Annotated in this window: 104 protein-coding genes and 1 pseudogene (1 of these 105 only partly in view); 38 read left to right on the forward strand and 67 right to left on the reverse strand. The window is 71.9% G+C overall.

What is annotated here, in order from left to right; genetic code table 11:
- Positions 1 to 126 precede the first annotated feature (126 nt).
- Entirely contained in the window at positions 127 to 1,470 is a 1,344-nt protein-coding gene (locus tag ACIF9R_RS10835; RefSeq protein ID WP_399977296.1) for a tetratricopeptide repeat protein, read from the reverse strand.
- A 97-nt stretch (positions 1,471 to 1,567) separates the two neighbouring features.
- Between ACIF9R_RS10835 and ACIF9R_RS10840 the strand changes: the two genes are divergently transcribed.
- Positions 1,568 to 1,732, forward strand: a complete 165-nt coding sequence (locus tag ACIF9R_RS10840) for a hypothetical protein (protein ID WP_399977298.1) — start codon at positions 1,568 to 1,570, stop codon at positions 1,730 to 1,732.
- A gap of 35 nt (positions 1,733 to 1,767) precedes the next feature.
- Here the strand turns inward: ACIF9R_RS10840 and ACIF9R_RS10845 are convergent, their stop codons facing one another.
- The 5 genes from ACIF9R_RS10845 to ACIF9R_RS10865 form a co-directional block, all read right to left on the reverse strand.
- Entirely contained in the window at positions 1,768 to 3,183 is a 1,416-nt protein-coding gene (locus ACIF9R_RS10845) for an extracellular solute-binding protein (RefSeq protein WP_399977300.1), read from the reverse strand.
- The gene (locus tag ACIF9R_RS10850) at positions 3,183 to 6,047 is read right to left on the reverse strand and encodes a caspase family protein (RefSeq protein ID WP_399977303.1); all 2,865 of its coding nucleotides are present in this window, start codon (positions 6,045 to 6,047) and stop codon (positions 3,183 to 3,185) included. Before ACIF9R_RS10850 ends, ACIF9R_RS10845 begins: the two co-directional genes overlap by 1 nt.
- 4 nt (positions 6,048 to 6,051) lie before the next feature.
- A complete protein-coding gene (locus ACIF9R_RS10855) occupies positions 6,052 to 6,414 on the reverse strand; it encodes a hypothetical protein (RefSeq protein ID WP_399977305.1) in 363 nt (120 codons plus the stop codon).
- 52 nt (positions 6,415 to 6,466) lie between these two features.
- Positions 6,467 to 7,546 (reverse strand): hypothetical protein, encoded by a 1,080-nt coding sequence (locus ACIF9R_RS10860; RefSeq protein ID WP_399977308.1) that lies wholly within the window; start codon positions 7,544 to 7,546, stop codon positions 6,467 to 6,469.
- Positions 7,547 to 7,611: 65 nt separating this feature from the next.
- Complete coding sequence (locus ACIF9R_RS10865) at positions 7,612 to 8,742, reverse strand: PP2C family protein-serine/threonine phosphatase (RefSeq protein ID WP_399977899.1); 1,131 nt, start codon at positions 8,740 to 8,742, stop codon at positions 7,612 to 7,614.
- A gap of 195 nt (positions 8,743 to 8,937) precedes the next feature.
- Here ACIF9R_RS10865 and ACIF9R_RS10870 point away from each other — a divergent pair, with 195 nt between their 5' ends.
- From ACIF9R_RS10870 to ACIF9R_RS10880, 3 genes are all read left to right on the forward strand, one after another.
- The gene (locus ACIF9R_RS10870; protein ID WP_399977311.1) at positions 8,938 to 9,384 is read left to right on the forward strand and encodes a hypothetical protein; all 447 of its coding nucleotides are present in this window, start codon (positions 8,938 to 8,940) and stop codon (positions 9,382 to 9,384) included.
- 655 nt (positions 9,385 to 10,039) lie between these two features.
- Positions 10,040 to 10,978: a hypothetical protein gene (locus tag ACIF9R_RS10875; protein WP_399977314.1), complete on the forward strand. Its 939-nt coding sequence runs from the start codon at positions 10,040 to 10,042 to the stop codon at positions 10,976 to 10,978.
- A 45-nt stretch (positions 10,979 to 11,023) separates the two neighbouring features.
- Positions 11,024 to 12,028, forward strand: coding sequence for an endonuclease/exonuclease/phosphatase family protein (locus ACIF9R_RS10880; protein ID WP_399977317.1), 1,005 nt, complete (start codon positions 11,024 to 11,026; stop codon positions 12,026 to 12,028).
- A gap of 80 nt (positions 12,029 to 12,108) precedes the next feature.
- On the opposite strand, the gene ACIF9R_RS10885 is transcribed toward ACIF9R_RS10880, so the two are convergent.
- Complete coding sequence (locus tag ACIF9R_RS10885; protein WP_399977320.1) at positions 12,109 to 14,181, reverse strand: PhoX family protein; 2,073 nt, start codon at positions 14,179 to 14,181, stop codon at positions 12,109 to 12,111.
- Between the two features lie 276 nt (positions 14,182 to 14,457).
- Here ACIF9R_RS10885 and ACIF9R_RS10890 point away from each other — a divergent pair, with 276 nt between their 5' ends.
- Together ACIF9R_RS10890 and metG are read left to right on the forward strand one after the other, a co-directional pair.
- Complete coding sequence (locus tag ACIF9R_RS10890) at positions 14,458 to 16,089, forward strand: VWA domain-containing protein (RefSeq protein WP_399977322.1); 1,632 nt, start codon at positions 14,458 to 14,460, stop codon at positions 16,087 to 16,089.
- Positions 16,090 to 16,237: 148 nt separating this feature from the next.
- Complete coding sequence (metG, locus tag ACIF9R_RS10895) at positions 16,238 to 17,854, forward strand: methionine--tRNA ligase (RefSeq protein WP_399977324.1); 1,617 nt, start codon at positions 16,238 to 16,240, stop codon at positions 17,852 to 17,854.
- A gap of 134 nt (positions 17,855 to 17,988) precedes the next feature.
- On the opposite strand, the gene ACIF9R_RS10900 is transcribed toward metG, so the two are convergent.
- Positions 17,989 to 18,198, reverse strand: coding sequence for a DUF397 domain-containing protein (locus ACIF9R_RS10900; RefSeq protein ID WP_399977327.1), 210 nt, complete (start codon positions 18,196 to 18,198; stop codon positions 17,989 to 17,991).
- Complete coding sequence (locus tag ACIF9R_RS10905; protein WP_399977329.1) at positions 18,195 to 19,076, reverse strand: helix-turn-helix domain-containing protein; 882 nt, start codon at positions 19,074 to 19,076, stop codon at positions 18,195 to 18,197. Before ACIF9R_RS10905 ends, ACIF9R_RS10900 begins: the two co-directional genes overlap by 4 nt.
- A 153-nt stretch (positions 19,077 to 19,229) precedes the next feature.
- Between ACIF9R_RS10905 and ACIF9R_RS10910 the strand changes: the two genes are divergently transcribed.
- The 7 genes from ACIF9R_RS10910 to ACIF9R_RS10940 all read left to right on the forward strand — a co-directional run bounded on the left by ACIF9R_RS10910 (position 19,230) and on the right by ACIF9R_RS10940 (position 23,449).
- A complete protein-coding gene (locus ACIF9R_RS10910; RefSeq protein WP_399977332.1) occupies positions 19,230 to 19,661 on the forward strand; it encodes an ATP-binding protein in 432 nt (143 codons plus the stop codon).
- 292 nt (positions 19,662 to 19,953) lie between these two features.
- A complete protein-coding gene (locus ACIF9R_RS10915) occupies positions 19,954 to 20,880 on the forward strand; it encodes a helix-turn-helix domain-containing protein (protein WP_399977334.1) in 927 nt (308 codons plus the stop codon).
- Positions 20,881 to 20,915: 35 nt separating this feature from the next.
- A complete protein-coding gene (locus tag ACIF9R_RS10920) occupies positions 20,916 to 21,788 on the forward strand; it encodes a hypothetical protein (RefSeq protein WP_399977337.1) in 873 nt (290 codons plus the stop codon).
- Positions 21,789 to 22,038: 250 nt separating this feature from the next.
- On the forward strand, positions 22,039 to 22,404 hold the full coding sequence (locus tag ACIF9R_RS10925; protein ID WP_399977340.1) for a PH domain-containing protein: 366 nt from the start codon (positions 22,039 to 22,041) through the stop codon (positions 22,402 to 22,404).
- Positions 22,405 to 22,469: 65 nt separating this feature from the next.
- Positions 22,470 to 22,733, forward strand: a complete 264-nt coding sequence (locus ACIF9R_RS10930; protein WP_399977343.1) for a hypothetical protein — start codon at positions 22,470 to 22,472, stop codon at positions 22,731 to 22,733.
- Between the two features lie 117 nt (positions 22,734 to 22,850).
- On the forward strand, positions 22,851 to 23,171 hold the full coding sequence (locus ACIF9R_RS10935) for a hypothetical protein (protein WP_399977345.1): 321 nt from the start codon (positions 22,851 to 22,853) through the stop codon (positions 23,169 to 23,171).
- On the forward strand, positions 23,168 to 23,449 hold the full coding sequence (locus tag ACIF9R_RS10940) for a hypothetical protein (RefSeq protein ID WP_399977348.1): 282 nt from the start codon (positions 23,168 to 23,170) through the stop codon (positions 23,447 to 23,449). Before ACIF9R_RS10935 ends, ACIF9R_RS10940 begins: the two co-directional genes overlap by 4 nt.
- Before the next feature lie 66 nt (positions 23,450 to 23,515).
- On the opposite strand, the gene aspS is transcribed toward ACIF9R_RS10940, so the two are convergent.
- Complete coding sequence (gene aspS, locus ACIF9R_RS10945) at positions 23,516 to 25,279, reverse strand: aspartate--tRNA ligase (RefSeq protein WP_399977350.1); 1,764 nt, start codon at positions 25,277 to 25,279, stop codon at positions 23,516 to 23,518.
- Positions 25,280 to 25,423: 144 nt separating this feature from the next.
- On the opposite strand from aspS, the gene ACIF9R_RS10950 reads away from it, so the two are divergent.
- Positions 25,424 to 27,568 (forward strand): SpoIIE family protein phosphatase, encoded by a 2,145-nt coding sequence (locus ACIF9R_RS10950; RefSeq protein ID WP_399977353.1) that lies wholly within the window; start codon positions 25,424 to 25,426, stop codon positions 27,566 to 27,568.
- A 340-nt stretch (positions 27,569 to 27,908) separates the two neighbouring features.
- Here the strand turns inward: ACIF9R_RS10950 and ACIF9R_RS10955 are convergent, their stop codons facing one another.
- Together ACIF9R_RS10955 and ACIF9R_RS10960 are read right to left on the reverse strand one after the other, a co-directional pair.
- Positions 27,909 to 28,889: a pirin family protein gene (locus tag ACIF9R_RS10955; protein ID WP_399977355.1), complete on the reverse strand. Its 981-nt coding sequence runs from the start codon at positions 28,887 to 28,889 to the stop codon at positions 27,909 to 27,911.
- 112 nt (positions 28,890 to 29,001) lie between these two features.
- Positions 29,002 to 29,466 (reverse strand): SseB family protein, encoded by a 465-nt coding sequence (locus ACIF9R_RS10960; protein WP_399977358.1) that lies wholly within the window; start codon positions 29,464 to 29,466, stop codon positions 29,002 to 29,004.
- Positions 29,467 to 29,630: 164 nt separating this feature from the next.
- Here ACIF9R_RS10960 and ACIF9R_RS10965 point away from each other — a divergent pair, with 164 nt between their 5' ends.
- The 3 genes from ACIF9R_RS10965 to ACIF9R_RS10975 all read left to right on the forward strand — a co-directional run bounded on the left by ACIF9R_RS10965 (position 29,631) and on the right by ACIF9R_RS10975 (position 33,229).
- Entirely contained in the window at positions 29,631 to 31,457 is a 1,827-nt protein-coding gene (locus ACIF9R_RS10965) for an acyl-CoA dehydrogenase (protein ID WP_399977361.1), read from the forward strand.
- A gap of 131 nt (positions 31,458 to 31,588) precedes the next feature.
- Positions 31,589 to 32,890: a M18 family aminopeptidase gene (locus ACIF9R_RS10970; protein ID WP_399977363.1), complete on the forward strand. Its 1,302-nt coding sequence runs from the start codon at positions 31,589 to 31,591 to the stop codon at positions 32,888 to 32,890.
- Between the two features lie 87 nt (positions 32,891 to 32,977).
- Positions 32,978 to 33,229: a DUF6458 family protein gene (locus tag ACIF9R_RS10975; protein WP_103542737.1), complete on the forward strand. Its 252-nt coding sequence runs from the start codon at positions 32,978 to 32,980 to the stop codon at positions 33,227 to 33,229.
- Here the strand turns inward: ACIF9R_RS10975 and ACIF9R_RS10980 are convergent.
- A pseudogene (locus ACIF9R_RS10980) lies at positions 33,217 to 33,546 on the reverse strand (alkyl hydroperoxide reductase); the annotation flags it as partial. The gene ACIF9R_RS10975 and the pseudogene ACIF9R_RS10980 sit on opposite strands and share 13 nt — an antisense overlap.
- Positions 33,547 to 33,658: 112 nt before the next feature.
- On the opposite strand from ACIF9R_RS10980, the gene ACIF9R_RS10985 reads away from it, so the two are divergent.
- The gene (locus ACIF9R_RS10985; RefSeq protein ID WP_399977366.1) at positions 33,659 to 34,156 is read left to right on the forward strand and encodes an LURP-one-related/scramblase family protein; all 498 of its coding nucleotides are present in this window, start codon (positions 33,659 to 33,661) and stop codon (positions 34,154 to 34,156) included.
- 194 nt (positions 34,157 to 34,350) lie between these two features.
- Here ACIF9R_RS10985 and ACIF9R_RS10990 read toward each other — a convergent pair whose 3' ends face one another.
- Positions 34,351 to 35,151, reverse strand: a complete 801-nt coding sequence (locus ACIF9R_RS10990) for a carbon-nitrogen family hydrolase (protein ID WP_399977369.1) — start codon at positions 35,149 to 35,151, stop codon at positions 34,351 to 34,353.
- A 183-nt stretch (positions 35,152 to 35,334) separates the two neighbouring features.
- Here ACIF9R_RS10990 and ACIF9R_RS10995 point away from each other — a divergent pair, with 183 nt between their 5' ends.
- Positions 35,335 to 36,159, forward strand: a complete 825-nt coding sequence (locus tag ACIF9R_RS10995) for a maleylpyruvate isomerase family mycothiol-dependent enzyme (protein WP_399977372.1) — start codon at positions 35,335 to 35,337, stop codon at positions 36,157 to 36,159.
- Positions 36,160 to 36,257: 98 nt separating this feature from the next.
- On the opposite strand, the gene ACIF9R_RS11000 is transcribed toward ACIF9R_RS10995, so the two are convergent.
- Both ACIF9R_RS11000 and ACIF9R_RS11005 read right to left on the reverse strand, forming a co-directional pair.
- On the reverse strand, positions 36,258 to 37,568 hold the full coding sequence (locus ACIF9R_RS11000) for a nitrate/nitrite transporter (RefSeq protein ID WP_399977374.1): 1,311 nt from the start codon (positions 37,566 to 37,568) through the stop codon (positions 36,258 to 36,260).
- Positions 37,565 to 38,221: a GntR family transcriptional regulator gene (locus tag ACIF9R_RS11005; protein ID WP_399977377.1), complete on the reverse strand. Its 657-nt coding sequence runs from the start codon at positions 38,219 to 38,221 to the stop codon at positions 37,565 to 37,567. The genes ACIF9R_RS11000 and ACIF9R_RS11005 overlap by 4 nt, the downstream gene beginning before the upstream one ends.
- A 219-nt stretch (positions 38,222 to 38,440) precedes the next feature.
- Between ACIF9R_RS11005 and ACIF9R_RS11010 the strand changes: the two genes are divergently transcribed.
- Complete coding sequence (locus tag ACIF9R_RS11010) at positions 38,441 to 39,355, forward strand: D-alanyl-D-alanine carboxypeptidase family protein (RefSeq protein WP_399977379.1); 915 nt, start codon at positions 38,441 to 38,443, stop codon at positions 39,353 to 39,355.
- 162 nt (positions 39,356 to 39,517) lie between these two features.
- Here ACIF9R_RS11010 and ACIF9R_RS11015 read toward each other — a convergent pair whose 3' ends face one another.
- Together ACIF9R_RS11015 and ACIF9R_RS11020 are read right to left on the reverse strand one after the other, a co-directional pair.
- Positions 39,518 to 39,736 (reverse strand): DUF397 domain-containing protein, encoded by a 219-nt coding sequence (locus ACIF9R_RS11015; RefSeq protein ID WP_399977381.1) that lies wholly within the window; start codon positions 39,734 to 39,736, stop codon positions 39,518 to 39,520.
- Between the two features lie 6 nt (positions 39,737 to 39,742).
- On the reverse strand, positions 39,743 to 40,624 hold the full coding sequence (locus ACIF9R_RS11020) for a helix-turn-helix domain-containing protein (protein ID WP_399977384.1): 882 nt from the start codon (positions 40,622 to 40,624) through the stop codon (positions 39,743 to 39,745).
- A 223-nt stretch (positions 40,625 to 40,847) separates the two neighbouring features.
- Between ACIF9R_RS11020 and ACIF9R_RS11025 the strand changes: the two genes are divergently transcribed.
- From ACIF9R_RS11025 to ACIF9R_RS11035, 3 genes are all read left to right on the forward strand, one after another.
- A complete protein-coding gene (locus ACIF9R_RS11025) occupies positions 40,848 to 41,285 on the forward strand; it encodes an ATP-binding protein (RefSeq protein ID WP_399977387.1) in 438 nt (145 codons plus the stop codon).
- A gap of 64 nt (positions 41,286 to 41,349) precedes the next feature.
- A complete protein-coding gene (locus ACIF9R_RS11030; RefSeq protein WP_399977390.1) occupies positions 41,350 to 41,697 on the forward strand; it encodes a hypothetical protein in 348 nt (115 codons plus the stop codon).
- Positions 41,694 to 41,948 (forward strand): type II toxin-antitoxin system RelE/ParE family toxin, encoded by a 255-nt coding sequence (locus ACIF9R_RS11035; protein ID WP_399977393.1) that lies wholly within the window; start codon positions 41,694 to 41,696, stop codon positions 41,946 to 41,948. Before ACIF9R_RS11030 ends, ACIF9R_RS11035 begins: the two co-directional genes overlap by 4 nt.
- A gap of 160 nt (positions 41,949 to 42,108) precedes the next feature.
- Here the strand turns inward: ACIF9R_RS11035 and ACIF9R_RS11040 are convergent, their stop codons facing one another.
- From ACIF9R_RS11040 to ACIF9R_RS11055, 4 genes are all read right to left on the reverse strand, one after another.
- Positions 42,109 to 43,491, reverse strand: coding sequence for a dihydrolipoamide acetyltransferase family protein (locus tag ACIF9R_RS11040; protein ID WP_399977395.1), 1,383 nt, complete (start codon positions 43,489 to 43,491; stop codon positions 42,109 to 42,111).
- Positions 43,492 to 43,501: 10 nt separating this feature from the next.
- Positions 43,502 to 44,467: an alpha-ketoacid dehydrogenase subunit beta gene (locus ACIF9R_RS11045; protein ID WP_399977902.1), complete on the reverse strand. Its 966-nt coding sequence runs from the start codon at positions 44,465 to 44,467 to the stop codon at positions 43,502 to 43,504.
- A 28-nt stretch (positions 44,468 to 44,495) separates the two neighbouring features.
- Positions 44,496 to 45,701, reverse strand: coding sequence for a pyruvate dehydrogenase (acetyl-transferring) E1 component subunit alpha (gene pdhA / locus ACIF9R_RS11050; RefSeq protein ID WP_399977397.1), 1,206 nt, complete (start codon positions 45,699 to 45,701; stop codon positions 44,496 to 44,498).
- Between the two features lie 396 nt (positions 45,702 to 46,097).
- A complete protein-coding gene (locus ACIF9R_RS11055) occupies positions 46,098 to 47,735 on the reverse strand; it encodes a protein kinase (protein ID WP_399977399.1) in 1,638 nt (545 codons plus the stop codon).
- Positions 47,736 to 48,080: 345 nt separating this feature from the next.
- On the opposite strand from ACIF9R_RS11055, the gene ACIF9R_RS11060 reads away from it, so the two are divergent.
- On the forward strand, positions 48,081 to 49,739 hold the full coding sequence (locus ACIF9R_RS11060; protein ID WP_399977402.1) for a protein kinase: 1,659 nt from the start codon (positions 48,081 to 48,083) through the stop codon (positions 49,737 to 49,739).
- 125 nt (positions 49,740 to 49,864) lie between these two features.
- Here ACIF9R_RS11060 and ACIF9R_RS11065 read toward each other — a convergent pair whose 3' ends face one another.
- Positions 49,865 to 50,404, reverse strand: coding sequence for a bacterial proteasome activator family protein (locus tag ACIF9R_RS11065; protein WP_399977404.1), 540 nt, complete (start codon positions 50,402 to 50,404; stop codon positions 49,865 to 49,867).
- 92 nt (positions 50,405 to 50,496) lie between these two features.
- Between ACIF9R_RS11065 and ACIF9R_RS11070 the strand changes: the two genes are divergently transcribed.
- Complete coding sequence (locus ACIF9R_RS11070) at positions 50,497 to 51,252, forward strand: hypothetical protein (protein ID WP_399977406.1); 756 nt, start codon at positions 50,497 to 50,499, stop codon at positions 51,250 to 51,252.
- A 599-nt stretch (positions 51,253 to 51,851) separates the two neighbouring features.
- Here ACIF9R_RS11070 and ACIF9R_RS11075 read toward each other — a convergent pair.
- The 28 genes from ACIF9R_RS11075 to ACIF9R_RS11210 all read right to left on the reverse strand — a co-directional run bounded on the left by ACIF9R_RS11075 (position 51,852) and on the right by ACIF9R_RS11210 (position 81,932).
- Entirely contained in the window at positions 51,852 to 53,021 is a 1,170-nt protein-coding gene (locus ACIF9R_RS11075) for an XdhC family protein (protein WP_399977408.1), read from the reverse strand.
- A 25-nt stretch (positions 53,022 to 53,046) separates the two neighbouring features.
- Positions 53,047 to 54,492 (reverse strand): IS701 family transposase, encoded by a 1,446-nt coding sequence (locus ACIF9R_RS11080; RefSeq protein ID WP_399977411.1) that lies wholly within the window; start codon positions 54,490 to 54,492, stop codon positions 53,047 to 53,049.
- Positions 54,493 to 54,832: 340 nt separating this feature from the next.
- Positions 54,833 to 55,564 (reverse strand): TMEM175 family protein, encoded by a 732-nt coding sequence (locus ACIF9R_RS11085; protein ID WP_399977414.1) that lies wholly within the window; start codon positions 55,562 to 55,564, stop codon positions 54,833 to 54,835.
- Between the two features lie 141 nt (positions 55,565 to 55,705).
- On the reverse strand, positions 55,706 to 56,047 hold the full coding sequence (locus tag ACIF9R_RS11090) for a nuclear transport factor 2 family protein (RefSeq protein WP_399977417.1): 342 nt from the start codon (positions 56,045 to 56,047) through the stop codon (positions 55,706 to 55,708).
- Between the two features lie 76 nt (positions 56,048 to 56,123).
- A complete protein-coding gene (locus ACIF9R_RS11095; protein WP_399977419.1) occupies positions 56,124 to 57,596 on the reverse strand; it encodes an ATP-binding protein in 1,473 nt (490 codons plus the stop codon).
- Positions 57,593 to 59,254: an MFS transporter gene (locus ACIF9R_RS11100; protein WP_399977422.1), complete on the reverse strand. Its 1,662-nt coding sequence runs from the start codon at positions 59,252 to 59,254 to the stop codon at positions 57,593 to 57,595. Before ACIF9R_RS11100 ends, ACIF9R_RS11095 begins: the two co-directional genes overlap by 4 nt.
- 124 nt (positions 59,255 to 59,378) lie before the next feature.
- Positions 59,379 to 60,326: an FAD binding domain-containing protein gene (locus tag ACIF9R_RS11105; RefSeq protein WP_399977424.1), complete on the reverse strand. Its 948-nt coding sequence runs from the start codon at positions 60,324 to 60,326 to the stop codon at positions 59,379 to 59,381.
- 58 nt (positions 60,327 to 60,384) lie between these two features.
- Entirely contained in the window at positions 60,385 to 62,829 is a 2,445-nt protein-coding gene (locus ACIF9R_RS11110; RefSeq protein WP_399977426.1) for a xanthine dehydrogenase family protein molybdopterin-binding subunit, read from the reverse strand.
- Positions 62,826 to 63,320: a (2Fe-2S)-binding protein gene (locus ACIF9R_RS11115; RefSeq protein WP_399977429.1), complete on the reverse strand. Its 495-nt coding sequence runs from the start codon at positions 63,318 to 63,320 to the stop codon at positions 62,826 to 62,828. Before ACIF9R_RS11115 ends, ACIF9R_RS11110 begins: the two co-directional genes overlap by 4 nt.
- 51 nt (positions 63,321 to 63,371) lie before the next feature.
- The gene (locus ACIF9R_RS11120; RefSeq protein WP_399977431.1) at positions 63,372 to 63,980 is read right to left on the reverse strand and encodes an NADPH-dependent F420 reductase; all 609 of its coding nucleotides are present in this window, start codon (positions 63,978 to 63,980) and stop codon (positions 63,372 to 63,374) included.
- A 283-nt stretch (positions 63,981 to 64,263) separates the two neighbouring features.
- A complete protein-coding gene (locus ACIF9R_RS11125) occupies positions 64,264 to 65,748 on the reverse strand; it encodes an aldehyde dehydrogenase family protein (RefSeq protein ID WP_399977434.1) in 1,485 nt (494 codons plus the stop codon).
- A 36-nt stretch (positions 65,749 to 65,784) separates the two neighbouring features.
- Positions 65,785 to 66,525, reverse strand: coding sequence for a type 1 glutamine amidotransferase domain-containing protein (locus ACIF9R_RS11130; protein ID WP_399977437.1), 741 nt, complete (start codon positions 66,523 to 66,525; stop codon positions 65,785 to 65,787).
- 175 nt (positions 66,526 to 66,700) lie between these two features.
- Positions 66,701 to 68,014: a sugar phosphate nucleotidyltransferase gene (locus tag ACIF9R_RS11135; protein WP_399977440.1), complete on the reverse strand. Its 1,314-nt coding sequence runs from the start codon at positions 68,012 to 68,014 to the stop codon at positions 66,701 to 66,703.
- Between the two features lie 124 nt (positions 68,015 to 68,138).
- Positions 68,139 to 68,900: a MinD/ParA family protein gene (locus tag ACIF9R_RS11140; RefSeq protein ID WP_399977442.1), complete on the reverse strand. Its 762-nt coding sequence runs from the start codon at positions 68,898 to 68,900 to the stop codon at positions 68,139 to 68,141.
- Complete coding sequence (locus ACIF9R_RS11145; protein ID WP_399977444.1) at positions 68,900 to 70,150, reverse strand: PP2C family protein-serine/threonine phosphatase; 1,251 nt, start codon at positions 70,148 to 70,150, stop codon at positions 68,900 to 68,902. The genes ACIF9R_RS11140 and ACIF9R_RS11145 overlap by 1 nt, the downstream gene beginning before the upstream one ends.
- An 11-nt stretch (positions 70,151 to 70,161) precedes the next feature.
- The gene (locus tag ACIF9R_RS11150) at positions 70,162 to 70,638 is read right to left on the reverse strand and encodes an ATP-binding protein (RefSeq protein ID WP_399977446.1); all 477 of its coding nucleotides are present in this window, start codon (positions 70,636 to 70,638) and stop codon (positions 70,162 to 70,164) included.
- On the reverse strand, positions 70,631 to 70,942 hold the full coding sequence (locus ACIF9R_RS11155; RefSeq protein ID WP_399977448.1) for an STAS domain-containing protein: 312 nt from the start codon (positions 70,940 to 70,942) through the stop codon (positions 70,631 to 70,633). Before ACIF9R_RS11155 ends, ACIF9R_RS11150 begins: the two co-directional genes overlap by 8 nt.
- A gap of 1 nt (position 70,943) precedes the next feature.
- Positions 70,944 to 73,118: a glycogen debranching protein GlgX gene (gene glgX, locus ACIF9R_RS11160; protein ID WP_399977451.1), complete on the reverse strand. Its 2,175-nt coding sequence runs from the start codon at positions 73,116 to 73,118 to the stop codon at positions 70,944 to 70,946.
- On the reverse strand, positions 73,115 to 73,459 hold the full coding sequence (locus tag ACIF9R_RS11165) for an STAS domain-containing protein (protein WP_399977453.1): 345 nt from the start codon (positions 73,457 to 73,459) through the stop codon (positions 73,115 to 73,117). Before ACIF9R_RS11165 ends, glgX begins: the two co-directional genes overlap by 4 nt.
- Positions 73,456 to 75,291: an AGE family epimerase/isomerase gene (locus tag ACIF9R_RS11170; RefSeq protein WP_399977456.1), complete on the reverse strand. Its 1,836-nt coding sequence runs from the start codon at positions 75,289 to 75,291 to the stop codon at positions 73,456 to 73,458. The genes ACIF9R_RS11165 and ACIF9R_RS11170 overlap by 4 nt, the downstream gene beginning before the upstream one ends.
- Positions 75,284 to 75,829 (reverse strand): VOC family protein, encoded by a 546-nt coding sequence (locus ACIF9R_RS11175; protein WP_399977459.1) that lies wholly within the window; start codon positions 75,827 to 75,829, stop codon positions 75,284 to 75,286. The genes ACIF9R_RS11170 and ACIF9R_RS11175 overlap by 8 nt, the downstream gene beginning before the upstream one ends.
- A complete protein-coding gene (locus tag ACIF9R_RS11180) occupies positions 75,829 to 76,443 on the reverse strand; it encodes a DJ-1/PfpI family protein (RefSeq protein WP_399977461.1) in 615 nt (204 codons plus the stop codon). The genes ACIF9R_RS11175 and ACIF9R_RS11180 overlap by 1 nt, the downstream gene beginning before the upstream one ends.
- Positions 76,436 to 78,040 (reverse strand): GMC family oxidoreductase, encoded by a 1,605-nt coding sequence (locus ACIF9R_RS11185; RefSeq protein WP_399977464.1) that lies wholly within the window; start codon positions 78,038 to 78,040, stop codon positions 76,436 to 76,438. The genes ACIF9R_RS11180 and ACIF9R_RS11185 overlap by 8 nt, the downstream gene beginning before the upstream one ends.
- 11 nt (positions 78,041 to 78,051) lie before the next feature.
- The gene (locus ACIF9R_RS11190; RefSeq protein WP_399977466.1) at positions 78,052 to 78,435 is read right to left on the reverse strand and encodes a nuclear transport factor 2 family protein; all 384 of its coding nucleotides are present in this window, start codon (positions 78,433 to 78,435) and stop codon (positions 78,052 to 78,054) included.
- A 41-nt stretch (positions 78,436 to 78,476) separates the two neighbouring features.
- A complete protein-coding gene (locus tag ACIF9R_RS11195) occupies positions 78,477 to 78,932 on the reverse strand; it encodes a nuclear transport factor 2 family protein (RefSeq protein WP_399977468.1) in 456 nt (151 codons plus the stop codon).
- Between the two features lie 19 nt (positions 78,933 to 78,951).
- Positions 78,952 to 79,380: a nuclear transport factor 2 family protein gene (locus ACIF9R_RS11200; protein ID WP_399977471.1), complete on the reverse strand. Its 429-nt coding sequence runs from the start codon at positions 79,378 to 79,380 to the stop codon at positions 78,952 to 78,954.
- 66 nt (positions 79,381 to 79,446) lie between these two features.
- The gene (locus ACIF9R_RS11205) at positions 79,447 to 81,093 is read right to left on the reverse strand and encodes a thiamine pyrophosphate-binding protein (protein ID WP_399977473.1); all 1,647 of its coding nucleotides are present in this window, start codon (positions 81,091 to 81,093) and stop codon (positions 79,447 to 79,449) included.
- Between the two features lie 14 nt (positions 81,094 to 81,107).
- Positions 81,108 to 81,932, reverse strand: a complete 825-nt coding sequence (locus ACIF9R_RS11210) for a type 1 glutamine amidotransferase domain-containing protein (protein ID WP_399977476.1) — start codon at positions 81,930 to 81,932, stop codon at positions 81,108 to 81,110.
- A gap of 583 nt (positions 81,933 to 82,515) precedes the next feature.
- On the opposite strand from ACIF9R_RS11210, the gene ACIF9R_RS11215 reads away from it, so the two are divergent.
- From ACIF9R_RS11215 to ACIF9R_RS11225, 3 genes are all read left to right on the forward strand, one after another.
- Complete coding sequence (locus tag ACIF9R_RS11215; protein ID WP_399977479.1) at positions 82,516 to 84,315, forward strand: FAD-dependent oxidoreductase; 1,800 nt, start codon at positions 82,516 to 82,518, stop codon at positions 84,313 to 84,315.
- Positions 84,316 to 84,435: 120 nt separating this feature from the next.
- A complete protein-coding gene (locus tag ACIF9R_RS11220) occupies positions 84,436 to 84,771 on the forward strand; it encodes a putative quinol monooxygenase (RefSeq protein WP_399977480.1) in 336 nt (111 codons plus the stop codon).
- Complete coding sequence (locus tag ACIF9R_RS11225) at positions 84,771 to 85,340, forward strand: group II truncated hemoglobin (protein WP_399977483.1); 570 nt, start codon at positions 84,771 to 84,773, stop codon at positions 85,338 to 85,340. Before ACIF9R_RS11220 ends, ACIF9R_RS11225 begins: the two co-directional genes overlap by 1 nt.
- Before the next feature lie 267 nt (positions 85,341 to 85,607).
- Here ACIF9R_RS11225 and ACIF9R_RS11230 read toward each other — a convergent pair whose 3' ends face one another.
- Positions 85,608 to 86,591, reverse strand: a complete 984-nt coding sequence (locus tag ACIF9R_RS11230) for an NAD(P)H-quinone oxidoreductase (RefSeq protein ID WP_399977485.1) — start codon at positions 86,589 to 86,591, stop codon at positions 85,608 to 85,610.
- A 138-nt stretch (positions 86,592 to 86,729) separates the two neighbouring features.
- Between ACIF9R_RS11230 and ACIF9R_RS11235 the strand changes: the two genes are divergently transcribed.
- Both ACIF9R_RS11235 and ACIF9R_RS11240 read left to right on the forward strand, forming a co-directional pair.
- Positions 86,730 to 87,764 carry an ATP-binding cassette domain-containing protein gene (locus tag ACIF9R_RS11235; protein WP_399977488.1) on the forward strand — a complete coding sequence of 345 codons (1,035 nt, stop codon included), beginning with the start codon at positions 86,730 to 86,732 and terminating at the stop codon, positions 87,762 to 87,764.
- Positions 87,761 to 88,609 carry an ABC transporter permease gene (locus ACIF9R_RS11240; RefSeq protein ID WP_399977490.1) on the forward strand — a complete coding sequence of 283 codons (849 nt, stop codon included), beginning with the start codon at positions 87,761 to 87,763 and terminating at the stop codon, positions 88,607 to 88,609. Before ACIF9R_RS11235 ends, ACIF9R_RS11240 begins: the two co-directional genes overlap by 4 nt.
- A gap of 60 nt (positions 88,610 to 88,669) precedes the next feature.
- Here ACIF9R_RS11240 and ACIF9R_RS11245 read toward each other — a convergent pair whose 3' ends face one another.
- From ACIF9R_RS11245 to pdhA (ACIF9R_RS11270), 6 genes are all read right to left on the reverse strand, one after another.
- Positions 88,670 to 89,767: a potassium channel family protein gene (locus tag ACIF9R_RS11245; RefSeq protein ID WP_399977492.1), complete on the reverse strand. Its 1,098-nt coding sequence runs from the start codon at positions 89,765 to 89,767 to the stop codon at positions 88,670 to 88,672.
- The gene (locus ACIF9R_RS11250; RefSeq protein WP_399977494.1) at positions 89,764 to 91,149 is read right to left on the reverse strand and encodes a molybdopterin molybdotransferase MoeA; all 1,386 of its coding nucleotides are present in this window, start codon (positions 91,147 to 91,149) and stop codon (positions 89,764 to 89,766) included. Before ACIF9R_RS11250 ends, ACIF9R_RS11245 begins: the two co-directional genes overlap by 4 nt.
- The gene (locus ACIF9R_RS11255; RefSeq protein ID WP_399977496.1) at positions 91,146 to 92,162 is read right to left on the reverse strand and encodes an NTP transferase domain-containing protein; all 1,017 of its coding nucleotides are present in this window, start codon (positions 92,160 to 92,162) and stop codon (positions 91,146 to 91,148) included. The genes ACIF9R_RS11250 and ACIF9R_RS11255 overlap by 4 nt, the downstream gene beginning before the upstream one ends.
- A 90-nt stretch (positions 92,163 to 92,252) precedes the next feature.
- Positions 92,253 to 93,677: a dihydrolipoamide acetyltransferase family protein gene (locus tag ACIF9R_RS11260; protein ID WP_399977498.1), complete on the reverse strand. Its 1,425-nt coding sequence runs from the start codon at positions 93,675 to 93,677 to the stop codon at positions 92,253 to 92,255.
- Positions 93,677 to 94,681: an alpha-ketoacid dehydrogenase subunit beta gene (locus ACIF9R_RS11265; protein WP_399977501.1), complete on the reverse strand. Its 1,005-nt coding sequence runs from the start codon at positions 94,679 to 94,681 to the stop codon at positions 93,677 to 93,679. The genes ACIF9R_RS11260 and ACIF9R_RS11265 overlap by 1 nt, the downstream gene beginning before the upstream one ends.
- Positions 94,678 to 95,820 carry a pyruvate dehydrogenase (acetyl-transferring) E1 component subunit alpha gene (gene pdhA / locus ACIF9R_RS11270; protein WP_399977503.1) on the reverse strand — a complete coding sequence of 381 codons (1,143 nt, stop codon included), beginning with the start codon at positions 95,818 to 95,820 and terminating at the stop codon, positions 94,678 to 94,680. The genes ACIF9R_RS11265 and pdhA (ACIF9R_RS11270) overlap by 4 nt, the downstream gene beginning before the upstream one ends.
- Before the next feature lie 149 nt (positions 95,821 to 95,969).
- Here pdhA (ACIF9R_RS11270) and ACIF9R_RS11275 point away from each other — a divergent pair, with 149 nt between their 5' ends.
- On the forward strand, positions 95,970 to 96,491 hold the full coding sequence (locus ACIF9R_RS11275) for an Lrp/AsnC family transcriptional regulator (RefSeq protein WP_399977505.1): 522 nt from the start codon (positions 95,970 to 95,972) through the stop codon (positions 96,489 to 96,491).
- A gap of 34 nt (positions 96,492 to 96,525) precedes the next feature.
- Here ACIF9R_RS11275 and ACIF9R_RS11280 read toward each other — a convergent pair whose 3' ends face one another.
- Together ACIF9R_RS11280 and ACIF9R_RS11285 are read right to left on the reverse strand one after the other, a co-directional pair.
- Entirely contained in the window at positions 96,526 to 97,116 is a 591-nt protein-coding gene (locus tag ACIF9R_RS11280; protein ID WP_399977507.1) for a TetR/AcrR family transcriptional regulator, read from the reverse strand.
- A complete protein-coding gene (locus ACIF9R_RS11285; protein ID WP_399977510.1) occupies positions 97,113 to 98,627 on the reverse strand; it encodes a 3-hydroxyacyl-CoA dehydrogenase in 1,515 nt (504 codons plus the stop codon). Before ACIF9R_RS11285 ends, ACIF9R_RS11280 begins: the two co-directional genes overlap by 4 nt.
- A 160-nt stretch (positions 98,628 to 98,787) precedes the next feature.
- On the opposite strand from ACIF9R_RS11285, the gene paaN reads away from it, so the two are divergent.
- Positions 98,788 to 100,479, forward strand: a complete 1,692-nt coding sequence (gene paaN / locus ACIF9R_RS11290) for a phenylacetic acid degradation protein PaaN (RefSeq protein ID WP_399977512.1) — start codon at positions 98,788 to 98,790, stop codon at positions 100,477 to 100,479.
- A gap of 152 nt (positions 100,480 to 100,631) precedes the next feature.
- Here the strand turns inward: paaN and ACIF9R_RS11295 are convergent, their stop codons facing one another.
- The 3 genes from ACIF9R_RS11295 to ACIF9R_RS11305 are packed head-to-tail and all read right to left on the reverse strand — an operon-like array spanning position 100,632 to position 103,475.
- The gene (locus ACIF9R_RS11295) at positions 100,632 to 101,420 is read right to left on the reverse strand and encodes a TrmH family RNA methyltransferase (protein WP_399977514.1); all 789 of its coding nucleotides are present in this window, start codon (positions 101,418 to 101,420) and stop codon (positions 100,632 to 100,634) included.
- Between the two features lie 10 nt (positions 101,421 to 101,430).
- The gene (locus ACIF9R_RS11300; RefSeq protein ID WP_399977517.1) at positions 101,431 to 102,681 is read right to left on the reverse strand and encodes an HTTM domain-containing protein; all 1,251 of its coding nucleotides are present in this window, start codon (positions 102,679 to 102,681) and stop codon (positions 101,431 to 101,433) included.
- A complete protein-coding gene (locus tag ACIF9R_RS11305) occupies positions 102,678 to 103,475 on the reverse strand; it encodes a DUF5819 family protein (RefSeq protein WP_399977905.1) in 798 nt (265 codons plus the stop codon). The genes ACIF9R_RS11300 and ACIF9R_RS11305 overlap by 4 nt, the downstream gene beginning before the upstream one ends.
- 739 nt (positions 103,476 to 104,214) lie before the next feature.
- Between ACIF9R_RS11305 and paaA the strand changes: the two genes are divergently transcribed.
- The 5 genes from paaA to paaE are packed head-to-tail and all read left to right on the forward strand — an operon-like array spanning position 104,215 to position 107,840.
- Positions 104,215 to 105,228 carry a 1,2-phenylacetyl-CoA epoxidase subunit PaaA gene (paaA, locus tag ACIF9R_RS11310; protein ID WP_399977520.1) on the forward strand — a complete coding sequence of 338 codons (1,014 nt, stop codon included), beginning with the start codon at positions 104,215 to 104,217 and terminating at the stop codon, positions 105,226 to 105,228.
- A complete protein-coding gene (paaB, locus tag ACIF9R_RS11315) occupies positions 105,225 to 105,512 on the forward strand; it encodes a 1,2-phenylacetyl-CoA epoxidase subunit PaaB (RefSeq protein ID WP_399977522.1) in 288 nt (95 codons plus the stop codon). Before paaA ends, paaB begins: the two co-directional genes overlap by 4 nt.
- A complete protein-coding gene (gene paaC / locus ACIF9R_RS11320; protein WP_399977525.1) occupies positions 105,509 to 106,246 on the forward strand; it encodes a 1,2-phenylacetyl-CoA epoxidase subunit PaaC in 738 nt (245 codons plus the stop codon). The genes paaB and paaC overlap by 4 nt, the downstream gene beginning before the upstream one ends.
- Positions 106,240 to 106,782: a 1,2-phenylacetyl-CoA epoxidase subunit PaaD gene (paaD, locus tag ACIF9R_RS11325; protein ID WP_399977528.1), complete on the forward strand. Its 543-nt coding sequence runs from the start codon at positions 106,240 to 106,242 to the stop codon at positions 106,780 to 106,782. Before paaC ends, paaD begins: the two co-directional genes overlap by 7 nt.
- Positions 106,782 to 107,840 (forward strand): 1,2-phenylacetyl-CoA epoxidase subunit PaaE, encoded by a 1,059-nt coding sequence (paaE, locus tag ACIF9R_RS11330; RefSeq protein WP_399977531.1) that lies wholly within the window; start codon positions 106,782 to 106,784, stop codon positions 107,838 to 107,840. The genes paaD and paaE overlap by 1 nt, the downstream gene beginning before the upstream one ends.
- Positions 107,841 to 107,874: 34 nt before the next feature.
- Here the strand turns inward: paaE and ACIF9R_RS11335 are convergent, their stop codons facing one another.
- The 4 genes from ACIF9R_RS11335 to ACIF9R_RS11350 all read right to left on the reverse strand — a co-directional run bounded on the left by ACIF9R_RS11335 (position 107,875) and on the right by ACIF9R_RS11350 (position 111,513).
- Complete coding sequence (locus tag ACIF9R_RS11335; RefSeq protein ID WP_399977907.1) at positions 107,875 to 108,204, reverse strand: rhodanese-like domain-containing protein; 330 nt, start codon at positions 108,202 to 108,204, stop codon at positions 107,875 to 107,877.
- Positions 108,205 to 108,256: 52 nt separating this feature from the next.
- Positions 108,257 to 109,099 (reverse strand): hypothetical protein, encoded by an 843-nt coding sequence (locus tag ACIF9R_RS11340; protein WP_399977534.1) that lies wholly within the window; start codon positions 109,097 to 109,099, stop codon positions 108,257 to 108,259.
- Positions 109,100 to 109,213: 114 nt separating this feature from the next.
- Positions 109,214 to 110,707, reverse strand: a complete 1,494-nt coding sequence (locus ACIF9R_RS11345) for a DUF2252 domain-containing protein (protein ID WP_399977537.1) — start codon at positions 110,705 to 110,707, stop codon at positions 109,214 to 109,216.
- A 62-nt stretch (positions 110,708 to 110,769) separates the two neighbouring features.
- Positions 110,770 to 111,513, reverse strand: a complete 744-nt coding sequence (locus ACIF9R_RS11350) for a ScbR family autoregulator-binding transcription factor (RefSeq protein ID WP_399977540.1) — start codon at positions 111,511 to 111,513, stop codon at positions 110,770 to 110,772.
- Positions 111,514 to 111,759: 246 nt separating this feature from the next.
- Between ACIF9R_RS11350 and ACIF9R_RS11355 the strand changes: the two genes are divergently transcribed.
- Positions 111,760 to 112,233: the start of a ScbA/BarX family gamma-butyrolactone biosynthesis protein gene (locus ACIF9R_RS11355; protein ID WP_399977543.1), read on the forward strand. The gene runs 486 nt beyond the window's last position; the window shows 474 of its 960 coding nt (coding positions 1-474); the start codon lies at positions 111,760 to 111,762; its stop codon lies off the right edge, out of view.

Consider the following 112,233-nt stretch of genomic DNA (forward strand, 5'->3'; position numbering starts at 1 on the left):
GGATACAGCTGAGGCGGGGACGCGTCGGAGCGGATACAGCTGAGGCGGGGACGCGTCGGAGCGGATACAGCTGAGGCGGGGACGCGTCGGAGCGGATACAGCTGAGGCGGGGACGCGTCGGAGCGGTTACAGCTGGGGCTGGGCCGGGGCCGGGCCCAGGGTGGTGGTGCCCGGGGCCGTACGGTGGCCCAGTCCGGTGCGGTAGGCGTCCAGGGCCGCCTCGACGCGGCCGGTGCGGCGGAGCAGGTCGCCGAGGAGGCGGCACAGGTCGGCCAGGTCACCGGCGGCTCCCGCACGCTCCAGCAGGCTCAGCGCGCGAACGTAGTGCTCCTCCGCCTCCTCGGGCCGGCGGGCGTCCTCGGCGATGATGCCGAGCAACCGGTGGGCGGCCGCCGCGTGCACCGCGCCACGCTCGGGGGACAGCCCTCCGAGCACGTCCCGCAGCAGGTCCGCCGCCTCCCCCGAACTGCCGCGCCGGTGCAGCACATCGGCCAGCTCGACCGTCAGCTGGCTGCTGTAGAGGGCCGCGCGGGTCGCGGACAGCATGGCCAGCGCCTCGCGCATCTCCGTCTCCGCGCGCTCCAGTTCACCGTTCTGCGCGTACACGTACCCGCGCATCCAGTGGCAGTTGGCCAGCTCGGTGCGCAGTCGCAGCCCCCGGTACAGTTCCGCCGCCCTGGCCAGCGAGGCGTCCGCCTCGGCCAGCCGGCCCTCGGCGAGCAGGGTGCGGGCGACGGAGCGGTGCATGCGCGCCACCAGCGCCGGGTCGCCGGACTGCGGCGCGAGCGCCAGCGCGAACTCCGCCGCCTGCGCGGCACGCGCGTGCGCGCCCATGTCCATGTACGGCCCGATCACGCTGGCGTAGAGCAGCAGCAGCGCGTCCGGATCGTGCAGGCCGCCCCGGTTCAGCTCGTCGAGCGTGGACTCCAGCAGATAGACCGCGTACCGCAGTTCCCCCGCCAGGTAGTGCGCCACCGCCCGCCCGCGCAGCGCCGGGACCCGGGCGGTCAGGGGCGCGTCGGCGAGCCGGGCCTCGGCCCGTTCGAAGTACTGGCGGCCCTCGTCCAGTTCACCGGTCTCCAGCGCGCACTCCCCGAGCCCGAGCAGCGCGGCGGCCTGCTCCTCGGCCAGGCCGTGCGTCTCCGCCTCGGCGAGCAGCCCGCCATACTGCTCGACCGCGGACCCGGCCTCACCGGCGGCGAGCGTGCGCTGCGCCTCGGTCAGCCGCAGCCGCAGTTCGGTCACCAGACGGGCCGGGCGCCCGGTCGTCAGTTCGTCGAACTCGACTCCCAGACGGTCGGCGAGATACCGCAGCGCGTCGTCGGAGGGGCGCACCCGGCCGGCCTCCAGGGTGGAGATGTACGCGGGCGTGTACACCGGCTCGGCCAGCTGTTTCTGGGTCATTCCGCGCTGTACGCGCAACTGCTGCACGCGGCGTCCGATGGTCCCCTGCTCGTCCCGCTCCCCCATGCCAACTCCCCTGGCTCCCCTTGCCGTTCGCGTGCGGCAGCCTCTAGGTTAAACCGTGAATTAAACGTGCTTAACCCATCGCTGTTGCGAGGTCGCCGTGCTGGAACGCACACGTACCACCGAGCGTTACGCCCGAGGCTTCGCCGCGGCCGTCGCCGCGATCGCGGCGCTGGTCCTGGCGGCGAACGCGGGCCCGGCCAAGGCCGCAGGACCCGAGCCGGACCGGCAGACCACGGTGCCCGTGGAAGCGGCGGCGCGGTAGCGGCGTCCCGGTAGCGGCGGCGCGACGGCGGGCCGTCAGCCGGGCAGGGCCTTGCGCAGCGCCTCGTCCAGCCGCTCCGCCAGTACCTCCGGCTCCTCGTCGTCCGACCGGTCGTCCCCGACGAGCGGTCCGAGCCGGGTGATGAGGGTCTGGGTGAACGCCCCGTACAGCGGCGTCCTCGGCCGGTGCACCGCGTCGCGCAGGGCCTCCTGCAGCACGGTCGCGGCGTAGAGCGGACGGCCGCCCTTGTCGCGCGGCACCGGGTCCGCGCCCTCCCCCGTCGCCGACCCGGACGGCGCGGCGGTGACCGCCGTACACCGCTCGTCGTCCTCGTAGGCCGAGGTCCGGGTGGCCGCGAAACCGGCCTCCAGCAGGCACCGCTCGCTCTGTCGCCCGGTGAGGAACCGGATCAGGTCGGCCGCCTTCCCGGGCCGCGGCGACGCGTCGGCCACCCCGAGGTTCTGTCCGCCGAGCACCGCCCTCCCGGGCAGCGGCGCCACCCCGAGCTGCTCCTCGGTGAACGTCCGGAAGAGTGCCGGATAGACGTACGGCCAGTGCCGCAGGAACGCCGTACGCCCTTCGGTGAAGTCGTTCAGCGACTCCGCCTCGTCGGAGCGGGCGGCGTCCTGGAGGGTGTACGCCGGCTCGGTGCGCCGGCGCAGCTCCGCGATCCCCGCGGTCAGGTCCTCGACGGTCCCCGTGTAGCGGCCGTCCTCGTCCACCAGCGCGAAGTCCTCCACCGCGGACGCGAACGCCTCCACCGCGTTGACGGTACGTCCCTCGTACGCGGCCAGCTGGGTGGTCCAGCCCTTGCTGTAGGCCCTCCGGTCGAGACGGGCGTCGAGGTCGTCGACGAGGTCCCGCAGCTGCTCCCAGGTGAGACCGTCGCGCGGGTCGGGCCGCTCGACATCGGCCCGGTCCAGATAGTCGCGCCGGTAGTACAGCAGGCCGACATCGCTGTTGAACGGCGCCGCGTACACCGTGCCGTCCCACCGGGCCGTGCCGGCCACGGACGGGATGACGTCACGGTCGACCAGGTCCTCCGGCAGCTCCCTGATCAGCCCGGCCGCGGCGAACTCCGGCACCCAGGTGACGTCGAGGTTGACCACGTCGTAGTCGGCGCTGCGGGACTGCAGCGCGCCCAGCAGCTGGCTGCGCTGCTCGTCGGCGCTGCCCGGGAGCTCCACCAGCCGGGCCCGGAACAGCGAGCCGGCCCGCTGCTCACGCAGGTTCCAGGCGTCGATGAGCTGCCGGCGTATGCCGTTCGTGCCGGTGACGTCCCGGCCGCTGGCGACGACGATCGTCCCGGGCACGTCCCGCGCGGCCGCCGAGGCCGGCCCACCGTCCCCGTCCCCGCTCCCGCCCCCGGTGCAGGCGACCGGCACCAGCAGCAGCGACAGCAGCAGCACGGCGAGCCGCCGGACCACCGGCCCTCCCCTCGCTCCGGCCATCAGCCCTCCCCCGTTCCGGCGCGGGCGACCTCGTCCTGCAGGTCCGCGCCCAGGTCGTCGCCGGCGTCCAGGCAGCGCCCGCCGCTCACGTCGGCGATCCGGTGGTCGGCACGGTCCGGGTCGCAGCCGCCGTTCTGCAGGGACACCACGGTCACCGGGACACGGGACGTCCGCGCCCGGTCCAGGACCTCGTCCAGACGCTCCCCGGTCAGTCGGTCGTTGTCCTCGTCGTCGGTAATGTGCACGATCAGCTGAGGGCGCCCGTCGCCGCCCCCGCGGCTCTTCATCTCGTCGAGGGCGGCGAGCAGCGCCGCGTACGGATCGGCCTCGGCGTCCCGGACCCGGGCGCCCGTGCCGACCGCGCGGTCGGCGTCGGCCCGCCGGTGCGGGGCGAGGTCCAGCAGCGTCTCGTGGGCCCGGCCGCCGATGTCCGCCACCGCCCACACCCCGTACTCGTCCCGACCGCCCAGTCCGCCCAGCGACTGCCGCAGCAGACCGGGTGCGCCGCTCGGTCCTTCCCACCGGTCGTCCATCGAACCGGAGCTGTCCAGCAGGAACAGCACCCGTCCGGGGCCACCGGCGTCCTGGTAGGCGCGCAGCGCCCGCGCCATCGCGTCCCGGCCGGCCGACTCGTCGAGCGGAGTGGGCGCGCTCAGCATGCCGTGCTCGGTGACCTCGTCCGGGTCCAGCGGTTCCCGGCTGTCCGCGGCGCGGAAACCCTGCCGGGCGAACACCGCCCGGCCTCCCTCACCGGTCAGCCACGCGCGGAACCCGTCCACCGACGCGTCCCGGTCCTGCTCGTCGCGGTCCGCGTTCCGCCAGCGGACCCGCACGAACACCGGCTCCACGCCGGGCACGTCCTCGGGGTACTGGGCGAGCCGCGGACTGCGCGCCGTGCGTGCGCAGCCGACACCGCTGCGCAGCAGGAACTCCGGAACGAGGGCGGCGGTGCGGTCGTCCACGGCGTCGTTCCCGGGCAGCGTGCACAGCAGGTCGGCGGCCGTGGGGGAGGGCGACCCGAACTGCTCGACCAGGCGTTCCCCGCGGGAGACGTCGCGCGCCTCGGCGCCGTACAGGCCGACCGTGGCGAGCAGTCCCACGTCCGTGTACTCCGGGTCGGGACGGCGCACGGCGGCGTTCCCGTGCCGCGCGGTGAGGTCGTCGATCATCTCGGTCAGGGTGCGTCCGGTGCGGTCGTTCAGGGCCTCGGAGCCGATGGCGTGCGGGACGGCGAGCACGACGGGGGAGTAGGCGAGGGGTTCCTCGTCGGGTTCCAGGGTGGCGACGGCGTCCGTGTCCCGGCCGTCCTCGGCCCGGTCGGCGTCGGCGCGGGAGGCGGGGATCCAGATGTCCGGCTGGGGGCCGATGTCCCGCTGCGGGTTGACGTCCTCGTCGTGGGGTTCGTGCCAGGCGCCCGTCCGGCTGCGCAGGGCTCCGACCACGTCGGAGGAACCCGCGCTGTAGACGGTGACACCGGTGCGTCGGCAGCCGTCGCCGGTGGTGTTCTCGTCGGAGGTGACATAGGCGTCGGCGGCGGCGCGGACGGTCTCCTCCAGATCCGGGTCGGTCAGCAGCCGCAGCTCCAGCGCCGGGGCGCAGGGGGCGCTGTCGGCGCCGATGAACCCGTGGAGGCCGTAACCGCCGAGGCCGAGGAGCCCGGCGACGAACACGGCGGGGAGGACGACGCGCAGCGCGCTCCTCCGGCCGGAGGAGCGGCCGGACCCTCCGGCCGGGCGTCCGCCCGAGCCCCGGCCCGAGGTTCCGCCCCGGGTCCCGTCCTCCGTCCCGCCCCGGTCCGTCGGCCGGCCCGTCGGCCGGGCGTTGCCCGTACGGGAGACGACGGCACGTAACCGGCCGAGCAGCGCGGCGAGAAGGCCCAGGGGCCAGGGGCGCGTCCGGGCACCCGACGGTCCGCCCGGGGGTCCCCCGCCGGAGCCGCCAGGAGGCGGAGGAGGCGGAGGGGGCGGAGGGGGCGTCACGACGGGCGTGGTGGTGGTCACGGGACCGCCTCCGGATCCGGACCCGTCCGGACCGGCCCCCGAACGTACCGGGCCCCCGCCAGGACCGGTCCCCCGAACGTACCGGATCCTCATCCGGCCCCACCACGGCATCGGCCCGTACCGCTTCCGCGTCAGCAGCACGTCCACCGAGTTCTCCGCCTTCAGCAGCGGCACCCACGGTTCGCCGCGCATCGTGCGGTGGCCGCGCGCGGCCATGCGGTCCCGCAGCCGCTCGGCGAGCTCCGACAGCCGCACCCCGTCGTTCGTCTCCTCGCCCAGGAGCGCCACGAGTTCGGCGGTGAACGGTGTCGGCGTCCGGCCGTCGCCCGCGTCGATGCGGTTGTTGGCCTGCACGCTCATCAGCAGCAGCACCCGCGATCTCTCACGGAAGGTCTCCAGGACCCAGGCCGCGTTGCCCGCGAAGCAACAGTCGAGGATCACCACGATCCGCCGGGCCCGGCTGGTCGTCAGCACCGTCAGGACGGTGGTGAGCGTCTCCGCGCCGGGAAACACGGTCCGTTCCTCCGCGACCACTCGGGCGTTCCGCAGCTGCAGATGCAGCTCGTCGGCCGCGCTGGGGATGGCGCCGTGCCCGGCGAAGTAGAGCAGCAGCAGCCCCTCCGCCTCCTGCGCCGCCCGGTGCAGCGCCCCGCCGAAGTCGTCCTGGGACGGCGAGTGGGCGACCCTGATCTCACCCTCGTCGAAAACGCCGCCGCGCTCCAGCACCTCACGCATCCGGATCACGTTGTGCTTGACCGCGGGGAGGTCGCCGGGCACACCGTGCGGCGGCCCGGTGAAGTCGTACTCCGACATGCCGACCAGCAACGCCCGGTTCACCCGCCCGCGCGGGTCGTAGGGGGCCACCGGCCTACCTGTCGTCGACGTTCACCGGTTCGACTTCCGCGGCCGGCGGATCGCCGGTCTCGACGGCTCCCCGATTGGCAAGCCAGGCCGACACCGCCCGCTTGACCTGGCCCAGCAGTTCCTCGAAGAACACGGCCGCGCCGGCCCCGGTGACGACGAGCAGGATGTCCATGCCGACACCCATCGGGGCGCCGGTGCCGTCCGTCCCGGGCCGCTCGTACATCCGTAACTCGCCCGCGCGCACCCGTTCGTCGAGCGGTTGCTCCCGCTCCAGCCACTTGCGCAGCGCCCCGATGTCCCGCTCGGTCGCCGTCCCGCCCAGACGTACCCGGATACCCTGGTTGGCCACACCGTCCCCCTCAGCCATAACTCACCATCATGGCACCGCGGTCGCCCGCTGGGGAGGGTTCGTACGTCACTCAGCTCTGGGTCTGCAACTGCCGTAGCTGCCGCCGCACATGGTCCAGCGCGCCCTCCTGCCTGCCCGGCACACGGCCGCGCAACTCCGCCAGCACCGGTCCGAGTTCACGGGCACGGGCCGGGTCCTCGATCCGGCCCCACTGGTGGTGCGCCCGGTCCACCGCGGCCTCGACGGCGGGCGCGTCCACCGGCTGGCCCGCGGCCAGCCGCGCCGTGGCCACCGACAGCCAGGTACGGCAGCTGCGCGCGGCGTCCCCGGCCAGCATCGCCAGATCCGCCCGGACCTCGCTCCAGTGCATCGCCTCCTCGGAGACGGGCCCGTGGGCGAGCCGGGCCGTCTGTTCCAGCCGCGCGGCGAGCGCGTCGGCGTCCGCGTGCCGGCCGGAGCGCACGGCGGCGGTGACGGCGGCGTGCGGGTCGCCCGGGACCGGGCCGGGCTGCGCCAGCACCCAGTCGGTGCCCGCGCTCTCCGGCGCGATCCGCGCCAGCGCCTGCTCGTGCAGCTCCGCGACCGCCGGCCGCCGTCCACTGCGCAGAATCGTCGCGACCGCCCGCATGTACGCCGGTGCCGCGACCGCGCGACGGGGCGGCGGCGGTGCGACGCGGCCGTAGACGGCGTTGTCGCGCCCGCAGTCCAGCGGGGGCGGGCCCGGTGGCCGCGACGCGCACAGTGACCGCCAGCTCTCCGGATCGGCGTGCAGATCGAGGATCAGGGTCGTTGCGCCCGCCGGACGCAGCCGCAGTTCCTCCCGGAACCAGTGCCAGGGCAGCGCCGTGTACCGCACGGTGGACGGGGTCGTCCGGGCGAGCGCCAGGTGCGGCAGCCGCTGCCGGCGGTCGAGCTGGAGCTGGCCGCTGACGTACACGGTCAGCGGCCCCGGCGCGGCGGCGGCCGCCCGCAGCCGGGTCAGCACGGCCTGCGGCTCCAGCGGGTCGGCGAGTTCGACGACGTTCGCGGTGTCCGTGCCGGACAGCACGGCGGGCGGCACCGCGGCGAGGACCGGGAGCACGGACGCCGCGTCCACCAGCCGCCCGCGGCCCAGCGGCGCGGCAGCCAGCAGCAGCACGGTTCCGGGCATGGTCCCCTCCCCTGTCGATCAGTTACGGAACAGCACGGTAACCGCTGCGGCCGCGAGGGACGGGGTCAGTTCGGTGAACGTCCCCCTTCGTGCCCTTCGCTCCCCGCCGCGAGGGTCCGCCGTACCGCGAAGGCGGTGGTGTCGTCGGCCAGATGTCCGCGGCAGTGCCGCAGCGTGCCGTCCCGTACGAGGGCGACCAGCCGGGCCGGGGCGGCGATCCGCGGGTCGGCCGACAGCGCACGGGCCACATGCTCGGCGAGCCGGTAGAACCGTCCGTCGGCGTCCCGGGCCTCGGTCACCCCGTCCGTGACCATCAGCAGCGTCTCGTCCGGGGCCAGCGGCACCCGGTGCGTCCGCGGCGTCCCGGGGGAGAGGTCACGGAAGCCGAGCGGAAGCCCTCCCCGGAGCGGCAGGATCCGTACGCCGCCGGGGCCGACGGCCAGCGGGGGCTCATGACCGAAGACGACGGCGTCCACGACATCGTCACGGTCCGCCGGGAACCCGAGCAGGACGGCGGTGGCGAACCGGTCGCCGTCGGCCCGGCCGAGCGCCGTGGTGTACTCGCGGTGGCGCACCATCCGGGCCTCCAGCCGGTCGGCGAGGACCGTCAGATCGGCCTCGTGGAAACCCGCCTCCCGGAACGTGCCGAGCAGCACCGACGCCGTCTCCACCGCCCCCAGCCCCTTGCCCTGCACATCACCGACGAGCACCCTGGTGCCGTGCGGGCTCGGCTGGATGTCGTAGAAGTCACCGCCGACCCGCGCCTGGGCGTCCGCGGTGAGATAGATCCCGGCGTGCTCCAGGCCACCCCAGTCCTTCGGCAGAGGACGCAGCACGGTGCTGCGGACGGTGTCGGTGACGTCCCGCATGTGCAGCGCGCGGCGTTCCCCGCGCACCCGCACCGCACAGGCCAGCGTGGAGAGGATGCCGCCGGTGGTGACGAGGATGAAGTCCGGCAGCCCCGCCTGGAGTTCGTGCGGCCAGGCGTTGTCCACGAAGGTGTAGGCGCCGATGGAGAGCACGGCGTACAGGGCCGTGGTCCACACTCCGCAGATCGCGGCGGCGATGCCCGGCACCAGCACGATCCAGGAGATGATGCGGAACTCGCCGGTGGTGTTGTAGTCGGTCACCGTGATGGCGACGAGCAGCAGCAGCGGCGGCACCCAGGTGACGCTGCGGCCCCCGACCCGGAGCATCTGCTCCAAGTACACGACGTCCCGGCGGTCGGCCCGCGGGTACCGGCCGTGCAGGCCTTGTCCCCCGCTGCCCGGACTCACCGCCCCAGCGAAACACGGGGCCGCACCGCCCGCATCCGTTCTCCGGGCCGACTTGCCGTCGGACCCCGGCGGGTGTGCTCTGGTAGGCGGGGGCGATCAGAGAGGAGCGCTCTCATGGCGCACGCGGCACCCCGGCCCCGGCGAGCGATCGAGCGGGGCGGCACCACGGACCTCTTGAGCGAGCGGGCCCACCGCGCGGCGCTGGTCGTGCTGCCCGTCCTGCTCGGGCTCGTGTACGGCTACTGGGCGGCGGCCAACCGGCGCTACGGCGGGCCCATCACCGGCTGGAACCTGCTGTTCGGCTTCCTCACCGCGCTGGTGTTCGCCGTGGTCCTCATGACGCTCATGGCGCTGGCCCCGAAACTCCGGCGCGAAGTGCACGCGGTGGCGTGGGCCGCCTTCTGCGGCATCGCGGTCGGCTTCCTCTTCAGCCAGTCCGGCGGCAGCGTCCTGCGCTCCACCGCCCTGGCCCTGGCGGTCACGGCAGGCGTCTTCGGCATCATGTTCTACCGCTTCTACACCCGCGAGGACGCCCAGGGCCACCGCGTCGACCGACCATAACCACAGACACCCGCACCACCCACCCGCCCGGCGCCCCAGCCGCAGACACCCGCACCACCCGCCCGCCCGGCGCCCGCGCTCCGCGACCCACCCCAGCCGCGGACAACCGTGCCCCACGGCCACCCAGCCACAACCGTGCCCCACGGCGCCCCAGCCGCAGGCACCCGCACCACCCAGCCGCACGGCGCCCGCGCTTCGCGACCCGCCCCAGCCGCGGACAACCGTGCCCCACGGCTCCCCAGCCGCGGACAACCGTGCCCCACGGCGCCCCAGCCGCAGGCACCCGCACCACCCAGCCGCACGGCGCCCGCGCTTCGCGACCCGCCCCAGCCGCGGACAACCGTGCCCCACGGCTCCCCAGCCGCGGACAACCGTGCCCCACGGCTCCCCAGCCGCGGACAACCGTGCCCCACGGCTCCCCAGCCGCGGGCAATCGTGCCGCAGGGCGATGGGGTCCCCCCGCTCGAGCGAAGCCGAGAGTGGGGGAGGGTGGGCGCGGCGGCACCCCGTAGGCGCCGGGGTGCGCAACACCTCCCGCCCAGCACCCAACCGGGGCCAACCGCCCACCCCGGCCCACCGCCCGTTCGGGCCCCACGGTGCCCCGTACGCACCCCCACCACTCGCCCACCCCGCATCCACCCCGTTGCCTGAAGACGTGCACCTCCGCAACGCCCTGTCCGCGTCCCTCCTCACCCTCGCCTGCCTCCTCACCCCCTGCGCCACCCTGGCCGCCTGGGCGGCCTTCGGCCTCGCCGACACCAGCCGCTACGTCGGCGCCATGGCCCCCCTGGCCACCGACCCCGCGGTACGGGACGCGGTCGCCGACGCCGTCGGGGACGAGGCCGTACGGAAGCTGGCCCCCGAGCCCGGAACCCCGGCGGACGCCGCCCTCGCCCCATTCGTCCGCGACGCGGTCCGCTCCTTCACCCGCACCGACGCGTTCCGCACCGCATGGGACGCGGGGAACAGAGCCGTCCACGACGCCGTCCTGCACGCCCTGCGCGACGACACGACCCCACGGGGCCCGGTCACCGTCGACCTCGCGCGCGTCACCACACAGGTGAAACAGCGGCTCGCCGCCGACCGCATGCCCTACGCCCACCGCATCCCCATCACCCATACGGAGGTCGCGGTGGTGCCCGCCGAGGAGGTGGCCGGACTCCGCAGGGGATACCACCTGCTGGACGCCGCCGCGCTCTGGCTGCCGCCGGCGGCCGTCGTCCTCGCCGTCACCGGGATCGCCGTCGCCACCCGCCGCCGCCGCGCGCTCACCGCCACCGGTCTGGGCACGGCGCTGGGCGGCGCGCTGCTGCTCCTCGCGATCCCCCTCGGCCGCCGGCTCACCCTCGCCGATCTGCCCGCCCACCCGCACCGCCCGGCCGCGGCAGCGGTCTACGACGCCCTCACCGACTCCCTGCGCACCGCGTCCTGGCTGCTGCTCGCGCTGGGCCTGACCGTGGCCCTGTGCTCCTGGCTGACCGGCCGCCGCGGAATCCGCCCCGAACCGCCGTCCACGGCGTCAGCCGCGTCAGCCGTGTCAGCCGCCTCCGACGGCCGTCCCCGGCAACCGCCCGCCACGCTCTCCCGTCCTTGAGGGAGGATGCGGGGGCACAGCATCCGAGGACGGAAGGCCTGAACGTTGGACACTGCGACCGCCGACCCGACGGTCACCGGGTACGGGAGCGGACGGCGGCCCGGGGGAGGGCGACGGTTCCGTACCTGGTGCGCGGCGCTGCTGTTCGCCGGGGTGAGTGTGGTCGTCGGCTGCCGCACCGCCGACACCGACGGCATCACCCCTGTTCCCCAACTGCTCGCCTTCCTGCCCTGGCTGCTGGTCCCCACGGCCGCCGGGCTGCTGTTCACCCTGCTCGCCCGCTGGTGGACCGGCGCGGTGTGGGGTGTGGTCCTGCTCGGCCTGCTGGCCTGGTTCATCGAGCCGTACGGGAAGACCGGCGATCCGGTGGGACGCCCCGTCGCCGAGCTGCGGGTGCTGACCGCCAACGTGGAGTTCGGACAGGCCACCGGCGCGCTGATCGACGCCGTGCGCCGCGAGAAACCGGACGTCGTGTTCGTCCAGGAGTGCGACTACGGCTGCGACGCGGCCCTGAAGCGGGAGCTCACGGACAGCCATCCCCACCGGCAAGCGGTGGAGGGCGGCGGTTCCGAGGGCTCGGTCATCCTCAGTCGCTTCCCGCTCAAGGCCACCGACGGTGTCCCCGGCACCATGGGCATGCCCGGCGCGGTGGCCGACGTCGGCGGACACACCATACGGCTCCAGCTCGCCCATCCCATGCCGCCGCTGCCCGAACAGGTCCGCCTGTGGCAGCGGGAGCTCGACCGGCTGCGCGACACGGCCGCCGCCGCGTCCGCGGACGGCCCGACCGTGCTGGCCGGGGACTTCAACGCCTCCCAGGACCACGCGGCGTTCCGTCGCATCCTCGACACCGGCCTGCGCGACGCGGCCCGGCTCGACGGCGCCGACCGGACCCCGACCTGGCCGTCCCGCACCACCCCGGCGTTCGGCGCGCAGATCGACCACGTCCTGGTGTCCGAGGAGTTCGCCGCGGCCGGCGCCCGCTTCCTCACCCTCCCGGACACCGACCACCGCGCCCTGCTGGTCGACCTGACGCTGCACAGGGCGTAGCCCTGGGTGCAGGGCCCGGCGTACCGGGAAGGGCTGGAGGACCGGTGCCGGGCCTCCAGCCACCCCCCGGAGCGCGGGCGTCAGACGCCGATGTCCCGCCCGTCCGCGCGCCACACCGCGACCACGGCCGGACGGACGTAGCTGCCGGGCCCGTCGGGCCAGGTGCTGGCGGGCCGGTCGACCGTCGCCCCGTCGACCTCGCCCGGGTGCTGCACGGCGACCAGCACCCGACGGTCCTGGATGATCGGACCGCAGGTCTCCGCGCCCTTCGGCACGGTCAGGAACTGCTTCAGCTCACCGCGCCGGTCACCGCGCGTGGCGACACCGAAGAGGCCGTCGTGGGAGCCGAGGGCGCTGCCGTCGGTGGAGATCCACAGGTTGCCGTGGTCGTCGAAGGCGACGTTGTCCGGGCAGGAGATCGGGCTGACGGAGTCCTTCGGGAACCCGGCGAAGTACGTCGCCGGGTCCTCCGGGTCGCCCGCGACCAGGAACAGCGACCAGGCGAAGCGGGTGCTCTCCGGCCGGTTCCAGCGCTCGGTCAGCTCCAGGACGTGGCCGTGCTTGTTGGCGTTGCGCGGATTGGCTTCGTCCGCCTTGGGGTTGGCGTCCACACCGCGCCGCGAGTTGTTGGTGAGGGCGACGTACACCTTGCCGGTGACCGGGTTGGGCTCGATGTCCTCGGGCCGGTCCATCTTGGTGGCGCCCACCTTGTCCCCGGCGAGGCGCGTGAAGACGAAGACCTCCTCGGCGGTCATGCCCGCGACATGCGAGACGGCGCCGTCGGCGGTGGCGGTGGCCAGCGGGATCCACTCACCGCTGCCGTCGAACTCGCCGTCCTTCGGCAGCTTGCCCGTCCCGTCGATCTCCATGGCGGGCGAGTCGCCCGTCAGCCTGGCGACGTACAGCGTGCCCTCGTCGAGCAGCGAGAGGTTGTGCTCGCGCGCCGAACGGCTGTTGCCGTGCCGCATCCGCTTGCTGCCGACGAACTTGTAGAAGTAGTCGAACCGCTCGTCGTCCCCGCTGTAGACGACCGGCCGCCCGTCGTGCGTCAGCCGCACGGTGGCCGCCTCGTGCTTGAACCGGCCGAGCGCGGTGTGCTTGCGCGGGACGGAGTCGGGGTCGTACGGGTCGAGCTCGACGACGTAGCCGAAGCGGTGTGCCTCGTTCGGCTCCTGGGCGAGGTCGAACCGCTTGTCGAACCGCTCCCACTTGCGCTCGGTGCCGCCGGTGCCGATCCCGTACCGCTTGTCGGTGGCGCTGCTGCCGTGGGCGAAGTACTGGTTGAAGTTCTCCTCGCCGTGCAGGGTCGTGCCCCACGGGGTGGTGCCGCCGGCGCAGTTGTTGAGGGTGCCGAGCACCTTGGTGCCGCTGGGGTCGGCGGACGTCTTCACCAGGTCGGAACCGGCGGCAGGACCGGTCAGCCGGAACTCGGAGGTGGCGGTGAGCCGCCGGTTGAGGTGGTGCCGGGTGAGGGGCGTCAGCCTGCCGCTCCCGCGCTCCTCCTCGACGGCGACCACGGCGAGCCCGTGCGCGGCCCAGGCGATCTCCACCTGCTCGCGGGTGGGGTTGGCCGCGTCGTAGTCGCGGAACATCAGGATCTCGTCGGTGTACTCGTGGTTGGCGACGAGGAGCTGCCGACCGCGCTCACCGTGCAGCGGCAGCAGCGCGAGGAAGTCACAGTTGTACCCGAACTGTCCGGCCTGCGCCCTGGCGCTCTGCCGCTCCGGGTCGAAGGCGGGCGCACCCCGCAGGATGGGCTCGCCCCAGCGGATCACGACGTTCTGCCGGTAACCCTCCGGCACGGTGACGGCGTCGGCGGTGTTGGGCGCGACCGGCGTGAACCGCAGACCGCGGGCGCTCTTGGGCTTGTGGTGGTGGCGGCCCTTCGCGGCAGGCGCCGCCTGAGCCTCGGGGGCGGTCGCGACACCGACCGCCCCCGCGCCGGCCGCGGCGACGGTCACGACGGCGGCGGCGCGCATCATGGAGCGGCGGCTGAGGGCGCCGGCGATGACGTCACCGACGTACTCGTTGGAGCTGGTGTTGGGCACCTCGTGGAAGCAGGCGTCACCACACCGGAAACGACAAGTCATGGCGGACCGTCCGCCGGGGTGCGAACCGGACGGCGTTCCGATCAGCGGCAGCAGCTTTCGCACGTGTTCTCTCCTTGGATGCCCGGGGTGTCAGCGTGACCGTAGGAGCACATATGTGCGGCAGCCGGGCGCACGGGTGAACGGCGAGTGAACCTGCGGCAGCATGAAGGGAGTTGCGCCGGGCGGGCGGGGGCCGTCCGCAGCGGGCCGGATCGTGCCCTTGACACATAGGATTCCGCTAACCCAACCCTGCCCAAGATCGCCCTTGCGGGCCGCTAACCTTACGTGTCCGTCCTGGCCAGGGATTACGGGTATCAACTCACGCGAAGGGTTGCGCACATGGGCATTCTCACTCTCCTGCGGAACGCGTTCGGCCGGTCACGCAAAGCGACGCCCGCCGAAGCGGAGGGTACGGCGCAGGCCGCCGAGCCAAAGGAAACGGCCGCTCCGACATCGCCCGAGCCGGCCGCGAGCACACACCCGACCATTCCGTCCCCGTCCCGCGAACCGGCACCGGCCACGCCCTCGGTTCCGGAACCCCGGGAAGAGCACGACCTCGTCAGTGCCGCGTTCGACAAGATCACGGTCCCCGAGCCCACCCGCTCCCCCGACACCCCGCCCCGCACGGCGGAGCCGAGCACCACCCCCGCCTCGACGGCACCGGCGGACCCCACCCCGACGAACGAGCCCGAGCCCGAGGCGGACCCCGCCCCGGCGAACGAGCCCGAGGCCGCCCAGACCGCGCCCGAGCCGGAACCGACCCCCGAGCCGGAACCGACCCCCGAGCCGGAACCGAAGCCGGAGCCCACGGCAGAAGCCGCACCGAAGGCCGAGCCGGACCCCACCGCAGACGCCGACGCGGAAGCGAAGCCGGAGGCCGAAGCGAAGTCCGAGGCGAAGCCGGAGCCCGAGGCAAAGGCCGAGCCCGACGTGACGCCCGAGCCCGAGCCGGAAGCTGAGCCCGAGCCCACGGCAGAAGCGGAAGCGAAGCCCGAGCCCGAGGCGAAGCCCGAGCCCGAGCCCGAGGCCGAGATGACGCCCGAGCCGGAAGCAAAGGCAGAGCCGACGGCCGAGCCGGAGCCGGAGGCAACCCCCGAGCCCGCCGCCCTCCCCGCCGAGGACTCAGCCGCACCGGCACCCGCCAACGGCGAGGACGCCCCACAGGGGCCACCCGCACCCGACGACGAGACCCGCACGGGCGGTGCGGGTGGGAACGACTCCCCGGCCGAAGGCGAAGCCGAGGCCGAGGCCGACGTAAAACCCGAGCCGGAGGCAGAAGCCGAGCCGGAGCCGGAGGCCAAGGCCGGAGCGAACACCCCCGCCACCCCCGCCACCAAGCTCCGCAACACCGCCCTCGCCCCCGCGTACAAAGCCGCGACCGCCACCCTCGACAAGCACGACCTCACCGGCACCCGTGCCAAGGTCTACCTCGTGCTCGACCGCTCCGCGTCCATGCGCCCGTACTACAAGGACGGCTCCGCCCAGGCACTCGGCGAGCAGACCCTCGCCCTCGCCGCCCACCTCGACGCCGAGGCCACCGTCCACGTCGTCTTCTTCTCCACCGAACTCGACGGCACCGGCGAGCTGACCCTCACCGACCACGAGAACAAGATCGACGAGCTGCATGCCGGCCTCGGCCGCATGGGCCGTACGAGCTACCACGCCGCCGTCGAGGCGGTCCTCGCCCGGCACGCCGAGGAAGCGGCCGGCACCCCGGCCCTGGTGGTCTTCCAGACGGACGGCGCCCCCGACGCCAAGACCCCCGCCACCCAGGCCCTCACCGAGGCCGCGAAGAGCCACCCCCAGGTGTTCTTCTCCTTCGTCGCCTTCGGCGAGCACGACAACAAGGCGTTCGACTACCTCCGCAAGCTGAAGACGGAGAACACCTCCTTCTTCCACGCGGGCCCCACCCCCCGCGAACTCACGGACACGGAGCTGTACGAAGGCGTACTGGCCTCCTGGCGCCCGTAGCCCCCGCCCTCACCCCCCTCCCTGTCCCCTACCTGTCCCTTCCCTCTTCCCCATGCCCTTGCCCTGCCTCCGGGGGGCGGACGGACCTCCCGTCCGCCCCCCGAAACGCGTGTGAGCCGACCCCTGCCCGCCCAGTAGGATTTCGACCATGGCGGCCACTGGATCAGAGAAGCAGGGGACGAAGGCGTACTACGTCTCGACCCCCATCTACTACGTCAACGACGCTCCTCACCTGGGCCACGCCTACACGACCGTCGCAGGCGACGTGCTCACCCGCTGGCACCGCCAGCGCGGCGAGAAGGTGTGGTACCTCACCGGCACGGACGAGCACGGTCAGAAGATCATGCGCACGGCCGAGGCGAACGGGGTCACCCCGCAGGCCTGGGCCGACAAGCTCGTCACGGAGGCCTGGAAGCCCCTGTGGGAGCATCTCGAGATCGCGAACGACGACTTCATCCGCACCACGCAGAAGCGGCACACCGACCGCGTCCAGGAGTTCGTGCAGGACCTGTACGACAAGGGCGAGATCTACAAGGGCGGCTACGAGGGCCCGTACTGCGTGGGCTGCGAGGAGTACAAGCTCCCCGGCGAGCTGCTCGACGGCGAGGGCGACTACGCGGGCCAGAAACTGTGCCCGATCCACAAGAAGCCGGTGGAGATCCTCAGCGAGGAGAACTACTTCTTCAAGCTGAGCGAGTACAGCGAGAAGCTGCTCGCCCACTACGAGGCCAACCCGGGCTTCATCCAGCCCGAGTCCGCGCGCAACGAGGTCGTGAACTTCGTCCGCCAGGGTCTGCAGGACCTCTCCATCTCCCGCTCGACGTTCGACTGGGGCGTGCCGGTCCCGTGGGACGAGAAGCACGTCATCTACGTGTGGGTCGACGCGCTGCTGAACTACGCCACCGCCGTCGGCTACAACGAGAACCCGGAGAAGTTCGAGTCGACCTTCCCCGCCGACGTACACCTCGTCGGCAAGGACATCCTCCGCTTCCACGCGATCATCTGGCCGGCGATGCTCATGGCACAGGGCCTCCCCCTCCCCGGGAAGATCGCCGCGAACGGCTGGCTGATGGTCGGCGGCGAGAAGATGTCGAAATCCAACCTGACCGGCATCAAGCCGCAGGACCTGACCTCGCACTTCGGCGTGGACGCGTACCGCTGGTACTTCCTGCGCGCGATCGCCTTCGGCCAGGACGGTAGCTTCTCCTGGGAGGACTTCTCCGCCCGCTACACCAGCGAGCTGGCGAACGACTACGGCAACCTGGCGTCCCGCGTGGCCGCGATGGTCGGCAAGTACTTCGGCGGCGAGCTGCCGGCGTCGACCGCCGACGGCGAGGCCGAGCAGGCGATCCACGACGGCCTGACGACGGCCGTCACGGAGGCGGACCGCAAGATCGGCGAGGAGCTGGACTTCCAGGGCGGCATCCTGGCCGTCTTCGACTTCGTGAAGCAGGTCAACGGCTACATCACGGAGCAGGAGCCCTGGAAGGTCGCCAAGGACGACTCGCCCGAGGGCAAGGCCCGCCTCGCGACGATCCTCTACACGGCCGCGGAGTCGCTCCGCGCGGTGGCGGTCCTCCTCAACCCGGTCATGCCGGAGACCTCCCAGAAGCTCTGGGACTCCCTCGGCGCGGACGCGTCCCTCGGCGCACTCGCCGACCAGAAGGTCCAGGAGGCCGCCGACTGGGGCCGACTGCCCGCCGGCTCGACGGTCACCAAGGGCGCGGTCCTCTTCCCCCGCCTTGAGGAGAAGCCGACCGCATAGGTCGTACGACGCACGCCCAGAGGCCCGGAAACCGCTTGTTTCCGGGCCTCCGCGCCGACGCTTTGTTCTGAGCCGCACACCAACATGCCCCGCCTCCAGTACAACCAGGCGCGGGGCCATGCGTAGTTGAAGGGTCAGCTTCCCGACGCGTGTGTCACGAAGTCCGACCACGCGTGGCGCGTAAGCACGAGCTGAGGACCACCTATGTCCTTGGAGTCCCGGACGTGCACCACATCACGGGCCGTGGCGACCTCGATGCAGTCGTTGCCGTCGCCGCTGCTGCTGTAGCTGCTCTTGAACCAGATCAGCGTAGAAGCGTCGTGGCTGGTAGAGGTGTCGATCATGTCTCTCCAAGCATCTGCTCGATGAGGGCGCGCGACTCGCGGGGCGTGAGAGCCTGCGCCCGGATCATGCCATAGCGCAGTTCAAGGATCCTGAGCTGCTTCGGCTCGGACACAGGGCGGCCACTGAAGGCACCCTCGGAGCGCCCCACCGCCGTACCGTCCGGAAACTTGAGCACCTCGATCAGCCCGCCCGTGCCGAAGTGATCCTCACAGTCAGTCGGCATCACCTGAATCGAGACGTTCCGCAACTGCCCGAGTTCCAGCAGACGTTCGAGTTGCCGTCGCCAAACCATTCTGCCCCCGACCGGGCGCCGCAGCGTCACCTCTTCCTGGACAAAACTCAGCGTCGGCGCCGGTGACCGCTCGAAGATCGAACGACGGGCCATCCGCGCGGCCACCATGCGTTCCGTTTCCTCATCCGAGTAGGCAGGTAGCCACGCGTCGAAGAGGGCCCGCATGTGCTCCTCGGTCTGCAACAGACCGTGGATGTTGTGGTTGCTGTACAGCGCAGCCTCGACCGCCTGAGCCTCCAACTTTCCCAGTTCCCGGACCCTCTTCGGATACCGGACTCTCTTCACGTCCTCCCAGGCCGCCGCGATGAGTCCGCCTGCGTCCAGCACCTCGTCGGCCCTGTCCAAGTACTCCTGCCGGGGAATCCGCTTGCCGCCCTCGACCTTGTAGACGAGGTCGTCCCCGTACCTGACCGCCGACGCGAAGTCGGCGACCCGCATGCCCACGGCCTCCCGCCGCAGCCTCAACTGACGCCCCACCGTGGTGAGAACGGCCACCCCCCACTCGTCGTCCGGGTCCACCTCCCACCCCGGCTCGTCCTCCTCCGTCTCGGTCCGGAGCCGTACCGCCTCGCCGTCCACCGACATACCGCACTCCTCTTTCGTACCGCCGTGCCGTAACGCCTCCGCCCGCAGGCCGGTTTCCGACGGTTCGGACAGCGGCCGACAAGCCCCGACAGTCACCCTACGTATCGGCGCTGTCACTATTAACGGTAAGCACGTCCCGCCACTCTCGGTCACGTGAACAGCGAAAAGTCCACCCAACTTCTGTCACCCACCGACCACTTCAGCGTGCTCCTGTCACCCACGCCCCGAGGCGCCCGCCTCGCCCGGCTGCTCGCCGCGGACTGGATGCGTGACCGGGACCTGCCCCACCCCGCCGCCGAGGCCGCCGAACACCTCGTCGCCGAACTCAGCCTGAACGCGGCCACCCACGGCCGGCTCGCCGGACGCGACTTCCGCCTCGCACTCCTGGACCGCGACGGAACCCTCCGCATCGAGGTCACGGACACCCGCGGTGACGACCTCCCGAGCCGCCGCGTGCCCGCCCCCGACGCCGAGTCCGGACGCGGCCTGCTCCTCGTCGAGGCCCTCGCCGACCGCTGGGGTGTGCGGCTCGGACCGGTCCCCCGCAAGACCGTATGGGCGGAACTTGATCTTCCGGACTCCTGACCTGCGGAAACGATACCGGCACCGGAACCCACCCGGTCGGGTTCCGGTGCCGTCGGCCGTCTTTCCCAAGGACCACGGGAGAGAAAGAAACCCCACCAAGCCCCACCCCTCCCGCCCACGGCGCACGCTCACTCGCGCGGGTGAACATCACCAACTGGAGTGGATATGCCACAGGTTGCCTGCCCTACGCTCAGCGCAGCACGGCACACAGCCCCACACACGTAAACGGCCCCCGCCGGGACTGAACCTCCCAGTGCGAGGGCCTACCCACCAAGGAAGACGAGACCTTCCGATGGACACCCAAAACACTAGCGTGCCCCCGCACGCCCAGTCCCGTAACGACGGGAAAAACCACCCCTCCAACCCCTCCCACCACACCCGCACGAAGCGGCACCCCGGCGGAGTCACCCACGACAACGCCCGCCACACCACCCGCTTCACGGTGATCGGCAACCACCTCGCCCAGCACCCGGACCTCTCCCTGCTGGCGATCGGACTGGCGTGCCACATCCAGTCACTCCCCACCGGCGCCCCCATCGGCATCAAGAGCCTCGCCGCCCGCTTCCCCGAGGGCCCGACCCGGATCGCCGCCGCCCTGCGCGAGTTGGAGACCCACGGCTACCTGCGCCGCACCCGCGAACGCACCCCGGCCGGCCGCATCGTCACCCGCACCGTCTCCTGCAACCAGCCCGGCCGACGCGACGCCCCGTCCGAACCAGGCGGGACGCCCAGCCCTCCGGCCCGCCCCCCTGCCCGCCGCGCGGCCACCGCCCCGCAGCAGGAACCCGCACGCCGCCGCGCCCTCCCCGCCGTGCCGAAGCCCGGCTACACCTCCCCCGACCTCCTCCAGACGGCCACCGAGGTCCTCGCCGGCCTGCGCCGCGAGGACCCCCGCCTGCTGCTATCCGCCACCGACGCCCAACACCTCGCGCCCGGTGTCGTCGCCTGGCTGGAGCGCGACCTGACCCCCACCGCCGTACGCAAGGCCCTGGCCGACGACCTGCCGAGGGAGCCCTTGATCCGGCCCGCCGCCTTCCTGGCCCACCGCCTGACGGCCAAACTCCCGCCCCTCCCGCCCTATCGCGCCCCCGAGCAGCCCCCGCCCGTCCGGCACCCCCTCCGCAACTGCGACACCTGCGACCACGCCTACCGCGGCCCCGACCCCCACCACTGCCAGGGCTGCCTCTCACTCTGCCAACCGTCACTCACACCCGCCTGACGAGTCACCCGTCCCTCCGTCCCACAGGAATCCCTATGGTCAGCTCGCCCCACGAGGCGATGCACCGCATCTTCCAGCAGTACCCGGACCTCTTCTCCGGAGTGTCCGAGGTGCTCGGCATCGACTTCCCCAGGCCCGCCTCAATCACCGTCCTGCCCAACGACCTCACCGAGACCAGCCCCGTCGAACGCCGCGTGGACACCCTTCTGCGGCTGGACCCGGAGGACGGCGAGCCGCTGCTCCTCGCGGTCGAGGCCCAGAGCGGGAAGAACCCCGACAAGCCCGCCAGCTGGGCGTACTACGCCTCCTACATCCTCAACAAGTACCGGCTCCAGCCGCTGCTGCTGGTCGTCTGCCAGGACCGCGCCACCGCGGAATGGGCCGCGCGTGAGGTCAGCTTCGGCCCCCGCCAGTGGCCCCTGCTGACGCTGCGGCCGCTGGTCGCGGGCCCGCACAACATGCCGGTGATCACCGACCCGGCCGAAGTCCGCAAGGACCTCGCCCTCGCCACACTGTCGGCGATCACCCACGCCACGCATCCGGACGCCGGGGCCATACTGAAATCCATGACGACCGTTCTGCGGGACACTCCGCAGAACATCGCCGACCCGATCATCGAACTCATCGCACAAGGCCTGGGCAAGCACCCGGCCGCACACCTGTGGAGGAAACTGGTGACCGTGGACCTCTCCTTTTACAAGTCTGACCTCTCCGAGGAAATCCGCGACGAGGGTCGAGCCCAGGGCCGGGCCGAGGACGTCCTGCACATCCTCAAAGTGCGCGGCATGGACATCCCGGAAGCAGTGCGGGAACGCGTCACCGACTGCGACGACCTCGAGATCCTGAGCCACTGGCTCGAGCGTGCCGTCACAGCCCCGACGGCCGAAGACATCTTCGAGGACGAGTAGCCCGGAACCTTGACAGGGTTGGCCCGGTACACGGGCCGACCCCTGCAGGCAGCGCCCGGCCGGTGCGACGACGAGACAGGGCGCGGTCTTCTTCCCGCGTCCCGGGGAGAAGCCGACCGCGTAACACGTCCGCCACAGCAGGGGCCCGGGAGAGGGCCGAACCTGCTCCCGGGCCCCTCCCTTTGCGAAGATCGCGTGAGGACGGCCGGCGCCCGGCCGCCGTCACCACACCCGTGGGGGGACCCGTTCCATGGCACTCTTCGGCAACGCACACACCATCGACCCGGCCCAGGCACAGCAGGACTACGCCCGTCTGATGGGCCAGGGCGAGCAGGTGCACGCCGCGTTCCTGCTGATCCGCGACACCATCCTGTTCACCGACCGCCGCCTGATCATGGTCGACAAGCAGGGCATCACCGGCAAGAAGACGGAGTACCACTCCATCCCGTACCGCAGCATCACCCACTTCGCGGTGGAGACCGCCGGCACCTTCGACCTGGACGCCGAACTGAAGATCTGGCTCTCGGGCTCCGCGACCCCGATCCAGAAGACCTTCACCAAGGGCGTCGACATCTACGAGGTCCAGGCCATCCTCACCCAGTTCGTGGCCCGCTGACCCGATCGGGTGAATGTGCCACATATGCCCTTCGCATAGGCCATGGGCGCATCAGGCTTGCGCTCATGGTCACAGCAACACACGAGGCCTCCCACCAGCTCTTCCGGAAGCACCCGGAGGCCCTCACGCCCGTCTTCGAAGCACTGGGCCTTCCGCCGCCCGTGAAGACGGACTTTCACGAGCTCTCCGCCGACGTCACCGAGATCCGCCCGATGGAGCGCCGCGCGGACACGGTCCTCATGTTCGAGCCCGACATGGGTGAGCACTTCGTCCTGGCCATCGAGGCCCAGACGAAGAAGGACCCGGACAAGGCGAACAGCTGGGCGTAACTGGAAACGGTCGCCCGCGGGCTCGCGTCCTTCGACCGGGACACCACGAAGTACTGGTTCGAGGTGGTAGAGGTAGGTCTGGAGTCCACTCCGACCAGGAAGAACTGGAGGAAACTGATGGAGAACGCCGCCACCTACTTCCCGGGGCACGGAACGCTCTTCGAGGAGACGTACCTGGAGGGCAAGGCCGAAGGCGAAGCCCGGGGCGAGGCCAGGGGCGAGGCCCGGGGGGAGGCCAGGGGCGAGGCCAGGGGCGAGGCCAGGGGGATCCTGCGCGTCCTGGAGGTACGCGGTCTCCCCCTCTCCGACGACGTCCGTCAGCGCATCCTCACCTGCACCGACCTCGACCGCCTCAACGACTGGCTCGACCGCTCCGGCACGGTGGAGCGCGCGGAGGACCTGTTCACCCGGGAGCCGGGCTCCTCCGGACCGGCATGAAGAAGTACCTCGTGGAACTTGAGCCGGAGTTCAGGGCGGAGCTCTGGGACGTCTGCACCGCCCTGATCACGGCCGTGGTGGTCGCGGGCCTCCCCGTGAGCAGCGCCCTGTCGGCGTTCCGGGAGAAGTTCTCGGACATCGGTGCACGCGCGAGCCTGTCCGACGCGGAGATCGACCTCGTGTGCTACGGGTTCAAGTGCTGGCTCCTGACGCACCAGGACACCTGCGCCGAGGAGTGGACCGAGTGGAAGCGTAGGGACCTCGTACACCCGGCGTAAACGCCGGCGAAGGGGCCCGGAACCGCCGAGACGGCGGTTCCGGGCCCCTTCGCAGATGCCGTCGGGCTACTTCGGCTGCGGCTTGCGCACCGTCAGGTGGAGTTCCTTGAGGCGGGCCTCCTCCAGCTCCGTCGGCGCGCCCATCATCAGGTCCTGGGCGTTGCCGTTGAGCGGGAAGGCGATCGTCTCGCGGATGTTGGGCTCGTCGGCGAGGAGCATGACGATACGGTCGACGCCGGGCGCGATGCCGCCGTGCGGCGGGGCGCCGAAGCGGAACGCGCGGAGCATGCCGGCGAACTTCTCCTCGACCGTCTCACGGTCGTAGCCCGCGATCTCGAACGCCTTGAGCATGATCTCCGGCTCATGGTTCCGGATCGCTCCGGAGGACAGCTCGACACCGTTGCAGACGATGTCGTACTGCCAGCCCAGGATGTCCAGCGGGTCCTGGGTCTCCAGCGCCTCCAGGCCGCCCTGCGGCATCGAGAAGGGGTTGTGGGAGAAGTCGATCGCGCCGGTGTCCTCGTCCTTCTCGTACATCGGGAAGTCGACGATCCAGCAGAAGCGGAAGACGTTCTCCTCGAAGTGACCGGCACGCTTGGCGGCCTCGACCCGCACCGCGCCCATGATCTTGGAAACCTCGTCGAACTCGCCCGCACCGAAGAACACCGCGTGGCCGGGCGCCAGGGAGAGCCGCTTGGTCAGCTCCGCGACGTTCTCCTCGGTGAGGAACTTCGCGATCGGGCCGCTCAGCGCGCCCTCCTCGCCGACGCGCACCCAGGCCAGGCCCTTCGCACCCTGGGACACGGCGTAGTCGCCGAGCTGGTCGAAGAACTTTCGGGGCTGGGCCGAGACGTCCGGCACCGGCAGCGCGCGCACATGCTTGCCGGCGAACGCCTTGAACTCCGAGCCCTCGAAGATGTCGGTGATGTCGACGAGCTCCAGCTGGGCCCGCAGGTCCGGCTTGTCGGAGCCGTACTTCAGCATCGCCTCGCGGAACGGGACGCGCGGGAACGGCGACGTCACATGACGGCCGTTGCCGAACTCCTCGAACAGTTCCGTCATCAGCTGCTCGATCGGCTGGAAGACGTCCTCCTGCTCGACGAAGCTCATCTCCACGTCGAGCTGGTAGAACTCGCCCGGCGAGCGGTCCGCGCGGGCGTCCTCGTCACGGAAGCAGGGCGCGATCTGGAAGTAGCGGTCGAAGCCGGAGATCATCAGCAGCTGCTTGAACTGCTGCGGAGCCTGCGGCAGCGCGTAGAACTTGCCGGGGTTCAGCCGGGAGGGGACGACGAAGTCGCGGGCGCCCTCGGGAGAGGTGGCGCTCAGGATCGGCGTCGCCATCTCGTTGAAGCCCAACGCCGTCATCTTGTGGCGGATCGCCGAGATGACCGACGTACGCAGCAGGATGTTGCGGTGCATGCGCTCGCGGCGCAGGTCCAGGAAGCGGTACTCCAGGCGCCGCTCCTCGTTGACCCCGTCCTCGGCGTTGATGGTGAAGGGGAGCGGAGCCGCCGCGCCCAGTACCTCCACCACGCCCACCTCGACCTCGACCTCACCGGTCGGAAGGTCGGCGTTGACGTTCTCCGTGCCGCGGGAGACGACCTTGCCGTCGACGCGGACCACGGTCTCCTTGGACAGCTTGTCCAGCGCCTCGTACGCCTCGGTGCCCGGACGCGCCACGAGCTGGGTGATGCCGTAGTGATCGCGCAGATCGATGAAGAGGATGCCGCCCAGGTCGCGCCGATTGTGCAGCCAGCCACTCAGCCGGACGTCGGTGCCGACGTCAGAGGCGCGGAGCTCGCCGCAGGTGTGGGACCTGTACCGATGCATCGTCGTTCATCCAGCCTTCGCGGATCGGGGGCGTTGTTTCACGTGAAACTCCCCCAAGCCTACCGGCCGGACCAAGATCGCTTCCCTGGCATGACGAGTCGGGCGCAGTGGAACTTTTCCGCACCATCTCCATAAAGTGGGGTAATGCGCCCTGGTGAGCCCCTGCCTGCCCTGGGGGATGTCCTCGCCGCACTCGACACCGGTGTGTGGCACTGGGACACCGCCGCCGGGCTGGTCACCGTCGACGCCGTGGCGGCACGGCTGCTCGGGCTGCCCGCCCAGGGGGTCACCCTCACCGAGGCCCAGATCCGGGCCCGTCTGCACCCCGTCGACTGGAACGAGATCACCGGAGTGGTCCAGCTCGCCGTCGCCGAGGGCACCCTCGCCGAGGTGCGCATCCGGATCATGGACGACCAGAATCGGGTCGTACGCGTCCTGCGCAGCCGTTCCAAGCCCTCCTTCGACCGCGGTCGCAAGGGATACGTCCTGACCGGCTCCCTCCAGGAGGTCGCCGAGCCGACACCGGGAACACCCGCCGGGCGCAGCGCGGTCACCGGTGACTGGCGGCGCTCACGGGAGGCGTTCCTGCTGGACGCGGGCCGCGCGCTGGCGGAGGCGCGGTCGACGCAGGAGGTGCTGCGGGTCGCGGCCAATCTGGCGATGCCCGGATTCTCGCCGGAGGGACTGGCCGTGTTCGGGGTGGAGGGCAGCCAGCTGACGATCATCGGCCACCACGGACACGAACCCGGCGCCGACAGCGCGTTCTACATGCCGCTGGACACGGATTACCCCGCCGCCGAGGTGGTGCGCACGGGCCGCGCGGTCTATCTGTCCTCCCCGGAGGAGTACCGGACCCGTTACCCCCTCACCTGGCCGCTCGCCCAGCGCTTCGGACGCCGGTCCTGGGCGTTCCTGCCGCTGACCGAGTCCGGCCGCACGATGGGCGCCTGGCTGGCCGCCTTCGCCTATCCGGTCGCGTTCACCCCCGACGAGCGTTCCGTGCTGACCACGGTGGCCCGGATGCTGGGCCAGGCGCTGACCCGCGCGGGCACGGCCGAGAGCGAGCGCGCGCTGACCGACGGTCTGCAGCGCTCGATGATGCCGATACTCGGTCCGGGCATCCCGGGCATGAGCGTCACCGCCCGCTACGTCCCCACCGGCGGAGGCCTCCAGGTCGGCGGCGACTGGTACGACGTGATCCCGTTGCCCGGGGGCACCTCCCCGACGAGGTCCGGAGGAGGCCGGTTCGCGCTGGTCATCGGAGACGTCCAGGGCCACGACGTACGGGCCGCGGGGCTGATGGGCCAGCTGCGGACGGCCCTGCGGGCGTACGCCTCCGAGGGCCACCGGCCCGATGCGGTGCTCTCCCGCGCCTCCCGCTTCCTGCACGGCATCGGCGAGGGGGACCCGGCCGAGCCGCGCTTCGCGACCTGCCTGTACGCCGAGGTCGACCCCGAGAGCGGGGTGCTGGAGGTCGCCCGTGCCGGGCACCCCGAACCGGTGATCCGCATGGCCGACGCGACGGTGCTGACCCGGCCGACGGCGGGCGGGCTTCCCCTGGGCATCGACCCGGACCCCGACTACCCCACCACCCGGCTGGTCCTGGAGCCCGGCGAGACGATGATGGTCTGCACGGACGGGCTGATCGAGACCGGCGGGCACGACCTGGACACCGGCTGGCGGCGCCTGCGCACCATCCTCGAGGAGCACAAGGGAAACCAGGAGGAACTGGCCGACGCCCTGGTCCAGGCGGTGCACGGCCCCTCCTCGCACCACACCACGGGCCCGCTGATCGACCGGCGCGAGGACGACATCGCCGTGCTGCTGCTGACCCGGGAGGGCGAGAGCCGTGACCGCGGGGCGCGGAGCGCGGTGCGGCCGCCGGTGCGCAGGACGATGCTGACGGTGGCGCAGGACGAGCCCGAGCGGGTCGGCGTGGCCCGGCACCAGCTGCGGGAGCTGCTGCACGACTGGTCCTCGACGGACCAGGTGGACTCGGCGGAGCTGCTGCTGTCGGAGGTGCTCACCAACGTCCTCGTGCACACCGACACCGACGCCCTGCTGCTCGCCGAGGTCACCGACGGGGGAGACGGCCGCCGGATCCGCGTCGAGGTCACCGACGCGGGTGACGATCTGCCGCATCTGCGCAGCCCGGGTGAGCTGGCGTCCTCCGGCCGCGGCCTGGTCCTGGTCGAGTTCCTCGCCCACACCTGGGGCGTCGACCCACGCGGCCAGGGCAAGAGCATGTGGTTCGAGCTGTACGAGAAGAACCGCACCGGACACGGCTGAGCGGGCCGGCGGCCGCGCACCCGTCGCCCGGCCGCCGGCCCCCGCGGCGCACCGCCCCCGCGTCTCACGCGGCCGGACCGCCACCGCCCCGCGTCTCACCGGCCGGGGGAACAGCCCGTCGCGGTCGGCGGCCTCGGACACCGCACCCCGTTCCGCGCCATGCCCGCACGGACCTCCGGGCCGGGGCAACGTCACAGGCCCGCCGTCGGGGCCGTCCGGCAGCCGTCCGGCCGCGGACCCGGACGTCATCACGTCCGGCCGCGGCCGGGACCGCTGCAAGGTTCCGGGCACTTCCCGGGCACCGCCGCCGTCGGTGGCGAGGGCGCCCGCGGCCCGCCGGTCAGGCCGTCCGCGGGCCGTTCTCCGACATGCCGTGCACGGCGGGGACCGTGCCGAGGCGGCCCTTCTGGAAGTCCTCGAAGGCCTGCATCAGCTCGTCCTTGGTGTTCATCACGAACGGGCCGTAGTGCGCCATGGGCTCACGGATGGGCTGCCCGCCGAGGAGGACGACCTCCAGGTCCGGGGTGTGCGCGTCCTGCTTCTCGTCCGCGCGGACGGTCAGCGAGGAGCCCGCGCCGAAGACCGCGGTCTGACCCAGGTGGACCGGACGCCGCTCGGCGCCGACCGACCCGCGCCCGGCCATGACGTACGCCAGGCCGTTGAAGTCCTCACGCCAGGGCAGGGTGATCTCGGCGCCCGGCGCCAGCGTCGCGTGGACCATCGTGATCGGCGTGTGCGTAATGCCCGGGCCCTCGTGACCGTCCAGCTCACCGGCGATGACGCGCAGGAGCGCGCCCCCGTCGGGGGAGGTGAGCAGCTGGACGCTGCCGCCTCGGATGTCCTGGTAGCGGGGGGCCATCATCTTGTCCTTGGCGGGCAGGTTCACCCACAGCTGGAGGCCGTGGAAGAGCCCGCCGGACATGACCAGCTGCTCCGGCGGCGCCTCGATGTGCAGCAGGCCGGAGCCCGCCGTCATCCACTGGGTGTCGCCGTTGGTGATGGTGCCGCCACCGCCGTTGGAGTCCTGGTGGTCGAAGATGCCGTCGATGATGTAGGTGACGGTCTCGAAGCCGCGGTGCGGATGCCAGGGCGTGCCCTTCGGCTCGCCCGGCGCGTACTCCACCTCGCCCATCTGGTCCATCATGATGAACGGGTCCAGGTGACGGTAGTGGATTCCCGCGAACGCGCGGCGCACCGGGAAGCCCTCGCCCTCGAATCCGCCGGGCGCGGTCGTGACGGTGAGCACGGGACGTGCCACGGCATCGGCGGACGCGGTCACACGGGGCAGCGTCAACGGGTTCTCGACGGTCACTGCAGGCATGTCGGTACCTCCTCGGGTACGCCCACTTTAGTTGAGCGTTGAACTTCCTGCCACCCGGAACAGAGAAAGCCCGGAGGGAATTCCCTCCGGGCTCCGCATCGGGCGACAAGGGTCAGCCGTACATCCGGCGCATGGCGAACTCGACCATCTGCTCCACGGCCTTGGCGTCGAACACCATCCGGTGCTCACCCTCCATGTCGAGCACGCAGCCGTAGCCGGTCGGCAGCAGGTCGATCACCTCGGCGCCGGTGATGACGAAGTACTTGGACTCCTTGCCCGCGTACCGCCGCAACTCCTTCAACGAGGTGAACATCGGGATCACCGGCTGCTGGGTGTTGTGCAGGGCGAGGAATCCGGGGTTGTCGCCGCGCGGGCAGTACACCTTGGACGTGGCGAAGACCTGCTGGAAGTCCTCGGCCGCCATCTGCCCCGTGGTGAACGCGCGCACGGCGTCGGCGAGCGACGGCGCGGACGGCTCCGGATACAGCGGCGCCTGCTGCCCGTACCCGCCCGGCATCTGCTGCTGCGGCGGAACGTAACCCTGCTGCGTCCCCGCGCTCTGGTCGTAGCCGTACATGCAGCACAGACTAACCACCCGGCGGGAGGGCTGGGTCACAGATGTCCGGATCGGGGTTGCTTCTTATTACCGACGGGTAGCATCATGCGTAGCTACTTGTTGGTACGTGACACAGGTGCGAGGAGTCAGTGCCTCGCCGATCTCTCTCTTACGGAGCCGTCGCCATGGGGCACTACAAGTCGAATCTCCGCGACATCGAATTCAATCTCTTCGAGGTACTCGGCCGCGACAAGCTGTACGGCACGGGCCCGTTCGAGGAGATGGACGTCGAGACCGCGAAGAGCATCCTCGACGAGCTCACCCGGCTCGCGGAGAACGAGCTCGCCGAGTCCTTCACCGATGCCGACCGCAACCCTCCGGTCTTCGACCCGGAGACCAACACCGCACCGGTCCCCGCGTCCTTCAAGAAGAGCTACCAGGCCTTCATGGACTCCGAGTACTGGCGCCTCGGCCTGCCCGAGGGCGTCGGCGGCACCACCGCTCCCCCGTCCCTGGTCTGGGCGTACGGCGAGCTGGTGCTCGGCGCGAACCCGGCCGTGTGGATGTACTCCTCCGGCCCCGCCTTCGCCGGGATCCTCTACAACGAGGGCAACGACGTCCAGAAGAGGATCGCGCGGATCGCGGTCGAGAAGCAGTGGGGCTCCACCATGGTCCTCACCGAGCCGGACGCCGGCTCGGACGTGGGCGCCGGCCGCACCAAGGCCGTGCCGCAGGAGGACGGCTCCTGGCACATCGAGGGCGTGAAGCGGTTCATCACCTCCGGTGAGCACGACATGTCGGAGAACATCCTCCACTACGTGCTGGCCCGCCCCGAGGGCGCGGGACCCGGCACCAAGGGCCTCTCCCTCTTCCTCGTCCCGAAGTACGTGTTCGACTTCGAGACCGGCGAGCTGGGCGAGCGCAACGGCGTGTACGCCACGAACGTCGAGCACAAGATGGGCCTGAAGGCGTCCAACACCTGCGAGATGACCTTCGGCGACCGGCACCCCGCCAAGGGCTGGCTGATCGGCGACAAGCACGACGGCATCCGCCAGATGTTCCGCATCATCGAGTTCGCCCGGATGATGGTCGGCACGAAGGCGATCTCCACCCTGTCGACGGGCTACCTGAACGCGCTGGAGTACGCCAAGGAGCGCGTCCAGGGTCCCGACCTGGCGAACTTCATGGACAAGACCGCGCCCAAGGTCACCATCACCCACCACCCCGACGTGCGCCGCTCGCTGATGACGCAGAAGGCGTACGCGGAGGGCATGCGCGCCCTCGTCCTGCACACCGCGGCCGTCCAGGACACCATCGCGGTGAAGGAGGCGGCGGGCGAGGACGTCTCCGCCGAGCACGCGCTGAACGACCTGCTCCTGCCGATCGTCAAGGGCTACGGCTCCGAGAAGGGCTACGAGCAGCTCGCGCAGTCGCTGCAGACCTTCGGCGGCTCCGGCTTCCTGCAGGAGTACCCGATCGAGCAGTACATCCGGGACTCCAAGATCGACACCCTGTACGAGGGCACGACCGCCATCCAGGGCCAGGACTTCTTCTTCCGGAAGATCGTCCGCAACCAGGGCGCGGCCCTGAACTCGCTCGCCGAGGACATCAAGAAGTTCCTGGCGCTCGGTGAGGGCGGCGAGGAGCTGGCGGGCGCCCGCGAGCACCTGGCCAAGGCGGCCGTGGAGCTGGAGGCCCTCGTCGGCCTGATGCTCACCGACCTCGCGGCCACCGAGCAGGACGTCAAGAACATCTACAAGGTGGGCCTGAACACCACCCGCCTGCTGATGGCCTCCGGTGACGTCGTCGTCGGCTACCTGCTCCTGCGGGGCGCCGCGGTCGCCGCCGAGAAGCTCCCGACGGCCTCCGCCAAGGACAAGCCCTTCTACACCGGCAAGATCGCCGCGGCGAAGTTCTTCGCGGCCAACGTCCTCCCGGGTGTCACCCAGGCGCGCGAGATCGCCGAGGGCGTCGGTCTTGACCTGATGGAACTGGACGAGGCCGCTTTCTAGGACTTTCCAGGACCGCCCCTCGACCATTTCTCCGACCGACCCAGTACAACCCCGTACAGCCCCGTACAGACGGATCCGAGGGCCCGCTCCCGCACCGGGAAGCGGGCCCTCGCCCTCGTTAAGGTGAACCCATGAGCGAACCCCCCCGCTTCGATCGCGGTCACACCGACGACCTCATGTCCTTCCTGGCGACGAGCCCCACGCCGTACCACGCCGTGGCGAACGCGGCCGAGCGGCTGGAGAAGGCGGGCTTCCGGCAGGTCGCGGAGACGGACGCCTGGGACGGGACGGCCGGCGGCAGGTACGTGCTGCGCGGCGGTGCGATCATCGCCTGGTACGTCCCCGAGGGTGCCGCCGCACACACCCCCTTCCGGATCGTCGGCGCCCACACCGACTCCCCCACCCTGCGCGTCAAGCCCCGGCCCGACAGCGGGGCGCACGGCTGGCGCCAGGTGGCCGTGGAGATCTACGGCGGGCCGCTGCTCAACTCCTGGCTCGACCGCGACCTGGGCCTGGCCGGCCGGCTGTCCCTGCGCGACGGCTCCACCTGCCTGGTGAACGTCGACCGTCCGCTGCTGCGAGTCCCCCAGCTCGCCATCCACCTGGACCGCTCGGTCAACGCCGACGGCCTCAAGCTCGACAAGCAGCGGCACATGCAGCCGGTCTGGGGCATGGGCGACGACGTCCGGGACGGCGACCTCATCGCGTTCCTGGAGGAGACCGCCGGTCTCCGCTCCGGCGAGGTCACCGGCTGGGACCTGATGGTCCACCCCGTCGAGCCGCCCGCCTACCTCGGCCGCGATCGCGAGCTGGTGGCCGGCCCGCGCATGGACAACCTGCTCTCCGTGCACGCGGGTACGGCCGCGCTGGCCGCCGCCGCGGCGGGACAGGGCTCCGGACTGTCCTCCATCCCGGTCCTCGCCGCGTTCGACCACGAGGAGAACGGCTCCCAGTCCGACACCGGCGCGGACGGCCCGCTGCTCGGCGGTGTCCTGGAGCGCTCGGTGTTCGCGCGCGGCGGCTCGTACGAGGACCGGGCCCGCGCCTTCGCCGGCACCGTCTGTCTGTCCTCCGACACCGGTCACGCCGTCCACCCCAACTACGCGGAGCGGCACGACCCGACGCACCACCCCCGCGTCGACGGCGGGCCGATCCTCAAGGTGAACGTCAACAACCGTTACGCCACGGACGGTTCGGGCCGGGCGGTGTTCGCCGCGGCCTGCGAGAAGGCGGGCGTCCCCTTCCAGTCGTTCGTCTCCAACAACGCGATGCCGTGCGGCACCACGATCGGCCCGATCACCGCGGCCCGGCACGGCATCCGGACCGTCGACATCGGCGTGGCCATCCTGTCGATGCACAGCGCCCGCGAACTGTGCGGCGCCGAGGACCCGTCCCTGTTGGCGAAGGCACTCGTGGCGTTCCTTGAGGGGTAGTCAACCGCCCCTGGTCCGTGGCGCATGGCAGCCGCGCCTCCGGGTACCCGGTGCGCACCGGAAACACCGGACAGGGAGGCGACACTCATGGGCCTCGGCGGATGCATCATCCTCATCGCCGTGGGAGCAATCCTCACGTTCGCGACCGACTGGGACATGCAGGGTGTCAACCTTGACCTGGTCGGCATCATCTTCATGATCGTCGGTTTGATCGGCGTCGCGACCTTCAGCAGCATCGCCCGGCGTCGGCGGGTCGTCGTACCACCCGCCACCCCGGTCGTCGACGACACCACCCGGCCGCGCACCCGCGACGGCTACAGCGACGGCTACGGAGTCTGACCGGGGGCACGGCGGGGAACCGAAGCGGTCAGCACCAGAGGCAGCCGGTCCGTGCCCCGCGCGGTGAGGCGTACGGGCAGGGCCCAGTCGTCCCGGTGGACATGGCAGGCCGGGTACGCGCTGTCCGGGCCGGTGTCGCAGGAGGCCGCCGTCGCGGAGACGTGCAGCACCCCCTCCGGGACCGCGGGGTCGAGTTCGAGGGCGCGGGAGAGTTCGTCTCCCGCGCCCTCGCCGTCGCGCAGCAGACCCGGGGGAGAGGCCGACACCGGCAGCCGGGTCGCGGGCCCGTACCGGGTGTCGGGCCGCCGGCCCGCCGGTGGTGGCGGAGAACGGGTCGTCGTGGTCCTCGCCGCGGTCCCGGGTGACGGGGCTCCGCCCGTCGGGCTAGCAGCCGGGTTGCGGGGGCGGGCCCGGGGAAGTCCTCGGGGCATGAGATTTCTTGTGCGGGACCGGATCCTGGGGATCGGGGACGACTACTGGATCGAGGACGACCGCGGGAACAAGGTCTTCCTGGTCGACGGCAAGGCCATGCGGCTGCGGGACACCTTCGAGCTGAAGGACACCGAGGGCCGGGTGCTCGTCGACATCCGGCAGAAGATGCTCGCCCTGCGGGACACGATGGTGATCGAGCGCGGGGGCGAGGCGCTGGCGACCGTCCGGCGCAAGCGGCTGTCGCTGCTGCGCAACCACTACCGGGTGGCCCTGGCGGACGGCAGCACCGAGCTGGACGTCAGCGGCCGGATCCTCGACCGGGAGTTCGCCGTCGAGTACGACGGTGAGCTGCTCGCCGTCATCTCACGGCGCCTTCTCACCCTCCGGGACACGTACGGCATCGACGTCGTACGGGAGGACACGGACCCGGCGCTGCTGATCGCGGTGGCGGTGTGCGTGATCCACCTGGCGGAGAAGGAACGGGAGGACGACTAGTGCCGCGGCACTCTGGGGGTCCGGCGGACCAGGCCGGAGGCAGCCGACGGTATCCGGCCGGCTGGGGCGAGTGGGGTCCGGTGCGGCCGCACCGGCGGAGGAAAGCGGCGACGCGGAGCGTCGACAACCGACGACAACGCCGCGGACGGGCGTGCCGACCCCCACGCCCCCCGGCATGATCCGCCGGACACCCCTCAGGGCCGGCGGGCGGGGCGGGCCAGGCCCAGGACGCGGTCCTTCAGGGCCGGGAAGCGCTCGCGGGTGCCCGCCACCGTGGCCGGGTCGAAGTCGACGTCAAGGACTTCCTCCCCGGGGCCCGCCTCCGCCAGGACCTCGCCCCAGGGGTCCACCACGATCGAGTGACCCGCCTGTGGAACCCCGGCGTGTGTCCCGGCCGTTCCACACGCGAGCACGAACGCCTGGTTCTCCACGGCCCGGGCCCGGGCCAGCAGCGTCCAGTGGGACCGGCGGCGCTCCGGCCAGCCCGCCGGGACGACGAAGGTCTCGGCACCGGCGTCGACAAGACCGCGGAAGAGTTCGGGGAAACGGAGGTCGTAGCAGGTGGCCACACCGAGCACGGTGTGCGGAAGGCGGACCGTCACCAGTTCGTCGCCCGCTCCCATCAGAACGGCCTCGCCCTGGTCGAAGCCGAAGCGGTGGATCTTGCGGTAGGCGGCGGCCAGGTCACCGGAGGGGGAGAAGACGAGCGACGTGTTGTAGAGAGGGCCGTCCGGGTCCCGCTCGGGAACGGAACCCGCGTGCAGCCACACGCCCGCCTCGCTCGCGGCCTTGGCCATCGCCTCGTACGTCGGTCCTTCGAGCGGTTCCGCCTCGCCGGCGAACTCCTCGTAGGCGAACGCGCCCGTGGTCCACAGCTCCGGGAGCACGACAAGATCCGCTCCGGCCTGGTCCCGCACCATCGCGGCGACCCGACGCCGGCGCGATTCGACCGTTTCGCCCTCGTTCACGGCGACTTGAAGCAACGAAGCGCGCACACTACCACCGTCCTGGCATTCGACCCGCGCACACGGGCCTACGATCGTCACACGAAAGCACTGCCGGGGTGCCGCTCAGCAGCGTAACTTAGCGACCCGAGACACCCACGCCGTGCAGCCACCGCCCACTGGCACCGCATGCCGCAACCTGCCCGTGTACCGACCGCCGAGGGGTCCCGTTCCGTGAGCCTGCATCCCACCCTCCAGCCCTACGCCGACGCCTGGACCCACTCGATCGAGGCGATATCCGAGCTGGTGCAGCCGCTTCCGGAGGCCGACTGGAACCGGCGGACGCCGTGCCCGGGCTGGTCGGTCCGTGACGTGGTCTCGCACGTCATCGGCCAGGACTCCGAGATGTACGGCGACCCCCGCCCCATCCACAGCCTGCCCCGCGACCTGTTCCACGTCACCAACGACCACCAGCGGTACATGGAGATGCAGGTCGACGTGCGCCGTCACCACACGGCGCCGGAGATGACCTCCGAGCTGGAGCTCATGATCATCCGCCGCAACCGCCAGCTGCGGAACGAGTCGCGCCAGCCCGGTACCAAGGTGCGCGGTCCGCTGAACACGGAGCTGACGCTGGAGGAGTCCATGCGCCGGCACGCCTTCGACGTGTGGGTGCACGAGCAGGATCTGCGCACGGCCCTCGGCCGGCCGGGCAACCTCGACTCCCCCGGCGCGCACGTCGCCCGCGACGTGCTGCTCGCCGCACTGCCGCGCGTGGTCGCCAAGGAGGCGCAGGCCCCCCGCAGCTCGGCCGTGGTCATCGACGTGCACGGCCCGCTGGAGTTCCTGCGCACGATCCGCGTCGACATCCAGGGCCGCGGCACCCTGGAGACGGCCCCGGCCCTGGGCCCCGCCGCCACCCTCACCCTCGACTGGGAGACCTTCGTCCGCCTGACCTGCGGCCGCGTGACCCCGGAGGCGGTGGCGGACCGGGTGAAGACGGAGGGCGACCTGGACCTGGCGGAGGCGATCCTGAGGCACTTCGCGGTCACCCCGTAGCCCCGCGCACATCCGCGGGCAGACGTGCGCCGGGAGTGGGGGAGGCGCCCGGGAGACGCCGGGGCCGCGGCCCCCACCCGGCCCCCGCCCCCGGGCAGCTACACCGGCACGTGCACGGAGGAAACCCGGGACGCCACCAGCCGCTCCCGCTCCCTGCGCACCGCGCGCCCGCGCAGCCGCAGAATCTGCGAGACGCCCAGCGCCTGGAGCACGAACACGGACGAGAAGGCGACGGCGTAGTCGTCATCGGTCGCGTCCAGCAGCACCCCGATCGCGAACAACGTCGTCATGGAGGCGACGAAGCCTCCCATGTTCGTGATCCCCGACGCCGTCCCCTGCCGCTCCGGCGGATTCGCCGGCCGGGCGAAGTCGAACCCGAGCATCGACGCCGGCCCGCAAGCCCCCAGCACCGCGCACAGCACCACCAGCAGCCACATCGGCGCCGTATCCGCCGGCCAGGCCAGCGTCACGGCCCACAGCGACGCCGTCGCACCGACCGTCCCCAGCGCCAGCGGCAGCCGCGCCCCGTGGTGCCGGGCGACGACCTGCCCGTAGACCAGCCCGAAGACCATGGTGGACAGCACCACCAGCGTCAGCAGTTCACCGGCGGCCGCCCGCGACAGCCCCTGCGCCTCGACCAGGAACGGCATGCCCCACAGCAGCAGGAACACCATCGCCGGGAACTGCGTGGTGAAGTGCACCCACAGTCCGAGCCGGGTCCCCGGCTCCCGCCAGGACATGGCGATCTGACGCCGTACATAGGCCGCGCCCCGGTGCAGGACGGGCTCCGGTTCATGCCCCTCGGGATGGTCCTTGAGGAACAGCACCAGCAGCACGAACACCACGACCCCCGCGAGCGCGCTGCCCGCGAACGCGGCCGTCCAGCCGATGCCGTGCAGCAGCCGGGAGAGCACCAGCGTGGAGACGAGGTTGCCCGCCATCCCGGCCAGCCCGGCCATCTGCGCGACCAGCGGCCCGCGGCGGGCCGGGAACCACCGGGTGCCCAGCCGCAGCACGCTGATGAACGTCATCGCGTCACCGCAGCCGAGCAGCGCCCGCGAGGCGAGCGCCATGCCGTACGAGGGGGAGAGGGCGAAGCCGAGCTGCCCGGCCGTGAACAGCACGACGCCGATGCCCAGCACCTTCTTGGTGCCGAGCCGGTCGACCAGCAGCCCGACGGGTATCTGCATACCCGCGTAGACCAGCAGTTGGAGGATGGAGAAGGTGGACAGGGCGGAGGCGCCCACGTCGAAGCGGTCCGCGGCGTCGAGACCGGCCACGCCCAGGGACGTACGGAAGATGACGGCGACGAAGTAGACGGAGACGCCGATCCCCCACACGGCGAGGGCGCGCCGGCCGCCTGGGGGTGCCCCCTCCGGGGGAGGATCCCCGGGAAGCGTGCGGCTCATCGCACCTCGCCCCGGGCCAGGTGGGAGAACCAACCGACATGCCGGCCGACCACCCCGACGGCGGCCTCCGCCTCCCCCGAGCGCAGCGCCCGAAGGATCTCCTCGTGCTCGGCGAGGGTCTTGGCGATGCGGTCGGGGTGGGAGTGCATCACGGCGACGCCCATGCGCAACTGACGGTCCCGGAGCTGGTCGTAGAGGCGGGAGAGGATCTCGTTGCCGCCGCTGCGGACGATCTCGGCGTGGAAGCACCGGTCGGTGACGGCGGCGGCGGCGAAGTCGCCGGCGGCCGCCTGCTCCCGCTGGCGGGCGAGCAGCTGCTCCAGGCGCTCGATGAGACCGGGGGGCGCGGGCACGGCCTTTCTGGCGGCGTGTTCCTCGACGAGCAGCCGGGTCTCCACGACGTCGGCGATCTCCTGCGCGGAGACGGGCAGGACGAGGGCGCCCTTCTTCGGGTAGAGCCTGATCAGCCCCTCGGCCTCCAGCCGCAGCAGCGCCTCGCGCACGGGGGTCCGCGAGACCCCGACGGCGTCGGCCAGCTCACCTTCCGTGAGCAGCGTGCCGCCCTCGTAACGGCGGTCCAGTACGCCCTGCTTGACATGGCTGTAGACGCGCTCGGCGGCGGGCGGCTGCTTCACGGGGGTCGGGCTGGTCATGCGGACAGGATAGATACAACACGTACGCATGGGATCGTACGTCCACCATGCGGACCACCCCGCCCCGCGCGCCCGCCCGTCCTCGTGAGCGAAGAATTCCCTCCGCCCCGAGCGCAACCATCCACCCCCTGAAGGAGTCGGATATATGCGGCCGCCCTGTCGGCCGCTCCTCAACTCTGCCGCACCACCGGGGCATTCAACTCAATCGGGGTACCTCACTTGAATATCGGCATTCAGGGCATCCGCCTCCGCAGAGCCGTCGGCGTCGCCGTGACCACCGGCGCGATGCTGTCGACCGGAGCCCTCTACGCAGCGCCCGCGCAGGCCGCGCCCGTGCAGGCCGCCGCCGTTCCCACGATCGTCGCCAAGGGCGGCTACGTGATGAACAACGCGAACGGCAAGACGCTGTACTACAAGGGCGGTGACACGCGCCGCTCGACCGGTTCGACGACGAAGATCATGACCGCGAAGGTCGTGCTCGCGCAGAAGAACCTGAACCTCAACGCCACGGTCACCATCCAGAAGGCGTACAGCGACTACATCGTGTCGAAGAACGCCTCGTCCGCGCGGCTGATCGTCGGCGACAAGGTCACCGTGCGCCAGCTGCTGTACGGGCTGATGCTGCCGTCCGGCTGCGACGCGGCGTACGCGCTGGCGGACAAGTTCGGCACGGGCAAGACCCGGTCGGCCCGAGTGAAGTCGTTCATCGGCAAGATGAACGCGGACGCCAAGAAGCTGGGCCTGAAGAACACCCACTTCGACTCGTTCGACGGCATCGGGAACGGCAAGAACTACTCCACGCCGCGCGATCTGACGAAGATCGCGAGCAGCGCGATGAAGAACGCGACGTTCCGCGGGATCGTGAAGACGAAGAAGTACACGGCCAAGACGAAGACCAAGACGGGCGGCACCCGCACGATGGCGCCGTGGACCAACACGAACACGCTCCTCAGCAGCTACAGCGGCACGATCGGCGTGAAGACCGGCTCCGGTTCGGTGTCCAAGTACTGCCTGGTCTTCGCCGCAACCCGTAACGGCAAGACGGTCATCGGCACGGTCCTCGCCTCCTCCTCCGCCGCCCAGCGCGAGAAGGACGCGAAGAAGATCCTGAACTACGGCTTCGGCAAGATCTGACGCACGGACGCGACGGGGCCCACCTGCACGGGTGGGCCCCTTTTCCCTGTGGACGGCTGCAACCCCGAGACCGTAACTGGAGGTTACGGTCTCAGCGTTTCCGCAGGCAGACGGCGGTGCCGAGAGTGAGCGGGCCCCTTCCGGGCATGGGCTGCCACATCGCTACGACATCGCCCTCGGCGCGTACGCAGCAGAGCGTTCGACGACGGCGTCCGCAAGGAACGCCGCCCAGGCGGAGGACGCGAGCCGGAGCATCGCCCCGTCGGCATCCTTGGAGTCCCGGACGGCCACGATGCCGGGTATGTTGCGGGCGACTTCGACGCACTCGCCGTGGGCATCGCCGCTGCTGTATGTGGACTTCCTGAAATCGAACTCGGACACGGTGTCCTACGCCCCCTTGCGGATGCCGTCGATGAGTCTGACCGAGTTGCTGTGCGCCAACCCCAGTCGCGTGATGCGGTCGAAGACCGCGCCGTGATGCGCGGCATCAGTCTCACTCTCCAGCCAGACCTTCGTCGACAAGGTATCCACCTGCACCACATCCAGCGCACCGGGCTCCGCGAAGGACACCACAGTGAAGGCACAGGTCATGCCAGGGTGAGCGCCGGCCATGAACGGAACAACCTGCACGCGTACGTTGGGCAGGCTCGCCACCTCCAGCAGATGCTCCAACTGCGCCCGCATGACGTCCCGGCCACCGACCAATTGACGCAAAGCCCCTTCGTGCAGCAATGCCCAGAGTTGCAAAGGACGCTCACCGGTGAGTCTCGCCTGCCGGGCCATCCTCGCCTCGACGAAGGTCTCGATCTCGTCGAGGTCCTGCCAGGCCCCATTGCCGACCGCGAGAGCCCGCGCATAGTCGGCGGTTTGCAAAAGGCCGGGTACGAAGGTCAGTTGCCAGGTGCGAATCTCTGTGGCGATGTCCTCCAGGGCGACGTATTCGATCTGTGCCGTCAGTTGCGGGTACTGGTTCCACCACCCCTTGGCCTTGCGTCGGTCCCTGTCCGCCTTCGCCAGAGCCAGCAGCTTCCCGATCACCGCTTCGTCGTTCTCGCCGTACAAGTGGCACAGTGCCCTGATGTCGGGGTCTCTCATCGGTACTTGACCGCGTTCAATCTTCGCGACCTTGGTGACCGATGCCGTCAGTGCCTCAGCCGCATGTGTCTGACGCAGGTCGCACGCCTCCCGCATCCGCAGCAGCTCCCCGCCGAGCCGTCGCCCCAGCACGGTCGTGATCGTCTTGCCGCGATTAGGATCATTGCCCGCCATCGTGCGTTCCCTCCCGGTCAGTCGCACCAGTCTGGACCTCGGAGCAATCCGTCCACAAACCGGGACAGCAATATTGCTGTCCTGTTCGATTGCTGCCTACCCCCAAAGAGGCTACCTTCAGTACTCAACAAGCCACTCAACGTCACACAAGGGCGGAAGTGCACCGTGCTGCCCTCATCCGCACGGCGGAGCCACCGCCACCCCGCACAAGGAGGTACGCCCTGTGACCGGTCCCTGCCCGTCCCCCGCTTTCGAAGTGAACGGCCGCTACGACACGATCAGCTACACCCCATACCCCCAGAACATCCCGCGCGCCCGCAGGCACGTCGCTCGACTCGTCGCCGGCTGGGGGCACCCCGATGTCGCCGGGGACGCCGCGCTGATCACGAGCGAGTTGTGCACCAACGCCCTGCTGCACGGCTGTTTGCAGGACCGGCTGTTCCGGGTGGAGACCTCCCTCACCGGCGGCGCCCTGCGCATCGCCGTCACGGACCCGAAGGGGGAGCGACCGCCGCAGCGCAGGACCTCGGACCTCGACGCCCAGTTCGGGCGCGGCCTCCTCATCGTCGAAATGGTGGCGGACAAGTGGTCGGTGGAGCGGCTTCGCGTGGGCAAGACGGTGTGGGCCGAACTGACCGTGACGGGGAGGACCGATGCGTAGTCCGCTCAGCCGTCGGCCGACGCACCGCGGCAGTACTGTTGCTCCACGGCGAAGGGAGGCTCGGATGACAGGCGAGTGGCAGGACGCGGTGACCGAGGCGCAAGACACCACCGGGTTCACCGGCAACGTCGTACCCCGCACCGTGGAGGGGATCGGTACGGCTCTCCGCATCGACCGGCGCACCGAGTTCTACGCGGAGCTGAGCGCCCTGGGTGACCCCGGCGGCTTCGACGCATTCCTGAACCACTGGTGGACGCAGGCGCTCGCCGACTCCGCACCGGATGGGGACGCACGCGAGCAGGCCGTCGACTTCGCCGACGTGACCGTCTCCCTGTACGCACGGCTCGTGGAAGGGCCTACGGCGACCCAGGCCGAGATCAACGCCTTCGTCGCGGGAGCCGAGGCCTCATGAGCTACACGATCATCTGGGAGCGGACTGCCTCCGAAGGGCTCAAACGGCTCCGCGCCCGAGACGGCGACGCGGTGAAGCCACTGGTGAAGGCGATCAATGCCCTCGCCGCTGACCCGGAGCCGTCCTCCAGCAGCAAACTCGGCGGCACCAGCCTCCGACGCTTACGGGTGGGGAAGTACCGGGCGACCTATGAAATCGACGGCGGCACCGTCGCCATCAAAATCCTTATGGTGGGCAGTACCGCTCTGTGACAGACCGCAGGATCCGACGTACACGGACGCTCGTCCCTGACTAGGGCGGGGCCCCGGTGTACGTGCTCCATCGGGTCTGAGCGGACCGGCACGGCAGGAGGGGCGTCGCAACCCGAACTTGCGGCGCCCCTCCCGTGGTGAACCTAGTGGTTCCCGGGCGTCACGCCCAGGTGATCAGCCTTTTCGGGTTCTCCAGGATCGCGGCCACGTCGGCCAGGACCTTGGAACCCAGTTCGCCGTCGACCAGACGGTGGTCGAAGGAGAGGGCCAGGGTGGTGACCTGACGGGGCTTCACCTTGCCCTTGTGGACCCACGGCTGGGGCTTGATCGCGCCGACCGCGAGGATCGCCGACTCGCCCTGGTTGAGGATCGGCGTGCCCGTGTCGACGCCGAAGACGCCGACGTTGGTGATCGTGACCGTACCGGCCTGCATCGCGGCGGGTGACGTCTTGCCCTCGCGGGCCGTGGACACCAGTTCGCCCAGGGACTCGGCCAGTTGCGGCAGCGTCTTGGCGTGGGCGTCCTTGATGTTCGGGACGATCAGACCGCGCGGGGTGGCCGCCGCGATGCCCAGGTTGACGTAGTGCTTGACCACGATCTCCTGGGCCGCCTCGTCCCACGACGCGTTGATGTCGGGGTTGCGCCTGATCGCGACCAGCAGGGCCTTCGCGATCAGCAGGAGGGGGTTCACGCGCAGGCCGGTGAACTCCTTGTCCTGTCTGAGCTCCTCCACCAGCTTCATCGTGCGCGTCACGTCCACCGTCACGAACTCCGTGACATGCGGCGCCGTGTACGCCGAACCGACCACCGCCGCCGCCGTCGCCTTGCGGACCCCCCTGATGGGGATACGGGTCTCGCGGGCGGTGTCGTACGACACCGGGGCGGCCGGAGCGGGCACGGGGGTGGGCTGCTCCCGCGGGGCCTCCACCGCGGCCACCGCCGCGTGGACGTCCTCACGGGTGATGATGCCGTCCGGGCCGGTCGGCGTGACCGAGGCCAGGTCGACGCCCAGGTCCTTCGCCAGTTTGCGCACCGGCGGCTTCGCCAGCGGGCGTTCCCGGCCGGCGGCGGCGGCGCCGTGGCCGTTCAGTTCCGGCTGGGCGGCCACCGTCGCCTGCTCGGCAGCGGTGTCCGTGGCCGGCGTCCTGCGGGGGCGGCGGCGGGTCGAGGACGTCGACACCCCGTAGCCGACCAGGACGGGCTTGCGGGCGGCCGGCTTCTCGGCGGGTTCCGCCGGCTCCTCGGCAGGGGCGGGCGCGGGTGCCTCCTCCGCCACCGCGCCGCCCGCGACGGCCACCGCGATGATGGACGTGCCCACATCCACCGTGGTGCCCTCGGGGAAGTGCAGCTCGCGGACCACACCGTCGTAGGGGATGGGCAGTTCGACGGCCGCCTTCGCCGTCTCGACCTCGCACACCACCTGGCCGTCGGTGACGGTGTCACCCGGCTGGACGTACCACTTGAGGATCTCGGCCTCGGTGAGGCCCTCGCCCACGTCCGGCATCTTGAACTCGCGTACGGACGCGTTCGTCATCGTCGTCACGACCCTCTCCTCAGTACGCCAGCGAGCGGTCGACGGCATCGAGCACCCGGTCCAGGTCCGGGAGGTAGGACTCCTCCAGACGGGCCGGCGGGTACGGCGCGTGGTATCCGCCCACCCGCAGGACCGGCGCCTCCAGGTGGTAGAAGCAGCGCTCCGTGATCCGGGCGGCGATCTCCGCGCCGGAACCGAAGAACACCGGTGCCTCGTGGACCACGACCAGCCGGCGGGTCTTCTCCACGGACGCCTGGACGGAGTCGAAGTCGATCGGGGAGACCGAGCGCAGGTCCAGCACCTCCAGAGAGCGGCCCTCCTCGGCCGCCGCGTCGGCGACCTCCCGGCAGAGCTTCACCATCGGGCCGTAGGCGGCGAGGGTGAGGTCCGTGCCCTCGCGCACCACGCGCGCGGTGTGCAGCGGGCCCGGGATGGCATCCGGGTCGACCTCGCCCTTGTCCCAGTAGCGCCGCTTGGGCTCGAAGAAGATCACCGGGTCGTCGCTCTGGATGGCCTGCTGCATCATCCAGTACGCGTCCGACGCGTTCGACGGCGAGACCACCTTCAGGCCCGCCACGTGCGCGAACAGCGACTCCGGGGACTCCGAGTGGTGCTCCACCGCGCCGATGCCGCCGCCGTAGGGGATGCGCACGACGACGGGCATCTTGACCTTGCCCAGCGCACGGGCGTGCATCTTCGCGAGCTGCGTGACGATCTGGTCGTACGCCGGGAAGACGAAGCCGTCGAACTGGATCTCCACCACCGGGCGGTAGCCGCGCAGGGCCAGGCCGATCGCCGTACCGACGATGCCCGACTCGGCGAGCGGGGTGTCGATGACGCGGCTCTCGCCGAAGTCCTTCTGCAGCCCGTCCGTCACCCGGAAGACGCCGCCGAGTTTGCCGACGTCCTCACCCATGACGAGGACCTTCGGGTCCTCCTCCATGGCGCGTCGCAGCGATTCGGTGATCGCCTTGGCCAGGGCCATGCTCGTGGAAGTCATGGTCTCCGCCATGTCACTTACCCCCGTCTTCGTCCGCGAACGACGCCTGGTAGGCGGCGAACTGTGCCCGCTCCTCGTCCACCAGCGCGTGCCCGTCCGCGTACACGTTCTCGAAGATGGCGAAGTGGTCCGGGTCGGGCATGGCACGGACCGCTTCGCGGACCCGCCTGCCCAGCGCCTCGCTCTCGGTCTCCAGTTCCGCGAAGAATCCCTCGTCCGCGTGGTTCGACGACTCCAGATAGCGGCGCAGGCGGAGGATCGGGTCCTTCGCCTCCCAGGCCAGACGCTCCTCGTCACCGCGGTAGCGGGTGGGGTCGTCGGAGGTGGTGTGCGCGCCCATGCGGTACGTGAACGCCTCGACCAGCGTCGGGCCCTCACCCGCGCGGGCCCGCTCCAGGGCCCACTTGGTGACGGCCAGGTTCGCCAGCACGTCGTTGCCGTCCACGCGCACGCCCGGGAAGCCGAAGCCCTGCGCGCGCTGGTACAGCGGCACGCGGGACTGCTTCTCGGTCGGCTCGGAGATCGCCCACTGGTTGTTCTGGCAGAAGAACACCACCGGGGCGTTGTAGACCGCGGAGAAGGTGAAGGCCTCGGCCACGTCGCCCTGGCTCGAGGCACCGTCGCCGAAGTAGGCGATGACGGCACTGTCGGCGCCGTCCTTGGTGATGCCCATCGCGTACCCCGTGGCGTGCAGCGTCTGGGAGCCGATGACGATCGTGTACAGGTGGAAGTTGTTGCCGTTCGGGTCCCAGCCGCCGTTGTTCACACCGCGGAACATGCCGAGCAGGTTGGTCGGGTCCACCCCGCGGCACCACGCGACGCCGTGCTCACGGTAGGTGGGGAAGACGTAGTCGTCGTCGCGCAGCGCCCGGCCGGAGCCGATCTGCGCCGCCTCCTGCCCCAGCAGCGAGGCCCACAGGCCCAGCTCGCCCTGCCGCTGCAGCGAGGTGGCCTCGGCGTCGAAGCGGCGGGTGAGCACCATGTCGCGGTACAGACCGCGCAGCTCGTCGCCGGTGATGCCGTCGACGTACCGGTCGAACTCGGCGTTCTTGACGCGCTTGCCCTCGGGCGTCAGCAGCTGGACGAGGGCGGGCTCGGCGCTCTTCCCTGCGCCGGCGGCCTTCTTGGTGGCGCTGGTGGTGCGTTTGGTGCCGGTGGTGCCGGCCTTGCTTCCGGCGCTGCGTCGCGATGTGCGCGCGGCAGTGCTCTCCACGGTCACGTGTGCTCCTCCGTCGGTCCGGCCCCCGGGGTTGCCGGCAGGCCAGTGCGGCTCACCTGTTACTCGACCACCGGGCACGGGGTGGGTGCCACTCGGCCGGGAACAGGCGTGACAGGTGCCCCGGCGAGCGCCCTGCAAGAGGCACCGTACCCAGTGCATCACATTTCTGGGAAACCCCACCTGACCTGCGATTTTGCTTGGATTTCCAAGTAAATCGGGAAAGGTTGTGAAGGCGCGCTGGTCACAGCCTTGCAGGAGGCCGGAGCAACGGCACGTTATCCCGGGGACCCCGGGCACGGGAAGAGCCGACTTGCGTAACGGCACGGCGTGCCGCCTGGGGTGTCACGGGGTGCACACGGCGAGGTGAGGGGAGCACCGCCGGAGCGGGCGGGCCGGTCAGGTCGCCCCGCCGGCCACTCCGCCCACGTTGGCGCTGCCCGCGTCGGTGCCGCCGGGTCCCGTGCCGCCGTTCTCCGTGCCGCCGTCCTCGGTGCCGCCGGTCTCGGTGCCGCCGGGTCCCGTGCCGCCGTCCTCGGTGCCGCCGGGTCCGGTGCCGCCGTCCTCCGTGCCGTCCGTCTGGGTCGGCTGCGTGGCCGGCGGCGGGGTGCTCGGCTCCTCCGTCTCCGGCTGCGACGGCGTCCAGGTCGGCTCGTACGACGGCTTCCAGTCGCCGTTGCCGCCCGAGCCGCCGCCCGGGTTCGCCTCGGGGTCCGTCGTCTCCTCGGTCGCCTCGCCGCTCGGCGACTCGCTGGTCTTCTCGTCCTCGGTGGTGCGCGAGACGGACGGCGACGGGTCGGTCTTGCCGCCGTCCCCCTTGCCGTCGTCGTTGTTGAGCGCCAGCGCGACACCCGCCACGACGGCGATCACCGCGAGCGCCGCGAGGATCCACAGCTTGCCCCGCCCGCTGCCCTGGTTGCCGCCGCCCTCGAAGCCGCCGTCGTCCCCGCCGCCGTATCCGGCGGGGAGGATCGGCTGCGGGATCACGGTCGTACCGGCGACGTCCGGGTGGGCCGGTGCGGCCGCCCCCGCGAAGCCGGCCGCCGGGGTGCGCGGGCCCTCGTGCAGGTTGACCGGGCCGGTGTTCCAGGTGCCGGTGTGGCCGCCCTGGTCGTAGAGCATCTGCAGCGCGTACTGGACCAGCCCGCGCATCTCCTCGGCCGTCTGGAAACGGTCGTCGGGCTCCTTGGCGAGGGAGCGCATGACCATGCCGTCCAGCTCCGGCGGGCAGGCGTCCGAGGCCTCCGAGGGAGGCGTGGGGATGTCCTGGACGTGCTGGTAGACCACCGACAGCGGCGTCTCACCGGTGAACGGGGGACGCAGCGCCAGCAGTTCGTACATCAGGCAGCCGGTGGCGTACAGGTCGGAGCGGTGGTCGACGGCCTTGCCGAGTGCCTGCTCCGGGGAGAGGTACTGGGGGGTGCCCATGACCATGCCGGTCTGCGTCATCGTCGTGGACGCGCCGTGCAGCGCGCGGGCGATGCCGAAGTCCATCACCTTCACCGCGCCGTTGTGGGTGATGATGACGTTGGCCGGCTTGATGTCACGGTGCACGATGCCGTGCTGGTGGGAGTAGGCGAGCGCCTCCAGCACACCGGAGACGATGATCAGCGCCTGCTCGGGGCCAGGGGCCTCGGCGTTCAGCAGGAGGTCGCGGATGGTGCGGCCCTCGACGATCTCCATCACGATGTAGGGGACCGACTGGCCGCCGATGACGTCCTCGCCGGAGTCGTACACGGCGACGATCGCGTGGTGGTTGAGGCCGGCCACCGACTGCGCCTCGCGTGTGAAGCGCGCCTTCGAGACCGGGTCCTCGGCGAGGTCCGCGCGCAGCAGCTTGACGGCGACCGTGCGGCCGAGACGTACGTCCTCGGCGGCGAAGACCTCCGCCATGCCACCCCGGCCGAGCCGGTGGGTGAGCCGGTACCGGCCGTCGCCCACGAGTCCGCCGTTGCCGAAGTTGTCCGGCGCGTCCGCATTGCCGCCGCCAGTCGCCTCGGGGTCGGACGGGCCCTGAGCGCGCTGCTGCTGTGCCATCGGTCCTCGCCGTCGTTTCTGCCCGCGGTGCGCGGTGTTGTCACGGTCTCCGTCGGCCCACGCTACAGCCTTCGCGCGGGGCGCCGGTCCGAGACGGATCGCCGGGGCCGACACGGGACGGACCGGCCATGAAACCGGTACTCCGTACTGTCGTGCAAATCCCGTGTGCCGGTGGCACGACCGCTGTAACGCTTCCGCGACGCTTCCTTCGCGTACGGTCACGGATCGGGCACCGCGCTTGACGTGTCGGTGGCCTGGGGCAGACTTGGCCGGGAATAGCACTTTCGATCTACGACGAGACCGTCACCGACGGCGGCGCCGGAGAGGCTACGGGGGACGCGGAACATGAGCCAGGACGGCGCACAGGGCCGGCATGCGGGGCGGGCGCTCGCCGGCGGACGCTACCAACTGCGGGACCTGCTCGGCCAGGGCGGCATGGCGTCGGTGTACCTCGCCTACGACAGCGTGCTCGACCGCCAGGTCGCGATCAAGACGTTGCATACGGAACTCGGCCGGGAGCAGGCGTTCCGTGAGCGCTTCCGCCGCGAGGCCCAGTCCGTGGCGAAGCTCACGCACACCAACATCGTCTCGGTCTTCGACACCGGCGAGGACGATGTGGACGGCATGACGACGCCGTACATCGTCATGGAGTACGTCGAGGGCCGCCCGCTGGGGTCCGTGCTCGACGAGGACACCCGGCAGCAGGGCGCGATGCCCGCCGACAAGGCGCTGAAGATCACCGCGGACGTGCTGGCGGCGCTGGAGATCAGCCACGAGATGGGGCTGGTCCACCGGGACATCAAGCCGGGCAACGTGATGATGACCAAGCGCGGTGTGGTCAAGGTGATGGACTTCGGCATCGCCCGCGCCATGCAGTCGGGTGTCACGTCGATGACACAGACCGGCATGGTCGTCGGCACCCCGCAGTACCTCTCCCCGGAGCAGGCGCTCGGCCGGGGAGTGGACGCGCGCTCCGATCTGTACTCGGTCGGCATCATGCTGTTCCAGCTGGTCACCGGGCGGCTGCCGTTCGACGCGGACTCGCCGCTGGCCATCGCGTACGCGCATGTGCAGGAGGAGCCGCCGGTCGCCTCCTCGATCAACCGCTCACTGCCGCCGGCCGTGGACGCGCTGATCGCCCGCGCGCTGAAGAAGAATCCGAACGAGCGTTTCCCCAGCGCGGAGGCGATGCGCGGGGAGTGCCTGCGGGTGGCGCAGTCCGTCAGCCCCGCCCCGCCGAGCATCGTGCCGGGCATGCCGGCGCAGAGCGGCTCGGGGGTCGGCTCCGCGGTGTTCCCTCCGGTGGACCGGGCGACCCCGGCGCCCACGGGCAACGTCCAGACGCCGTACCAGCCGGCCCCGGCGCCGAACCCGTACGGCACTCCGGCCCCGGCCGGCCCGGCCCCGGCGTACGGCTATCCGCAGCACGGCTATCCGCAGCACGGCGGCTATCAGCCGCCCGCCCCGGCGTCGTACGCACCGCAGCAGGGCGCGTCCACCCCGCCGCCGTACAACCTGACGCCGCAGGCGTCCGGGCCGGGCGGCTCGGGCGGCGGGGGCCGGAACAGGCCGGTGATCATCGGCTCGATCGCCGTGTCCGTGCTGGCCGTCGGCGGTCTGATCGCGGCGCTGCTGATGAACGGCGGCGACAAGGAGGACCCGCAGGGCGGCGGTGGCAGCAGCGCCTCGGCGACGCAGGCGGAGGGCTACCGCGGGCCGGACACGTCGAAGACGATCGACGTGGAGGAGTGCGAGGAGCCGAAGGAGTCGTACAACGACCCCGACAAGATCGAGCTCCCCAACTTCCGGTACAAGTACATCGGGTCGGTGAAGGCGTGCCTCCAGGCCGCCGGCTGGGGTGACTTCAAGATCATCGAGGTGGACGAGAACACCTACGGAGAGGGTTCCGTCCGGGAGCAGTTCCCGCCGGCGGGAACGGACGTCGACCCCGAGGAGATGCCGGAGATCACTCTCAAGGTCTCGACGGGCAACCCGCCGTCCTGACCCGGCGGCCGCACACGGCACGACGAAGGGGCCCGGCATCGGATGCCGGGCCCCTTCGGGCTGTTCGAGCCGTTCGGGCTGTTCGGGCTGTTCGGGCTGTTCGGGCTGGGACGGTGGGGCGGCTGTTACAGGTACGGGCCGCCGGAGCGGCCGCCCAGGGGCGGTTCCTCGTGACCGTCGCCGACGCCGGGCGGGAGAGCGCGCCGCATCTGCTCCAGCTGGGCGCGGGCCGCCATCTGCTGGGCGAAGAGCGTGGTCTGGATCCCGTGGAAGAGGCCCTCCAGCCAGCCCACCAGCTGGGCCTGCGCGATCCGCAGTTCGGCGTCGCTCGGGGTGGCCTCCTCCGTGAAGGGCAGGGAGAGCCGCTCCAGCTCCTCGACCAGCTCCGGGGCCAGACCGTCCTCCAGCTCCTTCACCGAGCTGGAGTGGATCTCCTTGAGCCTGACCCGGCTGGCCTCGTCCAGAGGAGCCGCCCGTACCTCCTCCAGCAGCTGCTTGATCATGCTGCCGATCCGCATCACCTTCGCCGGCTGCTCCACCTGCTCCGTCACCGGGGTCTCGCGGGAGTCCTCGTCTCCGGTGCCGCCGCTGAGCGCCATGCCGTCCTGGCCGACCACCAGGATCTGCGGATTCTCCGGCGACCGTTCGTTCCTCGGCATCTCCATGCCGTCATTGTCGCGCACGCCCGCGGTCCGCCTCGGGGGCGCCCCCGGAAGTCGCGGCGGACCGGGGGATCCACCTGACGGACGTATCCGGAATGCCGGGATCACTCCGTGATGCGAGGCTGTTCGGCGTCCATCCGGCCCATCTTGCCGACGGTGCGACCGAGCACCGGACGGCGCGGGAGGTCACGGTCGTGGCTCCATGGCTGCGTGTAGTGGGGGCGACGGTTGTTCTGGGAGCGGGGGCGGCGGTGATGCCGTACGCCCCGGTCAGCGGGCCGCCAGGCCTCACCGGCCCCGCCGGTACGGCGAAGACGACGGCGGTGGCGGCCGCGGCGGTGGGATACGGGGCCTCGGGGGTCGACGCCGGCCCGGTATTCGGTTCGCCCTCCCCCGACGCCTCGCGCTCGTCGTCACCGTCGTCACCGTCGTCGCCGACGGCGGCCGCACCCTCCGAGCGGCCGTCGCGGGCCGGGAGCCGGCAGGGTGAGAGCCGGGAGCGGCCGAGACGGCACGAGCCCGCCGAGGAGGCGCGCGAACACGAACGGGAGCGGCGGGGCGAGCCGGACACCGGTGACGAACCCGGGCCACCGCACGCGCCGCGGCGGCGGGGCGAGGCGGAGGCAGAGGTGCCCCGGGCGCCCGACGCCGCGGACACCGCTCCGGAGGCGCCGGCCTCCCCGGCGGCGGTGCCGGTGCCCTCCACGTCGTCGAAGGCGGCGGCGCCCAACGCGGTGGCGAGCACCGAGCCCGTCCCGCGCATCCTTCCGCTCGGCAGCGGCCTGGTCCTGATCGGCCTCGGCTTCGGCCTCGCCTTCATCGCCCTGCGGATGCGGCAGGCCCAGGGCTGAGAACCGCCCCCGCGGGGGGAGCGGACCGACCCGGCCCCCGACCGGCAGCACGGGCAGCACGGGCACCGACCCCGCACGCTCCGCTCCGGAGCTCACCTCCATCCACCCGCCCCTGCGTCCCACCCCGGGCCGAGCACCACGCCCCGCCCAACAGACCCACCCGACCCCCGGCACAAGACCCGAGGCCCCAGCACCGACCCCACCCGCCCCGCTCCCGACCCCACCCACGCCTGACGCACGCCCCCGGCACAAAGCCCGAGGCCCCAGCACCGACCCCACCCTCACCGCTACAGACCCCACCCACACCCATCCACGCCTGACGCACGCCCCCGGGCCGAGCACCACGCCCCGCCCAACAGACCCACCCGGCCCCCCGGCACAAGACCCGAGGCCCCGGCACCGATCCCACCCACGCCTGTCCCACACCCCGGCCGAGCACCCCCGCCCCTGCCCAGCCGACCGCGACCCGGCCGATGGCCCCGGGCCACCGGCCCCATCCGCATCCGCCCGCCCCTGCGCCGCGCCCCAGGCCAAGCACCCCGCCCCCTCCGGCCGACCGCGACCCGGCCGGAGGGAGCCCCGGGGCAGGGAGCCGTGCCTCAGCGGAGTGGAACGGGGGCGGTGACGGTGCGGGGTGTGGGCGGGGGGCGGTGGATGGTGTGGCTGGTCCGGGAGAGGGGGAGGCCCGTGCCGCCGTGACGGGCGGCCACGATCTCCGCCGCGATGGACAGGGCCGTCTCCTCGGGCGTGCGCGCGGCCAGGTCGAGACCGATCGGGGAGCGCAGCCGGGCGAGGGCCGCCTCGGGGACGCCCGCCTCGCGCAGCCGCGCCGTGCGCTCCCGGTGCGTGCGGCGCGAGCCCATCGCGCCGACGTAGCCGACCGGGAGGCGCAGCGCCAGCTCCAGGAGCGGTACGTCGAACTTCGCGTCGTGGGTCAGGACGCACACGGCGGTACGGGCGTCGAGGCGGCCCGCCCGCGCCTCGGCGTCCAGATAGCGGTGCGGCCAGTCCGTGACGATCTCGTCCGCACCGGGGAAACGTTCCGCCGTCGTGAAGACGGGGCGGGCGTCGCACACGGTGACGTGGCAGCCCAGGAACCGCCCGGCCCGCACCAGAGCTGCGGCGAAGTCGATCGCGCCGAAGACCAGCAGCCGCGGGGGCGCGGCCGCCGACTCCACGAACAGGGTGACCGGCTCACCGCACACCCCGCCCTGGGTGCCGATGACCACGTCGGCCGTACGCCCCTGTGCGAGCAGCGCCGCCGCCTCGCCCGCCGCGGTGGCGTCGAGGGCGGGGGCCCCGCCCAGGGTGCCGTCGAAGGTCCCGTCGGGCCACACGGCGAGGGCACCGCGGCCGAGCAGTTCCGCGGGTCCGTCGGTGACCGACGCGAAGGCGACGGGGCGTCCGCCGGCCACGGCGTCCGCCGCGGCGGCGAGGGCCGGCCGGGCGGGGTGTCCGCGCGGCACCGGCACGACCAGGACGTCCAGCACACCCCCGCAGGTGAGCCCCACGGCGAAGGCGTCGTCGTCGCTGTAGCCGAAGCGGTGGCGCACCGCGTCGCCGCTCGCCAGGGTCTCCAGGCACAGTTCGTACACCGCGCCCTCGACACAGCCGCCCGAGACGCTGCCGAGCGCCGTGCCGGTGCCGGCCACGGCCAGGGCCGCCCCGGGGGGCCTGGGGGCGCTGCCGGTCACCGAGACGACCGTGGCGAGCGCGAAGTCCGTTTCCGCCGCGCACCACGCGCGTAGTTCGGATGCGATGTCCAGCACGGCTCGACCTGCTCTCTCAGGACTCTCAGGAAGTGAACTCGCGCAGCCGGTGGGCCTGCGGGAAGGGTGCGCGGGAGGCCTGGACGCTCAGCGGGGCGGGGCGCCGCGGCTGCCCCAGGGGCCCCACCGCAGGGCGTGCGTCCGCCGGGGCCGCGGGGACCGGGTCACCGTGGACCCGGCCCACGGTGACCGGACCGGACGCCGGCACGCCCGCCGTACGGATGGCCGCCGTACGGACGGCCGCCGTACGGACGGCGCGGCGGGTCCCGCCGGTGGGCTCGGTCCTGGCCGGTGGCGGCTCGGCGAACTTCTGTCCCCGTAACGCAAGCAGCGTGGCCGCATGGGCCACGCTGGAGAGGGTCATGTGATGGTGCCAGCCCCGGAAGGACCGGCCCTCGAAGTCTCGGATGCCCACCCCCTCACACACCTCGTCGAAGTCGAGCGCGACCCGGTCGGTCAGCCTCGCCAGCAGGAACAACTGGGCCAGCGGCAGATCCTGGATGTTGGTGGCCCAGAACTCCGACGGCAGCGGACTGCCCACCTCCGCCCACGCCCCGAACAGCGTCATCGGCACCGGTGCGGCGGCCGGCTGCTCCTCGCCCGGTGGCGCGAGCACGCACGCCGAGGCCAGCGGCGTGACAACGTCGTCGGACCTGCCGTGCCTGCGCCACTCGACCAGGCGGCGCTGCGAGCGCAGCGAGTCGATCACCTCGCGCGCGGACGTGGCGTACAGGCCCGGCTTGCGACGGGCCGCCGTGGCGAGGGCGACCGGCAGCGAGCCGTCCACCCGCAGCACGCAGGGAATGCCGGCCGAGGTGAACGTCTCCATCGTCTCCGCCAGTTCGGCGTTGGAGACCTCCATGACGACCGGACGCAGCTGCAACTGCCAGGTGTCCGCCATCCGCAGCACCGTCTGCACGGCATCCTGCGCCGGGGTGCGCGAACGCACCGCGTCGGGGATACCGGCGCTGCGCCGGCGCAGCAGCTCCGTCGTCCAGGGGCCGGGCAGCGAGAGGCTCCACTCGACGGGGAAGCCCGCCTCACCGGCGACCAGCCAGACCCCGGCGGCCTGCTGGCAGTTGGCCATACGGCCCAGCTGCGGGACGAACTGCCGGCCCACCCCCACCGAGCGGTCCCCGGCCTTCTCGATGACCACCGGCTGCACCACCCACGCCAGCGGACGCTGCACGCCGCGCTCGATGTGCTGGGCCAGGGAGCGGCGCACCGGCGTCCAGTCCCAGGGCGACTTGCTGATGAACTGCTGAAGGCTCTGCTCCACCGAGCCGGCGTCGGCCCCGGCGATGTTGCGAATGGTCTTCTTGCCGGAGGCCGACAGAAGACCATTCAAATACACCCGCGCCCATTTTCTCTGGTCGCGCCTCGGCAGTGATTCGAAGAGCAGAGAAATCACTTCGTCGAGAAGTGCGGAAAGCTCCCTCTTCGAGTTCGCATGGAGCGTATTGCTCTGCATCTACGCCTCCCCCGTGAACTGCTTGCCGTGTGACCCTACTTGACCTAATGCCACAGCCGTAGAGGGCCGCATCGACTTCCTGAGGTCACCCCCCGGCCGGTCTGTCACCCCAAAGAAAGTCAAAGTCTCGCTCCGGGGCACGGCCGGGGGGCGAAGCGGAAAAGCGCTTTCCGATCTTGCCGGTCAACTCTGGCCTGGCACGACGGCGGCACCGGCGCCGCGCCGCGCGGCGAGGACGGCAAGCGGCGAAGGAGAGCCATTGCGACAGCGTGACCGGATACTTTCGGCACGATGACCGAAATCGGGAGCACCCGAGAATGGCGGAAAACGCGCGCCGAGGTCAGGCGGTACGGGCGGACGGGGCCGCGGCGCCCCGTGCGTCGGCCTCCGGCCCGGTCTCCCCGGCGGTCCCCGCCGTCCCGTCGTTCCCCGGCGCCCCACCGTTCCCGGACACCCCGTCACCGTCGTCGTCGATCACCGGGATGGGAATCTGGTTCGCCGCGTAGTACAGGGCGATGACGCCGTGCGCGGCCAGGGCGAGAGGCGCGGAGAAGAAGGAGATGAGCAGGGTGACCGGGTAGGCGATGCTGCCGAGGCCGAAGCGCAGCCGGGTGGCGCGGGCCCCGGTGCGGTCCACGCGGTCGTGGAAGAGATGCCCGACGTGGGTGATGTACCACCAGAAGCCCATGAAGGCCACGGCGTAGACGACGGTCCAGGCGCTGTAGAGGATCGCCGCGATCTTGGCCGCTTCCGGGTCCTTCAGGTGCTCGGCGAGTACCGCGGTGGTCCAGGGGATGACCGCGACCACCATCAGGACCATGAGGTTCAGAAAAAGGAGGGTGCGATTCACCTTTTTCAGATGACTGAAGATCGTGTGGTGGTTCACCCACATCACGCCGATGACCAGAAAGCTCACCACGTACGCCGCGTAGTGCGGCCACTGTGCGGCGAGCCCTTCCCAGAGATGCGAGCCCTTCTCCTCGGGTACCTTGATCTCCAGGACGAGAATGGTGATGACGATCGCGAAAAAGCCGTCACTGAACAGCTCGGCCCGGCGGGTCTCCTGTTCCATACTCTTCCCCCAAGGTTTCCTTTTCGTTTTCAACCGAACGTGCGGAGAGACCCGGATGGAGCCTCTCCGCACGGAATACCGGGGCGAACCCGCGCGGTCCGCCCGGCGAACACCATCGGCTTGCGTGCCCGGTGAATCGAGTCAGCTGCCGAATCCGGCCGTCTGCCGCCAGATCAGGCCATCCTTGACGACGAGAGTGCCGAAGGCGTGCTCCGGTTCCCCGTTGAGATTCATGATCGCGCGGTAGAAGATCGTGTCGTCGGTCTCGACGTACTCCTGGAGTTCCACCAGGGCCGGCTTGAGCGTGAGGTATCCGGTGAAGGTCTCCCGGACCGCCTCGATTCCCTCCGACACGCCCTCGAACCGGAGCAGGACGGCGTCGTCGGTGTAGTTCTTCATGACCGCGTCGATGTCGAGCGCGGCGAGCGCCTCCATCTGCCGCTGGAAGACCGGGTGCAGGGTGGAGAGGTCGTACTGGGTCATGATCGGCTCCCTCATCGGTGTGTGGTGCGTGACGGTGACGGGCGTACGGGCTTGTGGGGCGCCGGCCGAGTGCCGGTCAGGCGCCGGGGACCTCGCAGACGGTGTCGTCGGACGGGCCGCCCAGCGGGAGCCGGACGGTCATCCGGGTCTCGCCGGGCAGGGAGCGGGCGGTGATCGATCCCCGGTGGCGCCGGGTGACGATCCGGTAGCTGAGATGCAGGCCGAGTCCGGTGCCCTTGCCGACGTCCTTGGTCGTGTAGAAGGGCTCGAAGATCCGCGGAAGGGTCTCCTCGGGGATGCCCTGCCCGGTGTCGGCCACCTCCACGACCAGGCAGCCTCCCTCGGCCCTGACGCCCAGCCGGAGCGTCCCCTCGCCGTCCATGGCGTCCACCGCGTTGTCGACGAGGTTGGTCCACACCTGGTTCAGCTCACCCGGGTAACCGGTCAGGCGGGGCAGGCCAGGGGCGTACTCGCGGACCACCTTCACCCGGGCGAGCTTGGCGCGCAGCATGATCAGCGTGGCGTCGATGCCCTCGGTGACCGAGAACTGCTGCTCGGGGGCCCGGTCGAGGTTGGTGTAGTCGCGGGTGGCCGCGACCAGCTGGGAGATCCGCGGACCGGCCGCCCTCAGCTGTGCGGTGAGCGCCCGGGTCTCCAGAACGGCCGCCAGGTGGTCCAGCGCGGCCGGCAGCGCCTCCTCGCCGACCCCGGCCAGGCGGGTGCGCAGCCAGTCGAGGCCGAGGCCGAGATCGGCGACGCCGGACGCCAGCAGCCCGGGGCGGCTCGCGCCGGCGTCCCCGGCCCAGTCCTCGATGTCGTCGAGCGCGTCGGCCTGGGCGAACGGGTCGCTGTCCAGCGGGTCGGCGGTGCGCGCCAGCTCGTCGATCAGCCGGTCGAACGCGGCGCGCTCCCCGGCGCTCGCGGCCGCGCCCCAGTCCTGTGCGGTGGCGATGAGCGGGTCGATGGCCTCACCCAGGTCCTCGGCGGCGCGTGCCACGGCCGCCGCCGGGTTGTTGAGCTCGTGCGCGAGGCCCGCGGCCAGCGTGCCCAGGGCCTCCACGGTGGCCCGGTTACGGGCCTGGAACTCCGACGACTTGATGCGCCAGGCGAGGACCGGCAGCAGGACCGCGGCGACGCCCTGACAGCGCGCGAGCATCTCGAGGAACACCGCCTTGGGGTACGCCAGGACGGTGGTCGTACCGGAGGCGGCGACCGTCGCCACGTAGCCGCCCTCGGTGAGCAGCGGCAGTTCGCCGGTGAAGCGGTGGGCGGCGGAGGGCTTGTTGTCGTGCTGCTCGGACGGCATGTCGTGGGCGAAGTGCCGGGTGAGGATCTCCTCCCGGCCGTCGACGACCTTGGAGACGACGAGGCCGCCGTCCAGGAGGACGTAGAAGTGGGTGGCCTCGTCCCCGTCGCGGAAGAGGATTTCGCCGTCCTGGTGCACGACCGGCCGGGAGACCGAGGTGAGCCAGTCCAACTGGTCCTCGGTGAGCCGGGCGAAGAGCTCCAGGGACCGCAGCGTCTCGCGCAGCGCGCCGGCGTCCGTCACGACGCCCCCCTCTCGACGGCGCCCCGCCCGCGCGCCGCGGAACCGGCCGAGTGCGCCCCCGAACCCACACCGGCACCGGACGGGGAGCCGCCCCCACCCGGCGGGGAGCCGGACGGCAGGTCGGCGGAGGCCGCGGAATCGGGCCCGGTGACGTCGGACGACGGGACGTCCGGCGACGTGGTGCCCGGTGCCGCCGCCGCCTCACCGGCCGGTGGAGCGATGGCGGGCGCGGCGCCGAACGGCGCGGAACGGGTCGCCTCGGCAGCCGGTGCCGCCGAGGACGACGACACAGCGGCGTGGGTCGCCGTACCCGCCGGGCGGCCGGACGGCGGGGAACCAGCCGGAGGACCGGCGGAAGCCGGGGTACCCAAAGCCGCCGCACCCGCCGGAGGACCGGCGGAAGCCGGAGTCGCGGACGACGGGGTGCCCAGGGTCGCCGTGCCGGCCGGTGGGGCTGTGGGGGTGGGGCGGCGGGAGAGGAGGTAGGTGGCCGCGAGGGCCAGGGCGCAGACCGCGGCCACCGCGGCCATGAAGCCGACGGAGGCGGCCCGCAGCCCGTAGCGGTTGCTGAGCATGCCCGCGAGCACGGCCGGCACGCTCATCGCGAGGTAGCCGAACACATAGACCGCCGCTGTGAGTTCACCCCGGCCCTGTGGAGCGGCCAGCCCCATCAGCGCCCGGAAGGCGCCCAGGAACGCGGCACCCCAGCCGCTGCCCAGCACGGCCGTCGCGAGCAGGAACAGCACCGCGGACTCCGCGCCCAGGGACAGCAGCACCAGGCCAAGACCGGCGATCATCAGGCTCAGCCCGAGCATCGCGGCACGCAGCGGCCGTACGCTCCCGAGCAGCAGCTGGGTGGCGGTGGCCGCGCCCGCGAGCAGCCCGACGGTGGCGCCGCCGATCAGATAGTTGGTGCTGCCCAGCAGGACCAGCACGAGTTTCGGGCCGAGCGCGAGATAGAAGCCGCCGACGGTCCACACGGCCACGACGGTGAGCGCGAGGATCAGGAACCGGCGGCGCACGGCGGCCGGGACCCGGACCCGGTGCGGAGCGAACCGGACCGCGCCGCCCGCACCCGGTGCCGTCTCCGGCAGCCGTGGCAGCAGGACCAGGGCGAGCGCGAAGGCACCCGCCAGGACGAGATAGGTCAGCGCGGTGGGCGCGGGCGCGAACTCCACGAGCAGCCCGGCGCCGAACGCGCCCAGGCCGATACCGACGGGCGGTCCCGCGCTGTTGACCAGGGCGCCGAGGCCGGGCCGGGACGCCGGGGCGAGTTCCAGCAGGGCCGCGCCCGTCGCCCCGGTGGCCAGGCCCACCGCCAGCCCCTGGACGGCACGGGCGGCGAGCAGCCAGGCGAGGCCCTGGGCGGAGGCGAACAGTCCCATGGAGACGATCACCAGCACCAGGGAGACCAGGAGGACGGGGCGCCGGCCGAGGGTGTCGGAGAGCGCGCCGAACAGCAGGAGCGCCGCCAGCACGGTGACGGCGTAGACGCCGTAGACCACCGTGATGACGCCGGCCGACAGACCCCACTTCTCCTGGTAGAGGACGTAGAGGGCGGACGGCGCGGACGACGAGAACATCAGCAGCACCAGCACGGTGCCGACCAGCAGGAAGCCCCCGCCGGGGCCCCGGGCGGTGCGAGGCGATGAGATCACCGGACTGGCTCCTCGGTACGCGGTGTCCGCGGATGGGAAGGGCGGGTGGTGACGGCTGCCTGGATCGGCACGGTGTGCTCCCCCGTTCGTCCGGCGGGCCCCCGTCGCGGCGGGCCCGGCCGGTTCAGGTGGTCGTGGCCGTGGCCCTGGTCAGGGCGCGGGCGGTGAGGACGCCGGACAGATGGCGCAGATATTCGGCCGAGGTGCCGCGGCCGGTGACGAAGAGGTGTTCCGGCTGGGCGCGGAAGGCCGCGAGGACCTGGGCCGTGCCGGGTGCCGTACCGAGGGCCGCGCCCGGTCCTGCGCCCGCGCCGGCACCCTGTGCCGTGCCCGCTGCCGTGCCCGTCAGCAGTTCCTCGACGGCGGGCAGACGGGTCGCACGGGGCGTCGCCCCGGTGACCGCGACACGCAGGCCGGTCAGGCCGCCGCCGGGTTCCCGGACGACGCGTACCGCCACCGCGCAGACCGGGTAGCGCGAGGCGCGGTCCGGCATCTTCTCGAACGCGCCGGCCTCGCCCGGGCCGGGCGCCGGCAGGTCGATGCCGGTGATCAGGCAGCCCGTGGGCAGCCCGTCCCGCGCGAAGTCGCCGGCCGTCATGGTGGTCCGGCCGCCGGCCCCGGCCAGCCGCAGGGTCGCGTCGGCGGCGAGTACGGCGGCCGGCAGGTCGGTGGCCTTGTCCCGGGCCCCGGACACCGCCCCGGCCGGGGTGATGTCCGTGGCCGCGGCGAGGTTGCCGCCGAGGGTGCCGAGATGGCGCACCTGCGGGTCGCCGACCGCCCGCGCGGCCTCTGCCAGGGCGGGCGACACGGCGCGCACCCGCGGGTCCCGCGCCAGCTCCGCGAGTGTGGTGAGGGCGCCGACCCGCAGCCCGCCCGCGCCGGTTTCCTGGACACCGCGCAGGCCGGCGAGGCCGCGCAGGTCGACCAGCCGGGCGGCGGTGCCCTCCCCGGTCTTCAGCTCGACCAGCAGGGACTGCCCGCCCGCGAGCGCCCGGCTGCCCGGCTCGGCGAGCAGGGCGGCGGCCTCGTCGAGCGTGGCGGCCCTGACGTAGTCGAAGTCGGTGAGAATCACTGGTCGTCCCCCCAAGTCCCTTGTCCCGCACCGCCGTTGGTCACGTTATCGAGGGCCGTCACTGCTCCGCCCCCGTTTCCGGGCGCATCGCCCGCCACACCTTTTCCGGCGTGAGCGGCATGTCGATGTGGGTGACGCCCAGGTCGGAGAGCGCGTCGACGACGGCGTTCGTGACCGCGGCGGCCGGCGGCACCGTGGCGATCTCGCCCGCGCCCTTGGCGCCCAGCGGGTTGTGCGGGGTCGGCGTGACCGTCCGGTCCAGGGCGAAGAACGGGGCGTCGCTCGCGCGCGGCAGGGCGTAGGTGCGCAGGTCACGGGTGATCAGACGGCCGTCCTCCGCGTACTCGGCGGCCTCCGCCAGCGCCTGTCCGAGCCCGTGCACGATGCTGCCCTCGATCTGGCCCCGCACGATCGTGGGATTGCCGATGTTCCCGGCGTCGTCCACCGCCGTGTAGCTCACGACCTCGGTCTCACCGGTGAGTTCGTCGACCTCCACGACGGCGACATGCGTGCCGAAGGGGTAGTTGAAGTCCGGCGGGTCGAAGTGGGTGGTCTCGTCGAGGCCGGGTTCGATGCCGGGCGGCAGGTTCCAGCCGTACCAGAGCGCCATGGCCAGGTCGGCGAACGTCTTGCCGTTGTCCTCGTCGCCCGGGACGTACACCTTGCCGCCCCGGTGGACGACCTTGTCCTCGGACACCTGGAGCATCGCCGCCGCCACCCGGCGCATCTTGTCCTTGATCTTCTGCGCGGTCAGCGCGATCGCGGGCCCGGCCATGCTGTAGGAGCGGCTGCCGTACGTGCCCTGGCCGTAGGGGGCCTTGAGGGTGTCGGCCTCCAGCACCTGCACGGCGGCCGGGTCGATGCCCAGCTGGTCGGCGGCGACCTGCGCGAAGACGGTCCGGTGGCTCTGCCCCGTGGAGGCGGAACCGACCGTGACGGTGACCTCGCCGGTCGGGTGCACCCGGATGTTGGCGCTCTCCCAGGTGCCGCCGAGCATGCCCTCCTGCGACATACGGGTGGAGGGACCCACGCCGCAGACCGCCACGTAGGTGGCGAGGCCGACGCCGAGCCGCTTGCCGCGCCGGGCGGCCTCGGCGCGCCGGGCGTCCATCGTGTCGTACCCGGCGAGCGCGAGCGCCTTGTCGACGTTCTCCGGGTAGTTGCCGGAGTCGTACGTCCAGCCCAGACCGTTGTCGTACGGGAAGGCGTCGGCCGGTACGAGGTTGCGCCGGCGCACCTCGGCCGGGTCCATGCCGATCTCCCGGGCGAACCGGTCGACCAGCCGCTCCATCAGGAACGCGGCCTCGGCGCGTCCGCTGCCGCGCTGGGCGCCGAGCGGGACGGTGTTGGTGAACGCCGCGTAGACCTCGCAGAACGCGGCGGGGATCGCGTACATCCCGGTGATGCTGCGCCCCATCAGGGCGGTGGCGACCCCCGGGCCGATGGTGGACGGGTAGGCGCCGAGGTTGGCGTAGCTGGTGCAGCGGACGGCGGTGATCGTGCCGTCCCGGGTGCCGGCGAGCACCGCGTGCTGGCGGTGGTCGCGGCCCTGCACGGTGGAGTTCATCAGCCCGGTGCGGGTGTCGACCCACTGCACGGGCCGGCCCAGCCGCTTCGACATCAGCAGCACGAGCGCCATGTCGGGGTAGAGGTAGCCCTTGGTGCCGAAGCTGCCGCCGACCGTGGGCGCCACGACCCGCAGTGTGTTGAAGGGGATGCCGAGGACCAGCGCGGCCAGCAGGAAGCGGTGGTTGTGCGGGCCCTGCGTGGAGGCGTAGAGCGTGTACTCGCCGGTGTCCGCGTCGTAGTGGCCGACGGCGCCGCGCGGCTCCATCGGGCTGTTGATGGTGCGCTGGTTGACGAGGTCGAGCTCGACGACCACCTCGGCATCGGCGACGGCCGCGTCGGTGCGCTCCCGGTCGCCGCACGTCCAGTGGGCGTTGAGGTTGTCCGGCACGGCCTCGTGCAGCCGCGGGGCGCCGTCCTCGAGGGCGTGGTCGGCGCGCAGGACGACCGGCAGCGGCTCGTAGTCGACGACGAGGGCGCGGACGGCCGCGGCCGCCTGCTTCGCCGTCTCGGCCACGACGACGGCGATCGGGTCGCCGACATGGCGCACCACGTCGCCGGAGAGCACCGGGCGGGCGCCGGGCAGACCGTAGGGGTGCGGCGGGAAGTGGCTCTCGACGCCGCCGGGGACCCAGATGCAGGGCAGCGGCATGACGTCCTGGAAGTCGGCGGCGGTCGCGACCGCGAGCACTCCGGGCATGGCCTCGGCCGCCGCGGTGTCGATGCCGTGGATCCGGGCGTGCGCGTGCTCGCTGCCCAGGATCGCCATGTGGGCGGTGCCGGGCAGCCGCACGTCCGCGATGAAGGTGGCCGTGCCGTTCAGCAGTTCCGCGTCCTCGACGATGTCGAGCGGGGTGCCGAGGAGGCCGTTGCCGCCGGACGGGGCGGCGCCGTTCCCGGAGCCGGACGCGGTGGGGCGTTCCTCCGTGGTGGTCATGACGCGCTCACTCCCTCACCGCGCGCGGCATCGGCGGGCCGGGCCGCCCGCGCGCCGGCGCAGGCGCGCTGCACTCCCCGCACCACGCCGTGGTAGCCGGTGCACCGGCACAGATTGCCGGTGAGCCATTCCCTGATCTCGCCCTCGGCCGGTTCGGTGTCCGCCCCGTCGACCAGGTCGCCGAGCGCCATGACCATGCCCGGGGTGCAGAAGCCGCACTGGGTGCCGTGCTCGGCCCGCAGCGCCTCCTGCAGAGCGGTCGGCCCGCCGTCGGACCCCACCCCCTCGATGGTGGTGACCTCGGAGCCGGCCGCCTGGACGGTGAGCAGCAGGCAGCTCTTGACGGACCGTCCGTTCAGCCGGACCACGCAGGCACCGCACTGGCCGGTGTCGCAGCCGACCTTGGTGCCGGTCAGGCCCAGGCCGTCCCTGAGCCGTTCCACGAGAAGTTCGCCGGGATCGGCGTCCATGTCCCGCGGTGCTCCGTTCACAGTGAGGGATACCTTCATGACCACGCCCTTTTCCGACCTTCGAGGGGTCTTTCAGAATCCGAGAACAACACGCGCCTGACGTTCGGTGAGTGGTTTGTCGAAAAGCGGCCCGCCGGGCTGCTGAAGAATTCCGCCGGTGCGCAGCGAACCTGTTTCCACGGGCGCGAAACCCCATTCCCGGATCAGTCCGGACACCGTCGCGCGGGCGTCCCGGTCGTCGCCGGCGACATAGTGCGCCAGGCGTTCGGCGGGCTCCGCGTCGGGGCGCCCGGCGGTGGCGAGCGTCTCGAAGTGCATGGTGTTGAGCGACTTCACCAGCCGCGCCGCCGGGTACCACTCGGCCACCAGCTCACTCGATCCGCGCCCGCCCAGGTCGTCGCCGAACGCGTTCATGGCGTCGACCAGCACCTTTCCGGCGACGGACGCCGGCGGGAGCAGGGTGCGGGCGCTGCCGAAGGGGACCATCAGCACCGCGAGGTCGGCACCTTCGACGGCGTCGGCGGGTGAGCCGGCCGTCGCGGCGGGGCCGAGTTCGGCCAGCAGCGGGGCCAGCCGGGCGGGGCCGCTCGCGTTCGCGATCCGCACCTCGTGACCGGCCGCGACCAGCAGCCGGGCCAGCGTGGCGCCGATCCGTCCGGCTCCCAGGACGCATGCTTTCATCCGTACCGCACCTCGCTCGAATCGCCTGCTGAATAACTCCGGACAACCGGGCCGCTTGTCGCCTTTCACACACCGGATTTCGCGCCGTCGGCACATCCTGTCCGAGTATTCGTGGCGGGATCCAGTGGGGCGGCCCGTTCCGGCCGCACTTGGTCAAGTCTGAAATTACTTGGTGAAGTCGAATTCCCGGGGCACGGCGATCGCCCGCCGCGGTACGGCCCCGTGCACGGCGATCCCCCGCCGTGCACGGGGCGTACCGGCGGGGGATCGCGGTCCGCCGGCGTCAGTCCATGCCGATCCAGACCGACTTGGTCTGCGTGTAGCTCTCCAGGGACTCCGGCCCGCACTCGCGGCCGAACCCGGAGGCCCGGTACCCGCCGTACGGGACGGCGGGGTCGTACTGGTCGTAGCAGTTGACCCACACCGTGCCCGCGTTGATCCGCTCCGCCACCCGGTGGGCCCGGCGCAGATCCTCGGTGTGGACGCCGGCCGCGAGGCCGTAGGCGCTGTCATTGGCGATGCGGACGGCCTCGTCCTCGGTGTCGAAGGGGATCACACCGAGCACGGGGCCGAAGATCTCCTCCTGGGCGATCCGCATGCCGTTGTCGACGCCGGTGAAGATCGTCGGCAGGAAGTACAGGCCCTCGCCGGACAGCCCTTCGGGAGTGAACGGGCCGCCGCCGACGCGCAGTTCCGCGCCCTCCTTCTGCCCCAGCTCCACATAGGAGGAGACCTTGTCGAACTGGCCGCGGTGCGCGAGCGGCCCGAACAGCGTGGACTCCTCGCGCGGGTCGCCGGGCGTCAGGGCTTCGGCACGCGCCACCAGCCGCTCCACCATCTCGTCGTGCACGGAGCGGTGCAGCAGCAGCCGCGAACCGGCGGTGCAGATCTCGCCCTTGTTGTAGAAGATGCCGAAGAACGCGAGCTCCTCGGCGGCGTCCAGGTCGGCGTCCGCGAAGACGATGTTCGCGGACTTGCCGCCCAGTTCCATCGTCACCTTCTTCAGGGTCGCCGCCGCCTTGCGGATGATGCCCTGGCCCACGGAGGTGGACCCGGTGAAGGCGATCTTGTCGATGCCGGGGTGCTCGACCAGCGCCTCGCCGAGGGCGACGCCGGGTCCGGTGATGACGTTGAGCACCCCGTCGGGGACGCCGGCCTCCTCGAACAGCTCCGCGATCTTCAGCGCGGTGAGCGGGGTGGCCGGTGACGGCTTGTGCACGACCGTGTTGCCCGCCGCGAGGGCCGGGCCGATCTTGGTCATGGACAGCAGCAACGGGAAGTTGAACGGGGTGATCGCGGCGACGACACCCAGCGGCTCCCGCCGGGTGTAGGCGAACATGCCGCCCGCCGGGTTCCGGGTGGCGCCGTCCACCTGGGTGCACAGGCCGGCGTAGTAGTGCATCAGCCGCGCGGCCATGGGCACGTCGACCGTGCTGGAGAAGGCGAACGGCTTGCCCATGTCCACTGTCTCCAGCAGGGCTATCTCGTCGTTGTCGCGCTCGATCAGCTCCCCCACCCGGGTGAGCAGCCGGGCCCGCTCGTGATCGGGCAGCCGCCCCCACGGGCCGTCCTCGTACGCCCTGCGCGCGGCCGCGACCGCGCTCTCGACGTCGGCCGCTCCCGCCTGGGCGACGGGGACGAGGTGCCGTCCGTCCACGGGGGAGACGTCCGGCGACGTGTCCCCGTCACGGGCGGGCGTCCACTTCCCGCCGATGTAGAGGGTGCCGGGATGTGCCAAGGGGCGGTCGGGCAGATCGCGCTTGGTCATGGTTGCCTCCGGTGGGGGCGGACGGGGCGGACGGGTTCACGATGCGTCGAGCTGCTCCAGGTACGTCTCGGCGAGCGCCTTGGACGAGTACGGGTTCTGGCCGGTCGTCAGGTTCCGGTCCACCACGACGTGGGAGTCCCAGATGACGTCGGCCTTCTCGTACCGCGCGCCGAGCCGGGACAGTTCCACCTCGAGGATGAGCGGCAGCCGCCCGGCCATGTTGGTGACCAGCTCCTCGGAGTGCGAGAACGCGGTCATCCGGTAGCCCTCGAACGGCCACCGGCCCTCGCCGTCGCGCAGGGCGAGCAGGGAGGTGTGGCCGTGGCAGACGGTCGCCAGCGGCTTGCCGGACGCGATCCACCAGCGCAGGATCTGCGCCAGCTCGTCGGACTTGGGCAGGTCGCCGATGGCGCCGTGGCCACCGCTGACGTACAGGCCGTCGTAGCCGGCGATGTCCTGCTCGGTGAGGTTCTCCAGGATCAGCGGCTTGGCCAGCTGCGGCACGGACTCGATGACCCGGACGTACTCGGCGGCGTTGGCCGCGTCGTCGTCCGTGGAGCCCTGCGGGCGGACGTACTGGAGGAACTGCGGGTCGATGCTGGTCCGGTCGACGGTCGGGGACTGGCCGCCGATGGTGGCGACGTCCACGGCGTGTCCGGCGCCGGTGAAGATCTGGTACGGGACGACGAACTCCTCGGCCCAGAAGCCGGACGGGTGCCGCTCACCGTCCAGGAGATGGAGCGTTGCCTTGGCCGTCATGACGACGAGGATCCTCATGGCCTTTTCTCCTTCGTGAATTCCGGTGACGCTGACAGGGCCCGGCGTATCCGGCGTTTTGATGTGACCACGCCGCCCGGACCATTTCGAGAGGAATAGCTCAGTCACTCGATACTTCGTCACATGCATATTGGTTAAATCTTCATATGCCTTTCGGGCGGCGCATTCCGTTTCCTCACAGGCACCGCAGTACGTCGCGGACACCGGCCAGTGCCGCACCGCCCGGAATGTCCCCGCCGATCTCCAGCCGGGGAAAGGCACTCACCCCGCGCAGCCGGGAACCCGGCCGCACCCGGACCTCGTCACCGAGGGCGCAGCAGCCGTCCAGGACCACGGGGTCCCGCAGGGTGGAGCGGACGTCGGCCATGCAGCCGAGGAACACGTCGGTGAGGAGGGCACCGGGACCGATGACGCTGTGGTCGCCGCACGCCACCCCGTGCAGGGTGCTGTGCGCGCCGATGTCCACGCCGTCGCCGATGTCGGACTCGGCCAGCGCGACCCCGGGCCCGATCTCCACGTCCCGCCCGATCCGCACCCCCGGCCCGATCCGGACGCTGCCGTCCTCGATCTTCTCGGCCAGGGTGCGGCCGCTGACCCGGTCCTTCATCTCCAGGCTGGAGGGGTGGACGCGGTGACCGCCGGGGCCCGCCGGTTCGCCGAGTCCGTCGCTGAGCCGCGGATAGCGGCCGAGGAGCAGGTCCCTGAGGGTGTCCAGATAGTCGCGCGGACTGCCCAGGTCGCCGAACCGGCCGATCGGACGGGCCAGCACCCGGTACCCCCGCCGCACCAGGTACGGCAGCAGATCGCCACCCCAGTCGAGCCGGTGCCGGATCAGCGCGGCGAGTTCCGGATCACGGGCGGCCATGCGCAGCCGGCCGCAGTCGATCAGATACATCCCGGCGTTGGTGTGCACCGGGTCGCCGTCGCCCCCACGGCTCAGGGCCCGTGCGGCGGCGAGGTCCGGCTTCTCCAGGAAGCCGTCGACCAGCCCGCCCCGCCCGAGCCTCAGCACCCCGTACTTGCCGGCGGCCGTGGCCGCGGGCCTGCGTACGGTGGCCACCGTGACATCGGCACGCGCCGCGCGGTGGGCCCGGATCATGTCGGCGAGGTCGAAGTCGAACAGGGAGTCCGTGGGGAAGACCAGGGCGAGCCCGGTCAGGTCCCAGTACTCCAGGCAGCGCAGGGTGGCCTCGCCGCTGCCGGTGTTGTCGCGGTCGAAGCGGGTCCGGGAGTAGCGGACGCTGACGCCGAAGCGTTCGCCGTGGCCCAGGACCGCCTGCGTCTGCGCCCGGTTCTCCCCTCCGTTGGCGACCACGTAGTACCGCCCCACGCCCTGGTCCCGGAGCGCGGTGACCGCCCATTCGATCAGTGGCCGCCCGGCGACCCGCACGACCGCCTTGCTGCGCAGGTGATCGGCGGAGCTGAGGGTGATCGGACGGGCCCGCACTCCCTGCCCGCCCGCCAGGGCCATTGCCGGTACGCTTTCCATCTGCACCCCCGTTTTCCGCGCGTTCTTTCCGCGCTCGGTGAGCTGTGCCGCGATTCCACGCGCTGCGTGCCGCGCTATTTCGTCCCCGCTCCCGCCGATTCCCCCGGTTCCGTTTTTCCGGTGGTCAGCGATCCGTTTCCGCCACCGGATACTTCCGGGGCGCGGGGGCGAGTGCGCCGACGATGCTGCGCAGTTCCTCGATCACCGGATGGCCCGGACGGGCGTCGGCGAAGATGCGGTCCCCGCCGAGCGCCGCGAGTTCGGCGACGTAGGGCAGGACACCGGCCGTGCCGGCACCGTAGGCGTCCTCGGCCCGGGCCCGGACGTCCGCGGCCTCGATGCCCTCGGGCGCCATGCTGATCACCAGCGCCCGCCGGCAGGCGAGCCGCCCGGCCAGCGGGGCCAGCTCGGCGGCGCCCACCAGGTCGATCCGGTCCGCCCGCAGCGCGATCACGAGAAGATCGGCGCTGGCCATGGCGGTGACCGTCTCGTTGTTGAGACCCGCGTGGGTGTCCAGGAGCAGCACGTCCAGGTCGTAGGAGGTCACCAGCCGGGCGAACGCCTCCGGCAGCAGGCCCACGTCGTAGCCCATCGACATGATCTCGCCGAGCGAGCCGGCCTCCGTACGGGCCGGCACCACGTACAGCCCGTCGGGCCCCACCCGGTGCACCGCCTCCTCGATCTCGCAGCGGCCCAGCAGATAGTCGGTGAGCGAGCGGCCGCCCGGCTCCAGGCCGAACAGCACGTCCAGGGCCGGCGACTGGATGTCCGTGTCGACCAGCGCCACCCGCCGCCCCTCACCGGCGATGAGGTACGCCATGTTGGCGAGCAGCGTCGACTTGCCGGTGCCGCCCCGGTGCGAGTGCATCACCACGGTGAGCGCCATCACGCCACCGCCATGGCCGCCGGTGACGGTACGCCGCGCGGCCGGTGCAGGGCCAGCATGGTGACGTCGTCGTGCTGTTCACCGTCCGCCGTGTGCGCGCGTACGGCCGTGTCCAGCCGTTCCACCAGTTCCCGGCCGGGCAGCGCGGGCCCGGCGAGCAGCCGCAGCATCCGCTCCTCGCCGAGGAACCGCCCATTGGGGCAGCGGGCCTCCGGCACGCCGTCGGTGTAGACGAACAGCGTGTCGCCCGGGTCGAGTTGCGCGTACCCCAGGGTGAAGGTGCAGTCCGGCAGCACCCCCACGGCGGGTCCTGTGGGTTCCAGCGGGACCGGCTCGGCGCCGTCCGCGTCCAGCAGCAGCGGCGGGTTGTGGCCGCCGTTGATGTAGACGAGGCTGCCGGTGACCGGGTCCAGGACGCCGAAGAACAGGGTGGCGAAGTAGCCCTGGCTCAGATGGTTGCGGGTGAGGTAGCCGTTGGTGGCGCTGACCGCGGTCAGCAGCGGGGTGGCGCCCACCACGGGCACCCCGGCGTGGTCCGAGGCCAGCGAGGAGCCGGTGGCCACCAGGTGCTGCAGCCCGCTGTTCTCCGCGGTGTGCCGCAGCAGGCTGCGGATCAGCGCCATGAACAGGGCCGAGCCCACGCCCTTGTCGCACACGTCGGCCACCACGATCGCCAGCCGTCTGCGGTGGACCAGCTCGAACACGTCGTAGAAGTCCCCGGCGACCTGCCGGGCGGGCCGGAACCGTACGTCGATCTCCCAGCCCCGGGGCACCGGCAGGTCGTCGGGCAGGAAGCCGGCCTGGATCTCCCGGCCGATCTCCAGCTCCCGCTCGTAGCGGATCAGTTCGGTACGCGCGTCGCTCCCGCCGGCCGCGCGGTCCCGTTCGGTGCGCTGCGCGGATCCGGTCAGCCGGGCGCCGACCAGGGCGGGCAGGAACGGCGGGACCAGATAGTCGTGCCCGGCCCGCACATGCGGCTCCAGTGCCTCGAAGCCGTCCCGCGCGTACACCACGACGACGGGGTCGGCCCCTCGATGACGCAGCCGCCCGACCACCTCGCGCACCGCGTCGGGCGCGCACCGGGCCGGGACCAGGAGCACGTCCGCCGCGGGCAGCGCGGCGGACGGATCGCTCCCGAGCCGGGCGAGGGACCGCAGGGTGACCGAGGGCGCCACCTGTTCCAGGGCGTCGAGCAGGTCCGCGGGAACGGGCGGGTCCTCGTCCACGACAAGCACCGTCGTGTTGGGCATGAAGCGTCTCCTCAAGGCCGTACCGGCCCGGTGCGCATGGTCAGCGTGCTGACGTTGCGGCCGCCCTGCCGGTCATAGGCGTACTCGTCCACGCTGGTCAGGGCCAGATGGATGCCGAGCCCGCCGACGCGCCGCCGCTCGGGCGGTACGTCCGTGTCCGGCGGGCGGCACCCGTCACGCGGATCGAAGGGGGGCGCCGTGTCCTCGACGCGCACCCACAGCCGGTCGGCGTCGAAGCCGCCGGTCACCAGGATCTCCTCGGCCGGGCCGGCGGAGCCGTCCCGGGTGCCCGCCCCGCCGTATCCGTGCGTCACGACATTGGTGGCGAGTTCGTCCACGGCGAGCCGCAGCCGGTAGGCGGCGGAGTCGTCGAGACGGGCCCGCCCCGCCAGGGCCAGGACGAAGGCGGCGATGTCGCTCAACGCGGTGAGCGTGGCGGGCACCCGTAACCCGGATGCCCGCTGCGCCACTCGGATCCCCTCACTCATCGGCCAGTGTGATCGTGCGGTCCAGGCCGGCGGTCCGGATCGTCCGGGCGACCGGCTCACTGGCGCCGACCACCCGGATGACGACACCGTCGGACACCTTCTGCTGGGCGAAGACCAGCGAACGCAGTCCTGCGCTGGCCATGTAGGTCAGCTGGTGCAGACGGATCTCCACGACGGTGGTGCCGTGCGTCGCGGCCTTCTCGATCGTCTGGTGGAGATCGGGCGCGGTGCGGGCGTCCAGCTCTCCGGCCAGTTCGATCACGGCGACGTCTCCGTCGACGGACAGGGATACGGACAACGCCATGTCAGGCTCCTTCGGTCGAGGGCGTCCGCCCGACGAGGACCACGACCGAGCGCGGTCCGATGAGATAGCGGCCGGGGTTCTCCAGCACGGGCTCCTCACCCGGCTCGTACACGTCGCGGGGCGCCCCGGCCCCCGTGTCGGCGAACAGGTGCCAGGCGCGTTCGCCGGGCAGATGGGGCAGTTCGAGGTCGTGCGCCTCCCAGTGCGCGTTCATGGCGATGTAGAGGACGTCCTGGTCGCCGGAGCCGCCACCGGACCCGTCGGACGGGTCGGCGCCGTCGCCGCAGCCGCCGCGCATCACCGCCAGCAGCCGGCTGCCGGGCGACCAGTCCGGCTCCCAGGCCGTGACCCCGTGCCAGCTGATGTCGGGCAGCCCGGTTCCCGGCACCGGCATGCCGGTGGTGTGCCGGTGGGTGCGCAGCTGCGGATGGGCGGTGCGGAAGGCGATCATCGCCCGGGTGAAGCGCAGCAGTTCGGCGTTGGTCCCGGCCAGCTCCCAGTCCACCCAGGACAGTTCGTTGTCCTGGCAGTAGGTGTTGTTGTTGCCCTGCTGGGTGCGGCCGAACTCGTCACCGGCCAGGATCATCGGGACGCCCTGGCTGGTGAGCAGGATCGCCATGGCGTTCTTCATCTGCCGCATCCGCAGCGCGTTGATCTCCGGGTCGTCGGTCGGGCCCTCCACGCCATGGTTCCAGCTGTCGTTGTCGTTGGCCCCGTCCCGGTTGTCCTCGCCGTTGGCCTCGTTGTGCTTGTCGTTGTAGGAGACCAGGTCGGCGAGGGTGAACCCGTCGTGCGCGGTGAGGAAGTTGACCGACGCGCCGGTACCCCGGCCGGTGTACATGTCGGGGGATCCGGCGATCCGGGTCGCCAATTCGCCCACCACGCCCTCGTCGCCCTTGAGGAACCGGCGCACGGTGTCCCGGTAGCGGCCGTTCCACTCCGCCCAGCGCCCGTACGCCGGGAAGTTGCCGACCTCGTACAGACCGGCCGCGTCCCACGCCTCGGCGATCAGCTTGGTGTGGCGCAGCACCGGGTCGTGGGCGAGCAGTTCCAGCAGCGGCGGGTTGGGCAGCGGGGTGCCGTCCAGGGCGCGGCCGAGGATGGCGGCGAGGTCGAAGCGGAAGCCGTCGACGTGGTAGTCGGCGACCCAGTGCCGCAGACAGTCCAGGACGAACTGCCGGACGACGGGATGGTTGCAGTTGACGGTGTTGCCGGTACCACTGAAGTTGAAGTAGTACCCCTCGGGCGTGAGCATGTAGTACGTCGCGTTGTCGAGGCCCTTGAAGGAGATCGTGGGGCCGTGCTCGTTGCCCTCGGCGGTGTGGTTGAAGACGACGTCGAGGATCACCTCGATGCCCGCCGCGTGCAGGTCCTTGATCAGGGTGCGCAGCTCGTCGCCCTGCATTCCGTAGCGGCCCGTCGCCGCGAGGCCGGCCTTCGGGGCGAAGAAGGAGACGGTGTTGTAACCCCAGTAGTCGTACAGCCGCTCGCCGGTCACCGGGTCGGTGCGGGGGTTGTCCGTCTCGTCGAACTCGAACACGGGCAGCAGCTCGATGCAGTTGACACCCAGTTCCTTCAGGTACGGGACCTTCTCCCGCAGTCCCGCGAAGGTGCCCGGTGCCGCCACCCCGGACGAGGGGTGACGGGTCATGCCGCGCACATGGGCCTCGTAGATCACCAGATCCTCGGAGGAGATGCCGAGCGGGACGTCGTCGCCCCAGTCGAAGTCCTGGAGGCAGACCCGTGACCGGTAGGGGTAGACGTTGTCCCGGTCCGGCTCGGCTCCCCACACGTCCCGGCCGGATACCAGCCGGGCGTAGGGGTCGCTGAGGATCCGCTGCGGATCGAAGCGGTGGCCCTGGACCGGATCGAAGGGGCCGTCGGCCCGGAAGCCGTACTCGATGTCCTCGTGGTCCAGACCGAAGACGGTCATCGCGAACACACTGCCGGTACGGAACTCCGGAGGGAACTCCAGTTCGGCCATGGGCTGCGGTTCGCCGCGCTTGAACAGCACCAGCGTCATGCCGGTCGCCCGGTCCGAGTAGACCGCGAAGCTCACCCCGCCCGGCACGACGTACGCGCCGAAGGGGTAGGGCTTGGCGGCGCGGACCCCGTACCCGGCGATGCGGTGGGTGGGATAGGCGTCGATGCGCTGCAGTTCCAGGTACTCCGTCATGTGGCGGCCTGTCCCGCCTGCGCCGCCCGGTCGTCCTCGCCCGCGACGAAGAAGTCCAGGAACCCGGTCGCCGACATCACGAACCGGACCTCCTCGCCCACCCCGGTCAGCGTCACCCGGGCCCCGGAGTGCTGGGCCTCCCGGTACACGACGAGCAGGGTACGCAGCCCGGCGCTGGAGACGTACGAGACGTTCTTGAGGTCGATGCGCAGCGTGTCCCCCGAGCGCACCAGCGGGCGCAGCGCCTCCAGCAGGGTGCCGGAGGTCTCGCTGTTGATCTCGCCGGCCGGTGAGACGACCGTGCCCGATTTGGTGCGCCGCTTCCGATAGGTCAGCGTCATGGTGTGTCCTTCCCCGTGGTCACCGGACGCAGCCGCACCGTGACCCGGACCCGCTCCTGCACGTCGGGAAGGGTCACGGTGAGGGCGTCGGCGTCGTAGTCGTCGTACTCGAGGCCGTCGATCTCGACGGCCGCGATGGTGGTCGAACCGGCCGGCAGCAGGTCGGGCGCGACCCTCAGCACCCGGCCGGGCAGGTCGGAGGGATCGGGCTTGAAGTGGAAGTCCATCTCCCGCCCGTTGATCAGCAGGTTGTTGTACACCGCGGCCAGGTAGCACAGCTCGGCCGAGTGGTACATCGACATCGAGTGGCTGCCCTTCAGCCGCTCGGTGCCCAGCAGGTACGGCGTGCCGGAGGCCAGCACGTTGAAGTAGACCGCTCCCTCGTCGTGGTCGAGGAAGAAGGTGTTGTAGAACGCCTCGGCCAGGCGGGCCTCGCGCAGGAAGTCCTCGCCGCCGACCGTGCCGTGCAGGATCAGATAGGCGAGGATGGACTGCTCCTGCTGCCACCACGCCTTGCGGTCGTGCCAGGCGAAACGGTACTGCTCGTCGTGCTCGCCCTTGATCCGCTCGACCACGTCGTACCAGCCGCCGCGCTGCCGGTCGCTGCCCACCTCGGGCATCAGCTGGCCGATCTGGCGCGCCAGTTCCCCGTACGCCGGCTTGGCCCGCAGCGAGTTCATCCGCATCAGGTTCCAGGCGATCTTGAGGTTGTGGCCGACCACGGCGCGGTTCTGCTGCCAGCTGTGCGCGGTGTCGTGCGACCAGTCCCGGTGGAAGCGCTCCTGGACGAAGGGGCTCTGCTTGTAGTCCGGGAAGCGGTCCGCGATCGTGTCGAAGGTGTACTCGAGGAAGTCGGCGTACCGCTCCTCGCCCGTCGCCAGGTACAGGTTGATCAGATACGCGGGCGCGTGGTCGCCGACCGAGTTCCAGTTCTTGCGGCTGCGGTTCTCGCCCAGCGACTCGTGGTCCGGGCTGAACAGGATCGGGTCGATGTGCGAGAAGTAGCCGCCCTGCTCCCGGTCCAGGAAGAACTTGTCGAACAGCCGGATGGTGGCGTCCGCGTCGCTCTTGATCCGGGCGTCTCCGGTGACCCGGTAGGTCTGCACCGGGCCGGCCAGCGCGTAGATCTGCTCGTACATCGGGATGGCGTCGTAGTCGTCACCGAACTCCGAGGTGAACAGCTTGCGTTCGGAGTCACCGTCGACCTTGATGCCGTGGTACCAGTAGACGACGTCCTCCTCGGCGTCGACCACCCGCATGTGCCCCCGCAGATACTCCGTGCCGCGCTCGGCGACCTCCAGGTACTCGTCCTTGCCGGTCAGCAGGTACGCCGACGCCATGCCGTAGACCAGCCGCGAGATGGTGTCGGTCTCCTGGACATGGCTCGCGGTCTTGTCCCCGCCGAGCCGGATCTCCGTGCGGTACTCCTCGAAGTCGACCGGCCCCTCACCGAACTGGGCCCTGATGTAGAAGGCGGCCAGGGACTCGATCTGCTTGATCCACCAACTGCCCTCCTCGAACCGGTAGTCCTCGGCGCCGCGGCCCAGGAACACCAGCCGCTTCGCCTCGAAGCCCCCTTCGGCGCCCGGGTAGTGGATGCCGTACACGAACAGGAACCGGCCGGGCGAGAGCATCTCGTCGATGTGGCCGGAGGCGTCGATGTACGGCTCGTCGAGGTTGCGCACCAGCTCCGCGCTGGGGTCGCCGTTCAGCGAGACCGTGAAGCGGCGGTCGTCGGCGGTGTGCAGCGTCAGCCGCCGGGCCCCGGAGTCGAAGTGGTCGACGTATCCGGCGATGGTGTCGGAGAAGGAGAAGGTCACGGCCTCAGCCATGGCGTGCACCGTCCTTAGCAGCCTGAGTGTCCTGTGCGTCCGTTGTGTCTGCCGCGCCCGTGCCGCCCGTCGCTGCCGCGCTCGTCGCGGCCGCACCCGTGCCGTCCTCCGCCTCGTCCCGGTAGCCCTGGCTGACCTCGACGATCACGCCGTCCGGGTCGCGCACCCAGACCGTGCGCCAGCCGCAGATGAAGTCGTCGAAGTCCAGCGGGCCGAGGGTGATCTCGGCCCCGTCGCCCAGTTCGGAGAGGAAGGCGTCGACGCTGTCGGTCTGGAAGGCCAGGTGCCGCATCGCACCCGGCCGGCCGGGCCCGTCCCCCGTGGCCGGTGCGGCCGGTCCGGCCGGTCCGGCCGGTCCGGCCGCGGCCTGGTCCACGGCCGGGAACAGCTCCAGATAGGCGTCCCCCCGGCGCAAAAAGACGATCTCCGAGTCCCCGAGGTCCACGACCCGGGCCCGGGTGAAGCCGAAGAAGCGGGTGTAGAACTCCTCGGTCGTCTTCTGGTCCCGGCAGTTGAGCCCCACGTGCGACCAGCGCATCAGGACCCACCGCCCCGGCCGGCGCGCGCCGCGACGAGCTCGATGATCCGGCGGGCGAAGAGGTGGTGGTGCAGTCCCGTGCGCCCGGTCACCAGGTCGCCGTCGACCACCACGTCCTCGTCGACGTACTCGGCACCCATGTTGCGGACGTCGCCGACCAGGTTGTTGTGGCAGACCACCTTGCGGCCGCGGACCTTCTCGGGGATCGAGGCGGCCAGCCACATGCCGTGGCAGATGACGCCCTTGAGCACGGACGGCTCCTCGAAGGCCCGGCGCAGGAAGTCGGCCGCCGGGGCGAGCCGGTCCACGTCCTCGGTGTAGCGCAGCCGGTCGGAGACCATGCCCGACGGAACGATCACGGCGGCGTAGCCGCGCAGTTGCTCGTCGGTCATCCCCTCGAAGGTCTTGTCCGCGGTGAACGGGGCCCGGTACTCGTGCCCCTGGAAGGTGATGGAGTCGTTGCCCCACAGCCGGGTGAGGAAGTCGGTCTCGGCTCCCTCCTCCGCGAACCGGCGCCGGTAGTAGGCGATCTCCGGCTCGAAGAAGTCGCTCTCGATCAGCACGGCGAGCCGCAGCCCGCTCAGCGCTCCCTCGCGCAGCACCACGTCAGACACGGGACACCCCCCGGACGAGGTCGGCGGCCCGCTCGGCGATCATCACGATCGCGGTGTGGCAGTTGCCGGACGGCACCGCGGGCATGACACTCGCGTCCGCCACGCGCAGACCGCGCACGCCGTGCACCCGCAGCTGCGGGTCGACGACCGACAGGTCGTCCACACCCATCCGGCAGGAGCCGGCCTGGTGGTGGTAGCTCTCCGCCTTCTGCTTCACGAAGGTGCGCAGTTCGTCGTCGGTCACCGTGGCGGGACCGGGCTGGAGCTCCTGCTTGTACCAGGGCGAGAAGGCCGACGTCCCGAAGATCTCCCGGGCCAGCTTCACCCCCTGCACCATGCGCTCCAGGTCCCACCGGTCGCCCAGGTAGTTCGGGTTGATCAGCGGCGGGGCCAGCGGGTCGGGGCCGGCCAGCCGGATCCAGCCGCGCGAGGCGGGCCGGACGACACCGGGGAGGATGCTCACCGTATTGGGGTGGTTCTGCCCCACGATCACGTCGAACGGGACGTGCACGAAGGCGATCTGCAAGTCGGGGGCGGGCAGTCCCGGCTGGGAGGACAGGAAGAGGGCCGACTCGGAGAGGTTCTGCCCGGGTGGCGGCAGTTCCCTGGTGACCTCGGCCATCAGGCCGGTCAGCACGTGGTTGTGGAAGTTCTCGCCGACACCCGGTACCTCCGCCGTCACCGCGATGCCGTGCCGGCGCAGCTGCTCCGGGTGCCCGATGCCGGACAGCAGCAGCAGCTTGGGCGACTCGATCGCCCCGGCGGCCACGATCACCTCGCGCCGGGCCCGTACGGTGTGCGTGCCGGGGGCGACGGTGTCGCTGGGCAGGGTGCGGCCGGGTATACCGGCGGGCGGGGCGCTCTGCACGTACTCGGCGCCGACACAGGTGTCGCCGTCGAACAGCAGCCGGGTGGTCTGCGCGCTGGTGCGCAGGCTCAGGTTGGGCCGCTCGAGGACCGGCTCCAGATAGGCGGCGAGCGTGCCCTGCCGCCGGCCGTCGGCCACGTCGATGTGGTGCCAGCCGGTGCCGAACAGGCCCCGCCGGGGGCCGTCGGTGTTGAAGTCGGCGATCTCCTGGTGGCCCAGTTCCACGCAGGCGTCGATGAAGACCCGGGAGACCGGGCTGGGCCCGTGCTCACCGGCGTTGGTGACGCGCTGCGGACCCTTGGTGCCGGTGGTCCGCGCGGTGACGTCCTCCTGCGCCTCCAGCAGCGCGAAGTACGGCAGCACGTCCTCGTGGGCCCAGCCCGCGGCGCCCTGATAGGCCCAGGCGTCGAAGTCCGAGGCGTGGCCCCGGATGTGCATCATGATGTACAGGTTGCTGCTGCCGCCCGGGGCCTTGCCGCGCGGCTCGTACACCCGGCGCCCGTCGAGGCCGGGCTGCGGGACGCCGGTGTAGCCCCAGTCGATCGGGCCGCCCAGCAGCTTGTACCAGGACGACGGGTCGTCCACCTCCGGCGGGATGCGGTCGCCGCCCGCCTCCAGCACCAGCACCGTGGTGTCCGGGTCCTCGGAGAGCCGGTTCGCCAGGACGCTGCCCGCCGCTCCGGCGCCGATCACGATGTAGTCGTACGACTCGGGTGTGCGCTCGGTCATGGCGTGCCCCCTCAGGCGGCCTGCGACAGGACGCGGAACGGCACCGTGTCGTGGAAGTTCGCCATGTACGTGATCTTCCCGTCGGTGATCCGGAAGAAGTTCATGACCTCGGCCTCGATGCCCTTGCCGGAGGCCCTGGCCACGGCGCTGAGGTGGGAGACCACCGCAGCCCGCTCGCCGTCGGCGTCCACGACCACGTGCACCGGCCGGTTGCTGAACTTCTCGTACATGTCCCCCATGCCGGTCATCATCGAGCGGAGCTTCGCCAGCCCCTCGATGTGCCCGGCGAGCTGTTCGTCCATGACCTGGTCCTCGGCGAACAGGTCGCACCAGCGCTGCCAGTCACCGGCGTTGGCGTAGTCGTAGTACCTGGTGATCACCTCATGGGCGTCCATGGAGTGCTCCCCCTCCTGTCGTGTCGCTGCCGCGTGCGGGATCAGTCGGTGGTGCGCAGGCCGCCGGGTCCGAACGGCGCCCAGAACTGGCTGAAGGCCGTCGCGTCGTCGCCGAACAGGCCGTCGTGGCCCTCGACGACGCGGCCGTCCCGCCAGCGCAGGAAGTGGAAGACCGGGTAGTCCATCCGCTCGTACGGGGACCCGCTGTCCTCCGGCGCCCCGGCGCGCAGACCGGTGTTGCGGCACACGTCGGCGGAGCAGTCCTCGCCCACGAGGACCACCTCGCGCTCCATCCGGAAGGTGCCGCCGGTGAGCTTGCCGGTGCGGGCCATCAGGTCGAGGAACGCGTCCAGCGACTCGTACCAGCCGGCCAGCGGGTGGTTGCCCGGGACCAGCCAGCGCAGGTCCTCGCTGTAGTGCTCAAGGATCCGGGCGCGGTCGCCCGAGCCGAGTGCCTGGTAGGCGGCCTCGACCTGTTCCCGTGTCACCATCGCCATCGTCGTCGCCTCCCCGGGCTCAGAGGGCCGCCGAACCCGGCATCGGGTCCAGGGCGTTGACGACGTACGTCTTGATCTGCGGGCCGGTCGGCCCGGCCACGACGGTCCAGGTCTGGTCGGCGTCGAAGCCCAGCCACTGGCTGCGGGCGGCCGGCGGGTCCCAGATCTTCGCCTGCCAGTTGACGAGCACCCGGACGACCGCCCGGTCCCCGTCGATCACCGGCTCGACCTTGGTGACCGTGTGCACCTCGTCGAAGAAGCGGTGGGTCACGGCGTCGTACCAGCGGGCGAAACCGTCGTGCCCGGTGAAGGTGTCCTCCGGGACCTTCAGTTCCATGTCCCCGGTGAGGAAGGGCAGCACCCCGGCGAGCGGGATGTGCTCGTCCAGCGCCGTGTACCACTCGGCGGCGAACGTACGGATCGCGTCCTCGGTCAGCGGCTGCGGCATGCGCGCAGGCCTCCTTACGGATCAGGGGGTCGAACGGATCAGGGGGCGGGGTCGTGGGCCGGCCGGTCAGATCTGCAGGTCCACCAGGAACGGGCCCGGGTGGCCGAGCATCCGCCGTACCGCGCCGGCCGCCTGGCCGGGCTTCTCCACCCGGACGCCGTCGGCCCCGAGGGAGCGGGCCAGACCGGCGAAGTCGATCTCCGGGCGGGCGAGGTCGAAGGAGCGCGGGAAGGCGTGCTCCGGGATGTCCCGCTCCCGCCAGTACTGCGCGATGTTGTCGTCGAGCAGCCGGTACTTGTGGTTGTTGCAGATCACGAACTTCGCGGCGACGCCGTACCGGGCGGCCGTCCACAGCGCCTGGAAGGTGTACATGGAGCCGCCGTCGCCGGTGAACCCGACGACCGTGCGGTCCGGGTGCGCCAGCTTGGCGCCGATCGCGCCGGGGATTCCCACGCCGAGCGAGCCGCCGCGGGTCAGGTGGTAGTCGCCGGGGCGGTCCGGCGGGAGGTAGGAGGTCACCAGCGGGGAGCTGGTCAGGGCCTCGTCGAAGACGATCAGGTCTCCGCCGGTCTCCCCGGCCAGCGCGTGCAGGAAGGCCTCGGCGGGGGTGCCGTCGTGCGAGCCGGCGGAGAACGCGGCCCGCCCGCGGTCGCGTTCGGCGGTCCGTGCGGCCAGCCGCGCGGCGGCCGCGGCGCGCCGGTCCGCGGGCAGCCGCCCGCCCAGGACGGCCGCGAGGGCCCGCAGGGCCGCCCGGGGGTCGGCGACGACACCGAGGTCGACCGGGTGGTTCTTGGCGATCTCGTACGCGTTGAGGTCGATGTGGACGACCTTGGCGCCGGCCGCGAAGGGGCTCGCCAGGTCGGGGAACACCTCCGGGAACGCGTAGGTGCCCACGATCAGGACCGCGTCCGCGTTCCCGACCAGCTCCCTGCTGTGCGCGCCGAACATATGGCCGGTGGCCCCGCGGTGCAGCGGGTGCGAGGCCGCCATGGTGACCTCGGAGACATCGGCGTCCCACACGTCCGCGCCCAGCAGTTCGGCGACGGCGGTGAGCTCGGCCTGTGCCCCGGCGAGGGACACCCCGTCCCCGGCCAGGATCAGCGGGCGCCGGGCGGCGGCGAGCAGCTCGGCGGCCTCCGCCACGGCCGCCTCGGCGGGCGCGGCGTCGGTGCGCGGGACGACGGTGGGCAGGACCGGCTCGTCGTTGGGCGCGTCCAGCACGTCCATCGGCAGCGCCACGAAGACCGGCCCGCGCGGCGGCGTCAGCGCGATCTTCACGGCCCGGCGGACCGTGCGCAGCACCGAGCCGGGATCGGTGACCCGGGTGGCGTACTTGGTGACCGGGCGGGCCATGGCGACGAGGTCGGCCGCCATCTGGGCGTCCATCGCGTCGTACCGGACCCCGGCGTCACCGGCGATCACGACGAGCGGGGTGTGGCCGCGCATCGACTGGTAGAGCATGCCGACGCCGTTGCCGAGCCCGACCCCGGAGTGCAGCTGGAGCAGCGCGGCGCCGCCCGTGGCCCGGGCGTATCCGTCGGCGATGCCCGCGGCCACCGTTTCCTGGAGGGCGAGAACGTAGCGGAAGTCGTCGGCGTTGTCGGCGGCGTCGAGAAACCCCTGTTCCACGGTTCCGGGATTCCCGAACATGATGTCCAGGCCGTCCGCCTTGAACTGTTCGATGATTTTCGTCTTGCCCGGCTGAACCGACATGAATGCCCTCCGGATTACCAGCCGTATCGGGTGAGACCGTTTTCCAGCACTTCCACGATCTTCTGCCCGGTGAGATAGGAATCCGGGGTCGAACGGCCCGTGACGAACGGGAAGTCGACGATGACCGAGAGCGGGTGGCCGAAATTGCCGTGGTAGGCGCCGTCGGGGCCGGTCGCGTCGCGCAGGATGTACTCCAGCGGGTACGGCGGCGGGCCCATGTTGAAGTCGGTACCGAGGAATCCGGTGCCGTCCTTGTAGTCGTACTCCTTGCAGTGGCCGGTGACGTGCTTGCCCCAGATGATCGACCGGCGGTCGCCCCAGTCGCGGGCGAAGGCGAGGCAGGCCACGCCGTAGCACTCGGCCCCGATCACCTTGCCGGCCTCCTGGAAGGCCAGGATCAGGGCGTGCACCCGCTCGTTGTTGGCGAGGTCCGCGATCGGTCCGCTGCCGCCGACGATCAGGATCGCGTCGTATTCCTCGATGTCCTCGGCGAGGCGGTCGAGATCCCGGTGGTACTGCTCCAGCTCGCGCAGGTAGTTCGCGCTGCTGGTGTAGGGGCGTTCCGGAACCCAGGCCGAGATGTCGAGGGCCTTGTCGAGCCGGCCGCCCTCGTCGAACTCGCGGCCCAGCCGGGCGTTCTCGGCGGTGGTGACACTGCGGCCGAGCGGCGGGTCGACGTAGTTCTCGTCGAGGCTCGGCGGAAGGGCGCGTGCCCGCTTTCCGGTGGGAGTCGCGAAAACGACCTCATATCCCTGTGCGTCGAACGTGGACACGGGCCCGATGAGTTCCTCGGCCCAATATCCGTGTTCGGAGACGATGACCAGAATTTTCCGGCTCATGGATCCCCTCCCGGGCTGCCGTTGGTGGCTCTTCCCACCCTCGGGGGAGCACGGCCCGCCGTCCAAGCGAGGCGTCCCGACTTCTTGAGGTGTCGGCGTGAACGCGGCCCGGACCTCAGGGAGTCGGGTGCGGACCTCAGGAAGTGGAGATCCGACCTCAGGAAGTATCGGCGGGAATTCCTGACTTCGCGGGCCCGCCGAATGGCGGCGGGGCAGCGTTGATGTTGTCGCACCCGTCTCCACCGCAAACGATCCTCCCTGTCCCCGATCGTCCTCCCCCCACCCCATCCCCGATCCGGAGGAACCGCGATGACCACCAGGCGCACGCGCCCGCGGCCCCCGCGCCCAGCGCGGGGGCGCGCGGGCCCGTACCCCGGGCCACGCGGAACTCCGGGCACCGGCCGCCGTCCGGTCCACCCGGGGATGTGCCTCGATTGCGGACATGTCGGCTGCTGCGACTCCTCCCGAGAACCACCGCACCACCGCGCACCCGCGGGCCCCAGTCCGTCCGACCGCCGCCGTGCACCGGGCCGGCGCGTCACGGGCCCCGGTGCCGAGTGGACCGAGTCATGATGGAGCTGGCATGAACAGGGGAAACATCGGCCGGACCGGCCACCGCCCCGGTATGACCATGACCGCCGAAGGCACCGGGGCCTCCCGCTCCTCCCGCCCCCGGCACTCCGCGGCGGAGCCCGCCGACCACAGCCGCGGCGCCCCCGGCGAGGGCCGCAAACCGGTGATCCTCGCCGTCGACGACGACCCCCAGGTGCTGCGGGCCGTCCGCCGCGACCTGCGCAGCGCCTACGGCGACCGCTACCGCGTGCTCGGTGCCTCCTCGGCCGCCGACGCCCTGAAGATCCTCGACTCGCTGGACGAGCGGGGCCACGACCCGGCGCTGTTCCTCGTCGACCAGCGGATGCCGGAGATCACCGGCGTGGAGTTCCTGCTGGAGGCGGTCAGCCGCTACCCGGACGCCCGCCGGGTGCTGCTCACCGCGTACGCGGAGACCGAGGCCGCGATCACCGCCATCAACCAGGTGCGGCTCGACTACTACCTGATGAAACCCTGGGACCCGCCGCACGAGCGGCTCTTCCCGGTCCTGGACGACCTGCTGTCGGACTGGCTCGCCGCCTACCGCCCGGCCTACGACGGCATCCTGGTCGCCGGCCACCTGGTGTCCCCGGGCACCCACGCGGTACGGGACTTCTTCACCCGCAACGGCCGGCCGTTCAAGTTCCTCAACGTCGAGCGGGACCCCGAGGCCCTCGGACTGCTGGCCGAGCGGCCCGGCGCCGCGCTGCCGCTGGTGCGGTTCCCGGACGGTGTCCTGCTGTCCGCGCCGACCGACGCGGAACTCGCCCGGCATCTGGGGCTGACCACCACCGCCTCCCGGCCGCACTACGAGTGCGTCATCGTGGGCGCCGGCCCCGCCGGGCTCGCCGCCGGGGTGTACTCCGCCTCCGAGGGGCTGAGCACCCTGCTGCTGGACTCACGGGCGCCCGGGGGCCAGGCCGGCACGTCCTCGCTGATCGAGAACTACCTCGGCTTCCCCTCCGGGCTGTCCGGCGGCGACCTCACCCGGCGGGCCACCATCCAGGCCCAGCGGTTCGGCGCGGAACTCCTGCACCCCGTCGAGGTGGTCCGGCTGACCCGGGACGACCCGGCGAAGATCCTCACACTGACCGACGGCACGGAGATCAGCGCCGAGTCCGTCCTGTTGTCCACCGGCGTCTCCTACAACCGGCTCCGGGCGCCGGGCGCCGACCGGTTCGAGGGCGCGGGGCTGTACTACGGCGCCGCCACCACCGAGAGCTCGGCCTGCATCTCCCAGCATGTGTTCGTGGTCGGCGGCGCCAACTCGGCGGGGCAGGCGGCCGTGCACTTCGCCAAGTACGCGCAGCAGGTGACGATCCTGGTGCGCGCGGCATCGCTGTCCTCGGCCATGTCGCAGTACCTGGTCGACGAGATCACCAAGACACCCAACATCGAGGTGCGGGCGCACACGACGGTGAAGGAGCTGAGGGGGGACGAGCACCTGGAGCGGGCCGTACTGCACGACGCCGCCACCGGCGAGGACGCCGAGGTGCCCTGCCGGTTCATGTTCACGTTCATCGGCGCCCGGCCGCACACGGACTGGCTGGACGGCGTCGTCGAGCGCGACGACCACGGCTTCGTGCTCACCGGCTCGGACCTGGTCACCAACGGCGGTGAGCTGCCCACGGAATGGCCGCTGGAACGGGCGCCCTACCCCCTGGAGACCAGCGTGCCCGGGGTCTTCGCCGCGGGTGACGTACGGGCGCACTCGGTGAAACGGGTCGCCTCCGGGGTCGGCGAGGGCGCCATGGCGGTCTCCCTGATCCACCGGTACCGGTCGATGGGCTGAACGGACACGGCGGCAGCCGTCCGCGGGAGGGTTTCGGACGGCTGCCGGGGTCTGCCTGACAGGCAGCGACAAAAAGGGCAAGCTTTCTTGCGCAGACCTGACGACAGGGAGATTCACACGATGTCCACGACCGTCGAGTACATCCGCTACCGCATCGCGTTAGACGACCGGAAGGCCTTCGAGAGCGCGTACGCCCAAGCCGCCGAGTCGCTGGCCGCGTCACCGGAATGCGTCGACTACGAACTGTCCCACTGCCAGGAGGAGCCCGAGCGGTACATCCTGCGCATCCGCTGGACGTCCGTCGAGGACCACCTCCAGGGCTTCCGCAAGGGGGAGCACTTCCCCGCGTTCTTCCGCGCGATCCGGCCGTACGTGACGTCGATCGAGGAGATGCAGCACTACCTGACCACCGAGGTCACCGGCACCGGCAAGGCCGCGGGACAGGAGCAGCGCTAGTGAACGAGCAGTCCGTCGAGCACGCGGGGGGACGGACGGACGGGCAGCCGGGCGGACACACCGCCCCGCCGCCCGTGACGGACGCCAAGCACGCCCCCGACAGCCCCGGCACGCCCACCCTCTACGAGTGGGCGGGCGGCGACGAGGCCCTGCAGCGCCTCACCGAGGTCTTCTACGGCCATGTCCTCAAGGACCCCGTCCTCGCACCGGTCTTCGCCGGCATGGACGCCGAGCATCCGCGCCACGTGGCGAAGTGGCTCGGCGAGGTGTTCGGCGGTCCCAAGGCCTACACCTCCGGCCGCGGCGGCCACCCGCACATGGCCACCCAGCACCTGGGCCGCGCCATCACCGAGAAGCAGCGCCGCCGCTGGGTGGACCTCCTCCAGGACGCGCTGGACGAGGTCGGACTGCCGTCCGACCCCGAGTTCCGCGCCGTCTTCCTCTACTACATCGAGTGGGGCACGCGCATGGCGGTGCTGTACTCGGGTGAGAACCCGCCTCCGGTGGACGCGGCCGACGTTCCGGTCTGGAAGTGGGGCCAGACCCCACCCTGGCAACCCGGCGGCTGACACCGCCGCCCGTCGCCCCGGCCCGCCCCCGGCCGCCCTACAGGCTCGCGGCCGGGCCCTCCGCCACAGTCCGAGCCCGGCCTGGCGGACCGGGGCCCATCTCAGGGCCGGAGTCGGATGCCTGAGCCCGTTGATCGCCCGGGACCCAACCGGTGGTGTGGGGCGGGCCGGCGACGCGACGTCGGTCCCGGGGGCCGGGGGCGCCCGGGAGCCGGGGCCGGGTGGCTGAGCACGGGTGGCGGGCCGAGGCGGGTCGGGGGCCCGGGATCAGGTCGGGGTGACCAGCAGGACCTTGCCGATGTGGCCGCTGTCCTCCACGACCCGGTGGGCGGTGGCCGCGTCCGGCATCGGGATCTCACGGTCGACGACGGGGCGGACATGGCCACCGGCGACCAGCGGCCAGACGTGTTCCCGTACGGCCGCCACGATCGCCGCCTTCTCCACGGCCGGCCGGGCCCGCAGCGAGGTCGCGCTGATGGCCCCCCGCTTGGCGAGGAGCGCGCCGATGTTCAGCTCGCCCTTGACGCCGCCCTGCATACCGATGATCGCGAGCCGGCCGTTGACGGCGAGGGCCTGGACATTGCGGTCCAGGTACTTGGCGCCCATGTTGTCGAGGATGACGTCCGCGCCCGCCCCGTCGGTGGCCCGCTTCAGCTCCGCGACGAAGTCCTGCTCGCGGTAGTTGATCAGGATGTCGGCCCCGAGCTCCGCGCAGCGCTCCAGCTTCTCCGCCGTGCCCGCCGTGACCGCGACCTTCGCGCCGACGGCCTTGGCGAGCTGGATCGCCATGGTGCCGATGCCGCTGGAGCCACCGTGCACCAGGAAGGTCTCACCGGGGCGGAGGTGGGCCACCATGAAGACGTTCGACCAGACCGTGCAGACGACCTCCGGGAGCGCCGCCGCCTGGTCGACGGTGAGCCCTTCGGGGACGGGCAGCAGCTGCCCGGCCGGAACGGCGACCTTCTCGGCGTAGCCGCCACCCGCGAGCAACGCGCAGACCTCGTCGCCCACGGCCCAGCCGCCCACGCCGTCACCGAGTGCGCTGATCCGTCCGGAGCATTCGAGACCGGGGTAGGGGGACGCGCCCGGCGGCGGGTTGTAGAAGCCCTGCCGCTGGAGGATGTCGGCCCGGTTGACGGCCCCGGCCACCACCTCGACCAGGACCTCGCCCTCGCCGGCCACCGGATCGGGCACCTCGTCCCACACCAGCGCCTCGGGCCCACCGGGTTCGGGAATCGTGATCGCATGCATGGAAGGGACGGTACCCGCGAGGCCGCGGGAGCGCCGGGCCACGGGAAGGGCGGCGAAAAACCATGTGCGGGACCGATGAGTCTGCGCGACGGTGAGAGTCTGTCCATGCGTAGCCCAAGCGCGGAAGGACCCGAAAGCATGAGCACGCAATCGTCCGGCCCGGCGATCGAGACCGTGGGCCTGGTCAAAACCTTCGGTGAGACACGGGCCGTCGACGGGGTCGATCTGACCGTGCCGGCCGGCACGGTGTACGGCGTCCTCGGACCGAACGGCGCAGGCAAGACCACCACCGTGAAGATGCTCGCCACCCTCCTGCGTCCCGACGGGGGCGAGGCCAGGATCTTCGGTCACGACGTCGTACGCGACGCCGACGCGGTGCGCGGCCTGGTGAGCCTCACCGGCCAGTACGCGTCCGTGGACGAGGACCTCACCGGCACCGAGAACCTGGTCCTGCTGGCCCGGCTCCTCGGCCATCACAAGCCAGTCGCCCGCACCCGCGCGGCCCAGCTCCTGGAGGCCTTCGGCCTCACCGAGGCGGCGGGGAAGCAGGTCAAGCACTACTCGGGCGGCATGCGGCGCCGTATCGACATCGCCGCGTCCATCCTCAACACCCCCGACCTGCTGTTCCTCGACGAGCCGACCACCGGCCTCGACCCGCGCAGCCGCAACCAGGTGTGGGACATCGTGCGCGCCGTCGTCGCCCAGGGCACGACCGTGCTGCTCACCACGCAGTACCTGGACGAGGCCGACCAACTGGCCTCCCGGATCGCCGTCATCGACCACGGCAAGGTGATCGCCGAGGGCACCAAGGGCGAGCTGAAGGCATCCGTCGGCGCCGGATCCGTCCATCTGCGGCTGCGCGACGCGGACCGGAGGCAGGAGGCCGGGCGGCTGCTGCGCACCCTTCTGGACGCGGAGGTGCAGCTGGAACACGACCCGGTGGCCCTCACCGCGCGTCTCGCCGCGGCGACGAGCGATTCCGCCGCCGAGCAGGCGGCACGGGCACTCGGCGAGCTGGCCCGGGCCGGGATCACCGTGGACAACTTCTCCCTGGGACAGCCCAGCCTCGACGAGGTCTTCCTGGCGCTGACCGGGCACGAGACCGGCCAGGCCACCGGGAACGGCGTCGGCACCGACACCGACACCGACACGAAGGACGAGGTGGCGGCATGAGCACGACCACGAGCACCGAGAGCAGGGAACTCGCGCCGGTCAGCACCGAGTCGCTCGCGGCCCTGCTGGTCACCAAGGAGCGCCCGCCGAGGCCCGGCTCGCTGTCCACGTCCCTGACGTTCGGCTGGCGCGCCATCCTGAAGATCAAGCATGTGCCGGAGCAGCTCTTCGACGTCACCGCCTTCCCGATCATGAACCTGTTGATGTTCACGTACCTCTTCGGGGGCGCGCTGGCGGGTTCTCCCCGGGACTACATCCAGTTCGTGCTGCCGGGCATCCTGGTGATGTCGGTCGTGATGATCACGATGTACACCGGCGTCTCGGTGAACGTCGACATCGAGAAGGGCGTCTTCGACCGCTTCCGCTCGCTGCCGATCTGGCGGCCGTCGGCCATGGTCGGCTATCTGCTCGGCGACGCGCTGCGCTACACCATCGCGTCCGTCGTCATGCTCGCCATGGGGCTGCTGCTCGGCTACCGGCCGGACGGCGGGTTCCCCGGCGTGGTCGCCGGGATCGCGCTGCTGCTGGTGTTCTCGTTCGCCTTCTCGTGGATCTGGACGATGTTCGGGCTGATGCTGCGCACCGAGAAGTCGGTGATGAGCGTCAGCATGATGGTGATCTTCCCGCTCACCTTCCTGTCCAACGTCTTCGTCGACCCGCGCACCATGCCGGGCTGGCTCCAGGCGTTCGTCAACAACAGCCCCGTCACCCATCTGGCCTCCGCGGTGCGCGGGCTGATGGCGGGCGACTGGCCGGCCGACGAGATCGCCTGGACGCTGGGCTGGTCCGCGCTGTTCGTGGTGGTGTTCGGGCCGGTCACGATGCGGCTCTACAACCGCAAGTAGCGGCCCGGGCCCGCCCGTCGGGGGGCGGGCGGGCCCGGTCCGACCGTCGAGGGGCGGAGATCAGGTCCAGGGGAGCGGGCGGGTGTCGGGTGTCACCTGGGTGCCCGGCGTCGCCCGCACGATCGTGATGAGCCGGTCGGTCAGCTCCAGCCTCCCGACGTCCGGGTCGTCGTAGCCGAGCACCCGGTGCCCGCGTACGACGCTCACCACCAGGTCGTCCATCTCCCGCGGGGTCTTGCCCACCTCGGCCTTTATGACCGGCCGCTCGACGATGTCGAGGCCGGTCCCCTGCTGGATGAGGTCCTCCATGACCATGCCGGCCGAGGGACTGAGCACCGAGAGCCCGAGCAGCCGCCCGGCCGCGCTGGCGCTGGTGATGACCGCGTCGGCGCCCGACTGCTTGAGCAGCGGGGCGTTCTCCTCCTCGCGCACCGCGGCCACGATCTTCGCGTTCCGGTTGAGCTGCCGCGCCGTCAGCGTCACCAGGACCGCCGTGTCGTCGCGCTGCGTCGCGATGATGATCTGCCGTGCCCGGTACACCTCGGCCCGCTTGAGCACCTCACTGCGCGTGGCATCCCCTATGACGCCCGCGAAACCGTCCGCCGTGGCCGCTTCGATCGCCTTCGCACTGGGATCGACGACCACGACCTGCTCCTTCCGGAGCCCAGTCGCGCAGACCGTCTTGATCGCGGACCGTCCCTTGGTCCCGAACCCGACGACAACGGTGTGATCGCGCAACGTGGACCTCCAGCGGTTCAGTCGCCACTCCTCCCGGGTGCGTTCGGTGAGGGCCTCGAGGGTGGTGCCGACCAGGATGATCAGGAACAGCACGCGCAAGGGCGTGATGACGAGGATGTTGATGACGCGGGCACTGTCGCTGACCGGTGTGATGTCGCCGTACCCGGTGGTGGAGAGGGTGACCGTCGCGTAGTAGAGCGCGTCGAGGTAATCGAGCGGGCCGTCGGAGTTGTCGTTGTAGCCCGCACGGTCGGCGTACACGACGAACGACGTCACGACGAGCACCACCAGGGCCATGGACAGCCGCTTGGCGACCTGGCGGACCGGATGCTCCACCAGCTTCCTCGGGAGTTTCACCCGATGGGTCACCAGATGTTCGTCCGCCTGGCGCGCGATGGCGTCCTGGCCCGGAAGTTTCACGTGAAACACACCCCGATTCCCCCGGACGCCCAGGGCAGGTCGAGCAGTTCCGCCTCCTCACCGGGCCCGGAGCCTCCGGGGGGCACGACGGCGAGCGCGTCGGCGGCCGCCACACCGCGCAGCATGGCCGGACCGTTGTAGAGCAGCGGCAGCGCCCGGTCACCGCGCAGCACCACGGGGATCAGCCGGGTGTCGTGCGGGTGCCCCTGCACCGCGTCGCGCAGCGGCAGCGTGTAGGGCTCGGGGGCGGGCCGGGCCGCGAGGGTCCGCAGCAGGGGTTCGGCGAGGGTGAGCAGGCCGGAGACGGCGGCCAGCGGGTTGCCGGGGAGGCCCACGAGGTACTGGCCGTCCTTGATGCGGGCCAGGAGCATGGGGTGGCCCGGACGCACCGTGACACCGTCCACGAGGAGGCCGGCGCCGAGACGGCGCAGCGTGGGGTGCACATGGTCGACGGGACCGGCGGCGGTACCGCCGGTGGTGACGATCACCTCCGCCTCGCACGCGGTGATCGCCCGGTACAGCGCCTCTTCGTCGTCGCCCACCCTGCGTACCTCGGTGACCTCCGCGCCCAGTGCGCGCAGCCAGGGCGGGAGCAGCGGACCGAGCGCGTCCCGGATCAGTCCGTCGTGCGGCAGTCCCTGGCCGAGCAACTCGTCGCCGAGGACGAACACGGCGGCACGGGGTCGGGGGACGGCCATGAGCGTGTCGTATCCGGCGGCGGCGGCCATCCCCAGGACGGGCGGGGTGACCAGGGTGCCCACGGGCAGCAGCTGGTCGCCGCTGCGGCACTCCTGTCCGCGGGGGCGGATGTCCTGGCCGGGGGTGACGGTGTGCGGTGCCCGTTCGGCGGCGGTGATGTGCAGCCGGCCCTTGTCGTCGGTACGGCCGCGTTCGCTGCGGAGCACGGCGGTGGTGTCCGGGGGGATCCGAGCGCCGGTGGCGATACGGACGGCCTCGCCGTCGGTGAGCGGGGCGTGCCCGGCGTGCCCGGCGAGGACGCCTTCCTCCCGTACCGCCCAGGGGCCGGGGCCGGAGACCGCCCAGCCGTCCATCGCGGAGGTGTCGAAGGAGGGCAGGTCGGTGAGGGCGTCGAGGGGGGCGGCCAGGGTGAGGCCGAGGGCGGAGGCCAGCGGGACGGCCACCGGGGTCAGATAGCCGGTGCGGCTGCCGGTGCCGTGACGCGGGGCGCGTTCGGCGGCGGCACGGGCCTCGGCCCAGGTGGTGGCGCGGTGGTGCGGGTGGTCCCTGCCGCCACCCGGGGTGTGGCCGCCCGGGGCGTGGCCGCCGGCGGAGCGGTCGGGGCGTTCCTTCACGAGGGCGAGCGCCTCCTCGATGTCGAGATCGTCGGCGTCCTCGTCGGCCCGGGTGCCATGCTCGGTCATCCGGCGTCCGGTCGCGGGTCCGCTGGGTTCTGCGGGTCCGCCGCGGGGTTCTGCGGGTCCGTGGCGTTCTGCGTGTCCTCGTCCGCCCAGCGCCGCGCGAGCTCCGCGGCCTTGCGGGCCGCCTCGGCGACGGCCGCGCGGTCGCCGCCCGCCCGCGCGGCGGCGTAGCCGACGAGGAAGGTGGTCAGGGGGGCGGCGGGCCTGGCCACGCCGTGGGCGGCATCGCGGGCGAGGTCGAGCAGCACGCCGGTGTCGACGTCCAGGTCGATACCCAGCTCGTCCTTGACTGCGGAGATCCATTCATCCAACACGTGTCCATGCTCCCTGATGCGTGCCCTGGCGGCGGCGATGTCGTCCCAGGTGTCGCAGTCGAAGGACGCCACCGGGTCGGGGATACGGGTGAGGTCGAGAGCGCCGGTCAGCCGGCGCAGGGGGAGGCCGGACAGAGCGCCGTGCCGGCCGGTGAGCGCGGCCAGGCCGCGGCGCAGGGACGCGGTCCGGTACGCGGCGACGAGCGGCTGGTCCCGGCCGTCGGAGTCGGTCAGCAGCACGCCGTCGGCCGGGCTCCCGCCGAGGGACGCCAACAGCCCCTGGACGGTGCGACGGTCGAGGAACGGCAGGTCGGCGGAGAGCAGGACGACACGGCCGGCCGTGGTGTGCCGGAGCCCGGCGTCGAGGGCGGCCAGCGGCCCGCCGCCGGGGGGATCCTCGCGGGCCCAGAGCACGGGCCGTGCGGTGGGCCGGGGGCCGGCGACGACCACCGTGGTACGGGCGTCGGCGCAGGCCGCGAGGACCCGGTCGAGCAGCGCCCGTCCACCGACGCGCACGCCGGGCTTGTCGGCGCCCCCGAGCCGCCGGGCGGCACCACCGGCGAGTACGACGGCGTCGTACGCGGCGTCGGGCCCCCCGGCGGGGTCGTCGGGGACACCACCGGCAGGGCTGCCGGCCGGTGCACCGGAGGCATCACCAAGGATGCCGCCGGTCGGATCACCGGGTGGCTGAGACTCGGTCACCCTCCGAGTATGCGTGCCCCCTTCGATCACCGGGAACGCGGGGTGCTCGCGGACGCGGCCGAGGACGACCGGGGAGGAGGCGGACCGGACTCACAGTGTCCGCAGCAGCACCGCCGGTTGCTCCACACAGTCCGCCACGTACCGCAGGAAGCCTCCCGCCGTACCGCCGTCGCAGACCCGGTGGTCGAAGGTGAACGAGAGCTGCACGACCTGCCGCACCGCCAGCTCGCCCTCGTGCACCCACGGCTTGGGGACGATGCGGCCGACGCCGAGCATGGCGGCCTCGGGGTGGTTGATGATCGGTGTGGAGCCGTCGACCCCGAAGACCCCGTAGTTGTTCAGCGTGAAGGTGCCGCCGGTGAGTTCCGCGGGCGTCAGCGTCCCGGCCCGGGCCGCCTCGGTCAGCCGGGCGAACTCCGCCGTGAGCGACTCCGCGTCCCGCGTGTGCGCGTCCCGGACGACGGGGACGACGAGCCCTCGGTCGGTCTGTGCGGCGAAGCCGAGGTGCACGCCCTCGTACCGGACGATCTCCCTGGCCCCGGTGTCCACCGAGGAGTTCAGCTCGGGGAAACGGGCGAGCGCGGCCGTACAGATCCGGGCCAGCAGCGCGAGGACCGAGATCTTCGGCCCGCCGGCCGCGTTCATCGCCGCGCGGGCCCGCATCAGTTCGGTGGCGTCGGCGTCCACCCAGCAGGTCGCGTCCGGTATCTCGGCGCGGCTGCGGGAGAGCTTGTCGGCGACGGCACCGCGGATGCCCTTGAGAGGGACGCGAGTGACGGCCGGGGTGCCCGCGTGGGCGGCCGGTTCCGGCGCGCCCGCCGGGTCGGGCCGCGTTTCCGGTGCGCCGACGGTCGCGTCCGTACGGCCCGGGGCCGCGGCGGCACGCAGCGCGTACTCCACGTCCGCCCGCAGGATCAGCCCGTCGGGCCCGGAGCCGGTCATCTCCCGCAGATCCAGTCCGTTCTGCCGGGCCAGCCTGCGCACCAGGGGGGAGATCACCGGGACGGGGCCCTCCGCGGCCCCGGAGACACGGGCGTGGGCGCCGGCGGGCTCCGCGGCCCTGGACTCACCGTTCACCGCGCGGGCGGCGGGCGCGGGGGGCGCCGTCTCCCCGGGACGCACCCGGCGGCGCCGGGCCGGAGCCTCGGAGGTGCCATAGCCGACCAGAACGTTGCCGGAGCCCTCACTGGCCGTCCCCCGGCCGGGTGCCGCCCCGGAGGCCGCGGCGTCCGCGGTGTCCGTGCCACCACCCGCGCGGCCCTCGGCCGCCTCCCCCACCGCCACCGTCAGCAGCGGAGCGCCTACGGGCAGTTCCGTGCCCTCCGCGCCGAACCGGGCCGTGACCACACCGCCGTAGGGGCAGGGCACCTCCACCATCGCCTTGGCCGTCTCGACCTCGACGACCGGCTGGTCCACGGCGACGACATCGCCGACCTCCACCAGCCAGCGCACGATCTCCGCCTCGGTGAGTCCCTCACCGAGGTCGGGCAGCTTGAACTCCAGCACCTGTGCCATCAGCTCTCGGCCTCCCACTGCAGGCGCCCCACGGCGTCCAGGATCCGGTCCACACCGGGCAGGTGGTGGCGCTCCAGCATCGGCGGCGGATACGGCAGGTCGAACCCGGCCACACGCAGCACCGGCGCCTCCAGATGGTGGAAGCAGCGCTCCATGACCCGGGCCGCGATCTCCCCGCCCGGGCCGCCGAAGCCACCCGACTCGTGGACGACGACCGCGCGTCCCGTCCGCCGTACCGAGGCGCACACCGTCTCGTCGTCGAACGGCACCAGGGAGCGCAGATCGACGACCTCGAGGTCCCAGCCCTCGGCCCGGGCCGCCTCGGCCGCCTCCATGCAGACGGGTACGGACGGCCCGTAGGTGATGAGCGTGGCGCTCCGGCCGGAGCGCCGCACCACCGCACGGCCTATCGGTTCAACGTCCGTCGGCTCCTCGGGGTTCCAGGAGTCCTTCGACCAGTAGAGCCGCTTGGGCTCCAGGAAGACGACCGGGTCGTCGGAGGCGATGGCGGCCCGCAGCAGGCCGTAGGCGTCCGCGACGGTCGCGGGCATGACGACATGGAGTCCCGGGGTCGCCATGTAGTACGCCTCGGAGGAGTCGCTGTGGTGCTCGACACCGCCGATGCCACCGCCGTAGGGGACGCGGATGGTGATCGGCAGGGGCATCTTCCCCCGCGTGCGGTTGCGCATCTTGGCCACGTGCGAGACGAGCTGCTCGAACGCCGGGTAGGCGAACGCGTCGAACTGCATCTCCACGACCGGGCGCAGCCCGTACATGGCCATGCCGACGGCCGTACCCAGGATGCCCGCCTCGGCCAGCGGCGTGTCCGTGCAGCGGTCCTCGCCGAACTCCCTGGCGAGTCCGTCGGTGACCCGGAAGACACCTCCGAGGGTGCCGACGTCCTCGCCCATGACGTGCACGGACGGGTCGGCGGCCATGGCGTCGCGCATCGCGCGCGTGAGGGCCTGCGCCATGGTGGCCGGCTTGACGGCGACGGTGGTCATCCCCGCGCCCCTTCCGGGCCGGCCTCGGCCGCCAGCTCGGCGCGCAGCTGCTCCCGCTGCTCCACCAGCTGGGGGGTGGGCTCGGCGTAGACATGCGCGAAGAGGTCCATGGGGTCGAGCGCGGGGTCCTGGTTCATCCGGGCCCGCAGATCGGCGGCCAGGGTCTCGGCGTCCTGTCGGGCGGTCTCGGCGCCGGCCTCGTCGAGCAGCCCACGACCGGTCAGCTCCCGCTCCAGCAGCGCGATCGGGTCGTGCCGCTTCCACGTCTCCACCTCGGCGTCACCGCGGTAGCGGGTCGCGTCGTCGGCGTTGGTGTGGGCCTCCACGCGGTAGGTGATCGCCTCGACCAGCGTCGGGCCGCCGCCCGCGCGGGCGCGGCGCACGGCGTCGGTCAGGACCTCGTGCACGGCGGCGGCGTCGTTGCCGTCGACCAGGCGGCCGGGCATGCCGTAGCCGACGGCCTTGTGGGCCAGCGACGGGGCCGCGGTCTGCTTGGCGAGCGGTACGGAGATCGCGAAGCCGTTGTTCTGCACGAGGAAGACCACCGGGGCCTGCCAGACGGCGGCGAAGTTCAGCGCCTCGTGGAAGTCGCCCTCGCTGGTGCCGCCGTCGCCGACCATGGCGAGCGCGACCACGTCGTCACCCTTGAGACGGGCGGCGTGCGCCAGACCGACGGCGTGCGGCAGCTGGGTGGCGAGCGGGGTGCTCAGCGGCGCCACACGGTGCGCGTGGGGGTCGTAGCCGGTGTGCCAGTCGCCGCGCAGCAGGGTGAGGGCCTCCACCGGGTCCACCCCGCGGTTGACGACGGCGAGGGTGTCGCGGTAGCTCGGGAAGAGCCAGTCCCGCTCCTCGAGCACGAGGGCGGCGGCGACCTCACAGGCCTCCTGGCCGGTGCTGGAGGGGTATACCGCGAGACGGCCCTGCTTGGTGAGGGCGGTCGCCTGCGCGTTGAAGCGGCGGCCCTTCACCAGCTCCGCGTACAGCCGGCGCAGCAGCTCCGGGTCGGCCGCGGCGGCCGCCTCGGTGCCGAGGACGCGGTACGGCTCGGTGTCCGGCAGCAGCGGCGCGGGATCCGTACGGGGCTGCCAGGCGGGCGGCGGGGTCGGCCGGTAGGCCCCCCGCTGCTCCATGACCGTCATGACGGCACCTCCTCGTGGGATGTCGGAGGCGTGGCATCTGTGACACGCCTCACCAACCGATTGTTCGGTCGCCGGCGCAATTTGGCTACAGGTGGCATCAGGCTGTGGACAAACGGTTCTCCACAACGTGAGATGGACGCAGTGCGTCCATGGCGGAGAGGTGGGGGCGGGTGGCGTCTGAACAAATGGCCGAGGGTCAGGAGGGGACCGGTCCGCTGACGCCGGCGCGGCCCCTGGACACCATCGACCAGGACATCCTGCGCATGCTCCAGGCGGACGGCCGCGCGTCCATACGTTCGGTCGCCGAACGGGTGCATGTCTCGCGGGCGAACGCGTACGCGCGGATCAACCGGCTGGTCGAGGACGGCGTCATCCGCGGCTTCGGGGCCCGCGTCAACCACGAACGGGCCGGGCACGGGACGTCCGCGTACATCACCCTGAAGATCGTCCAGAACTCCTGGCGCACGGTCCGCGAGCAGCTCAGAGAACTCCCCGGCGCCTCGCACATCGCGCTGGTGGGCGGTGATTTCGACGTCCTGCTGCTGGTGCACACGCCGGACAACCGGGCACTGCGCGAGGTGGTGCTGACCCGGCTCCAGGCGATCCCCGAGGTGCTGAGCACGCGCACGCTGCTGGTGTTCGAGGAGGAGGACCTGGAACCACAGGGGTGAGCACACGCGCCGAAGGGCCACCCCGGGGACGGGTTCAGCGCGTCTTGCGCAGTCCTCCGAAGGCCAGCTGCGTCACCGCGTCGGCCACCTCGCGCTCGTCCATGCCGCGCACGTCCGGCCGGTACCACTCCGCGATCGAGTTGATCATCCCGAAGACCAGCCGGGTCGCCAGGCGCACCTCTATGTCCTCGCGCACGTCCCCGTCGGCCGCCGCCGCCTTCAGCAGTGCGGCCACCCGGTGGTCGAACTCGCGCCGCCGCTCCAGCGCCCACCGCTCGGTGTCCGTGTTGCCGCGCACCCGGAGCAGCAGCGTCACGTACGGCAGTTCGGCGATCAGCACCTCGACCGTGCGCCGGACGACGTACTCCAGACGCTCGGCGGCGCGTCCCACGCGCGCGTGCTCCTCCTCGAGGATCCCGAACAGGCCGTCCAGCGCCCGGCTCACCGCGCGGCGCAGCAGTTCCTCCTTGCCGGCCACGTGGTGGTAGATCGACGACTTGGAGATGCCGGCCGCCCTGGAGAGGTGCTCCATGGAGGTGCCGTCGTAGCCGCGTTCGTTGAAGACCCGCACGGCCACGGACAGCAGCGTCTCCGGGGTGTACGTGTCACGCCTGGCGGTGGTCATGGGGTGTCCTCCCGCTCGCGGGCGGCGCAGGCGTACCGGTACAGGGCGAGGGACGGCGCGTAGCGTCCTGACGGGTCGATCTCGTGCATCTCGTCCAGCAGCTCGCCGGCCCAGCCCCGGCCGAGGCGGCGGCTCCACTCGAAGGGGCCCAGCGGGTAGTTCACGCCCAGCCGCATCGCGGTGTCGATGTCCTCCTCGGTGGCGACGCCCTTGGCGACGGCCTCCACCGCGAGGTCGATGATCCGGGCCACCGTCCGCGCCACGATCATCCCGGGAACGTCCCCGATGACGCTGACCTTCTTGCCGAGCGCCTGGAACAGACCGGTGGCCTCGGCGACGGTCCGGGCGGAAGTGTCCTGGCAGTGGGACAGGGCGATGCGCGAGGCGGTGCGGTAGTCGAGGGCGAGGTCGAAGTAGACCACGTCAAGGAACTCCACGGAGGCCTGGCCGTCGGCGAGCACCAACTGTCCGCCGCCGGGCAGCACCAGACGGGTGCCCTTGTCCTCGTCCCGCTCGCGCACCTCGATGCCGGCCCGGCGGATGAGCTCGAGCAGCTCCGAGGCGGGCCCCAGATCACCCTCGGCGATCACGTGGGCGGGCGGGTCGGCGGGTTCGGCGGTGTGCGGTTCGGGGCGCTCGGCGCCGTCGGCGTAGTCGTACCAGCCGCGGCCGGTCTTGCGGCCGAGCCGGCCGGACTCGACCAGCCGGCGCTGGGCCAGGGACGGGGTGAAACGCACGTCCTGGAAGAAGGACTGCCACACCGAGTGGGTGACGGACTCGTTGACGTCCTGGCCGATGAGATCGGTCAGCTCGAAGGCGCCCATCCGGAAACCCCCGCACTCGCGCAGGACCGCGTCGATGGTGGCGGGGTCGGCGCCCTGGGACTCGTACACCGCGAAGGCCTCGGCGTAGAAGGGCCGGGCGAGGCGGTTGACGATGAAGCCGGGGGTGTCGGCGCAGGCCACGGGCGTCTTGCCCCAGGCCCGGGCCGTCTCGTAGGCGCGCGTGGTACTGGTGACGTCGGTGGCGAATCCGGAGACGACCTCGACGAGCGGCAGCAGCGGCGCGGGGTTGAAGAAGTGCAGGCCCACGAAGCGTCCGGGCACGCGCAGGGCGCCGCCGATGGCCGTGACCGACAGGGAGGAGGTGTTGGTGGCGAGCAGACAGTCGTCGGAGACGATGTCCTCCACCGCCCGCAGCAGCTCCTGCTTGACATCGAGCCGCTCCAGGACGGCTTCGACGACCAGGGAGCAGCCGGCCAGAGCGGTGAGCTCGTCGACGGGCTGGAGACGGGCACGCGCGGCGTCCCGCTCGGCGGCGCCCATGCGCTCCTTCTCCACCAGCCGGTCGAGGCGGGCGCCGATCGCGTCGGCCGCCTGCCGGGCCTGCCCCGGGGCGGCGTCGTACAGCCGCACGGGATGGCCCGCGACCAGAGCGACCTGGGCGATTCCCTGGCCCATGGTGCCGGTGCCGACCACGGCCACGGGACTGCTGAGGTCGAGTGCTGTCATGTGCGCGATCCTCCCGCACGGGGTTTTCCACGGATGCGGCGGACCCCTTGTCCCGACCGATCGTTCGGTTACCCTAACTCTGACCGCCCGTTCCTGACTACGTTTCCGCACCGGTCCATGAGCTCGACGAAGAGTTCCTGAGACGAGGAGTTGGTCCCGCATGGCCGCCGAACTCACGGCGCACGAGCTGATCGCCCGCCACCGTCCCACCCTGGACCAGGCACTGGAAGCGATCCGCACGCGCGCGTACTGGTCCCCGCACCCCGAGCACCCCAAGGCGTACGGGGAGAACGGCAGCCTGGACATGGCGGCGGGCAAGGCCGCGTTCGACGCCCTGCTCGGCACCCGTCTCGACCTCGGCCAGCCGGGCACGGACGGCTGGGTGGACGGCGAGACCTCCCCGTACGGCCTCGACCTGGGCGTGAGCTACCCGCACGCGGACCTCGACGAACTGCTGCCGGCCATGAAGGCCGGGATGCGCGCCTGGCGCGACGCGGGCGCGGAGACCCGCGCGGTGGTCTGTCTGGAGATCCTCAAGCGGATCAGCGACCGGACCATGGAGTTCGCCCAGGCGGTCATGCACACCTCCGGCCAGGCGTTCATGATGGCGTTCCAGGCGGGCGGCCCGCACGCGCAGGACCGCGGCATGGAGGCGGTGGCGTACGCGTACGTGGAGCAGGTCCGCACGCCCGACACGGCGGAGTGGACCAAGCCGCAGGGCAAGCGCGACCCGCTCGCGCTCACCAAGCAGTTCACCCCGGTCCCCCGGGGCGTCGCCCTCGTCATCGGCTGCAACACCTTCCCGACGTGGAACGGTTACCCGGGCCTGTTCGCCTCCCTCGCCACGGGCAACGCGGTGCTGGTCAAGCCGCACCCCCGCGCGGTGCTGCCGCTCGCGCTCACCGTCCAGGTGGCCCGTGAGGTGCTCACCGAGTCCGGTTTCGACGCGAACCTGGTGGCGCTGGCCGCCGAGCGGCCCGGCGAGGGCATCGCCAAGACCCTCGCCACCCGCCCGGAGATCCGGATCATCGACTACACCGGCTCCACCGAGTTCGGCGACTGGCTGGAGAGCAACGCGCGCCAGGCGCAGGTGTACACGGAGAAGGCCGGCGTCAACACGGTGATCGTGGAGTCGACCGACGACTACAAGGGGATGCTCGCCAACCTGGCGTTCTCCCTCTCGCTCTACAGCGGCCAGATGTGCACCACCCCGCAGAACCTGCTGATCCCGCGCGACGGCATCACCACCGACCAGGGACCCAAGACCTTCGACGAGGTGACCGCGGACCTCGCCAAGGCGGTCGACGGCCTGCTCGGCGACGACACCCGGGCGAACGCGCTGCTGGGCGCCATCGTCAACCCGGACGTCAAGGCCCGCCTGGAGGCCGCCGCCGGGCTCGGCGAGGTCGCCCTCGCCTCCCGCGAGATCACCCATCCGGAGTTCCCGGGCGCGGTGGTCCGTACGCCGGTGATCGTGAAGCTGGACGGTTCGAAGCCCGACGCGGAGGCCGCTTACATGAGCGAGTGCTTCGGCCCGGTCTCCTTCGCCGTCGCCGTCGACTCGGCCGACGGCGCGGCGGAGCTGCTGCGGCGCACGATCCGCGAGAAGGGCGCGATGACGGTCGGCGCCTACACGACCTCCCCGGAGGTGGAGGCGACGGTGCGTGAGGTCTGCCTGGAGGAGGCCGCCCAGCTCTCCCTCAACCTCACCGGCGGGGTGTACGTCAACCAGACGGCCGCCTTCTCCGACTTCCACGGCTCCGGCGGCAACGCGGCGGCCAACGCGGCCCTGTGCGACGGCGCCTTCGTGGCCAACCGCTTCCGGGTGGTCGAGGTCCGCAAGGAGGCGTAGACACCGCCGAGCGCTGTCGCCACCCTCCCGTCGTCGCCCGGAGGGTGGCCTCGCGGTGTCCGGTACGCGCTCACGGCGTGCCCGGGCTTTCGCCCGGTGCGGCGAAAGTGCGTGCCGGCCGGCGCGGGGCAGACGGCGAGTGACGACAGTCCCTAGGCGGGTGCGCCCCCGGTGGCACTCCAGTGGTACAGGGTCATGGCCACACTGGTCGCGAGGTTGTAGCTGGAGACCTGGGGGCGCATGGGCAGCGCCACCAGATGGTCGGCCCGCGCGCGCAGCTCGGGCGACAGGCCACTGCGCTCGGAGCCGAAGGCGAGCAGCGCGTCGTCGGGCAGCCGCAGTGAGCGGATGTCCTCGCCCTCGGGGTCGAGCGCGAAGACCGGCCCCGGCGGCAGCTCCCCGACGGCCGTCCGCTCCACGGCGGTGGCGAAGTGCAGCCCGGCCCCGCCGCGCACGACGGTGGGATGCCAGGGATCGAGGGTGCCGGTGGTGACGACCCCGGTGGCCCCGAAACCGGCGGCCAGCCTGATCACCGCGCCCGCGTTGCCGAGGTTGCGTGGGTTGTCCAGGACCACCACGGGCGCGGAGCGCGGCGTGTGCGCCAGCTTCTCCAGGTTGCCCGCGCGGGAGGGGCGTACGGCCAGGGCGGCCACGGCGGTGGGGTGCGGGCGCGGCACGAGCGAGGCGTAGGTCTCGTGGGGCACCTCGGTCAGCAGCGCCGCCAGCGCCTCCCGTACGTCCCCGGCCAGTTCGTCGGCGAGCGCCAGCGCGGCGTCCCGGTCCGCGGCGAGCGCGATCCGCACCTCGGCCCCGAAGCGCACGGCGTGCTTGAGCGCGTGGAACCCGTCGAGCAGGACGGCGTCGTCCGCCTGACGGCGCCAGGTGGACACCGGGTCCGCCCGGTCGTCGGGGCGTCCCGTGGTGCGGTCGGGGTCGGTCATGGCGTGCAGCCTACGTGCGCGGGCCGGGTGCTCCGCCGGCTGCCGGGGCCGCCTCCACCGGGGCGGGGATCGCGCCGGCGGGGCTGTCCGCCGATCGCGGTGCCGGGACCGGTGCCCCGTCCCCGCGCGGGCGCGGCTTCCCCCGCGCGCGTGCCGCCAGGTCACCCAGACGGCGCAGGAAGGACGTCGGCAGGAAGACCGCGTCGGCCGCGATCATCGCGAGGGAGAAGAAGGGAAGCCCGAGCACGACGGCGATCACCGCGTGTTCGAGGATCATAAAACTGAGCAGGGCGTTCTTGACCCGGCGGTTGAACAGCGTGAACGGGAAGGCGACCTGCACCGCGACCGTGGCATAGGTGACCAGCATCACCAGGGTGCCGCTGGCCGTCAGCAGCTCCGCGAGGAACGGCCAGGGGGAGAAGTACTCCAGGTGGAGCGGGTAGTGGACGGCGGTGCCGTCCTGCCAGCGGGAGCCCTGGACCTTGTACCAGCCGGCCGTGGCGTAGATCAGACACGCCTCCGCCATGATCACCAGCAGCGCGCCGTTGTGCACGGTGTTCGCGACGACGTCCAGCAGGATCCGCGGCTGCGCGGTCCTCGCGCGGCGCCCGGCCAGCCACCACAGCGCCTGCGCGAGCCATACGGTCCACAGCAGCGCCGGTATGAACGGGTCGCCGTCCATCCGGCCCGCCAGGGTGGCCAGGAGCAGCAGGAGGCCCAGCACGCACCACAGCGCCGGGCCGACCCGGTCGCGTGGCCGCTCCCCGCGCGCGCGTGCCCCGGCCGCGCGGCGGGCACGCCGTGCGTCCAGTGACCAGACCAGGCCGCAGCGGGTGAACACCAGGTAGATCGACATCAGGTGCAGGACGTTGTCGCCGCCGTCCCCCATGAACACACTGCGGTTCTGCAGCGCCAGCACACCCACCATGAACAGCACCGACAGGGTGCGGGTGCGCCAGCCCAGCAGCAGCAGGAGGCTCCACAGCACGGCCAGCGCGTAGACCGCCTCGAACCAGATCCGGCTGTCGGACCAGAGCAGCACGGTGAAGGCGTCGTTCGTCGCGACCAGCTGCTCGGCGAGGCCGAAGTCCCAGGGCCCGTCCGGCCCGTACAGCTCATGGCGGTGGGGGAACTCGCGTAGCAGGAACAGCAGCCAGGTCAGACTGAAGCCGATACGGATCACGGCGGTCTGGTACGGGCCGAGCGCGGAGCCGGTGACGTGGGCGATCCCCCGGGAGAGGGCCGGCGAGAGGCGGTTCACCCGATCCCTCCCCGGGTCTCGTCCTCGGGCAGCGACCACCAGGGCAGGGTGCGGTACACGGGCGAGGCGGAGACCTTCTCCTCGCTCCAGTCGGGCGGCGGCACGTTCGTGGTGCGCGAGCGGACCTGGACGCGGCCGACCGTGCCGTCCCGGCCGGCCGCGTCCGCGCGGTCGAGACGCAGCACCATGATCCGGCGCAGATACGCCTCGGACAGCGCCCCGCGCAGACCCACCGGCCGATTGTCGTCGTCGTGCGTGGAGACGAAGAAGTCCCAGGCCCGCCGCAGTTCGTTCTGCTGGGTGTGGCTGGGCACCGGGTTGCCGTCGATGGCCCGGCCGTCCTGCGCGGACAGGTCGTACCAGCCGGTGGTCCGTGACGCCCCGTCCGCCGTAAGGATCTCGGCGCGCACCTGGACGGCGATGTTCTGCTGCAGGGGGTTCGGCGCGAACAGCTTCCAGTTCTGCTCGAACTCCGGGTAGATCCAGCTCTCGACCGACTCGCGGTGCTGCTTGCTCACCGTGTTCGGGGGCGCCACGTGCAGGAACGTCATGCCGAGGTGCACACAGACCCCGACGGCGACACCCGCGAGCGCCAGGGCGGCGCCAATCCGGTAGCGCGGGGAGAGGGCGGCCATACCGGCATGGGGTGCGACGGACGGACCGGTCACGGCGGCGGATTCGACGCCGGGGCCGGCGGCGGGACCAGGGCCGAAACCGGCGGCGGGACCAGGGCCGGGACCGGCGGGGTCGGGGCCGCGACCGGTACCAGGACCGAGGGCCGGGCCGAGGCGCAGGCGAGATTCCGGCGTCTCGCCCCCGGCACCGGCGGCGCCGACCGCCGCCGCCGCGGTCTCAGGACCGGCATCGGGGCACGGGCCGGACTCGGCACCCGGACCGGGACCGGGACCGGGAGCGGGACCGGGAGCGGGACTGGGACCGACGGGGGAATCGGCACCGGAACCGGGACCGGGGTCGGCACCCGGACCGGGGCCGGGGCTGGCACCCGGACCGGGACCGGCGTCGGTACCCGGGCCGGGGGAGTGCGGCGAGAGTGGGTCGGCCGTCGGCCGGCCGTGGCCGGGTGGAGGGGTACCGGGCGCGAGCGGACCGGCCGCGGACGCGGGCACCGCGGGCACCGCGGGGCGCGGATCCGGCCCGTCGCCCCGCCCGGCCGGTTCTCGCCGGGCGTCCGAGCCCTTGTCGTGCGCGTTCATTCCGCCCCGATCCACCGATACCGTCCGTCGCCGCTTCCACCCCGGCCGCGGGCCCGCACGCCCCGAACGCCCGCGCACCCACCCCGCCGTGTCGCATGGAACGGTACTCAGCACCAGGCGCCCGGGCACAGTCCCCCTGGGCCCCGCTCCCTGGCCGTTCACCACGGATGCCGCCCGGGTGCCGTCGTCCACGGGCGGCACCCGCAGGTTATCCACAGCGGTTGACACCTCGCGGTGCCCGTCTCACCATGGAATCCCGCACGAACCGAACGATCGGTCGGGAGCGTGCTCCGAAAGCATCCAGGTCGAGGGGGACCTCATGGCGACAGCAGCCGCCCGCGATACGGCGGACAGCGGGGCGCACGACGTGCTGACCGGCACGGACGACACCGCCGGCCACCAGCGCGCCTTCGACGCGGCCGTCGCCGCCGACGAGCGGATCGAGCCGCGCGACTGGATGCCGGACGCCTACCGGGCCACGCTGGTCCGGCAGATCGCCCAGCACGCGCACTCCGAGATCATCGGCATGCAGCCGGAGGCCAACTGGATCACGCGCGCGCCCTCGCTGCGCCGCAAGGCGATCCTGATGGCCAAGGTGCAGGACGAGGCCGGGCACGGCCTGTATCTCTACAGCGCCGCCGAGACGCTCGGCGTGAGCCGCGAAGAGCTGCTCGACAAGCTGCACTCCGGCCGCCAGAAGTACTCCTCGATCTTCAACTACCCGACGCTGACCTGGGCGGACGTCGGTGCGATCGGCTGGCTCGTGGACGGCGCGGCGATCACCAACCAGGTCCCCCTGTGCCGCTGCTCCTACGGACCGTACGCACGCGCGATGGTCCGTGTCTGCAAGGAGGAGTCCTTCCACCAGCGCCAGGGCTACGAGCTGCTGCTGGCCCTCAGCAAGGGCACCCCGCAGCAGCACGCGATGGCCCAGGACGCGGTGGACCGCTGGTGGTGGCCGTCGCTGATGATGTTCGGCCCGCCCGACGACGAGTCCCAGCACTCCGCGCAGTCGATGGCCTGGAAGATCAAGCGGCACTCCAACGACGAACTGCGCCAGCGCTTCGTCGACATCTGCGTCCCCCAGGCCGAGTCCCTCGGCCTCACCCTCCCCGACCCGGACCTGCAGTGGAACGAGGAGCGCGGACACCACGACTTCGGCGCGATCGACTGGACGGAGTTCTGGGACGTCCTCAAGGGCAACGGCCCGTGCAACGAGGAGCGGCTGACCCGGCGCAGGCGGGCCCACGAGGAGGGCGCCTGGGTCAGGGAGGCGGCAGCGGCCCACGCGGCCAAGCACAGGAACGGCGAGACAGGAGCTACGCGAGCATGACCCACACCGACTGGCCCCTGTGGGAGGTCTTCGTGCGCTCGCGCCGGGGACTGTCCCACACCCACGCCGGCAGCCTGCACGCACCGGACGCGGAGTTCGCCCTGCGCAACGCCCGCGATCTGTACACCCGGCGCGGCGAGGGCGTCTCCCTCTGGGTCGTGCCGTCGTCCGCGATCACCGCGTCCTCCCCGGACGAGAAGGACCCGTTCTTCGAACCGGCCGCCGACAAGCCCTACCGGCACCCGACGTTCTACGAGATCCCCGAGGGGGTGCAGCACCTGTGACGACGACACCCGCCGAGGACACCGCCGCCCGCACGGCCGCCGCGCTCGCCCTCGGCGACGACGCGCTCGTGCTCTCCCACCGCCTCGGCGAGTGGGCCGGTCACGCCCCCGTGCTGGAGGAGGAGCTTGCCCTCGCCAACATCGCGCTGGACCTGCTGGGCCAGGCCCGGGTGCTGCTGTCGATGGCCGGGGACGAGGACGAGTTGGCGTTCCTCCGCGAGGAGCGCGCCTTCCGCAACCTCCAGCTGGTGGAACAGCCCAATGGCGACTTCGCCCACACCATCGCCCGCCAGCTGTTCTTCTCCGCCTACCAGTACCTCCTGTACGGGGAACTGGCTTCGGGCGACGGCCCGTTCGCGCCCCTGGCCGGCAAGGCCGTCAAGGAGACCGCCTACCACCGCGACCACGCCGAGCAGTGGACGCTGCGCCTCGGCGACGGCACGGACGAGAGCCATGCCCGGATGCAGCGGGCCGTGAACGCGCTGTGGCGCCACACCGGCGAGATGTTCCAGCCGGTCGAGGGCGTCGACGTCGACTGGACGGCCCTGGAGGCGGCCTGGCTGGAGTGGACCGGCCAGGTGCTGCGCCGGGCCACGCTCACCGTCCCCGACGGCCCGCGCACCGGAGCGTGGGCGGCCGGAGCGGGCCGCCAGGGCCTGCACACCGAGCCCTTCGGCAGGATGCTCGCCGAGATGCAGCATCTGCACCGCAGCCACCCGGGGGCGGCATGGTGACCGCCACCCCGCTGGAGGCGGAACTCCTGGAGCTCGCCGGTTCGGTGCCCGACCCCGAACTCCCGGTGCTGACCCTGCGCGAGCTGGGCGTCGTGCGCGCGGTGCACGCGCGCGGTGAGGACACCGTCGAGGTCGAGCTGACCCCGACCTACACCGGCTGTCCGGCCGTCGAGGCCATGAGCCTCGACATAGAGCGGGTGCTGCGCGACCACGGGGTGCGCGAGGTCACGGTGCGCACCGTACTCTCCCCCGCGTGGTCGACCGACGACATCACGGACGAGGGGCGCCGCAAACTGCGGGAGTTCGGCATCGCCCCGCCCCGTGCGGGGGCGGCCTCCGCGGGGCCGGTCCGGGTGGAACTCGGAGCGACCCGCACCCGCTCCGCACCGCACGCGGACGACCTCGCCCCGGTCCGCTGCCCGCACTGCGGGTCCGCCGAGACCGAACTGCTCAGCCGATTCTCGTCCACCACGTGCAAGGCGCTGCGCCGCTGCCTGGCCTGCCGTGAACCGTTCGACCACTTCAAGGAGTTGTGATGGCCCGCTTCCACCGGCTCCGGGTGGCCGCGGTCGACCGGCTCACCGACGATTCCGTCGCCCTCACCCTCGCCGTCCCCGCGCATCTGCGCGAGGAGTACCGGTACGCCCCCGGCCAGCATCTGACCCTGCGGCGCACCGCCGACGGCGAGGAGATACGGCGCACCTACTCCATCTGCTCCCCCGCACCCGACGGCGAGGCCCCGAGCACCCTCCGGGTCGGGGTGCGGCTGGTCGACGGCGGGGCCTTCTCCACGTACGCGCTCAAGGAGATCAACCTCGGCGACGAGCTGGAGGTGATGACCCCGGCCGGCCGTTTCACGCTCCCTCCCGCGCCCGGCCGGTACGCGGCGGTCGTCGGCGGCAGCGGAATCACCCCGGTGCTGTCGATCGTCTCGACCCTCCTCGCCCGGGAGCCGAAGGCCAGGTTCCACCTGATCCGCAGCGACCGGACGGCCGCCTCGACGATGTTCCTGGAGGAGGTCGCCGACCTGAAGGACCGCTACCCGGAGCGGCTCCAGCTGGTGACGGTGCTGTCCCGCGAGGAGCAGCAGGCGGGGCTGCCGTCGGGGCGGCTGGACCAGGAGCGGCTGACCGGGCTGCTGCCGGCGCTGCTGCCCGTGGAACAGGTGGACGGCTGGTTCCTGTGCGGGCCGTACGGACTGGTCGAGGGCGCCGAGCGGGCGCTGCGCGGTCTGGGGGTCGCCCGCTCCCGCATCCACCAGGAGATCTTCCACGTGGACGGGGGCACGCCGGCCACCTCCACGGCGCCCGCCCCCGCGCGCGGCACGGTGACCGCCCTGCTCGACGGGCGCGGCGGCACCTGGCCCGTCCGGGCCGGCGAGTCCCTGCTGGACACGGTGCTGCGCAACCGGCCCGACGCGCCCTACGCCTGTAAGGGCGGGGTGTGCGGGACCTGCCGCGCCTTCCTGGTCACGGGCGAGGTGCGGATGGACCGCAACTTCGCGCTGGAGTCGGAGGAGACGGAGGCGGGCTATGTGCTGGCCTGCCAGTCGCATCCGGTGACGGAGAGGGTGGAGCTGGACTTCGACCGGTAGGAGCCCGCGCGCCTGGCTCGCCAGTGCCGCGGCACTAGAGGACGTGCCCCGGCCCGCCGTCGTCGGTGACGACCGGACGGCCCGCGGACTCCCACACCTGCATGCCACCGTGCACATTCACGGCGTCGAGACCCTGCTGGGCCAGGTACATGGTGACCTGGGCCGACCGTCCGCCGGAGCGGCAGATCACATGGACCCGGCCGTCCTGAGGGGCGGCCTCGGTCAGCTCACCGTAGCGGGCCACGAACTCGCTGAGGGGGATGTGCAGCGCCCCCGCGGCATGACCGGCCTTCCACTCGTCGTCCTCCCGGACGTCCACCAGGAAGTCGCCGTCCTTGAGGTCCGTGACCCGGACCGTGGGCACACCAGCTCCAAAACTCATGCCCACGACGCTACCCGAAGCGCAGGGCACGAGTTCAGGCCAGCAGCGCCGCCAGCTCGGCCTCGCGTTCGGTCACCTGCGCCCGCAGCTGACCGGCGATCTCCTCGAGCAGCCGGTCGGGGTCGTCCGGGGCGAGGCGGAGCATGGAGCCGATGGCGCTCTCCTCGAGTTCCCTGGCGACCAGGGTGAGCAGTTCCTTGCGCCGGGAGAGCCATTCGAGGCGGGCGTAGAGCTCCTCGGCGGCGCTCGGGAGGCGCTTCAGCTCCGGTCCCCTGGCCCACTCCTCGGCGAGTTCACGCAGCTCCGCCTCGCTGCCCCGGGCGTAGGCGGCGTTGACGCGGGTGATGAACTCCTCGCGGCGGGCGCGCTCCTCGTCCTCCTGCGCCAGGTCAGGGTGGGCCTTGCGGGCGAGCTCCCGGTAGAGCTTGCGGGCCTCCTCGCTGGGCCGCACCCGCTGCGGGGGCCGGACCGGCTGGTCCGTGAGCATCGCGCTGGCCTCGGGGAACAGGCCGTCCGCGTCCATCCAGCCGTTCATCAGCTCTTCGACGCCGGGGATCGGCGCGAGCCGGGCGCGTGCCTCATCGGCCCGGCGCCGGTCCTCGGGATCGTCGCTGCGGGCCGCCCGGGCCTCGAGGATCCGGGCGTCCAGCTCCTCGAGGCGGGCGTACACCGGACCGAGCTTCTGTTCGTGCAGCCGGGAGAAGTTCTCGACCTCGACGCGGAAGGTCTCCACGGCGATCTCGAACTCGATCAGCGCCTGCTCGGCCGCCCGGACGGCCTGTTCCAGCCGGTCCTCGGGCCGCGCCGCACCACCGTCCCCGGGCGTCCGCTCCGCACCGGAGCCGCCGCCACCCTGCTCACCTTCCGAGGTCGTCACCCGGACAGCGTAGGCCACCCGGTCGGGCACCACGCCCCGCGCCGGCGGCGCACCGCCCGGCGGCCGTGTGCACGCGGCCGGGTGTCCGGGTCGGGCGCCGGCCGGGACACCCGCTCAGACCCCCGTCTCCGCCGCGATCCGTCCCGACCGCACCGCCCTCACCAGGTCGGTGTGGTCCGCCTCGGTGCGGTCGGCGTAGGCGACGGCGAAGGCAGCCACCGCCTCGTCCAGCTCGTCGTTCTTGCCGCAGTAGCCGGCGACCAGGCGGGGGTCTGCGCTGTGGGAGTGGGCACGGGCCAGCAGGGCGCCGGTCATCCGGGCGTAGTCGTCGACCTGGTCGGCGGCCAGCGCCGCCGGGTCGACGCTTCCCTTGCGGTTGCGGAACTGGCGCACCTGGTAGTGGCGGCCGTCGACCGTCGTCCAGCCCAGCAGGCTGTCGCTCACCACCTGCATCCGCTTCTGGCCGTGCACCACGCGGCGGCCCTCGTGCTCGGGCTCGGGGGCCTCGAAGCCGGCCTTCCCCAGATGCGGCACCAGCGCCGAGGGGCGGGCCTCCTTCACCTGGAGGACCAGGGGCTCGCCCCGGTGGTCGAGGAGCAGCACGACATACGACCGCGTGCCCACGCTGCCGGTGCCGACGACGCGGAACGCCACGTCGTGCACCGCGTGCCGGGCGAGCAGCGGGTGACGGTCCGGCGGCAGGGTGCCGAGGTACTCCTCCAGGGAGGCGGCCACCCGGTCGGCCTCGGCGTCCGGTATCGGGCGCAGCACGGGCATCGCTTCGACGAAGCGGCGTCCGCCGTCCCCCGTCGGCTCGGTGGACTTGGCCGCGAACCGGCCGCTGGTGTTGGCGCGGGCCTTCTCGGAGACCCGCGTCAGGGTGCCCATCAGGTCGTGGGCGTCGGCGTGCGAGACCAGTTCCTCGTCCGCGATGGCGTTCCACGCGTCCAGCGCCGGCAGTCGGGACAGCAGCCGCATCGTGCGCCGGTAGGCGCCCACGGCGTCATGGGCGGCCGCCCGGCAGGTGTCCTCGTCCGCGCCGGCTTCCCGGCCGGCGAGCACCAGCGAGGCGGCGAGCCGCTTGAGGTCCCACTCCCAGGGGCCGTGCACGGTCTCGTCGAAGTCGTTCAGGTCGATGACCAGTCCGCCGCGCGCGTCCCCGTAGAGGCCGAAGTTCGCCGCGTGGGCATCACCGCAGATCTGGGCGCCGATCCCGGTCACGGGGGTGCGGGCCAGGTCGTACGCCATGAGGCCGGCCGATCCGCGCAGGAAGGCGAACGGTGTCGCGGCCATCCTGCCCACCCGGATCGGGGCCAGCTCGGGCAGCCTGCCGCGGCTGGACTCCTCGACGGCGCCCACCGCGTCCGGACGGGCACCGTCCAGGTCGAGGGCGGCGTGTGCGCCGCGCGGGACCTCCGCGCGCAGCCCCTTGCCCTCCTGCTTGGGCGTGCCGGCGGCCGGCCACTCGGCGAACCCCGGCACCCGCGGCAGCCGCCGCACCCGGCCCGCCCCGTCGGCCGGTCCGGTCTCCGCCGCCCCGGCGACACCTTCGGCCCCGGGCGTCCCGGCAACGAACTCGGTCACGGCGACCGCCTCCCCCGTACACATGCGTGTCGTCCACACGCGTCGACATCGATCGTGCCGACCGTACAACCGGTGGCCGAAAAGCGTCACGCCCCTGTGGACAACTCCCGGCCCGTGGACGAACGGCCCAGCCCCTCCCGGAGCCGGCGGGCGCGTCCGCCCGCGCCTACCCCGCCTCCGCCACTTCCCCCCACCGGCAGCAGCCCTCCCTCGGCGAGCAGCCGCCCCGCACGGTCCTGCGAGATGTCCAGCCGGGCCAGCACGGCGGGAACGGCGATGCCCGGCAGCATGTGGTGGAACAGCACGACGACCCGGTGCTCCAGGTCCTGCCGCTGGCAGCGCAGCTGCGACAGGAGCTGCACCCCCGAGAAGCTCGCGACCAGCAGTTCCGCCGTCTCCGCCGCATCCACGTGTGGCAGCAGTTCACCGCCCGCCTTCGCCTCGGCCAGTGTGCGGGTGGTCTGGTCGATCCACATGCCGAACGCCGGAGTACGGTCCAGCCCCAGCGCGCCCTGGTCCAGGGCCAGTCCGACGCTCGCCCGGACCAGCGGATCGCTCCGCAGCCGCAGGGCCAGCACCAGACCGGAGTCGACCAGCTCCTGCAACTTGCTCGACTGCGGCGGCAGGGAGATCGCCAGCTGCTCCTCGAACACCCCGAGCGCCAGCTCCTCCTTGGAGCCGAAGTGGAAGTACAGCGCCCCCTTGGTGACCCCGGCCCGCTCCAGGATCTCCCCGATGGTCGCCGAGGTGTAGCCGCGTTCGTCGAAGACGGCCGCCGCCGCCTCCAGAATGGTCCGCCGGGTGCGGATCGCGCGCTCCTGTCGCGCCATCGGGTGCCTCCTGATCTGCGTGGATCCTCGTGGATCCCGTGGGTCGCACCGCGCGGTCCCCGCGAGGCCGGCGTGCAGCCGCCCTACGGTCCGTCACCCTGTGCGGGGTGCGTGGGCTCGAATCCGGCGATGTGGATCACCCTTGGAAAAAAACCGTCTCGTCCGTATCTTAGTGCGAACCGACCGGAGCCAGATCGTCGATCCCGGGGGTTCTTCATGCCGCAGCCGGATTCCTTGAGCGCACCCTTGGAGGATCAGACCGGACAGCGGGCCTCCCCCGCAAACCCTCCGGGGACACCGGCCGCCCGCACCCTCGTCACGCCGGAACTCGCGCACCGCCCCCGCACGGCGGACGTCTTCCCCGTCGCATGGACCCGGCTCTCGGCGGAACACTTCCGCGTCACCGCCCACTGGCCCGCCGACCACACTTTCTTCGGCCCCGTCGACGACCGTCACCAGGATCCGATGATCGTAGGTGAAACGTTGCGCCAGACCTCGATGGCCCTGGCGCACGCCGAGTTCGGCGCCCCCTGCGACACCCACTTCGTCATGCACGACCTGGAGATCTCCACCGACCCCGCCGCGTTGCTGCTGGCCGACGCGGCCGAGCCGGTCACCGTCGACGTCGTCTGTTCCGAGGTGCGGCGCCGGGGCCGCGGCCTGAACGGCATGCGCACGACCATGGAATTCCACCGCGCGGGGCGGCTTCTCGCCGGCGGC

The sequence above is a fragment of the Streptomyces sp. NPDC086080 genome, assembly GCF_044540255.1.
Classification (GTDB): Bacteria; Actinomycetota; Actinomycetes; order Streptomycetales; family Streptomycetaceae; genus Streptomyces.

Coding starts and splice junctions, on each gene's coding strand:
- ACIF9R_RS10835 (WP_399977296.1), bottom strand. CDS start 1,470: ATGGGGGAGCGGGACGAGCAGGGGACCATCGGACGCCGCGTGCAGCAG.
- ACIF9R_RS10845 (WP_399977300.1), bottom strand. CDS start 3,183: ATGGCCGGAGCGAGGGGAGGGCCGGTGGTCCGGCGGCTCGCCGTGCTG.
- ACIF9R_RS10855 (WP_399977305.1), bottom strand. CDS start 6,414: ATGGCTGAGGGGGACGGTGTGGCCAACCAGGGTATCCGGGTACGTCTG.
- ACIF9R_RS10860 (WP_399977308.1), bottom strand. CDS start 7,546: ATGCCCGGAACCGTGCTGCTGCTGGCTGCCGCGCCGCTGGGCCGCGGG.
- ACIF9R_RS10865 (WP_399977899.1), bottom strand. CDS start 8,742: ATGCTCCGGGTCGGGGGCCGCAGCGTCACCTGGGTGCCGCCGCTGCTG.
- ACIF9R_RS10870 (WP_399977311.1), top strand. CDS start 8,938: ATGGCGCACGCGGCACCCCGGCCCCGGCGAGCGATCGAGCGGGGCGGC.
- ACIF9R_RS10890 (WP_399977322.1), top strand. CDS start 14,458: ATGGGCATTCTCACTCTCCTGCGGAACGCGTTCGGCCGGTCACGCAAA.
- metG (WP_399977324.1), top strand. CDS start 16,238: ATGGCGGCCACTGGATCAGAGAAGCAGGGGACGAAGGCGTACTACGTC.
- ACIF9R_RS10900 (WP_399977327.1), bottom strand. CDS start 18,198: ATGATCGACACCTCTACCAGCCACGACGCTTCTACGCTGATCTGGTTC.
- ACIF9R_RS10905 (WP_399977329.1), bottom strand. CDS start 19,076: ATGTCGGTGGACGGCGAGGCGGTACGGCTCCGGACCGAGACGGAGGAG.
- ACIF9R_RS10915 (WP_399977334.1), top strand. CDS start 19,954: ATGGACACCCAAAACACTAGCGTGCCCCCGCACGCCCAGTCCCGTAAC.
- ACIF9R_RS10920 (WP_399977337.1), top strand. CDS start 20,916: ATGGTCAGCTCGCCCCACGAGGCGATGCACCGCATCTTCCAGCAGTAC.
- ACIF9R_RS10925 (WP_399977340.1), top strand. CDS start 22,039: ATGGCACTCTTCGGCAACGCACACACCATCGACCCGGCCCAGGCACAG.
- ACIF9R_RS10930 (WP_399977343.1), top strand. CDS start 22,470: ATGGTCACAGCAACACACGAGGCCTCCCACCAGCTCTTCCGGAAGCAC.
- ACIF9R_RS10935 (WP_399977345.1), top strand. CDS start 22,851: ATGGAGAACGCCGCCACCTACTTCCCGGGGCACGGAACGCTCTTCGAG.
- ACIF9R_RS10940 (WP_399977348.1), top strand. CDS start 23,168: ATGAAGAAGTACCTCGTGGAACTTGAGCCGGAGTTCAGGGCGGAGCTC.
- aspS (WP_399977350.1), bottom strand. CDS start 25,279: ATGCATCGGTACAGGTCCCACACCTGCGGCGAGCTCCGCGCCTCTGAC.
- ACIF9R_RS10950 (WP_399977353.1), top strand. CDS start 25,424: ATGCGCCCTGGTGAGCCCCTGCCTGCCCTGGGGGATGTCCTCGCCGCA.
- ACIF9R_RS10955 (WP_399977355.1), bottom strand. CDS start 28,889: ATGCCTGCAGTGACCGTCGAGAACCCGTTGACGCTGCCCCGTGTGACC.
- ACIF9R_RS10960 (WP_399977358.1), bottom strand. CDS start 29,466: ATGTACGGCTACGACCAGAGCGCGGGGACGCAGCAGGGTTACGTTCCG.
- ACIF9R_RS10965 (WP_399977361.1), top strand. CDS start 29,631: ATGGGGCACTACAAGTCGAATCTCCGCGACATCGAATTCAATCTCTTC.
- ACIF9R_RS10970 (WP_399977363.1), top strand. CDS start 31,589: ATGAGCGAACCCCCCCGCTTCGATCGCGGTCACACCGACGACCTCATG.
- ACIF9R_RS10975 (WP_103542737.1), top strand. CDS start 32,978: ATGGGCCTCGGCGGATGCATCATCCTCATCGCCGTGGGAGCAATCCTC.
- ACIF9R_RS10985 (WP_399977366.1), top strand. CDS start 33,659: ATGAGATTTCTTGTGCGGGACCGGATCCTGGGGATCGGGGACGACTAC.
- ACIF9R_RS11000 (WP_399977374.1), bottom strand. CDS start 37,568: ATGAGCCGCACGCTTCCCGGGGATCCTCCCCCGGAGGGGGCACCCCCA.
- ACIF9R_RS11005 (WP_399977377.1), bottom strand. CDS start 38,221: ATGACCAGCCCGACCCCCGTGAAGCAGCCGCCCGCCGCCGAGCGCGTC.
- ACIF9R_RS11020 (WP_399977384.1), bottom strand. CDS start 40,624: ATGGCGGGCAATGATCCTAATCGCGGCAAGACGATCACGACCGTGCTG.
- ACIF9R_RS11030 (WP_399977390.1), top strand. CDS start 41,350: ATGACAGGCGAGTGGCAGGACGCGGTGACCGAGGCGCAAGACACCACC.
- ACIF9R_RS11035 (WP_399977393.1), top strand. CDS start 41,694: ATGAGCTACACGATCATCTGGGAGCGGACTGCCTCCGAAGGGCTCAAA.
- ACIF9R_RS11045 (WP_399977902.1), bottom strand. CDS start 44,467: ATGGCCCTGGCCAAGGCGATCACCGAATCGCTGCGACGCGCCATGGAG.
- ACIF9R_RS11055 (WP_399977399.1), bottom strand. CDS start 47,735: ATGGCACAGCAGCAGCGCGCTCAGGGCCCGTCCGACCCCGAGGCGACT.
- ACIF9R_RS11060 (WP_399977402.1), top strand. CDS start 48,081: ATGAGCCAGGACGGCGCACAGGGCCGGCATGCGGGGCGGGCGCTCGCC.
- ACIF9R_RS11065 (WP_399977404.1), bottom strand. CDS start 50,404: ATGGAGATGCCGAGGAACGAACGGTCGCCGGAGAATCCGCAGATCCTG.
- ACIF9R_RS11070 (WP_399977406.1), top strand. CDS start 50,497: ATGCCGGGATCACTCCGTGATGCGAGGCTGTTCGGCGTCCATCCGGCC.
- ACIF9R_RS11080 (WP_399977411.1), bottom strand. CDS start 54,492: ATGCAGAGCAATACGCTCCATGCGAACTCGAAGAGGGAGCTTTCCGCA.
- ACIF9R_RS11085 (WP_399977414.1), bottom strand. CDS start 55,564: ATGGAACAGGAGACCCGCCGGGCCGAGCTGTTCAGTGACGGCTTTTTC.
- ACIF9R_RS11090 (WP_399977417.1), bottom strand. CDS start 56,047: ATGACCCAGTACGACCTCTCCACCCTGCACCCGGTCTTCCAGCGGCAG.
- ACIF9R_RS11110 (WP_399977426.1), bottom strand. CDS start 62,829: ATGACCACCACGGAGGAACGCCCCACCGCGTCCGGCTCCGGGAACGGC.
- ACIF9R_RS11120 (WP_399977431.1), bottom strand. CDS start 63,980: ATGAAAGCATGCGTCCTGGGAGCCGGACGGATCGGCGCCACGCTGGCC.
- ACIF9R_RS11125 (WP_399977434.1), bottom strand. CDS start 65,748: ATGACCAAGCGCGATCTGCCCGACCGCCCCTTGGCACATCCCGGCACC.
- ACIF9R_RS11130 (WP_399977437.1), bottom strand. CDS start 66,525: ATGAGGATCCTCGTCGTCATGACGGCCAAGGCAACGCTCCATCTCCTG.
- ACIF9R_RS11135 (WP_399977440.1), bottom strand. CDS start 68,014: ATGGAAAGCGTACCGGCAATGGCCCTGGCGGGCGGGCAGGGAGTGCGG.
- ACIF9R_RS11140 (WP_399977442.1), bottom strand. CDS start 68,900: ATGGCGCTCACCGTGGTGATGCACTCGCACCGGGGCGGCACCGGCAAG.
- ACIF9R_RS11145 (WP_399977444.1), bottom strand. CDS start 70,150: ATGCCCAACACGACGGTGCTTGTCGTGGACGAGGACCCGCCCGTTCCC.
- ACIF9R_RS11150 (WP_399977446.1), bottom strand. CDS start 70,638: ATGAGTGAGGGGATCCGAGTGGCGCAGCGGGCATCCGGGTTACGGGTG.
- ACIF9R_RS11155 (WP_399977448.1), bottom strand. CDS start 70,942: ATGGCGTTGTCCGTATCCCTGTCCGTCGACGGAGACGTCGCCGTGATC.
- glgX (WP_399977451.1), bottom strand. CDS start 73,118: ATGACGGAGTACCTGGAACTGCAGCGCATCGACGCCTATCCCACCCAC.
- ACIF9R_RS11165 (WP_399977453.1), bottom strand. CDS start 73,459: ATGACGCTGACCTATCGGAAGCGGCGCACCAAATCGGGCACGGTCGTC.
- ACIF9R_RS11170 (WP_399977456.1), bottom strand. CDS start 75,291: ATGGCTGAGGCCGTGACCTTCTCCTTCTCCGACACCATCGCCGGATAC.
- ACIF9R_RS11175 (WP_399977459.1), bottom strand. CDS start 75,829: ATGCGCTGGTCGCACGTGGGGCTCAACTGCCGGGACCAGAAGACGACC.
- ACIF9R_RS11185 (WP_399977464.1), bottom strand. CDS start 78,040: ATGACCGAGCGCACACCCGAGTCGTACGACTACATCGTGATCGGCGCC.
- ACIF9R_RS11190 (WP_399977466.1), bottom strand. CDS start 78,435: ATGGACGCCCATGAGGTGATCACCAGGTACTACGACTACGCCAACGCC.
- ACIF9R_RS11195 (WP_399977468.1), bottom strand. CDS start 78,932: ATGGCGATGGTGACACGGGAACAGGTCGAGGCCGCCTACCAGGCACTC.
- ACIF9R_RS11200 (WP_399977471.1), bottom strand. CDS start 79,380: ATGCCGCAGCCGCTGACCGAGGACGCGATCCGTACGTTCGCCGCCGAG.
- ACIF9R_RS11205 (WP_399977473.1), bottom strand. CDS start 81,093: ATGTCGGTTCAGCCGGGCAAGACGAAAATCATCGAACAGTTCAAGGCG.
- ACIF9R_RS11210 (WP_399977476.1), bottom strand. CDS start 81,932: ATGAGCCGGAAAATTCTGGTCATCGTCTCCGAACACGGATATTGGGCC.
- ACIF9R_RS11215 (WP_399977479.1), top strand. CDS start 82,516: ATGAACAGGGGAAACATCGGCCGGACCGGCCACCGCCCCGGTATGACC.
- ACIF9R_RS11220 (WP_399977480.1), top strand. CDS start 84,436: ATGTCCACGACCGTCGAGTACATCCGCTACCGCATCGCGTTAGACGAC.
- ACIF9R_RS11230 (WP_399977485.1), bottom strand. CDS start 86,591: ATGCATGCGATCACGATTCCCGAACCCGGTGGGCCCGAGGCGCTGGTG.
- ACIF9R_RS11235 (WP_399977488.1), top strand. CDS start 86,730: ATGAGCACGCAATCGTCCGGCCCGGCGATCGAGACCGTGGGCCTGGTC.
- ACIF9R_RS11240 (WP_399977490.1), top strand. CDS start 87,761: ATGAGCACGACCACGAGCACCGAGAGCAGGGAACTCGCGCCGGTCAGC.
- ACIF9R_RS11250 (WP_399977494.1), bottom strand. CDS start 91,149: ATGACCGAGCATGGCACCCGGGCCGACGAGGACGCCGACGATCTCGAC.
- ACIF9R_RS11260 (WP_399977498.1), bottom strand. CDS start 93,677: ATGGCACAGGTGCTGGAGTTCAAGCTGCCCGACCTCGGTGAGGGACTC.
- ACIF9R_RS11265 (WP_399977501.1), bottom strand. CDS start 94,681: ATGACCACCGTCGCCGTCAAGCCGGCCACCATGGCGCAGGCCCTCACG.
- pdhA (WP_399977503.1), bottom strand. CDS start 95,820: ATGACGGTCATGGAGCAGCGGGGGGCCTACCGGCCGACCCCGCCGCCC.
- ACIF9R_RS11275 (WP_399977505.1), top strand. CDS start 95,970: ATGGCGGAGAGGTGGGGGCGGGTGGCGTCTGAACAAATGGCCGAGGGT.
- ACIF9R_RS11280 (WP_399977507.1), bottom strand. CDS start 97,116: ATGACCACCGCCAGGCGTGACACGTACACCCCGGAGACGCTGCTGTCC.
- ACIF9R_RS11285 (WP_399977510.1), bottom strand. CDS start 98,627: ATGACAGCACTCGACCTCAGCAGTCCCGTGGCCGTGGTCGGCACCGGC.
- paaN (WP_399977512.1), top strand. CDS start 98,788: ATGGCCGCCGAACTCACGGCGCACGAGCTGATCGCCCGCCACCGTCCC.
- ACIF9R_RS11295 (WP_399977514.1), bottom strand. CDS start 101,420: ATGACCGACCCCGACCGCACCACGGGACGCCCCGACGACCGGGCGGAC.
- paaA (WP_399977520.1), top strand. CDS start 104,215: ATGGCGACAGCAGCCGCCCGCGATACGGCGGACAGCGGGGCGCACGAC.
- paaB (WP_399977522.1), top strand. CDS start 105,225: ATGACCCACACCGACTGGCCCCTGTGGGAGGTCTTCGTGCGCTCGCGC.
- paaD (WP_399977528.1), top strand. CDS start 106,240: ATGGTGACCGCCACCCCGCTGGAGGCGGAACTCCTGGAGCTCGCCGGT.
- paaE (WP_399977531.1), top strand. CDS start 106,782: ATGGCCCGCTTCCACCGGCTCCGGGTGGCCGCGGTCGACCGGCTCACC.
- ACIF9R_RS11345 (WP_399977537.1), bottom strand. CDS start 110,707: ATGTGTACGGGGGAGGCGGTCGCCGTGACCGAGTTCGTTGCCGGGACG.
- ACIF9R_RS11350 (WP_399977540.1), bottom strand. CDS start 111,513: ATGGCGCGACAGGAGCGCGCGATCCGCACCCGGCGGACCATTCTGGAG.